This window comes from Pseudomonas sp. PA-1-6B, assembly GCF_021609545.1.
Classification (GTDB): Bacteria; Pseudomonadota; Gammaproteobacteria; order Pseudomonadales; family Pseudomonadaceae; genus Aquipseudomonas; species Aquipseudomonas fluorescens_BV.
The window spans coordinates 1-114,946 of the sequence record NZ_WJZM01000003.1 but is presented as its reverse complement, the minus strand read 5'-3'; the positions used below and the strand labels follow the sequence as shown (position 1 = coordinate 114,946).

Genomic DNA, 114,946 nt, shown 5'->3' with positions numbered 1-114,946 from the left:
TCCGCACTGGCCCAACGTCCCTCGGCGAGGTCCATCTGGCCTTGCTCGATAGCGATCTGAACACGGCGGCTGCGATTGCGCCGTGACCAGGGGTTGACCACGCCACCGGATGTGGTGACCAGGCTCCACAACACGCGGACCAGATAAATCGCCAGGCCGATGGCAAACACCGCCACCAATGTCGCCCACAGGCTTGATTCGTAATGCAGCAGGTGAGGATAGGTAATCAACACGTAGCCGGTGTGCTTCGAAATGCCTACACCCAGGGCCAGGGCGAGCGCAATTGCGAGCACCAGGATCACATAGAAACGCTTCATCAGCTCTACTCCTGGGTCGCCGGTTTGCCAGCCGCGGCCTTGGCTTCGTCGGCCGACAGATGACGACGCTCAAGGTACGCCTGCACAGCGGCCAGGCTCGCGGCCAGGTCAGGCGTGACCACGGACACGGCCTTGGGCTCAAGCTCGGCAATGCGCGCCAGCATCGCCTTGCTCTGCGGGTTGTCCTGGTTGAAGTTGTCCTGCAACACGCTGCGCGCTTCCCCCAACGAGCGGCTGTAGACGGCCGCCTCGCCGTTAAGCGCAGCCCATTGGGCTTGCTCCAGTGCCAGGCTCAAGGCCAGGCGCACTTGGTTCAGGCCTTGGCCTGCCAGCAAGGGACGGATGTTGTCATCCGGGTTGAAGTCGATGCGGAAATAACGGGAGATCTGCTCCCACCACTGGCTCAACTGGTTCTGCGTATCGCTGGTGGGGCGCCCCTGGGAAGCAGGCTCCGTGAGCTGATACTCCGGGGCAATCGCCGCCAGTTGCACCACCTGGTCACGCAAGGCAGCCAATTGCAGGTACAGGCCGGTACGGTCCGGTTGCTCGGTGCTGCGCAGCGCGGCCAGGCTCTTGGCCAATTGCTCCCGTGCAGCGAAAGCCCCTGGGTCGCTCTGCTCGCGAAGAATCTCGTCGGCACCCTGGACCAGCGACTGGGCGCTGTTGATGTCTTGCAAGGCGGACAAACGCAAGCTGGCCAGACGGATCAGATGCTCGGCCTCGGCCAGGCGCCAGTCCTTGCGGCTAGCACCCAACACGGTTTCCAGACGCTGGTTGAGGCGCTGCTGATCACCCTGCAACTGCGTGACCAGGCGGCGACGCTCTTCCAGCTCATCCGCACCCGGCAATTGCGCCAGGCGGGCGGCCAGCTGTTGCTGGCCTTGCTTGAGGCTCTGGGACTGGTCATCCAGGGTCTGCACCTGGCCCAGCTGGTGCTGGCTGCTGGCTTGCAGGGCACGGACCTGCCAGATCCCCCAGCCGCCGGCGGCTACGCCCGCAGCGCCCAACAGCAAGGCGACGACTGCCAGGCCATTGCCACGGCGTGGCGCGCTGACCGGTGTCTCGACCGGCGCATCAAGCGCGGGCTGAGCTTCATCTTTAGGCAAGGCTGTTTCGCTCACGTATCCGTCCTTTGCGTATCAGAGAGTGGGAACGGGATAGCTCCCTAACGCCACTAACAAAGCCGCGGCACTCGCGCCGCGACAATCCACAACTTTTTCTGCACCCGCGGCCCGCGCCATTTCACATACACGCGGGCTGGGCACGAACAACGGCAGCTGTGCCACCTCTGGCCAATCGGGGCCGGCTGACGCGTGCAGGTGTAAAAAACCCTGCCCACTGCTGACCACCAGGCCGTTCAAGCGTTCCAACTGGATGCGTTGCATCAACGCGCCCTTCTCATACACCGGAAGAAAACGCCGATACAATTCCAGGTAATCGACACTAGCACCTTGCTCGCGTAAACGCTCTGCCAGCAACTCACGCCCGCCCTCGCCGCGCAGGATCAACACCCGGCCGCCAGGCTGTGCAATAGCCTCGCGCAAGGCGGGCAGTTCAAGCAAGGCCTCGCTATCGTCGCCAGTGGCGGGATAGTGAACCTTGAGGCCATGATCAGCCAGTATCTGTGCCGTCGCCGCGCCGACACTGAACCAGGGCATTGGCGGCACACAGCCCCCCAACCGCTGCAACGCCAGGCGTGCAGCCGGCTTGCTCACCACGATGACAGCGCAATAGCGCGGCAGCGCGCCGAACACCGCGTGTTGCTCTGCGGTCAGGGGCAAGGCTTCAGTCTCCAGCAAAGGCAGGCAGCTGCTGTGAATGCCGCTCTTGGCCAATAACGCCGCCACGGCCGTCGATTCCTCGGCGGGCCGCGTCAGCAGCACTCGCCATTTGGTCACTGCGGGCCGGCCTCGCCATAGACTTTTTGCAAAATGGCACCCGCGCCTTTTTCCAGCAGTTCCTCGGCGACCTGAATCCCCAGGGCCGTGGCATCACGCTGCGGCCCACGCACCTCGGCGGTCAGCAGGTTACCGCCGTCCGGATCACCGACCAGGCCACGCAGCCACAGGTTCTCACCTTCGAGTACGGCATAGCAGGCGATAGGCACTTGGCAGCCACCGTTGAGGTGTTTGTTCAAGGCACGCTCGGCGGTAACACGCACTTCGGTGTCCGCGTGATCGAGAGGCTTGAGCAGTGCGTGAATTTCGCTGTCGGCGGTGCGACATTCGATGCCGACTGCGCCCTGCCCGCCAGCGGGCAGGCTGTCTTCGACGCTGATGGCCGAGGTGATGCGGTCTTCGAAGCCCAGGCGGATCAGGCCGGCAGCGGCGAGGATGATCGCGTCGTATTCCCCGGCGTCCAGCTTGGCCAGGCGCGTGTTGACGTTGCCACGCAAAAAGCGGATCTGCAGGTCGGGACGCCGCGTCAGCAATTGGGCCTGGCGACGCAGGCTGGAGGTGCCGACGATACTGCCCAGCGGCAGCTCGTCCAGGGACGCGAAGGTGTTGGAAACGAAGGCGTCGCGCGGGTCTTCGCGCTCGCAGATACAAAAAAGGCCCAGGCCTTCAGGGAAGTCCATGGGCACGTCTTTCATCGAATGCACGGCGATGTCGGCTTCGTTGTCCAGCAGCGCAGTTTCCAATTCCTTGACGAACAGGCCCTTGCCGCCGATTTTCGACAGTGGCGAGTCCAGCAGCTTGTCGCCACGACTGACCATGGGCACCAGGGAGACCTTGAGGCCGGGATGGGCCTGCTCAAGGCGTGCTTTGACGTATTCGGCCTGCCACAAGGCCAAGGCGCTTTTACGGGTGGCGATGCGGATTTCGCGAGAGGACATGGATCAATCCGTACTGAATAGATACGGCGGATAATAACAGCTCAGGCAAATACGCTTTGATTTGAATCAGCAAGTGCGGGGCCTCCCTGGCCACGTCGCACCGGCATAAGGAATGCAGACCGCGCCGCAGCCCTTGGGCTAAAGCTGCTGCATCATTTTGCGCACGCCAGCGACATGGCGTCGGCTGACAATCAACGCATCGCCATTGAGCCCCTTCAGGAATAGCTGAAAGTGCCCCAGAGGCGTGCGCTGCAGGCGCTCGATGCGTTCACGGGCGACCAGCGCGTTGCGATGAATGCGCACGAAACGCTCGCCAAACTCGTCTTCAAGCGCCTTGAGCGGCTCATCGAGCAACACCTCACCGGTCTCGTGGCGCAAGGTCACGTATTTGTGATCGGCAATAAAGTAGACCACCTGGCCGAGTGGGATCAGTTCGATGCCCTTGCGGGTACGCGCGCTGATATGGCTGCGTGGCCCGTTACCACTTTGCGCAGCCGGTTGCGTCAAGGCAGCCAGTTGGGCGCGGCTGGGACGCTCGGCTTTTTTCAAGGCTTTGAGCAAGGCCTCGGCAGTGGCCGGTTTGACGAGAAAACTGACACCGCTGTCTTCCAGCGCCTGTGCAGAAAACTCATCCTGCGCCGCACACAACACCACGGCAGGCGGCGATTCGCGTTCGCTCAAGCGGGCGGCGACCTGCAGGCCATCAAAGCCCGGCATGCGGATATCGAGCAGCACTACATCGGGCTTGTGGCTGTCGATCAGCGTCAACGCCTCCTCGCCGCTGGTGGCACTCGGTTCAAGGACTGTATAACCCTCGAGTTCACTGACCAGACGGCTCAGTCGCTCGCGGGCTTGGGGTTCGTCATCAACGATCAGGACATTCATATTGCGCTGGATTCCTGCGTGAGTCTCGCACAAGGATAGCGTAGACAGGTGCGGTGACTGACGTCACAGCGATCCACGCTAAGACTAGCGCGAGCGGCAAAAAGTGCCCTGAGAATGGCACCCAAATTTACCCGGACCTGTTCAATAGCGCCCAAGACCCGCTGCATTCGGGCATCGTCGTAGGGTTCACTGATAAACAATCCGAATACCCCCCTGTTTAATGGATAGTCTGGTTATGACCGCATCACCCGACTTTGGTGCATTCACACACTATCAGTCCAACTGTAGACGCTCACTGAGGCGACATTGCTCAATCGTCAAATATCGTTTCAATAAGTACCTGTCACCAGTCTCGTCCCGGATGCGATCGGCGGCAAGGCACTTAGCCATCTCTTACACAAATAAAATTGCCGACCACCCGCAGCACCGCCTCCACGGGCAACCCTGTTATGATCGCCGGTACACCTTCATGCCTCTTTTAAGCAGATCACGAGCGAATCCATGAGCACCGACAAGACCAACCAGTCCTGGGGCGGCCGCTTCAGTGAACCCGTCGACGCCTTCGTCGCGCGCTTCACCGCCTCCGTCACCTTCGATCAACGCCTGTACCGCCACGACATCATGGGCTCCATCGCCCACGCTACGATGCTGGCCAAGGTCGGCGTACTGACCGACGCGGAGCGTGACAGCATCATCGACGGCCTGACCACCATCCGCGGTGAGATCGAGGCAGGGACGTTCGACTGGCGCGTCGACCTCGAAGACGTGCACATGAACATCGAGGCACGTCTCACTGATCGCATCGGCGTGACCGGCAAAAAACTGCACACCGGCCGTAGCCGTAACGACCAGGTCGCCACCGATATCCGCCTGTGGCTGCGCGATGAGATCGACCTGATCCTGGGCGAAATCACCCGCCTGCAAAAAGGCTTGCTGGAGCAGGCCGAGCGTGAATCGGACACCATCATGCCCGGCTTCACCCACCTGCAGACCGCACAACCCGTGACCTTCGGCCACCACCTGCTGGCCTGGTTCGAAATGCTCAGCCGCGACTACGAACGCCTGGTCGATTGCCGCAAGCGCGCCAACCGCATGCCGCTGGGCAGCGCTGCACTGGCCGGCACCACCTACCCGATCGACCGTGAGTACACCGCACAACTGCTGGGCTTTGACGCCGTGGGAGGCAATTCTTTGGACGGCGTGTCGGACCGTGACTTCGCCATTGAATTCTGCGCCGCCGCCAGCATCGCGATGATGCACCTGTCGCGCTTCTCCGAAGAGCTGGTGCTATGGACCAGCGCGCAATTCCAGTTCATCGACCTGCCGGACCGCTTCTGCACCGGCAGCTCGATCATGCCGCAAAAGAAAAACCCCGACGTGCCAGAGCTGGTGCGTGGCAAGAGCGGCCGTGTGTTTGGCGCGCTGATGGGCCTGCTGACCCTGATGAAAGGTCAACCACTGGCCTACAACAAGGACAACCAGGAAGACAAGGAACCGCTCTTCGACGCCGCCGACACCCTGCGCGACTCGCTGCGCGCCTTTGCCGACATGATCCCGGCGATCAAGCCCAAGCACGCGATCATGCGTGAAGCAGCACTGCGCGGGTTCTCCACCGCGACCGACCTGGCGGATTACCTGGTGCGCCGTGGCCTGCCGTTCCGTGACTGCCACGAAATCGTTGGCCACGCCGTGAAGTACGGGGTGGACACCGGCAAGGACCTTGCGGAAATGAGCCTGGAAGAACTGCGCCAGTTCAGCGATCAGATCGAGCAGGATGTGTTTGCCGTGCTGACCCTGGAAGGCTCGGTGAATGCCCGTAACCATGTGGGCGGCACTGCGCCGGCACAGGTCAAGGCGGCGGTCGTGCGCGGCAAAGAATTGCTCGCCAGCCGCTAAAAGCATCGCAGGCAAGCCAGCTCCCACACTTGATTGGGTTCACACATCAAAATGTGGGAGCGGGCTTGCCCGCGATGGCGCCCTTACAGAAGCCAAAGGTTTATTTCTTGGCCGCAATCATCGCCATGAACGCCGGCATCGCCGCCTGCCTGTCCACCTCTACCTTCTGCGCATTGGGCATCTCATTCAGGCGTGCCAACAATGCCTTCGCCTTCGGCAACTGCTCCAGCAGGTCCAGCCCAAACAGCTTCTCGCCCACACCGCAGGCCAGGTTCAGGCTGTACATGAAATACAGGTCCGCGAGGGTAAAGCTCTCCCCTGCCACATAAGGCGCAAACTTAGCGTGCCGGCCTAACGTACCCATCCCAAGCAGCAGCTCGGCCCTGGATTTTTCCTTGATCGCCTCCGGCACCGTCATGCCGAAAAAAGCCTCGGCGTAACACGCCCGCGCAGGCAGTTCGATGTACAGCTCGATCTCACGGCACAACGCCAACACCTGAGCCCGCGCAAACGGGTCGGCGGGCAACAGCGCCGGGCCTTCCTGGCTCTGCTCGAGGTATTCGAGGATGACGCTGGTTTCGTTGATGAACCCCTGCTTCACACCCAGCACCGGCACTTTGCCGCGGGGGCTTAACGCCAAAGCTTCTGGGGTTTGACCGGCATAAAAAGGCACCTCTTCGAAGGGCCGTCCTTTCTCCAACAGCGCCAGCTTGACCATGTTGTAGTAGTTGCTGACCGAAAATCCGTAAAGCTTGAGCATCGCAAAGCCTCCAGGCCGGGTATGGGGTTGGCTGCAAGAGTTATAGATCCTCGAGGGCACCCTGACCAGCAGCATCACCCACCTGAATGGGGGTAGACTGACGCCCTTTCCTTGAGGAGCCTGCCATGAGCGAGCCGACCGATATCGACAACGACGAAGAAGAATTCACCGAGACCACGCTGATCGAAGCCATCGAGAACCAGATCGAGAGCGATAACCCGCCAGCGGCCAAGGCTACGTTCAACAAACTGACCCTGGTGGGTTACGAGCGCGAAGATATCCTGAATATGATGGCTCACGTGTTGGCGTTCGAGATCGATGCCATGCTCGAAGATGACCGCGCCTTCAATACCGAGTGGTATGAAACGGCGCTGCGGGCACTGCCCGAGCTGCCGCCGGAAAAGGAATAACCCCGGCACGCAGCAACACGCTGGACAGTTCGGCAAAGTGCGTTCACCTTATGGCCTGCTAGCCTCTAATAAATTTTAGAAAGTCTGGAGTCCTTATGTCGTATACCCCTGAGTTGGTTGCCGAACTGGAAATCCTTGTACTCTTTCCCTTGGACAGCACCAAGGAAGGCTTGAAAGTCCATCAGACTGCCGCCCCTACTGCCATCGCCGCTGCCAAGCGCCTCCATGCCAAAGGGCTGATCGACCAACCGGACGGGGGCTACCTGACGAGCCTTGGCCGGGACGCTGCCGAGCAAGCCCAAACCCTGCTGACCATCCTCACCACTGCCAGCACCAAAGAAGCCGCCTGATACCTGATACGGCCCATGGAGTCCGCCGCCTGCGGATTCCGCGGGCATTGCTGCGCGGCATACAGAATTCTGACGCCAAAAAGCCATTTCCCTCTAAAACTCCTACGCTACTGTCTGTAAACTCCTGCATGGCAGCCCGCGTCGGGCCCTGCGAGCCAACGAGTTCGACATGACCCCCACCCATGAAATCCGCCCCGATCTGGACGAAGGCATCGACCGCAAGGTGCTGACCCAACTGCGCGCGCGTTTCATGACCCTCAATCAAGGCCGCATGTCCCGGGCCGTCGAGGGGCTGACGCCACGTCAGCAAAGCGTGCTGGCCTTGTTGCCGCTGTTTTTCCACGTCAATCACCCACTCTTGCCGGGCTATGTCTCTAGCAGCACGCCGGCCGGGCTGTCGAATTTCGAACCGGACGCCCTGGCCCTGGCAGATGCCCAGCGCCTGACCCGTTCGTTCTCCTATAAACCGCGCCACGGCAACCCGCCTACGCCGATCCACGGCTTGTTCCTGATGGGCAGCCTTGGCACCCTGGCCCAGGCCGATCAAAGCGATATGGACGTGTGGGTGTGCCACGCTCCCGACCTGAGCGAAACCGAGCTGGCCGAGCTGCGCAAAAAGTGCCAACTGCTGGAAACCTGGGCCTTGGGCATGGGCGCCGAAGCGCATTTCTTCCTGATCGACCCGACGCGCTTTGTGTTGGGTGATCGCGATACCCAACTGAGTTCCGACGACTGCGGCACCACCCAGCACTACCTGCTGTTGGATGAGTTCTATCGCACCGCGATCTGGCTGGCCGGGCGCACGCCCATCTGGTGGCTGGTGCCGGTCTACGAAGAAAGCCGCTACGCCGAATTTACTCACACCCTGGTGTCCAAGCGTTTTATCCGCACCGATGAAACCCTCGACCTCGGCCATCTGGCTCATATTCCTCCGGGGGAGTTTATTGGTGCCGGGCTGTGGCAACTGTTCAAGGGCATCGAGTCGCCCTACAAGTCGGTGCTCAAGCTGCTGCTGACCGAGGTCTATGCCAGCGAACACCCGAACGTGCACTGCCTGAGCCTGCGCTTCAAACAGGCGGTGTTCAGCCATCAGGTAGACCTGGATGAGCTGGACCCGTACATCATGGTCTACCGCCGTATCGAGGAGTACCTCAAGGCCCGCAACGAGCTGGAGCGCCTGGAATTGGTGCGGCGCAGCCTGTACCTGAAGGTCAACCGCAAGCTCAGCGCCGGCCAGCGCACCGCCGGTTGGCAACGGCAGCTGCTGGAACGCCTGGCGCATGAGTGGGGCTGGGACACGCGTCAACTGGCCCTGCTGGACAGCCGCAGCCAATGGAAAGTGCGCCAGGTCGCCTCCGAGCGCCGTGCTCTGGTCAATGAGTTGAACTACAGCTACCGCTTCCTCACCCAGTTCACCCGCAGCGAACAGACCGCCAGCGCGGTCAATAAGCGCGAGCTCAATGTACTGGGCCGCCGCTTGTACGCGGCGTTCGAGCGCAAGGCCGGCAAGGTCGAGTTCATCAACCCTGGCATCGCCCCTGACCTGGCCGAAGATACCTTGACTCTGGTGCAGTCGCCCAACCGCAAGGAGCCGGGCCAACACCATTGGGGCCTGTATAACGGCAACCTTACCGCTCTCGAATGGGAACACTTTGCACCGATCAAACGCAGCCGCGACCTGCTGGAAATGCTCACCTGGTGCCATCGCAACGGCGTGATCGACAGCAGCACCCGCCTGGCGCTGCACCCCGGCACCAGTGACATGACCGAGTTCGAGCTGTTCAACCTGCTGGGCAGCCTGCAACAGACCATCACCCTGCCCCTGGCCAGTGTCGACGAGGTCCGCTTGCTGCGCCCGGCAGTGCCAGAAGAGGTGCTGCTGCTGATCAACGTCGGGGTTGACCCGCTCAAGCATCATCGCGACCTGAATATCCTGATGACCACGGAGCGCACCGACTCCCTGAGCTATGCCGGCGTGCGCGACAACCTGGTGCTGACTCTGGACCAAGTCACGCTCAACAGTTGGAACGAAGTAATGGTCAGCCGCTATGACGGCCCGCACGCCCTGCTCGACTGCCTGCGCGACTACCTCAACCAACTGCCCTCGAACCATCTGCCACGCCTGCGAGTGCGTTGTTTTTGCCACAACCGGGCACAGTTCATTGCCCAGCGGGTGGAAGAGGTATTCGACACCGCGCAGCATCTGCTGCTCGGCCAGGGCAATCATCGCTACCTGCTCCAGGTGCAGCAGCATTATCACGTCATGGAACTGGTACCGGGCCAGGCCACCCATGTGTCACTGCCGACCCAGGACGCGCTGATCGCCTACCTCAGCGAGGAGCTGGTCAGCTATAGCCCGTGGCACCTGGACGCCATGGCCTTGGAAGACCACGACCTGGCGCTGCTGCTGCCCATGGGCCAAGCCGAGTGTGTGCAGGTGTTCTACCGAGTCAATGAAGGCTTCACCGACGTCTACGTGCTCGACGAATTCAACGCGCTCTGGCAACAGCGTTTGCCGTTTCATGATGAGCAAAGCCTGTTGGCGCCGTTGCAGCGCTTTTTGCAATCGATCCTGTATCGCCGCGAAGCACTATCGTCCCTGGACACCCAGCAACCCGCGGGCGAGATACAGATTCTATATTACCAACTGTTGCCATCGGGCAACGGCCGGGCGCGGGGCGTGGAGCCACGACCGGCCCCGCAAGACCCGGCCAACAAGGCGTTTTATGACGTGCAGGCCATCATCGGTAAGGGCGCGCCAGGCCAGGTAGGGATCACCCTGTACTGCAATCAGCGGGAGTTTTCCGAACTGGAATTTGGCGACCAGCTGTTTGCGGTGGTCGCCCGGGAGATCGTCGGGCAACGTCGGGAAACCGAGCGTTACCGCGGCTATATCACTGACCTGGATCTGTCGGGGCTGCTCGGTGATGTGCAAAGCCCAAGCAATCTGTACCTGCGCTATAAAGCCGAACTGGAACAGTCACTCAATGCGGCCTTGGATCAGGTTTAGAGCGGGAAGGCGCCGCCATCTTTGGGCTGGCCTTCGACGTTGAGCAATTCCAGCTTGAGGGTCTTGCCGCCTGGCGCCGGCCAGTCGATGTGCTGGCCCACTTGCAGGCCAAGCAATGCGCTGCCCACGGGTGCCATGATCGAAATCTTGCCTTCGTCGGCGTTCGCGTGCTTGGGGTAGACCAGCGTCAGGTGATAGTCCTTGCCGCTGCTTTGTTCACGGCAATGCACGCTGGAATTCATGGTCACGACACCCGCAGGCACTTCATCGTGACCAACCACGTCTTCGGCGCGGTCGAGTTCGGCTTGCAACGCTTCGACGCCGGGAAACTCGTCGCCCAAGCGGTCGATCAGTTGCTCCAGACGCTGCACGTCAAGACGGGTAAGAATGATGGACGGTGCGGTGGTCATGATTCAGGCAGACTCCTTTTTTCTGCACAAAAAAGCAAAACCCCGCCAGGAAAAGGCGGGGTTCTCACGGACCTCGATGAATGGAGGTGTATCCGGACACTACCACAGCGACACAAATAAACAAGACGCCGTCAGGTGCTCGCCTTGCGCTGCTCGGCCTCGGCGCAGATCACCCGGCGCCGCGCATCGTCGGCAGAGCGCCATTCCCGGATGTCTTCCACATGGCGAAAGCAGCCAAGGCAGACTTTCCGCTCGTCCAGGCGACACAAACTGATACAAGGTGACGGCACCGCCGGGCTGACATTGCTGAACAGCGGCTTGGGCGGGCGTACGGCTACAGGCTCACTCACCATCAGATCTCGTCGAAATCCAGCTCGACGCCGGTGTATTCCTGAACCAGGCGCATGAGCATCTCACCCAGCAACTCTTCACTCTTGTCGCACTGCCATTTGCCGCTTTCTTCATCGTAGTCGAAGTGAACGCCACCGGAGCGCGCCGCCAGCCACAACTGACGCAGCGGCTCCTGGCGACTGAAGATCAATTGCTGGCCGCTTTCGAACTTGACCGTCAGCACACCGGCCGAGCTTTCCAGGTCCACGTCCAGGCCGCTGTCGTCGAAAATATCTTCCAGCTTCTCTTGGGTGGCATCCACCAGGTCGTGAAAACGGGCTTCGGTCAAACTCATTGTGGCAACCTCAAAAGTGTCTGGTTTTGCTCAAGCGCCGCACGATACGGGCGAGCTTCGCCGATTGCAAAGGATACTGATTTCATCACGGATGACGGTACGAAATATCCCCAGGCATCGTAGCCTGCTTCCCTACTGTCTCGGCAAACCCCCGCCGGACGGGTGGTGCGGCGCATAGGCAAGCTGGCGGGTGGTCGGTATACTCGGGCGCAATTAATGCATATTCAAGGATTTCGCCATGAAGCGCCTGATCTCTTCCCTTGCTGCGCTCGTCGCGGTCGCTTGCCTCGTTAGTGCCTGTGGCCAGAAAGGCCCGCTGTACCTGCCGGATGACAGCAAAGATCCAAACGAACAGGCGCAATCGTCGCAAAAGCCGTCAAAAGCCCATAAGCACGACACCTACTAAGTTAAGGGAAACTTATGGACGCTTTTAACTACCGGGACGGCGAGCTGTTCGCGGAAGGCGTGGCCTTGTCCGCGATTGCCCAGCGCTTCGGCACCCCGACCTATGTGTACTCGCGTGCGCATATCGAAGCTCAATACCGCTCGTTCACCGACGCCCTCGACGGCGTGCCGCACCTGGTGTGCTACGCAGTCAAGGCCAACTCCAACCTGGGTGTACTGAATGTCCTGGCGCGCCTGGGCGCCGGTTTCGACATCGTGTCCCGTGGCGAGCTGGAACGCGTACTGGCCGCCGGCGGCCAGGCTGACAAGATCGTGTTCTCCGGGGTCGGCAAGAGCCGCGATGATATGCGCCGTGCCCTGGAAGTCGGCGTACATTGCTTCAACGTCGAATCCACCGACGAACTGGAGCGCCTGCAAGTCGTTGCCGCCGAAATGGGCGTTCGCGCGCCGATCTCCCTGCGCGTCAACCCGGATGTCGACGCCGGCACCCACCCGTACATTTCCACCGGTCTCAAAGAGAACAAGTTCGGCATTGCCATCGCCGACGCCGAGGACGTGTACATCCGCGCCGCCCAACTGCCGAACCTGGAAGTGCTGGGTGTCGACTGCCATATCGGCTCGCAACTGACTACCCTGCCACCGTTCCTGGATGCCCTCGACCGCCTGCTGGCCTTGATCGACCGTCTGGGCGAGTGCGGCATCTACCTGCACCACATCGACCTCGGTGGTGGCGTGGGTGTGCGCTATCGCGATGAAGAGCCGCCGCTGATTGCCGACTATATCCAAGCCGTGCGCGAACGCATCGAAGGCCGCGACCTGACGCTGATGTTCGAGCCGGGCCGCTACATCGTCGCCAACGCTGGCGTGTTGCTGACCCAGGTCGAGTACCTCAAGCACACCGAACACAAGGATTTCGCCATCGTCGATGCGGCGATGAACGACCTGATCCGCCCAGCGCTGTACCAGGCCTGGATGGATGTCACCGCCGTGACGCCGCGTAAAAGCGACGCCCGCGCCTATGACATCGTCGGGCCCATCTGCGAGACCGGCGACTTCCTGGCCAAGGATCGTGAGTTGGCGCTTGAAGAAGGTGATTTGCTGGCCGTGCATTCGGCCGGTGCCTACGGGTTTGTCATGAGTTCCAACTACAACACCCGCGGGCGCACCGCCGAGGTGCTGGTGGACGGTGATCAAGCATTTGAAGTGCGTCGCCGCGAGACGGTAGCCGAGTTGTATGCTGGCGAAAGCCTGCTGCCGGAGTAAGCCATGCTGCTGCGTTTTACCAAAATGCACGGGCTGGGTAATGATTTCATGGTCCTCGACCTGGTCAGCCAGCACGCGCACATCCTGCCCAAGCACGCCAAACAGTGGGGCGATCGCCACACCGGGATCGGTTTCGACCAGTTGCTGCTGGTCGAGGCGCCGAGCAACCCGGAGGTGGATTTCCGTTACCGGATCTTCAACTCCGACGGTTCCGAAGTGGAACAGTGCGGCAACGGCGCGCGCTGCTTTGCGCGCTTTGTGCTCGACAAACGCCTGACTGCCAAACGCCAGATTCGCGTCGAAACCAAGGGCGGCGTGATCGAACTGGACATCCGCAATGATGGCCAGATCAGCGTCAACATGGGCGCCCCACGCCTGGTGCCGGCGGATATTCCGTTCCAGGCCACCGAGCAGGCCCTCAGTTACCCACTGGACGTGGATGGCAAAACCGTGGAGGTCGCCGCTGTGTCCATGGGCAACCCCCATGCGGTGCTGCGAGTCACCGACATCAATAACGCCCCCGTGCATGAACTGGGGCCGAAGATCGAACATCACCCGCGCTTTCCGGCACGGGTCAATGTGGGCTTCCTGCAGGTGATCGACCGTAACCGTGCGCAATTGCGGGTATGGGAACGCGGCGCCGGCGAAACCCAGGCTTGCGGCACCGGTGCTTGCGCCGCTGCCGTGGCCGCGATCAGCCAGGGGTGGATGGATTCGCCACTGTTGATCGACCTGCCCGGCGGACGTTTGTCCATCGAATGGGCAGGCCCTGGCCACCCGGTGATGATGACCGGGCCAGCCACGCGTGTATACGAAGGACAGGTCCGTCTATGAGTGAGCCAAGCTAATGACCGATAAGCCTCAAGTACCCGCACACGCTACCCCGAGTGAAAGCCTGGAGGCCGCTGCTGTCGCGGCGTACCTTGAGGCTAACCCGGACTTCTTCGTCGAGCACGAAGAACTGCTGCCGGCCTTGCGCATTCCCCACCAGCGCGGCGATACCGTGTCGCTGGTGGAGCGGCAGATGAAGATCCTGCGCGAGCGCAACATTGAAATGCGCCACCGGCTCTCTCATCTGATGGACGTGGCCCGCGACAACGACCGCTTGTTCGACAAGACCCGCCGCCTGATTCTGGCCCTGATGGATGCCGCCAGCCTGGAAGAAACGGTGATCGCCGTGGAAGACAGCCTGCGCGAGGATTTCCAGGTGCCCTTCGTCAGCCTGATCCTGTTCAGCGATAACCCGATGCCGGTGGGGCGCTGGGTCACAGGTGGCGAAGCGCAGACAGCCATCGGTGGCCTTCTGTCCGAAGGCAAGACTGTCAGCGGCACCTTGCGCGAGCATGAGCTGGACTTCCTGTTTGGCGCCGAACAGCGCAAGCAGATCGGCTCTACGGCCGTTATCGCCCTCAGCCATCAAGGCTTGCACGGGGTATTGGCCATCGCCAGCCGCGACCCGGCGCACTACAAAAGCTCGGTGGGCACGTTGTTCCTGACCTATATCGCCGAAGTGCTGGGCCGCGTCCTGCCACGCCACACCACCACCCTGCGCGCGGTGCGCTGATCATGGAGCGGCAACTGGACGCTTACTGCGCTCACCTGCGCAATGAGCGCCAGGTGTCGTCCCACACGCTGGAAGCTTATCGGCGGGACTTGAACAAGGTCCTGGCCTATTGCGAAAAACAGCACGTCAGCAGTTGGAAGGCCCTGGATATCCAGGCCCTGCGCAGCCTGATCGCCCGGTTGCACCAACAGGGCCAATCCTCCCGCAGCCTGTCTCGCCTGCTATCGGCGGTGCGCGGCCTCTATCACTACCTCAATCGCGAAGGCCTGTGCGACCACGACCCGGCCAATGGCCTGTCACCGCCCAAAGGCGAACGGCGCCTGCCCAAGACCCTGGACACAGACCGCGCCCTGCAATTGCTCGACGGTGCCGTCGAGGATGACTTCCTGGCTCATCGCGACCAGGCAATCCTCGAGCTGTTCTATTCCTCGGGCCTGCGCCTGTCGGAGCTGACGGGGCTGAACCTCGATCAGCTGGACCTCGCCGATGGCCTGGTGCAAGTGCTCGGCAAAGGCAGCAAGACGCGCGTACTGCCCGTGGGCAGGAAAGCCCGCGAAGCCTTGCAGCTATGGCTGCCGCTACGTCTCTTGACCAACCCGGCAGACGATGCCGTGTTTGTCAGCCAGCAAGGCCGGCGCCTGGGGCCGCGGGCGATTCAACTGCGGGTCAAGGCTGCCGGCGAGCGCGAGCTGGGGCAGAATCTGCACCCGCACATGTTGCGTCATTCCTTTGCCAGCCACCTGCTCGAATCCTCCCAGGACCTGCGCGCCGTGCAGGAGCTGCTCGGGCACTCGGATATCAAGACCACGCAAATCTACACCCACCTCGACTTCCAGCACCTGGCAACGGTGTACGACAGCGCCCATCCACGGGCCAAACGCATCAAGGGCGGCGACTCATGAGTATCAAGCTGATCACCTTCGACCTGGACGACACCCTCTGGGACAACGTACCCGTCATCATCAGCGCCGAAGCGTCGATGCGCGACTGGCTGGCGACCCACGCGTCCAAGGTCGGCGAGCTGCCCCTTGAGCATTTTGCCAGCCTGCGCCAGCAGGTGCTGCAGCGTCATCCCGAACTCAAACACCGTATCAGCCTGCTGCGTCATCGCGTGTTGATGCATGCGTTCGAGGAGGCCGGTTATCCCCAGCCTGAGGCCACAGAGATGGCGGATGTCTGCTTCGAAGCGTTCATCCACGCACGCCACCAACTCACCGTGTTTCCGGAAGCCGAGCCGATGCTCAAGGCGCTGCGCCAGCACTTCCTGCTCGGCGTGATCACCAATGGCAATGCCGATGTGCAGCGTGTGGGCCTGGCGGACTACTTTCACTTTGCCCTGCGCGCTGAAGATATCGGCATCGCCAAGCCGGATGCACGGCTGTTTCATGAAGCACTGCAGCGTGGCGGTGTGGACGCCAGCGCGGCAGTGCATGTGGGCGATCATCCTGGGGATGACATCGCCGGCGCGCAGCAGGCGGGACTGCGGGCAGTGTGGTTCAACCCCACGGGCAAGGCCTGGGAGGGTGACAAGCGCCCGGATGCGCAAATTCGCAGCCTGACGGAGTTACCGCCACTGCTGAGTCGCTGGAGCTAACACTGACCCCAATGTGGGAGCTGGCTTGCCTGCGATAGCGGTGGATCAGTCAACACAGGGCTCTCAGATAGACCGCTATCGCAGGCAAGCCAGCTCCCACAGGGTATTGCAGCAAACCGGTAAATTGCTCCAGGCATGAAAAAGCCCGCAGCGACGGCGGGCTTTTTCTTACAAGCAGGAGGCAGACCTCAGATAGGTCGGCTGCCGTACTTGTTATCCGGCTTCTTCGGTGGATCAGCCACCACGTTGGCCTCGACTTCCTGCACTTTGCCGCCTTTAGCGAGGAACTCTTCCATCGCACGCGCCAGGGCATCGCGCTCTTTGTTCTTGGCTTCAACGCTCGGCAACTCGTCTACCGACACAGCCGCCTTGGCTTTGCCTTTGGCTTTGGGAGCCGCGTCATCGCCAACACTGTCATCGACGTCCTCAGCAACGTCTTCGGCCGCAACTTCAAGACCGTCTTCGGTGTCGTCTTCATCACCTACTTCGAGGTCGTCTTGTTCCAGATCATCGTCGCTCATGTTCTACCTCATGACTTGCGAAAAGCAGATTAGTTATAGCCCAGCTTCACCCTCTGTCGAGGTTGCCGGAAAAAAATCAACATCCACTGGATCACCAGTGGCTTACGCCCCTTCACCATGCAAGGTGGCGAGGACTTTACGAGCACCGCCATGATCACGGTGCTCGCCCAGATAAACACCTTGCCAGGTCCCTATCGCCAAGCGGCCGGCCTTGACCGGCAAACTCAGCTGGCAACCCAGCAGACTGGCCTTGAAGTGCGCCGGCAGATCATCCGGACCTTCGTCGTTATGTTCAAACCCTGCGCGACCTTGTGGCACCAGCAGGTTGAAAAAACGCTCGAAGTCACGGCGAACCGCCGGGTCGGCATTCTCGTTGACGGTCAACGAGGCCGAGGTGTGCTGCAGCCACAGATGCAACAGGCCCACACGGCACGCCCTCAATTCAGGCAAGCCGGCAAGCAACTCGTCCGTTACCAAGTGAAAGCCCCGGGGCTTGGCCCGCAGGGTAATCAGGGTCTGTTGCCACATACAGTTCTCCGCCCATCGGCGCGCATTCTAGCGCGCTCTGGGAAAAAACAAAGTGCCTAATACGCCTTCATGCCTGTAAGACATTTGCACCCTTAAAAGTGCAGTGTGGATCCCATCACAAAGTCGATAAAAAACCCATGCACCTTTAGCCACAGACAAACGCCGGGCAAAAAAATGCCCGGCAAGCCGGGCATGTTTTTTTCGCGTAGTTACAAGTTGTAGCCGCGCTCGTTGTGTTGCGCCAGGTCGAGGCCGACCGCCTCTTCTTCTTCGGTGACACGCAGGCCCATGACCATGTCGAGCACCTTGAGGATGACGTAGGTCACAATCGCCGTGTAGATCACGGTGAAGCCCACGCCTTTGCACTGGATCCAGACCTGGGCCGCGATGTCGGTCACGGTGCCGAAGCCGCCCAGAGCAGGAGCTGCGAACACACCGGTGAGGATCGCACCGACGATACCGCCAATACCGTGCACGCCGAAAGCGTCCAGGGAGTCGTCATAACCCAGCTTGCGCTTGAGGCTGGTCGCGCAGAAGAAGCACACCACACCGGCGACCAGACCAATCACCAGGGCGCCCATCGGGCCCACGGTGCCAGCCGCTGGTGTCACGGCGACGAGGCCGGCGACCACGCCCGAGGCGATACCCAGTGCGCTTGGCTTGCCGTGGGTGATCCACTCGGCAAACATCCAGCCCAGGGCCGCAGCTGCGGTAGCGATTTGAGTTACCAGCATCGCCATGCCCGCGGTGCCGTTGGCCGCCGCAGCGGAACCGGCGTTGAAGCCAAACCAGCCGATCCACAGCATGGCCGCGCCCACCAGGGTATAGCCCAGGTTATGCGGGGCCATCGGGGTGGTGGGGAAACCTTTGCGCTTGCCGAGCACGATGCACGCCACCAGGCCAGCCACACCTGCGTTGATGTGCACAACGGTGCCGCCAGCGAAGTCCAGCACACCCCAGTCCCACATCAGGCCGCCATTGCCGCTCCAGACCATGTGCGCAATCGGCGCATAGACCAGGGTGAACCAGATAGCCATGAAGATCAGCATCGCGGAGAACTTCATACGCTCAGCGAAAGCACCGACGATCAGCGCCGGAGTAATGATGGCAAAGGTCATCTGGAAGGTGATGAACACGGCTTCCGGAAACAGCGCCGCCGGCCCGGTGATGCTGGCCGGGGTGACACCCGCCAGGAACGCCTTGCCCATGCCGCCGAAGAAGGAATTGAAGTTGACCACACCTTGTTCCATACCGGTGGTATCGAACGCGATGCTGTAGCCGTAGACGACCCACAGGATGCTGATCAGGCCAGTGATGGCGAAACACTGCATCATCACCGACAGAATATTCTTGGAGCGGACCATGCCGCCGTAGAACAGCGCCAGGCCAGGGATGGTCATGAACAGCACCAGCGCGGTGGCGGTAAGCATCCAGGCGGTGTCGCCGGAATTGAGGACTGGAGCAGCCACTTCATCTGCCGCCATGGCCAGGCTTGGCATTACGATGGACAGCAGGGCTCCGAGCCCTGCGAATTTACGCAGAGTCATATTGTTTTCTCCTGGGGCGTTGGGGTTTGGCGGCTTAGATTGCGTCGGTATCGGTTTCGCCGGTACGGATGCGAATAGCCTGTTCCAGATTGACCACGAAGATCTTGCCGTCACCGATCTTGCCGGTGTTGGCCGCCTTGGTTATCGCCTCGATAACCCGGTCAAGATCCTTGTCGTCAATGGCGACATCGATCTTCACCTTCGGCAGGAAATCGACCACGTATTCCGCGCCGCGATACAGCTCGGTATGACCCTTCTGCCGACCGAAGCCCTTGACCTCAGTAACGGTAATGCCCTGCACGCCGATCTCGGACAGTGACTCGCGTACATCGTCCAACTTGAACGGCTTGATGATGGCAGTGACTAGCTTCATGAAAACTCTCTCCCGAATTTGGTGGACTTGCCCCAGGAAAACAAACCCGTCTCAAGTCTAAGCGCAGTGCCTGGCTTTGTAACGCATCGTCGCCTCGGCATTTGCCGTCGCGACGCCAGCGAACCACTGGTGACGAGCCCTGTACCCGGATCCGTCGGCGCACTGCATTCGTCACAGCGACTGCATCAGTGCATGGGTCATGATCGTCTAAGCAGAAACCTTGCCAGCTCCGTAAAAACCACCGAAATCAATCCTTTGCCCGCTTATGCCCACCTACGGGGCGCCTGCGCGGCCGCAATGCGCATCAAAACAGTGCGCAGCCGCCCGCCCCAATGCGCGAAAACCGTGCGCAGCGGGGCGTGAAAATGACTATAGACGCTGCGTGGTACACTGCCGGCCAACTGTTTTCCGGAATATGTCCAATGCTCGCGCCCAAAGACTTCCTCGACGCCCTGAGCGGCCACGCCTCTCGCCTGTTCAGCGGCGACACTCCGCTGCCCCGCAATGAAATCGAAAGCCAGTTCAAGGCTTTGCTACAGAGTGGTTTCAGCAAGCTCGACCTGGTCAGCCGGGAAGAGTTTGACAGCCAGATGGTGGTGCTGGCGCGCACACGTGCGCGGCTGGAGAGCCTGGAGGCGAAGGTGGCTGAACTTGAAGCACGGTTGGCGCCACCTTCTGCTGAGTGAACGCGATTGTTGTGGGAGCTGGCTTGCCTGCGATGGCGGTTTATCAGCAGATGATTCTTTGCTGACACACCGCCATCGCAGGCAAGCCAGCTCCCACACTTGTTTTGCGCTGCCGCGCGGATACGTTCTGTAAAACCTCCCCGCCCCGCTCCATCCCACCTCGTCTACCCTTGAAAAAACCGCAGGAAGCGGCCCTCCCATTCAAGGAACGAGCATGTCCCTCGCCATCGTCCACAGCCGCGCTCAGGTGGGTGTAGAAGCCCCCGCCGTCACCGTCGAGGTGCACATGGCCAATGGCCTGCCGTCTCTCACTCTGGTGGGTTTGCCCGAAACTGCAGTGAAGGAAAGCAAGGATCGCGTGCGCAGCGCCATCCTCAACTCGGCGCTGCAATATCCGGCCCGCCGCATCACGCTCAATCTCGCGCCTGCCGACCTGCCCAAGGACGGCGGGCGTTTTGATCTGGCGATCGCCCTGGGCATCCTGGCAGCCAGTGTGCAAGTGCCGGCGTTGATGCTCGATGACGTGGAATGCCTTGGGGAATTGGCGCTGTCCGGCGAGGTGCGCGCGGTGAAGGGGGTGTTGCCGGCCGCGCTGGCGGCGCGCAAGGCCGGGCGCACCGTGATAGTGCCGCGCGCCAATGCCGAGGAGGCGTGCCTGGCGTCGGGGTTGAAGGTGATTGCGGTGGATCACTTGCTGCAAGTGGTGGCGCACCTGAATGGGCATGTACCGATTGAGCCCTACGCGTCCGACGGTTTGCTGTACCTGAACAAACCTTACCCGGACCTGAGTGAAGTACAGGGCCAACTCGCGGCCAAGCGAGCATTGCTGATCGCGGCGGCGGGCGCGCATAACCTGTTGTTCAGCGGACCACCGGGCACCGGCAAGACTTTACTGGCCAGCCGGCTACCGGGCTTGCTGCCGCCGTTGAGCGAGCAGGAAGCGCTGGAAGTGGCCGCAATCCAATCCGTGGTCAGCCTGGCACCGCTGAGCCATTGGCCAAACCGCCCGTTTCGCCAGCCGCACCACTCGGCATCCGGGCCGGCGCTGGTGGGTGGCGGCTCGAAGCCACAACCGGGGGAAATCACCCTGGCTCATCACGGGGTGTTGTTCCTGGATGAACTGCCAGAGTTCGATCGCAAGGTACTGGAGGTGCTGCGCGAGCCATTGGAGTCGGGGCACATCGTGATCTCCCGAGCCCGTGACCGGGTGAGCTTCCCGGCGCGCTTTCAACTGGTCGCGGCAATGAACCCCTGCCCTTGCGGCTACATGGGCGAACCCAGTGGGCGTTGCCGGTGTACGCCGGAACAGATCCAGCGCTATCGCAACAAGCTCTCCGGGCCGCTGCTGGACCGGATTGATTTGCACCTGACAGTCGCGCGAGAAGTCACTGCGCTGAGCCCCGCCCAACAAGCCGGTGATACCACCGCGCAAGCGTCCGCTCAGGTGGCGCAAGCCCGGGAACGCCAGCACCAACGCCAGGGTTGCGCCAATGCATTCCTCGATCTGCCCCGGCTGCGCGAACACTGCCAGTTGGCCAAAGCCGATGAAATCTGGCTGGAAAGCGCGTGTGAGCGGCTGACATTATCACTGCGCGCAGCCCATCGATTGCTCAAGGTGGCTCGCACCCTGGCGGACCTTGAGCAAGTGGAAGGCATCGCCCGCCATCATTTGGCGGAGGCGTTGCAGTACCGACCAGCCGCAAATGGCTAGCACTTGTCAGGCAAAATCCAGCAGCAGCCTCGCCACTTCCAACACGTCTTGCAGCACCGCTTCTGCGGACTCTGCGGAAGGCTTGAGCATCAGGTCATCGGCATAGCCCATCGCCAGGGCGAAGATCTGCCGTGCAGCGCGTTGAGACGACTCGCAGCGAAAGACGCCATCGGCAACGCCCCGCTCGATCACCTCGGCAAGCATGCTTTGCCATTGGGCGTTGATCACCAGATAAGCCTGAGCCATTTGCGCGTCGTGCATAGCCTCGTCCCAGGCGTCGAGCCACAGCGCCCAGCCGGCATCAGCGGTGCTGGGCAGGCAGTCGCGCAAAAAACCCACGAACGCCTCCAGCGGTGGCGCATCGGCCAACGGCTCGCGCACTTCATCCAGTTGCTCATTGGCAAAGCGTACGAAGGCTTCGCGGCGCAGTTCATTCCAGTCGCTGAAGTAGTGATAGACATGACTGCGCGACAAGCCGGCATGTTCGGCGAGGTCACGGGTGGATACATCGGCGAAACCCTTGCTGCGAAACAGCTCCAGGGCGGCGGCGATGATCTGGTCTTTACGGTCGGTACGCGACATGGCAATTCCTTCGAGCACAAGCAGATAAGCGGGACTTGCTTTTTGAGCGATCGCTCAAGGATACTTGAGCAGTCGCTCAATAATAGCGTCTATTACTCCTCTGGTGCACCCATGACATCCGTCACCCCACAAATTCTGATAGAAGAAAGCAAGAAAATCGGCCAGCAGTCTGCCAGCCAAACCCTCAAGGCTATTGCCAGAGCCTATCCCGGCAAGCTGTCTTGCACCTTGTCGCTGGTGGCGCTGGAGAACGCACTGTTGTTGGCCTACCCGCTGTTTGCCGGGTTCGCGGTGGATTCGATTATCCGCGGCGATGCCACCAGTGCGTTGTTCTATGCCGCCGTGGTCATGGCGTTCTGGGCCGTTGGGGCGGCGCGACGGGCGCTGGACACCCGTACGTTCACGCGCATCTACGCGGACCTTGCGGTGCCGGTCATTCTCAACCAGCGCCAACAGAACCACAGCACCTCGAAATCGGCGGCACGGGTAGTACTTGCTAGGGAGTTTGTCGACTTCTTTGAAAAGCACGTGCCTATCATCGCCACGGCGTTGGTGTCGATTGTGGGCGCGGCAGTGATGCTGATCGTGATTGAGCCGTGGGTAGGTATGGCCTGCCTGGCCGCGCTGCTGCTGTGCATCACCTTGTTGCCACGCTTTGCACGGCGCAATCAGGAACTACACGAGCGCCTGAATAATCGCCTGGAGAAAGAAATTGGTCTGGTCGAAAAAGTCGGCGCGCCGACCCTGCGACGTCACTACCAGTTGCTGTCACGCCTGCGCATCTGGCTTTCAGACCGCGAGGCTGCGGCGTTCCTGTTTATCGGCATGACCGCGGCCTTACTGTTCGTGGTTGCGATCAGCCAATTGGCCATGTCCCCAGCGGTGAAGGCCGGCCACATCTACGCCGTCATGACCTATCTGTGGACCTTCGTCACCAGCCTGGACGAAGCGCCAGGCATGGTCGACCAACTGGCGCGGCTCAAGGACATTGGCAAGCGCGTAGACCCAGGGCTTGGGGAGGCCTGAGCCTCAACGAAACCGATCCACCTCATGACGCAAGCCTGCCGCCAAGGTCTCCAGTTCCTTGGCGGTAACTGCCAGGTTGGACACCACTTCACGCTGCTCGCTGTTGGCCAGCGCAATGCTCTGCAGGTTGCTGCTGAGCAAGGTCGCGGTGCTGCTCTGTTCCTGGGTGGCGGTGGTGATCGCAGCAAATTGCTGGCCGGCCGAGCGGCTTTGCTCGTCGATACGCGCCAGGGCCGAGGCCACGTCGGCGTTGCGCGACAGGCCTTCCTGCATCAGCGCATTGCCGTGCTCCATGGTGCTGATGGCGTTGCCGGTTTCCTGCTGGATGCTCTGGATCATGCCGGAGATTTCATCGGTGGCCTGGCGGGTGCGCGAAGCCAGGTTGCGCACTTCGTCGGCGACCACGGCGAAGCCACGGCCTTGCTCGCCGGCGCGCGCAGCCTCGATGGCGGCGTTGAGCGCCAGCAGGTTGGTCTGTTCGGCGATGGCGGTAATCACGCCGACGATCCCGCCGATTTCCTGGGAACGCTGGCCCAGGGTGTTGATCACGGCAGCGGTGCTGTTCAGCGCAGTGGCGATATGTTCCAGGGACGATGACGCCTCTTGCATCGAGCTGCGGCCGATACGGGTTTGCTGGGCATTCTCTTGAGCCAGGCGCTCGGTGTTGCCCATGTTGTCGGCAATGTTCAGCGAGGTAGCACTGAACTCTTCCACCGCACCGGCCATGCTGGTGATCTCGCCGGACTGCTGCTCCATGCCTTCATAGGCACCGCCGGACAAGCCCGACAGCGCCTGGGCGCGGCTGTTGACCTGTTCGGCGGCGGTACGGATATGCGACACCATGGTCGACAGCGCCTCACCCATCTGGTTGAAACTACGCGCCAGCTGGCCGATTTCGTCATGGCTGGACACATTGAGCCGCGCACTCAAATCGCCCGCGCCCAGGGCCTGGGCCTGACGCACCAGCTCGCTCAATGGCGCCAGCTTGCTGCGCAACAGCCACACCGTGGCGCCCACTGCCAGCAACATCGCCAGCACACTGCCCACCACCAGGCGGATGCCGACTTCCCAGGTCACTGCGCGAATCTCAGCCTTGGGCATGCTCGCTACCACCGCCCAAGGGCCGCCTTCGAACGGCACCGAGACGCTATAGAAATCTTCGTTCTTGTCGCTCCAGAAACGGCCAGCACCCGGCTTTTTCGCCAGGTCGAGCATCACGGCAATCGCCTGATCCGGCGCTTGCACGCCAGCCGGCGGCACCAGCCAGTGCTTTTGCTCATCCAGCAGCGCGAGGGAGCCGGTCTGGCCGATACGGAAGCGCTTGAGGTTTTCAAACTGGGCGTTCTGGGCATCGGTGTAATCGAAACCGATGAACAGCACGGCGATGACCTGCCCACTGCTGTCACGTACGGGGCTGTATTGGGTCATGTAGGAGCGGTCGAACAACACGGCACGGCCGATGTAGGTCTGGCCGCTCACAACGCGCTGGTAGGCCGCGCCCTGACGGTCGAGCACGGTGCCAATGGCGCGATTGCCGTCCTGCTTGGTCAGGGAGGTGCTTACACGGATAAAGTCGTCGCCGCTGCGCACGAACACCGTGGCCACGCCACCGGACATCTGCTTGAACTCATCCACCTCTTCGAAGTTATTGTTCAGCACCTCATTGCCCAGGTAGAGGCTCGGCGTCTGCACGCCGGCCACGGCCACGGGCTGGTCCGCACGCACACTCAAGCCGGCGCCGAAGCGCTTTTCAAACAGCCCGCTCAAACGCTGGGTGCTTTCACGCAAGGTGCTGTGGAAGGTGTTGAGTTGGTCGGCGAGCAAACGCGCCTCGCTGGCCAAGTGTTCCTCGCGGGTGGCGAGGTTGGCGGAGTCGAGGGTACGAAGGGCGAAGACCGTACTGCCGCTGATCACGACAGCCAGAATCACGGCGAGTGCAAGGCCTAACTGGGAGGCAATCCGGGCACGAGGTTGAGACATGACAGCTCCTGGCCGAGGCCAGGATCATCCTGATCTCATAGCGCTGCTCGGCAAATTATCTAGTGGGAAACGGTAGTGCACGAGGGTTCCAACACCTTTCTTCGGCGGCATTTGGCAATACTTGAGCGAATCACAGGGGTATCCCGCAAACGATTGCACAAACGGTCCGGCCCTACTCAATCGAGGCGTTCAACCTGAGGCAACTCCATTGCCTTGACTTCACCTTGAAGAAATTCCGCCAACCGTCGCAAACGTTCGCCACCCGGACGGGTTTTCGGCCACACCAGGTAGTAGCTTTCCCCACTGGCGACCGCCGTAGGCCACGGCAGGCTCAAGCGTCCCTGCGCCACGTCTTCGGCCACCATCAACAAATCACCCATGGAGACGCCATAGCCTCGGGCGGCGGCTATCATGCCCAGTTCAAGCGTGTCGAACACCTGCCCACCCTTGAGTGAAACGTGAGATGACAACCCCATGCGCTGCAGCCAGTAACGCCAGTCGCGGCGGTCAGGCGTCGGGTGCAGCAGTTCGGCGGTTGCCAGCCGCGTCACGTCCCAGGGACCGTCGTCCAAAAGATTGGGGGCTCCCACCGGGATAAGCATTTCCGCAAACAGATAACTGGCCTCCCAGTCCGCCGGAAAGTGCCCGTTGCTGAGCAACACCGCGCAGTCGAATGGCTCTTGGTTGAAGTCCACTTCATCAATGCTCATCCACGCACTGGTGAGTTGCACCTCATTGCCTGGCTGCAATGCGCGGAAGCGACTCAACCGCGCCAGCAGCCAGCGCATGGTCAAGGTTGACGGCGCCTTCATACGCAGGATGTCATCTTCGGCATTCAAGGTATGGCAAGCACGCTCCAGGGCAGCGAAGCCTTCCCGTACGCCAGGCAGCAACAAACGCGCTGCTTCCGTGAGCTGCAAAGTGCGACCGCTGCGCTGGAACAATCGGCAGGCGAAATAATCTTCGAGCGTACGGATATGCCGGCTGATCGCACTCTGGGTAATCGACAATTCCTCAGCCGCGCGGGTAAACGAGTGGTGGCGGGAGGCGGCTTCAAATGCCCGCAAGGCATAAAGAGGAGGAAGACGACGAGACATGCTGAAAGCTCCGACTGCGCAATCTGGAAACCCTACCAGAATCGCTCATACATGAGTTTTAATCATGCTAACGATCGCTTTTATCCTTTTGTGCAATGCGCTGAATGCGCCGAGAATCAACCCTTCCCCACCTTCCTGACCATTCGAGTGTGATGATCATGCAACATCCGGCACGTACCGAACTCTGGGCCATTCTGCGGCTATCGGGGCCGTTGATTGCCTCACAGTTGGCGCACATGCTGATGGTGCTGACCGATACCTTGATGATGGCGCGCTTGAGCCCCGAGGCACTGGCCGGCGGAGGCCTGGGCGCGGCGAGCTATTCGTTCGTGGCGATCTTCTGCATCGGCGTGATCGCAGCCGTGGGCACCCTGGTCGCCATTCGCCATGGCGCGGGCGATATCGACGGCGCTACTCGCCTGACCCAGGCCGGGCTGTGGCTGGCGTGGTTGATGGCCCTGGCGGCGGCGTTGCTGTTATGGAACTTGAAGCCGGTGCTGCTGATGTTCGGCCAGACCGAAACCAACGTGCATGCGGCCGGGCAATTCCTGACGATCCTGCCCTTTGCCCTGCCCGGCTACCTGAGCTTCATGGCCCTGCGCGGCTTTACCAGCGCAATCGGCAAGGCCACCCCGGTGATGGTGATCAGCCTGTGCGGCACCGTGGTCAATTACCTGCTCAACCATGCACTGATCGAAGGCATGTTCGGCCTGCCGAAACTGGGCCTGATGGGCATCGGCCTGGTGACCGCCATCGTCGCCAATGGCATGGCGCTGGCACTGATGTGGTACATCCGCAGCAACCGCGCCTACGCCGCCTACCCGCTGGGCACCGGCCTGCTGCGCCTGAATACCCACTACCTGCGCGAGCTGTGGCGCCTGGGCCTGCCGATTGGCGGCACCTATGCGGTAGAGGTCGGGTTGTTTGCCTTTGCGGCGTTGTGCATGGGCACCATGGGCAGCACGCAGTTGGCGGCGCACCAGATCGCCCTGCAGATTGTCTCGGTGGCCTTCATGGTGCCGGCGGGGATGTCCTACGCGGTGACCATGCGCATCGGCCAGCATTACGGCGCCGGGCAGTTGCTGCAGGCACGCCTGGCCGGACGAGTGGGCATAGGATTCGGCGCCATGGTGATGTTGGGGTTTGCGGCGGTACTGTGGCTGTTTTCCGACCCACTGATCGGATTGTTCCTCGACCATGACGACCCGGCGTTCCATGACGTCATCGTGCTGGCGGTGAGCCTGCTGGCCGTCGCCGCCTGGTTTGAATTGTTCGATGGCGTGCAGACCATCGCCATGGGTTGTATCCGTGGCTTGAAGGACGCCAAGACCACCTTCCTGGTGGGCCTGGGTTGCTATTGGCTGATTGGCGCACCGTCAGCCTGGTTGATGGCGTTCACCCTGGGCTGGGGGCCAACAGGCGTCTGGTGGGGCCTGGCACTGGGCCTGGCGTGTGCGGCGGTGAGCCTGACCTGGGCGTTTGAGGCGAAGATGAAGCGGATGATTCGGCAGGAGCCGGATACTCCTGTTGGATTCCGAGCGGCCGTGCCGGACTAGCGAGTGCACGCGGCCCATGTGGGAGCTGGCTTGCCTGCGATAGCGGTGTGTCAGGCTAATCATTATTAGCTGAACGACCGCTATCGCAGGCAAGCCAGCTCCCTCATTTGAACCACTTTGAAGGCTTAACCCAACAGCGCCTGCTGGCTTTGCCCGAACATCAGGTATTCCACCAGCTCTGGCAGCGGCAACGGCTTGCTGATCAGGTAACCCTGGACCTGGTCGCACCCAAACAAGCGCAAAAGCTCAAGCTGCTCAGGGGTTTCCACGCCTTCGGCGACCACTTCCAGGTTGAGGTTGTGGGCCAGGTTGATCATGGCGTGCACCAGCTTGCGGTTTTCTTCGCGCTCTTCCATGCCGCCGACAAAGCTCTTGTCGATCTTCAACAAGGCAATCGGCAGGCTGTTGAGGTGCACAAACGACGAAAAACCGGTGCCGAAGTCATCCAGGGAAAACCGCACACCCAGCCGGCCAAGGGCGTCCATGGTCTGCTTGACCAGGTCGCTGCGGCGCATCACGGCGGTTTCGGTCAATTCGAACTCCAGCCATTGCGCTTCCACGCCGCGCTCGGCAATCAGGCGGCTGAGAGTGGACAGCAACTGACTGTCCTGGAACTGGCGAAACGACAGGTTGACCGCCATGTGCAGCGGCGGCAGGCCGCGTTCACGCAGGTCTTGCATGTCGCGCAGGGCTCGGGAGATCACCCAGTAGCCCAATGGCACGATCAGACCACTCTGTTCGGCCAGCGGCACGAATTCGCTAGGCGGCAACAAGCCGCGCTCACCGTGGCGCCAGCGCACCAGAGCTTCGAGGCCAACGATATGACCGTCGTCCAGGTCCAGTCGCGGCTGGTAATGCAGCTCCAACTCATCGCGACGCAAGGCCCGGCGCAGTTCACTTTCCAGGTCGGCCAGGCTGCGCGCGTTGCGGTTGATGCGTTCATTGAAGATATGAAAGGTACAGCCCTGGGTGCTTTTAGCCTGCTGCATGGCGATATGGGCATGCCACATCAACGGGTCGGCGCCAGCGCGGGCTCGAGCATGGGCCATGCCCAGGCTGCAACCGATCAACAGGCTTTCGCCATCCACCCAATAGGGTTCGGCCATCACTTCGGTGATGCGCTCGGCCATCCATTCGGCGCGCTGGGGCGCCCGGCGGGTATCGATCAACAAGGCAAACTCATCGCTGCCCAGGCGCGCCAGTTGGTCCCCGGCTTCGAGCTGGCTCTTGAGCCGCGACACCACTTGCAGGATCAAACGGTCGCCCGCCTGATGGCCGAGGGCATCGTTGGCATGACGAAAATTGTCCAGGTCCAGATGACCGAGGGCCAGGCCACGGCCTTCGTTTTCTGCCAGCCGGGCGGCCAGCAAGGTCTGGAAGCCCTGACGGTTGGCAATACCGGTGAGCGGGTCTTGCTCGGCCAGGCGCTGCAAGGTGTTTTCCAGCACGCCGCGCTCGCGCACATGGCGCAGGCAGCGGCGCAATGTGTCGGCGTCCAATGCATCCAACACCAACCAATCGCTGACACCCAGCGGCGACACCAGTGGCTCCTGCTCCAGCAGCAATACACACGGCAGGCTGCACCGGCCGGGGCCGGGCTGCAGGCTGGGCGTGGTCAATAACACAGCACCCTGGTCGTCATCGAACAGGCGGCTTACCGAGTCCCAGTTGGGCGCACTGATCAGCACAGCCCCTTCGCCCATCGGCGCCAGGCACTCGCGCAACAACGCTGCCCACTCGGGCTCATCGGCCAGCAGCAGCAAACGCAAGGGTTCGACAGGCGTAGACACGCTAACTCCCTAGACTCTGCAAAATTTCATTAGCGGTGCCATTATGACGTGCGGCCTGACAATGACAAAGAATGACAAATGATAGGTGTTATCAAACACGTAGACTGTAAATATTAGTCTCGAATAATCCTTAACATCCTGCGGCAAAGTAGCAAAACCGGCAAATTTAGATCGAGTGGTACGTCACACCGTCGTTCTATGGCAGCAGAATCTTTCCAGCCTGTTAAAATGCCCGCCCTTTTGAACAACGACCCCTGAACTTCCGTATGTCCCGACTCAATCCCCGGCAGCAAGAAGCCGTGAACTACGTCGGCGGCCCTCTATTGGTGCTCGCCGGTGCAGGCTCCGGCAAGACCAGCGTGATCACGCGCAAGATCGCGCACTTGATCCAGAACTGCGGCATCCGCGCCCAGTACATCGTCGCCATGACCTTCACCAACAAGGCGGCGCGGGAAATGAAAGAGCGGGTCGGCACCCTGCTCAAGGGTGGCGAAGGCCGTGGCCTCACCGTGTGCACCTTCCACAACCTGGGCCTGAACATCATCCGCAAGGAGCATGTGCGACTGGGCTACAAGCCGGGCTTCTCGATCTTTGACGAGACCGACGTCAAGGCCCTGATGACCGACATCATGCAGAAGGAATACGCGGGCGACGACGGCGTCGACGAAATCAAGAACATGATCGGCTCGTGGAAAAACGACCTGATCCTGCCCGCCGAAGCCCTGGAAGCTGCACGCAACCCCAAGGAGCAGACCGCCGCCATCGTCTACACCCACTACCAGCGCACGCTCAAGGCGTTCAACGCCGTGGACTTCGACGACCTGATCCTGCTGCCAGTCAAGCTGTTCCAAGAGCACAAGGACATCCTGGAGAAGTGGCAGAACAAGGTGCGCTACCTGCTGGTGGACGAATACCAGGACACCAACGCCAGCCAATACCTGCTGGTGAAGTTGCTGATCGGCACGCGCAACCAGTTCACCGTGGTGGGCGACGACGACCAGTCGATCTACGCCTGGCGCGGCGCCCGCCCGGAAAACCTGATGCTGCTCAAGGAAGACTACCCCTCCTTGAAAGTGGTGATGCTGGAGCAGAACTATCGCTCCACCAGCCGCATCCTGCGTTGCGCCAACGTGCTGATCTCCAACAACCCCCACGAGTTTGAAAAACAACTGTGGAGCGAGATGGGCCATGGCGACGAGATCCGTGTGATCCGCTGCCGCAACGAAGACGCCGAAGCCGAGCGCGTCGCCGTGGAAATCCTCAGCCTGCACTTGCGCACCGACCGGCCCTACAGCGACTTTGCGATCCTGTATCGCGGCAACTACCAGGCCAAGCTGATCGAGCTGAAACTGCAGCATCATCAGGTGCCGTATCGCCTGTCGGGCGGCAACAGCTTTTTCGGACGCCAGGAAGTCAAAGACCTGATGGCCTACTTCCGGCTGATCGTGAACCCGGACGATGACAACGCCTTCCTGCGCGTGATCAACGTGCCACGCCGGGAAATCGGCTCCACCACCCTGGAAAAGCTCGGCAACTACGCCACCGAACGCAAGATCTCGATGTACGCCGCCACCGACGAAATCGGCCTGGGCGAACACCTGGACACGCGCTTCACTGATCGCCTGTCACGCTTCAAGCGCTTCATGGACAAGGTCCGCGAGCAGTGCGCCGGCGAAGACCCGATCAGCGCCCTGCGCAGCATGGTCATGGACATCGACTATGAAAACTGGCTGCGCACCAACAGTTCCAGCGACAAGGCCGCCGATTACCGCATGGGCAACGTCTGGTTCCTGATCGAGGCGTTGAAGAACACCCTGGAAAAAGACGAAGACGGCGAGATGACCGTCGAGGACGCCATCGGCAAGCTGGTGTTGCGCGACATGCTCGAGCGCCAGCAAGAAGAGGAAGACGGTGCCGAAGGCGTGCAGATGATGACCTTGCATGCGTCCAAGGGCCTGGAATTTCCCTACGTGTTCATCATGGGCATGGAAGAGGAAATCCTCCCGCACCGCTCCAGCATCGAAGCCGACACCATCGAAGAAGAACGCCGCCTGGCCTACGTGGGCATTACCCGCGCACGTCAGACCCTAGCCTTCACCTTTGCCGCCAAGCGCAAGCAATACGGTGAAATCATCGATTGTGCCCCCAGCCGGTTCCTGGATGAACTGCCGCCGGACGACCTGGCCTGGGAAGGTAATGACGACACTCCCACCGAGGTGAAGGCCGTTCGCGGCAACACCGCCTTGGCGGATATACGCGCGATGTTAAAGCGCTAGAATCGACTACTTTTTAATCTACTTTCGGCACACAACGCGCCATTAGAGGAAGCTTTCCGTGGAAGCACTGCACAAGAAAATTCGCGAAGAAGGCATCGTGCTTTCCGATCAGGTCCTCAAGGTTGACGCCTTTCTGAACCACCAGATCGACCCGGCACTGATGAAACTGATCGGCGACGAGTTCGCCGCACTGTTCAAGGATTCGGGCATCACCAAGATCGTCACCATCGAAGCGTCGGGCATTGCCCCGGCGATCATGACCGGGCTGAACCTGGGTGTGCCGGTGATCTTCGCCCGCAAGCAGCAATCCTTGACGCTCACGGAAAACCTGCTGTCGGCCACGGTGTATTCCTTCACCAAGAAAACCGAAAGCACCGTGGCGATCTCCCCGCGGCACCTGACCAGCAGCGACCGCGTGTTGGTGATCGATGACTTTTTGGCCAACGGCAAGGCGTCCCAGGCGCTGATCTCGATCATCAAGCAGGCCGGCGCGACCGTAGCCGGCTTGGGCATTGTGATCGAGAAGTCGTTCCAGGGTGGGCGTGCAGAACTGGATGCCCAAGGTTATCGGGTTGAGTCGCTGGCGCGGGTGAAGTCGCTGGCCGGTGGTGTCGTGACCTTTATCGAGTAATCACTGTGTGGGAGCTGGCTTGCCTGCGATAGCGGTGTGTCAGTCGACAGAGATGTCGGCTGACAGGCCCTCATCGCAGGCAAGCCAGCTCCCACATTAGGTTTTGCGTTGCGCTGTCAGTGGGCGGTTGCCTGCAGTCCGGCCAGCAGCAAGCGTTGATACAGGTCTTCCTTGATGCCCTCCGGCTTATCCAAGCGCATCCGCTTCAAATGCTCGGGAAACGCCTCCGGCTCCGGCGCGTCGAGTGCCGCTTTGCCCAACTCCAGAATTTCCGTGAGCTTGAATTTGCTCTTGAGCCAGTTCAGCGCCCGCAACAAGTCCCGCTCCTCATCCGTGAAGTCACTGCCCAGGGGGTATTCGGGGAACAAGCGACGGTGCCTGGCCTGAATCGCCTGAAGCCGCTGCGGCGTGTTGTCGGCAAAACGCGGATCCAACTGGAAATCCTTGGGCAGTTTGCCGGCCTTTTGCGCCTGCTCAATCAAGTCGTGCTGGAACCTTGAGTCAGTGATGTTCAGCAACGCTTCGATCACCTTGGCATCCGTCTGACCGCGCAAGTCGGCAATACCGTATTCGGTAATGACGATATCCCGCAGGTGCCGGGGAATGGTGCAGTGGCCGTACTCCCAGACGATATTGGAACTGACCTCACCCGCCGACTCACGCCAGCTGCGCAAAATCAGGATTGAGCGTGCACCTTCCAGCGCATGCCCCTGGGCCACAAAATTGTATTGCCCGCCCACACCACTGAGCACGCGACCGTCTTCCAACTGATCAGCCACGCCAGCACCGAGCAAGGTGACCATGATGGCGCTGTTGATAAACCGCGCATCCAGGCGCTGCAGGCGCTTGAGTTCTTCCTGCCCGTACAGCTCGTTGATATAGCTGATGCGGGTCATGTTGAATGCCTGGCGCTTGGCGTGGGTCATTTCCTGCAGACGCTGGTAAAAGCTGCGCGGCCCCAGGAAAAAACCGCCATGGATCGACACGCCATCGGGCTGCGCCGCGTCGTCCAGGGTGCCCGCGTTGGCCTGCATCTGGGTCGCCACATCCGGGTAGACCTTGCGCCGCACGATCCCGGCATCGGCCAATACCAGCAGGCCGTTGACGAACATCTCGCTGCAACCGTAAAGGCCACGGGCAAACGGCTCAACGCCGCCTTCGCGGCTGATCAACGGCGCCCACTGGTACACATCCAAGTCGGTGAGCAACAGGCGATAGGCTTCGTTGTCGGCCTGGCGCGCCAGCAAGGCAGCCGTCAGTGCATCGCCCATGGAGCCGATGCCAATTTGCAACGTACCGCCATCACGCACCAGGGTGCTGGCATGCAGGCCGATAAAATGATCCTGAAAGCCCACCGGCATGTTCGGAGTGGAGAACAGCGTGGTGCTGTCTTTTTCATCCAGCAGGTAGTCGAACTCATCCATGCCCAACTCGGCATCGCCAGGCATGTAGGGCAAATCGCTATGGACCTGGCCAACGACCAGGATGGTCTCCCCGGCCGCGCGGCGCTTGGCGATCATGGGCATCAGGTCGAGGGTGATATCCGGGTTGCAGCTCAGGCTCAGGCGGTCGGGATGCTCGCTGCTACTGGCAACCAATTGCGCCACCAGGTTCAGGCCGGCGGCATTGATGTCGCGGGCCGCATGGCTGTAGTTGCTGCTGACGTAATCCTGTTGCGCCGCGGCGCTGTGGAGCAAGCTGCCGGGCTGCATGAAGAATTGCTGCACACGGATATTCTTCGGCAGGCTGCCCTTGTGCAGGTCCGCGAGGAAATCCAGCTCGGGGTAGTCACCAAACACCCGCTCGATGAAGGGTTCAAGAAAGCGTTTCTGTAGACCGTCACCCTGCGTAGGCCGTCCCAGGCTCAGGGCGGTATAAAGCGTCAGCGCCCGTTCGGGCAACTGCGCGATACGCCGGTACAGCGCGTTGACAAACAGGTTGGGCTTGCCCAGCCCCAGCGGCATGCCCATATGGATATGCGCCGGCAGGCGCTCCAGTACGTCGTCAACTGCTTGCTCGATTGAACACAACTGCACCATCCGACTGCTCCCGAACATTCCATGAATTAGGGGTTGGACCGAGCTTGCCGGGTCTTTGCTGCAATGAACAGCCTGAATACCAAATCGCGGGCACAAAAAAGCCGCTGGTAAGCGGCATTTTTGACGAAGATCGGCCGATTACAGCCCGGACATCTTCTTGATCGCACCCTTGAGGTCGTCATCCGAACAATCAGCGCAGGTGCCTTTGGGCGGCATGGCGTTGATACCGGTGATGGCCTTGGCCAGGATGCCATCGAGGCCACCTTGATGGTCGGCGCGTTCTTTCCATGCGGCGGTGTCGCCAATTTTTGGCGCACCCAAAAGGCCGCTGCCGTGGCACGCATTACAGTGCTTGGCGATGATCTCATCGGGGGTTTTCGCGCCGCCGCCGCCGGCTGCCACGGCAACTTCCATGCCCTTGCATTCCTGGCCCTGGACGCAAACCTGGCCCACAGGCTCCAGGCGCTTGGCAATGTCATCATTGGTCGCAGCTTGAGCGCTGACAGCCCATAGGGCCAGTACGGTTGCTGGTGCAGCCAGCATTTTCATAATTAGGTTCACGCGTTCACCCTCAATGGTGGCTATTCACGCCTGCGGCCACGGTTTCGCAGGCGGCGAAAGTATAACGGTTAGCCCGCCTGGCCGAAACAACCCTATTAAATAAAGGGAGATTCGGCCTCACGGTGTACAGCTGCGGGAACCTCTGCAACGCTGGCAGGGCGCCTCTATTCTTAAAAGTTCGCGGGTGTGGCTGCGCTGATTAGTCGCGCCGGCACGTCGAACGGATTGCGAAAACGATGAGGCCTGGTGCTTTCAAAGTAGTAGCTATCGCCCGCTTCGAGCACAAAAGTTTCAAGACCGACCACCAACTCCAGGCGCCCTTCCACCAGAATTCCGGTTTCTTCGCCTTCATGGGTGAGCATTTCTTCGCCCGTGTCGGCACCCGGAGGGTAGATTTCATTGAGAAATGCGATGGCCCGGCTTGGGCGCGCCCGGCCCACCAGTTTCATGGTGACGGCACCGTCAGAGATGTCGATCAGCTCATTGGCTTTATAGACGATCTGCGTCGGTATTTCCTGGAGCACTTCTTCGGAGAAGAACTCGACCATGGACATGGGGATACCGCCCAACACCTTGCGCAGGGAGCTGATCGAGGGGCTGACGCTGTTTTTCTCGATCATCGAAATGGTGCTGTTGGTGACGCCCGCACGCTTGGCGAGCTCACGCTGGGAAAGACCTTTGAGTTTACGGATGGATTGCAGTCGTTCGCCGACGTCCAATGCAGGAGCCTCCTAGGATTCAGGCTTTGTTGTAATTGAGCGTTATCATGGCGACAGCGTTCAGTATTTACAACACTTGGGCCTAAATCCCGGTGTGCTCGGTTCGTTGCCGGCGGCTAAGCGCCGCTATAGAGCCTTGGCACTCGGCGCAGATTGCAGAAAATCTGATAGGGGATGGTCTCGGCGGCCACGGCAACATCACTGGCGAGGATGTGCTTGCCCCACAACTCTACGGTGGAACCAAGGCCCGCCTGGGGCAAGTCGGTGAGGTCGACACACAACATGTCCATGGACACGCGCCCCAGCAGCCGGCTGCGCTGGCCAGCGACCAGCACCGGGGTACCGGTCGGCGCATGACGTGGGTAACCGTCGGCATAACCCATGGCAACCACACCGATGCGCATCGGCTTGGGCGTGACGAACCTGGCGCCATAGCCCACCGGCTCACCGGCCGGCAACTCGCGCACGCAGATCACTTTGGATTCCAGGGTCATCACCGGCTGCAAGCGCGCGGCGAGGGCCTGGTCTTCGCCAAAGGGCGTTGCGCCGTAAAGCATGATACCGGGGCGCACCCAGTCGCTGGCCACGCTCGGCCAGCCCAATACAGACGGTGAGTTGCGCAGGCTGACCTCAGCCGCCAGCCCCTGGCGCGCCGCCTCAAACACCGTTACTTGTTCGTTGCTGCTGACGCAATCGAGCTCATCGGCGCGGGCAAAATGGCTCATCAATACGATTTTCGCCACTTTGCCACTCGCCAGCAGGCGCTGATACGCTTCTTGGTAATCCTTGGGGTGCAGGCCCACACGGTGCATGCCCGAGTCCAGCTTCAGCCACACTGTCAGCGGCTTGCTCAAACGAGCTTGCTCGATGGCTTCCAACTGCCACAACGAATGCACCACGCACCACAAATCCTGCTCGATGATCAGCGGCAACTCGTCGGCTTCGAAAAAACCTTCCAGCAGCAACACCGGCGCACGAATGCCGGCGGCGCGCAGTTCCAGCGCTTCCTCGATGCACGCCACCGCGAACCCGTCGGCTTGCGCCTCCAGTGCCTGGGCCACGGGCACCGCGCCATGGCCGTAGGCATCGGCCTTGATCACGGCGAGGGCCTTGGCCCCGGTGACTTCTCGGGCCAATTGGTAGTTATGGCGCAGGGCTTGGAGATCGATCAGGGCACGGGCTGGACGCATGGCGGCAGGCTTCTAGGCAGCAAAGTCAATAAAAAACCGGTGCCGACCAACAACGTCGGCACCGGGAGAGGGATCATTGTTAAGGCAGCGCAGCCACGACAGACAGCTCTACCAGAATCTCGGGTTCGCACAGCTTGGCTTGGACCGTGGCGCGGGCCGGGGCGACGCCTTTAGGCAGCCATTTGTCCCATACCGCGTTCATCAAAGCGAAGTCGGCGTCGATGTCCTTCAGGTAGATCGTTACCGACAGCAACCTGGACTTGTCGGTACCGGCAAGGTCCAGCAAGCGCTCGATATTGACCAGGGTTTCACGGGTCTGCTGCTCAATCCCGGCGCTCATGTCGTCGCCAACTTGCCCTGCCAGGTACACGGTACCGCTGTGGACAACGATCTGGCTCATGCGCTCATTGGTGAGCTGGCGCTGGATTGACATGTTGTGCGGACTCCTGGTGGTTGCCATAACGGGAAATATCGAGGCCTGCGGCGCTGATCTGCGGCGTTTTTTTCGCCATCAGGTCGGCCAGCAAGCGACCGGAACCACAAGCCATGGTCCAACCGAGGGTACCGTGGCCCGTGTTCAGGAACAGGTTCTTGAACGGCGTGGCACCCACAATCGGAGTGCCGTCCGGGGTGGTCGGGCGCAGGCCGGTCCAGAAACTGGCTTGGGCCAGATCGCCGCCCTGAGGATAAAGGTCGTTGACGATCATCTCCAGGGTTTCGCGTCGCCGCGGGTTCAGCGACAGGTCAAAACCGGCTATTTCAGCCATGCCACCGACGCGAATGCGGTTGTCGAAACGGGTGATCGCGACTTTGTAGGTCTCATCGAGAACGGTCGAGGTCGGCGCCATTGCCGGGTTGGTGATCGGCACAGTCAGCGAATAACCCTTGAGCGGGTACACCGGCGCCTTGATCCCCAATGGCTTGAGCAACTTGGGCGAGTAACTGCCGAGGGCCAGTACATAGCGGTCGGCAGTTTCCAGCTTGCCGTCGATCAGCACACCGTTGATGCGGTCGCCTGCGTAGTCCAGGCGCTGGATGTCTTGTTCGAAGCGGAATTCCACGCCCAATTGTTTGCACATTTCGACCAGGCGCGTGGTGAACATCTGGCAATCGCCCGTCTGGTCGTTGGGCAGGCGCAAGGCACCCGCGAGGATATCGGTGACGCTGGCCAGGGCCGGTTCAACCCGGGCAATGCCGGCTCGGTCGAGCAATTCGAATGGCACGCCGGACTCTTTCAGCACGGCGATGTCCTTGGCGGCGCCATCGAGCTGGGCCTGGGTGCGGAACAGTTGGGTAGTCCCGAGGCTGCGCCCTTCGTAGGCAATGCCGGTCTCGGCGCGCAATTCGTCGAGGCAGTCGCGGCTGTACTCGGACAGGCGCACCATGCGTTCCTTGTTCACCGCGTAGCGGCTGGCCGTGCAGTTGCGCAGCATCTGTGCCATCCACAGGTATTGGTCGATATCGGCAGTGGCCTTGATCGCCAGCGGCGCGTGGCGCTGAAGCAGCCATTTGATGGCCTTGAGCGGCACACCCGGCGCGGCCCATGGCGAGGCGTAGCCAGGGGACACCTGACCGGCGTTGGCGAAACTGGTTTCCATGGCAGCGGCAGGCTGACGATCAACCACCACAACGTCGAAGCCGGCCCGCGCCAAATAGTAGGCACTGGTCACCCCAATGACGCCGCTACCCAAGACCAGAACGCGCATTTTTATATCCTCATCGCGGGCTCAGCCGCTGACGTGTGTTATTCGAGCAATGATGGGCGCAGTGTAAAAAACAATCGGCAGTGCATTTCACTATATAAATGCCTATATTTGGCGACAATTCTTGGCAAAAACCCTTTTGACAGAGGCGTATCCCCTATGCGTACCAACACCCAGACCAAGCGGGAGCTGGACAAGATCGACCGCAATATCCTGCGCATCCTGCAAACCGACGGGCGCATCTCGTTCACGGAGCTGGGGGAAAAGGTCGGGCTGTCCACCACACCCTGCACCGAGCGCGTGCGGCGCCTGGAGCGCGAAGGGATCATCATGGGCTACAACGCACGGCTCAATCCCCAGCATTTGAAGGGAAGTTTGCTGGTATTTGTCGAGATCAGCCTGGATTACAAGTCGGGTGACACCTTTGAAGAATTTCGCCGAGCCGTGCTGAAACTGCCTCACGTGCTGGAGTGCCATCTGGTGTCGGGTGATTTCGACTACCTGGTGAAAGCGCGAATCTCGGAGATGGCTTCGTACCGCAAATTGCTGGGCGATATCCTGCTCAAACTCCCCCATGTGCGGGAATCCAAGAGCTATATCGTGATGGAAGAGGTGAAAGAGAGCCTGAACCTGCCGATCCCTGACTGACCCACTGACACAACACGGTCAAATGTGGGAGCAGGCAAGCCAGCTCCCACAGTTTTAACCGAGTACATCCGCTAGACCAGCACCTGCCGGGTACTCGCCATGTACTCATGAATCTGCTTCTCCACCCGCGGATGAATCAGCTCCACTGGCCGGCGGCCATTAGGGCACGGCAAGGTCTTGGTGGTGCCGAACAGGCGACAGATCAGCGGCCGCTCGTCATACACGGTGCAACCCTTGGGCCCCAGGTGCACGCAGTTCAGCTCGTCCATCGCCGCCTCTTGCTCGGCAGCGGTCTTGCGCGGCAGACGCGACATTTCCTCGGGCGAGGTGGTCACCGGCCCACAGCAGTCGTGGCAACCGGGGACGCACTCGAACGAAGGAATCTGGCGACGCAGCGCGCTGATTTTCTGACTGTTGCAACTCATCGAAACCCATACCGAACGGCGAATAGACGTGGATTCTGACGCAAAACGCCCCGCGCAGACAGCGTCGTGCGACCACTGTATCCTGCGTCAAATTTTCCAGACAGGGAGGTTCCCCATGACCGCCAGCGCCCGGCACACCGCTTCCTACTACGCCGCCAGCAGCGTGCCGCAACCGGATTACCCGACGCTGACGGGTGAGGTGAACGCCGATGTCTGTGTGATCGGCGGGGGTTTCTCCGGGCTCAACACCGCCCTGGAATTGGCCGAGCGCGGCTTTCACGTGGTGTTGCTGGAGGCGCGCAAGATCGGCTGGGGCGCCAGCGGACGCAATGGCGGCCAGTTGATTCGCGGTGTCGGCCACGGGCTGGATCAGTTCACCCAGGTGATCGGCAGCGACGGCGTGCGCCAGATGAAGCTGATGGGCCTGGAAGCCGTGGAGATCGTGCGCGAGCGTGTGGAGCGCTTCCAGATCCCCTGTGACCTGACCTGGGGCTACTGCGACCTGGCCAACAAACCCCGCGACCTACAGGGCCTGGCCGAGGATGCCGAAGAGCTGCGCAGCCTGGGTTACCGCCACGAAGTGCGCCTGTTGCAAGCCAGCGAGATGGGCACGGTAATCGGCTCTGATCGCTATGTAGGCGGCATGATCGACATGGGTTCCGGCCATCTGCACCCGCTGAACCTGGCACTGGGTGAGGCTGCCGTTGCCCAGCAGCTGGGCGCGGCGCTGTACGAGCAATCCCAAGTGACCCGTATCGACTATGGCCCTGAGGTCAAGGTGCATACCGCCCAAGGCACTGTGCGCGCCAAGACCCTGGTACTGGCCTGCAACGCCTACCTGAACGGGCTCAACCCGAAACTGAGCGGCAAGGTGTTGCCCGCCGGCAGCTACATCATTGCCACCGAGCCCTTGAGCGAAGCGCAAGCCACCCGCCTGTTACCGCAGAACATGGCCGTGTGTGACCAGCGCGTGACGGTGGACTACTTCCGCCTGTCCGCCGACCGCCGCCTGTTGTTCGGCGGCGCCTGCCACTACTCCGGTCGAGACCCCAAGGACATCGGCGCCTACATGCGGCCGAAGATGCTGCAGGTATTCCCCCAATTGGCAGACGTGAAAATCGACTACCAATGGGGCGGCATGATCGGCATCGGCGCCAACCGCCTGCCGCAGATTGGCCGCCTGGCCGATCAACCCAACGTGTATTACGCCCAGGCTTATGCCGGCCACGGCCTCAACGCCACGCACCTGGCGGGCAAGCTGCTGGCCGAGGCCATCAGCGGCCAGCAACAGGGGCGTTTCGATCTGTTCGCTCAGGTGCCACACATCACCTTCCCCGGCGGTAAACACCTGCGTTCGCCGCTGCTGGCACTGGGGATGCTCTGGCACCGCCTCAAAGAACTGCTCTGATCAATCGCGCCAGAAGGGTTTCAAACCCTCACGGCGCGCCTGCTCGGCGGTCAGCCCGATGTCGCGTAACTGCTCGCGGCTCAGGTCCAGCAGGGCCTTGCGCGTATGGCGACGGCGCCAGAACAGACTCCAGCGGCCAGGCGCCGAGGCAGTGATCACCTGCTCCTGCGCCACGTCCAGTTCCTGACTGCGTAACGCCAGCCGTACATCGCTCATGCCGCTCATTTGACTGCCCCTCATTGGCCTGTTGTCTTGAGTGATCAGCATGCGCGGGCGGCCAGAACCATTACAGATTCAGCCAACTTTTAATAAATACATACAGATGCTGCCTCTGCGTGGCTGAATCCTGTATTTTCCCCCTATCTGTACTGGTCCCTCGGGAGCGACCACCATGACCCTTTACGTCAACCTCGCCGAATTGCTCGGCACCCGTATTGAACAGGGCTTCTATCGTCCGGGCGATCGACTGCCCTCGGTGCGGGCCTTGAGTGTGGAACATGGGGTGAGCCTGAGCACCGTGCAGCAGGCGTATCGGTTGCTCGAAGACAACGGCCTGGCGATGCCCAAGCCCAAATCGGGCTATTTTGTTCCGGTGGGCCGTGAACTGCCGGCACTGCCCGAGATAGGCCGCCCGGCCCAACGACCAGTGGAAATCTCCCAATGGGACCTGGTGCTGGAACTGATTCGTGCGGTGCCGCGCAAAGACGTCATACAGATGGGCCGAGGCATGCCGGATGTATTGTCGCCTACCTTGAAGCCGCTGCTGCGTAGCCTCGCCCGTGTCAGCCGGCGCCAAGACCTGCCGGGGCTGTATTACGACAATATCCTCGGCTGTATGGAACTGCGTGAGCAAATCGCCCGGCTGTCATTGGACTCCGGCTGCCAACTGAGCGCCGAAGACATCGTGATCACCACCGGTTGCCACGAAGCCCTCTCCGCCAGCATTCACGCGATTTGTGAGCCCGGCGATATCGTCGCGGTGGATTCGCCCAGCTTCCACGGCGCCATGCAGACCCTCAAGGGCCTGGGCATGAAAGCCCTGGAAATCCCCACCGACCCGCTCACCGGCATCAGCCTGGAGGCCTTGGAACTGGCGCTGGAACAGTGGCCGATCAAAGTCATCCAGCTCACCCCAAACTGCAACAACCCCTTGGGCTACATCATGCCGGAAGCCCGTAAACGCGCCTTGCTGACCCTGGCCCAGCGCTTTGACGTGGCGATTATCGAAGACGATGTGTATGGCGAGCTGGCCTACAGCTACCCACGCCCGCGCACCATCAAATCCTTCGATGAAGACGGCCGTGTGCTGCTGTGCAGCTCGTTCTCCAAAACCCTGGCGCCCGGCCTGCGCATTGGTTGGGTCGCACCGGGACGCTATCTGGAGCGGGTGCTGCACATGAAATACATCAGCACAGGTTCTACGGCCACACAGCCGCAGATTGCCATTGCCGAATTCCTCAAAGGCGGTCATTTCGAACCTCATTTACGTAGGATGCGCACCCAATACCAGCGTAATCGCGACTTGATGCTTGATTGGGTCAGCCGTTATTTTCCCGCTGGCACGCGCGCCAGCCGGCCCCAAGGCAGCTTCATGCTATGGATTGAGCTGCCGGAGGGCTTCGACACCTTGAAGCTCAACCGCGTGCTGGTGGAACAAGGTGTACAGGTGGCGGTAGGCAGCATCTTCTCCGCCTCCGGCAAGTACCGTAACTGCTTGCGCATGAACTACGCTGCCAAGCCAACGCCGCAGATTGAAGAGGCCGTGCGCAAGGTAGGTGCTGCCGCTGGCAAGATGCTGCAAGAGACGGCGGACTGACCTTTCCCGAGCAATTGCCGTCATATGCCACAACCGCCCTGACCTGGAAGCAGTTTCCTTGATGATTCGACGGCTTTTACCGTTTTGCCTGCTGGGCGCCCTGGCCCTGGGCGGCTGCGCCACGGTCGACACCCCGCGCATCCCCAGCGATGCCCTGCCCGCGAAAGACTCCTCGTTCGGTCGCTCGATCCAGGCCCAGGCCGCCCCCTACCAAGGACGCTCGGGCTTCCGCTTGCTGCCCAACAGCAGTGAGGCTTTCATGGCTCGCGCCGAGTTGATTCGCAACGCCCAGACCAGCCTCGACTTGCAGTACTACATCGTGCACGACGGCATCAGCACCCGCATGCTTGTGGACGAACTGCTCAAGGCTGCCGATCGCGGGGTGCGCGTGCGGATTCTGCTGGACGACACCACCAGCGATGGCCTCGACCAGATCATCGCCACCCTCGCCGCCCATCCCAAGGTGCAGATACGCCTGTTCAACCCGCTGCATCTGGGCCGTAGCACCGGCGTCACGCGCGCCATGGGCCGTGTATTCAACCTGTCACTGCAACACCGGCGCATGCATAACAAGCTGTGGCTGGCCGATAACAGCGTGGCCATCGTTGGCGGGCGCAATCTGGGCGACGAGTATTTCGACGCTGAACCGAACCTGAATTTCACCGATATCGACATGCTCAGCGTCGGGCCGGTGGCCGAGCAATTGGGTCACAGCTTCGACCAGTACTGGAACAGCGCCTTGAGCAAGCCTATCGATGACTTCGTCTCGAACAAACCCTCCAAGGTCGACCTCGCCGTCGCCCGCGGGCGCCTTGAAGCCTCCCTGGCTCAGTCCCGTCAGCAGAGCCACGCGCTGTATAACCGCCTGCGCACTTACCAGACCCAGCCCCGCATGGACATCTGGCGCCGCGAGTTGATCTGGGCCTGGAACCAGGCGCTGTGGGACGCGCCGAGCAAGGTACTGGCCAAGGCCGACCCCGACCCCCGACTGCTGCTGACCACTCAGCTGGCGCCAGAGCTGGCGGGTGTCAGCCATGAGCTGATCATGATTTCGGCTTACTTCGTACCGGGCCAACCTGGGCTGGTCTACCTCACAAGGCGTGCCGATGCGGGTGTTTCGGTGCGCCTGCTGACCAACGCCCTCGAAGCCACCGACGTACCGGCCGTGCACGGCGGTTATGCGCCGTATCGCAAGGCGCTGCTGGAGCACGGGGTAAAGCTCTATGAGCTGCGCCGGCAACCGGGCGACCCCAGCGCAAGCAGCGGCCCGCACCTGTTTCGGCATGGCAGCTTGCGCGGCTCGGACTCCAGCCTGCACAGCAAGGCCATGATCTTCGACCGAGAAAAGTCGTTTATCGGCTCGTTCAATTTCGACCCGCGCTCAGTGTTGTGGAATACCGAAGTCGGCGTACTGGTGGACAGCCCAGAGCTGGCCGAACACGTGCGCAACCTGGCGCTGGAAGGTATGGCGCCGGCGTTGAGCTATGAGGCCAAACTGCAGGACGGCCAAGTGGTGTGGGAGACAGAAGACAACGGCCAGATGCACACCCTGACCCGCGAACCGGGCAGTTGGTGGAGACGGTTCAATGCCTGGTTCGCCACACGCGTTGGCCTGGAACGCATGCTCTAAAAAACACTGCACATCACCTGTGGGAGCCGGGCTTGCCCGCGATAGCGGTGTGCCAGGTAACACATAAGCGACGGGCAACCCGTTATCGCAGGCAAGCCAGCTCCCACAATTGATTGCATTTCGAGGTCAGGCCGGCTGCGTAGCGCCGAAAGCCCCCTGGCGCAGCAACAGCACCACCAACCCCAGCGCCCCGGCCGCCATCAACAGCGCCAGCGCATGCCCGCTGATCCACTGGCTGCCCGCCCCCGCCACCAACGGCCCGATCAGACAGCCAATACCCCACAGCTGCGCCACGTGAGCGTTGGCACGCACCAACGCATCGTCGCGGTAGCGCTCGCCAATCAAAATCAGCGACAAGGTGAACAACCCACCGGCACTGGCACCGAACAGCACCCACACCGGCCAGATCAGCAACGTGTGCATCAATAACGGCACCGCCAGGCTCGACGCCAGCAACAGCAGTGCACAGGCCAGAAACAGGGTACGTCGCGGCAGATAGTCGGCCAGCGCGCCAATGGGCAATTGCAGCAACGCATCGCCCACCACCACCGTGCTGACCATCGCCAAGGCGATCTCGGCAGTAAAACCCTGTTGCAGGCAGTACACCGGCAACAGCGTCAGGATCATCGCTTCGAACGCAGCAAACAACGCCACGGCCCAGGCAATCGCCGGCAGGCCCAGGCAAAAGCGCCACAGGTCGCCAAATGTCACGCTGAACGAATCCGCCGTCGGCGCCCCGGTACGTCCCAGCAACAGCAGCGGCGCCACCACCAAAAGGCCCGCGCCGACCCAGAAGCCGTAGTCATGGTCGGTGCCAATCAGGCCCAACAGCAACGGCCCCGACAGTTGGCTCAAGGCATAACTGCAGCCGTAGAGCGCCACCAGGCGGCCACGCCACTGCTCGACCACCAATTGGTTGATCCAGCTTTCACCCAGGATAAATACGATGGTCAGGATCACCCCGATCATCAGCCTGAGCACCAACCACACCGGGTAGCTGGGCAGGATCGCCAGCAAGCCGATGGACACCGCACCGGCCCACAGGCACAGGCGCATCAGGTTGGCAGTGCCGAGCCAGGACGCCATACGGCTGGAGACCTTGGCCCCCAGCAGCACGCCGAATGCCGGCATCGCCGCCATCACGCCAATGGCGAAACTGCCATAACCCCAGCCTTCAAGACGCAGGGATACCAACGGCATGCTGACACCCAGGGCCAGGCCAACGCTGAGTACCGACGCCAGCACGGCGAAATAAGTCGCCCAACGCATTGCCACGCTCCTGTGGATAATTCTGGTTCGCAAAACGAACTGTAGAAGCGAGCTTATGTGGGAGCCGGCTTGCCTGCGATACAGCCTCGGTGTGTCAGCCACACCTCAGTGATGCTATCGCAGGCAAGCCAGCTCCCACACAGGCTCGCTCCTACAGGGGGGATCAGCCGTGTTGCTTAGAGCTTGATCCAGGTCGCCTTCAGCTCGGTGTACTTGTCGAATGCATGCAGCGACTTGTCGCGGCCATTACCCGACTGCTTGAAACCACCGAACGGTGCAGTCATGTCGCCGCCGTCGTACTGGTTAACCCACACGCTGCCGGCGCGCAGAGCCTTGGCCGTCAGGTGTGCCTTGGAGATATCCGCCGTCCACACCGCCGCAGCCAGGCCGTATTGGGTGTCGTTGGCGATCGCGATGGCTTCTTCGGCGCTGTCGAAAGTGATCACCGACAGGACCGGGCCAAAGATCTCTTCCTGGGCGATCTTCATGGCATTGGTCACGCCGTCGAAAATCGTCGGCTCGACGTAGGTGCCGCCGGACTCTTCCAAGGTGCGCTTGCCACCCGCGACCAGCTTGGCGCCATCGGCGTGGCCAGCTTCAATGTACGAAAGCACGGTGTTCATCTGCTGCGTATCCACCAATGCACCCACAGTGGTGGCTGGGTCCAGTGGGTTGCCGGGTTTCCAGCCCTTGAGGGCCTCGATCACCAGCGGCAGGAAGGTGTCCTTGATCGAGCGCTCGACCAGCAGGCGCGAGCCGGCGGTGCAGACTTCGCCCTGGTTGAAGGCAATCGCACTGGCGGCAGATTCGGCCGCCGCTTGCAGATTCGGCGCGTCGGCAAACACGATGTTCGGGCTCTTGCCGCCAGCCTCCAGCCAGACACGCTTCATGTTCGATTCGCCGGAGCGGATCAACAGTTGCTTGGCGATCTTGGTCGAGCCCGTGAACACCAGGGTATCGACGTCCATATGCACCGCCAGAGCATTACCTACCGTGTGGCCATAGCCAGGCAGCACGTTGAACACGCCTTTTGGAATACCAGCCTCAACGGCCAACGCGGCGATGCGGATGGCGGTGAGCGGGGACTTTTCGGACGGCTTCAGGATGACAGAGTTGCCGGTGGACAGCGCCGGGCCGAGTTTCCAGCAGGCCATCATCAACGGGAAGTTCCACGGCACGATGGCGCCAACGACACCGACGGGCTCGCGGGTCACCAGGCCCAGTTGATCGTGGGGCGTGGCGGCGACTTCGTCGTAGATCTTGTCGATCGCCTCGCCGCTCCAGCTCAGGGCTTGCGCCGCGCCGGGGACGTCGATGTTCAGGGAATCGCTGATGGGTTTGCCCATGTCCAGGGTTTCGAGCAGCGCCAGCTCTTCGGCGTTAGCCTTGAGCAGCGCGGCGAAACGGATCATGACGGACTTGCGCTTGGCCGGCGCCAGGCGCGACCACACACCGGAATTGAAGGTGGCACGCGCATTTTCCACGGCGCGCTGGGCGTCGCTGGCATCACAGCTGGCGACAGTGGCCAGCAAGCGCCCATCCACGGGGCTGATGCATTCGAAGGTGTCACCGGAAACGGCGGCGGTGTATTCGCCATTGATATAGGCGCGGCCTTCGATTTTCAGAGCCTTGGCGCGTTGTTCCCAGTCGGCACGGGTCAGGGTGGTCATGCGAGTGTCCTCCTCTTATTGAATACAAGGGCCTGGGAGGTTTATCCCGGCGCCATCACGAATGCTTGCCCGGCCAGCCTGCTGTTCGGCTCAAGGCAGCTGCCACCCTAAACCAGCGGCTGGGGATGTTTCAATATATTTGACAGAACGGCGGCAAACGCCCTTGCGATGTTCATTTTAATAAACATAGACTTTGGGCTCTCCAACTGCAGGCCAGACGGGAAATGCACATGAGCATCCAGGACATCGTCGATTTCAGCCAAGCCAACACCGCCCCCGAACGCTACCGCCCTGCCGCCGAGAAAATCCTCAAGGGCGATCCCGAGCAGACACTCTACAACCACTACAACAGCCCATGCGGCCAGATGAACGCTGGCGTCTGGGAAGGTGACGTGGGCCAGTGGAAGGTCAATTACACCGAGCATGAGTACTGCGAGATCGTGCAAGGCGTGTCGGTGTTGCGCGATGCCGAGGGGAATGCCAAGACCCTGCGCGCCGGCGACCGCTTTGTGATCCCTGCCGGTTTCAGCGGTACCTGGGAAGTGCTGGAAGCGTGCCGCAAGATCTACGTGGTGTTTGAAGAGAAAGCCTGATCACCAAACCCCAGGCAAAAAAAAACCCGCATCGTGAGATACGGGCTTTTTTTCACAAGGAAGAAAATCAATTACTTGATTTTGCCTTCTTTGTAGATCACGTGCTTGCGAACGCGCGGGTCGAACATTTTCTTTTCGAGCTTGTCCGGGGTAGTACGCTTGTTCTTGTCGGTAGTGTAGAAGTGACCAGTACCGGCGCTAGAGATCATTCGAATCAATTCACGCATGATAGAGCTCCTTAGATCTTGCCAGCGGCGCGGATTTCGGCCAGCACGACAGTGATGCCACGCTTGTCGATAATACGCATGCCTTTAGCAGATACACGCAGGCGAACAAAACGTTTCTCTTCTTCAACCCAGAAGCGGTGATGCTGCAGGTTCGGCAGGAAACGACGACGGGTTTTGTTATTTGCGTGGGAAATGTTATTCCCAGTCACCGGACCCTTACCGGTAACTTGACAGACTCTCGACATGCCTCAGCCCTCTAAAACCACATGCCCAACCCGGCATGGGTTGGCCGCTTAATCTCTCAGTCATTTGGCGCCAGGCGCCGCGTTTCTTTAGGGTCTTACCGGCTACACCTACAGTGAAGGAACCGGGCCCCTAGAAAAGAGCGCTGCTTTATACCAGAAAGACCCCAGTGCAACAACAACCTGTGTACTTTTAGCAGCGTAAATCTTGGCCACAAGTGCCTGAACCGCTGCCAGGAGGGGCCGCTGTAACAGCCGACCGCTCGTCGCACAGAATGATTTACAACGCCTGCGGTCACAGGGAAGTGCACGGCGAAACACGCTGAGGCGCCATCAAAACAGCATTTTGGCCAAAAGCACAGGCAAAAATGGGCTAGTCATTTATCAATCAGACCTCTACGGTAGGCTTTTTCCAGACTGCACTCGCAGATGGGCCTTCGATCTGCACAGGAAACCGAATATGCGCCTCGCTGCCCTACCGCTATTGCTTGCCCCTCTCTTTATTGCGCCGATGGCCGTTGCGGCCACCAACTTGAGCGTATGCACCGAGGCCAGCCCCGAAGGGTTCGATGTGGTGCAGTACAACTCACTGACCACCACCAACGCCTCGGCCGACGTGCTGATGAACCGTTTGGTGGAATTCGACGCGGCCAGTGGCAAGTTGGTACCGAGCCTTGCAGATAGCTGGGAAGTGTCGCCCGATGGGCTGACGTACACCTTCAAACTGCACCCCGATGTGAAATTCCATCGCACCAGCTATTTCAGCCCAAGCCGCACCCTGACCGCCGAAGATGTACGCTTCAGCTTCGAGCGCATGCTCGACCCGGCCAACCCGTGGCACAAGATCGCCCAGAGCGGCTTTCCTCACGCCCAATCCCTGCAATTGCCGGCACTGGTGAAGAAAATCGACGCCCTTGACCCACTGACCGTGCGCTTCACCCTCGACCATGCCGATTCCACCTTCCTCCCAGCACTGAGCATGGGCTTTGCGTCGATCTATCCGGCTGAATATGCCGATAAATTGCTCAAGGCCGGCACACCCGAGAAGCTCAACAGCCAGCCAATCGGCACCGGCCCGTTTGTGTTCGTGCGTTTCCAGAAAGATGCCGTGGTGCGTTACAAGGCCAACCCGGACTACTTCGCCGGCAAACCGGCGGTGGACAACCTGATTTTCGCCATCACCCCGGACGCCAACGTACGCCTGCAGAAGCTGCACCGCGATGAATGCCAGATCGCCCTGTCACCCAAGCCTCTGGATGTGGGCGAGGCCGAAAAAGACGCGGCGCTGAAGGTGGAAAAAACCGCCGCCTTCATGACCGCGTTCGTCGCCATCAACAGCCAGCACCCACCGCTGGACAAGCCCGAAGTGCGCCAGGCGATCAACCTGGCCTTTGATAAGGGCAGCTACCTCAAGGCCGTGTTCGAAGGCACCGCCGAAGCGGCCAACGGTGTCTACCCGCCGAACACCTGGAGCTATGCCAAAGAGTTGCCAGGCTACCCGCAGGACCTCGCCAAAGCCAAGGCGTTGCTGGGCCGCGCCGGGCTCAAGGACGGTTTCAAAACCACGATATGGACCCGCCCTACCGGCAGCCTGCTGAACCCCAACCCGAACCTAGGCGCCCAACTGTTGCAGGCCGACCTGGCCAAGGTTGGCATCCAGGCCGAGATTCGCGTGATCGAATGGGGCGAGTTGATCCGCCGCGCCAAGGCCGGCGAGCACGACTTGCTGTTCATGGGCTGGGCTGGGGACAACGGCGACCCGGATAACTTCCTGACGCCGCAGTTCTCCTGCGCCGCGGTGAAGTCCGGCACCAACTTTGCCCGCTATTGCGACCCCACCCTGGATAAGTTGATCAGTGCGGGCAAAACCACCAGTGAGCAAGGTGTGCGCAGCAAGCTGTATCAGCAGGCCCAGGCGCAGATCCAGCAACAGGCGCTGTGGCTGCCACTGGCGCATCCGACGGCGTTTGCCTTGACCCGCAAGAACATCCAGGGGTACCAGGTAAGCCCGTTCGGGCGCCAGGACTATTCGAAAGTCAGCCTCAAGCCCTAAGCAGCAAGCTGCAAGCCCACTTGAAGCTTGCAGCTTGAACCTGGCCGCTGCCGCTCTAAAGCCAACCGTATTCAGCCATCGACAGCGGGTCACCATCCCCCACGATGATGTGGTCCAGCACCCGCACATCCACCACGTCCAGCGCCTTTTGCAGCAGCTTGGTCAATTTTCGATCAGCCGCGCTGGGCTCCGTGCTCCCCGACGGATGGTTATGACACAGGATCAACGCTGCCGCGTTGTACGCCAAGGCGCGCTTGACCACCTGTCGCGGATAGACAATCGCAGCGTCGATCGTGCCTTGGGACATGACCTCGAACCCTAGCACCCGATGCTTGGAGTCCAGGAACAGGCAGCCGAAGATCTCATGGGGCTCATGGCGCAGCAGTGCCTTGAGGTACTCGCGCACGGCCAGCGGGCTTTCCAGCACAGAGTCAGTCCGCAAGCGCTCGGCCAGGTGGCGCCGGGACATCTCAAGCACCGCCTGCAACTGGGCAAACTTCGCCGGCCCCAGCCCCAGATGCTGGCTGAACAACGTCTGGCTGGCCTCCAGTAACGGGCGCAGGCCACCGAATTGCGCCAACAGATGGCGCGCCAGATCCACCGCACTTCGGCCGGCCACCCCCGTACGCAGGAAGATCGCCAACAGCTCGGCATCGGACAGGCTCGCCGCGCCGCCTTCCAATAACTTCTCCCGTGGACGCTCTGCCACGGGCCAATCACGAATACTCATCCCACCTCCCTGTATCTGCTCCGCTGTTGCCCGGCGGGCGCTGTGTTATCGTAGGGCCCTCTTTTTTGCCTGCGATTTCACCTGGGGAGGGGTCATCGCAGGTGTCATTGAACTGGCATCACTGAACTGGAAAGGCAAACCAATGCAGCGTCTGTATCGGAAACGCATCGTTCTCGGCGTCGGCGGCGGCATTGCCGCCTACAAGAGCGCAGAGTTGGTTCGCAGGCTCCTGGACCAGGGCGCCGAAGTGCGCGTGGTCATGACCCGTGGTGGCAGTGAGTTCATCACCCCGCTGACCATGCAAGCGTTGTCCGGCCACCCGGTTCACCTCGACCTGCTGGACCCGGCCGCAGAAGCCGCCATGGGCCATATCGAACTGGCCAAATGGGCCGACCTGGTGCTGATAGCCCCGGCCACTGCCGACCTGATCGCCCGCCTGGCCCAGGGCATTGCCGATGACCTGCTCACCACCCTGGTATTGGCCACCGACGCCACCGTCGCTATCGCACCGGCCATGAACCAGGCCATGTGGCGCGATCCGGCCACCCAGGCCAATACCCAACTCCTGCAAACCCGCGGCCTCAAGGTGTTCGGCCCGGCTTCCGGCAGCCAGGCCTGCGGCGACGTCGGCCTGGGCCGCATGCTCGAAGCAACGGACCTCGCGCAGTGCGCCGCCGAGTGCTTCCAGCATCTGGCCCTGACCGGCAAGCACGTGCTGATCACCGCCGGCCCGACCCAGGAAAACATCGACCCGGTGCGCTACATCACCAACCATAGCTCAGGAAAAATGGGCTTCGCGTTGGCAGAAGCTGCGGTCGAGGCAGGCGCACGGGTCACACTGATCACCGGCCCGGTACATTTGCCGACCCCTGATCGCGTTACGCGTATCGACGTAGTCAGCGCCCGGGACATGTTGGCGGCCTGCGAAGCCGCCATTCCCTGCGACCTGTTTATCGCCTCGGCAGCGGTTGCGGATTACCGACCCGAGGTCGTGGCCCCGCAGAAGCTCAAGAAAGACCCTACGAGCGGCGACGGCCTGCTCCTGCAAATGGTGCGTAACCCGGACATCCTGGCCACCATCGCTACCCGTGCGGACCGTCCGTTCAGCGTCGGCTTCGCAGCCGAGACCGAGCACCTGCTGGACTACGCCGCACGCAAACTGAAAGACAAAAACCTCGACCTGATCGTTGCCAATGATGTCGCCAACCCGAGCATCGGCTTCAACAGCGAGGAAAATGCGTGCAGCGTGATCGACCGTGAACTGCACGCCACCCTTTTCGCCCAGACCAGCAAGGGCAAGATTGCCCGCCAACTGATCTCTTTTATCGCCCAACGGCTGAACCAGGTTTAATGTCCATGCACGCTTTGCAAGCCAAGATTCTCGACCCACGCCTCGGCAACGAATTCCCTCTGCCGGCCTACGCCACACCGGGCTCCGCCGGCCTGGACCTGCGCGCCATGCTCAAGCAAGACACCGTCCTTGAGCCGGGCCAGACCATCCTGATCCCCACTGGCCTGTCGATCTATGTCGGCGATCCTGGCCTGGCGGCGCTGATCCTGCCGCGCTCCGGCCTGGGTCACAAACATGGCATCGTGCTCGGCAACCTGGTCGGCCTGATCGACTCCGACTACCAGGGCGAGTTGATGGTGTCGTGCTGGAACCGTGGCCAGACTGCTTTCAACATCGCCGTCGGCGAGCGCATTGCCCAGTTGGTATTGGTGCCGGTGGTGCAGGCGCATTTCGAATTGGTACAGGAATTCGACGAAACCCAACGTGGTGCAGGCGGTTTTGGGCATTCCGGCAGTCACTGACTAAGCTGAACGTGGCCGGGCGCAATCGTCCGGCCACGCACCGCCGCCCGGCCTTTCAGGATAAAGAATGCGCGGAAATGATCATCGAGATTTCTATAATGAAATCAAAGGATTACGTAAAAATAATGCCGAGACCGAAGCGCCGATGGCATTTTTACACCACGAACTCTCTGCCGAAAACGCCGTCATACCCTTCAGTTTGAGCCTGCCGGCCAGCCACATCAGGCCCGCCTTGCCCCCTTTCAGATGGAGTTTCCCCCGCGATGAGTACCGCAGCCCGCGTAGCCCCGACCTTTCCCGACAGCATTTTTCGCGCCTATGACATCCGTGGTGTGGTCCCCAAGACCCTGACCGCCGAAACCGCCTACTGGATCGGCCGCGCCATCGGCTCCCAGAGCCTCGCCCAAGGCGAACCCAACGTCTCGGTAGGCCGTGACGGCCGCTTGTCCGGCCCGGAATTGGTCGAGCAACTGATCCAGGGCCTGGCTGACAGCGGCTGCCATGTCAGCGACGTCGGCCTGGTGCCAACCCCCGCGCTGTACTACGCCGCCAACGTACTGGCGGGCAAGTCCGGGGTCATGCTCACGGGCAGCCACAACCCATCGGATTACAACGGCTTCAAGATCGTCATCGCTGGCGACACCCTGGCCAATGAACAGATCCAGGCCCTGCACACCCGCCTGAAGACAAACGACCTAACCAGCGGCACCGGCAGCATCACCAAGGTCGATATCCTCCAGCGCTACTCCGATGAAATCACCCGTGACGTCAAGCTCGCCCGCCGCTTGAAAGTCGTGGTGGATTGCGGCAACGGCGCAGCGGGTGTGATTGCCCCGCAATTGCTTGAAGCCCTGAACTGCGAAGTGATCCCACTGTTCTGCGAAGTGGACGGCAACTTCCCCAACCATCACCCGGACCCAGGCAAGCCGGAAAACCTGGTAGACCTGATTGCCAAGGTCAAGGAAGTGGGCGCCGACGTCGGCTTGGCCTTCGATGGCGACGGCGACCGTGTGGGCGTGGTGACCGAAACCGGCGAGATCGTGTTCCCGGACCGCCTGTTGATGCTGTTTGCTCGAGACGTGGTTGCACGCAATGCCAACGCCGAGATCATCTTCGATGTGAAATGCACTCGTCGCCTAACGCCATTGATCAAGGAATACGGTGGTCGCCCGCTAATGTGGAAGACCGGTCACTCGTTGATCAAAAAGAAAATGAAGGAAACCGGCGCGCTGTTGGCCGGTGAAATGAGCGGTCACGTGTTCTTCAAAGAACGTTGGTTCGGGTTTGACGATGGTATCTACAGTGCCGCTCGCCTGCTGGAGATCCTCAGCAAGGAGAAATCCACGGCCGAAGAGCTGTTTCAGACCTTCCCGAATGATATTTCTACACCAGAGATCAATATCCATGTGACCGAGGAGAGCAAATTCAGCATCATTGACGCATTGCACGATGCGCAATGGGGTGAAGGCGCCAACCTGACCACCATTGATGGTGTGCGAGTCGATTACGCCAAAGGCTGGGGCCTGGTTCGCGCGTCCAACACCACACCGGTGCTGGTCCTGCGTTTCGAGGCGGATACCGAGGCTGAGTTGCAGCGCATCAAGGACGTGTTCCACGCCCAGTTGAAACGTGTTGCCCCTGATCTCCAATTACCGTTCTGATTTTTGCCCGGAGCCCTGAATGACCCTCGAACGCGAAGCCGCTGCCAACACCGCCAAGGTCCTGTCCGAAGCGTTGCCTTACATTCGACGCTACGTCGGCAAGACGCTGGTGATCAAGTACGGCGGCAATGCCATGGAAAGCGATGAGCTGAAAACCGGCTTTGCCCGCGACATCGTGCTGATGAAGGCTGTGGGGATCAACCCCGTGGTCGTCCACGGCGGCGGCCCGCAAATTGGCGACCTGCTCAAGCGTTTGTCGATCGAGAGTCACTTCATCGATGGCATGCGTGTCACTGACGCGCAAACCATGGACGTGGTGGAAATGGTCCTCGGCGGCCAGGTCAACAAAGACATCGTCAACTTGATCAACCGCCACGGCGGCAGCGCCATCGGCCTGACCGGCAAGGATGCCGAGCTGATCCGTGCGAAAAAGCTCACCGTTACCCGTAAGACACCCGAAATGACCCAGCCGGAAATCATCGATATCGGCCAGGTGGGCGAAGTCATCGGCATCAACACCGATTTGCTCAATCTGCTGGTCAAGGGCGACTTCATCCCGGTAATTGCGCCGATCGGCGTGGGTGCTAATGGCGAGTCTTATAACATCAACGCCGATCTGGTAGCCGGTAAGGTGGCGGAAGCACTGAAGGCTGAAAAGCTGATGCTGCTGACCAACATCGCCGGCTTGATGGACAAGGAAGGCAAGGTACTGACCGGCTTGACTACCCAGCAGGTAGACGACCTGATCGCCGACGGCACCATCTACGGCGGCATGTTGCCGAAGATCCGTTGCGCACTGGAAGCGGTGCAGGGCGGCGTCGGCAGCTCGCTGATCCTGGATGGCCGCGTGCCAAATGCAATCCTGTTGGAAATCTTCACCGATACCGGTGTGGGCACGCTGATCAGTAACCGCAAGCGTCCTTGATCGCTGCAAAGCAAAAGGCCCCGCTCAATTGAATTGAGCGGGGCCTTTTGTTTGTAAACAGTTCACATGTGGGAGCTGGCTTGCCTGCGATGACGGCAGTACATGCAAAAATGCACCGCCTGACACACCGCTATCGCGGGCAAGCCCGCTCCCACAGGATTCAGTGTCAGACGCCGAACTGCTCGCGGTATGCACGCACAGCCGGCAAATGTTGCTTGAGCTGCGGGTCGTCTTCCAGGAACTGCAACACCTGGTTCAACGACACGATGCTCACCACCGGAATGCCGAAGTCACGCTCCACTTCCTGGATCGCCGACAACTCACCGTTGCCGCGCTCCTGGCGGTTCAAGGCGATCAGCACACCGGCAGCCTTGGCGCCGTCCTGGGAAGCGATGATCTGCATCACTTCACGGATAGCAGTACCCGCGGTGATCACGTCATCGATGATCAGCACATCGCCGGCCAATGGCGCGCCGACCAGGCTGCCACCTTCACCATGGGCCTTGGCTTCCTTACGGTTGAAACACCACGGCAAGTCCTGCCCGTGATGCTCCGCCAGGGCTACCGCCGTCGCCGCTGCCAGGGGAATACCCTTGTAGGCCGGGCCAAAGAGTACGTCGAAGGAAATACCGCTCTCAACGATGGCTGCCGCATAGAAACGGCCCAGCTGAGCCAGGGCCGAACCTGAGTTGAACAGGCCCGCATTGAAGAAGTACGGGCTGGTGCGCCCGGACTTGAGGGTGAACTCACCGAAGCGTAAAACGCCGCGATCGATGGCAAAACGAATGAAATCGCGCTGATACGCCTGCATGAAAAAAGCCTCAGATACCACGGATTTAGCTAATTGGGTGGACGGCGTGTATCATACACGCACGCGATTTTTGGGGCCATTTATGCGGATCATCAGTGTGAACGTTAATGGTATTCAGGCTGCAGTCGAGCGTGGTTTGCTCAGTTGGCTGCAAGCACAGAATGCCGACGTCATCTGCCTGCAGGACACCCGTGCCTCCGCCTTTGAACTGGACGACCCAGCCTTCCAACTGGATGGCTACTTCCTTTATGCCTGCGATGCCGAAGTGCCCACCCAAGGTGGCGTGGCTTTGTACTCGCGGTTGCAACCCAAGGCGGTCATCAGCGGCCTCGGCTTCGAGACAGCCGACCGCTACGGGCGTTACCTGCAAGCCGATTTCGACAAGGTCAGCATCGCGACCTTGCTGCTTCCTTCCGGGCAGAACGGCGATGAAGACTTGAACCAGAAATTCAAGCTAATGGACGATTTCGCCCGTTACCTGGATAAACAGCGACGCAAACGTCGCGAGTACATTTATTGTGGCTCGCTGTACGTGGCGCAACAGAAGCTGGATATCAAGAACTGGCGCGACAGCCAACAATCCCCGGGCTTCCTGGCGCCAGAACGCGCCTGGATGGACGAGATTGTCGGCAACATGGGCTATGTCGATGCCCTGCGCGAAGTCAGCCGCGAAGGCGACCAGTACAGCTGGTGGCCAGATAACGAACAGGCTGAGATGCTCAACCTGGGCTGGCGTTTCGACTACCAGCTGCTGACCCCAGGTCTGCGCCGGTTCGTACGCAGTGCACGCCTGCCGCGCCAGCCGCGCTTCTCGCAGCACGCGCCGCTGATCGTGGACTACGACTGGACATTGACCATCTGAGGTCGTTTTCCAGGCACAAAAAAACCGACAGTGATGTCGGTTTTTTTGTGGCCGCTCGGTTACTTGACCAGGCGCCAGGTCCACGGATAGCGATAGGCAATGCCTTTGTTGGCCTTGATACCGGCGATGATCGTCAGTATCAATGCACCAATCACCAGTATGGTCATCAGCAAGAAGCCAACGACCACGAAGCCCAGCAACAGGCACACCAGCCAGGCGATCGCCACGGTGATCTGGAAATTCAGCGCCTCCTTGCCCTGGTCATCGATGAGCGGGTCCATGTCCTTCTTGAACTGCCACAGGATCAACGGCCCCAGCAAGCTGCCGAAGGGGAATACCAACCCCAGAAATGCCGCAAAATGACACAACATTGCCCACTGGCGTACTTCCTTGGACGGTGCCGGAACCGGCAACTGGCTGTCATTCATGGCGTTTCTCCTTGGGGCCGGCTCAGTCAGCCAGCGCGGCGTTCTGCAATTCAAAGATTTCGGTCATGCCTTTCTGGGCCAAGGCCAGCATGGCGTTCAGCTCAGCCGGCTGGAATGGCGCGCCTTCGGCAGTGCCCTGCACTTCGATGAACCCACCGGTGCTGGTCATGACCACGTTGAGGTCGGTCTCGGCGGCCGAGTCTTCCAGGTAGTCCAGGTCCAGCACAGGCTCGCCCTGGTACATGCCAACCGACACAGCGGCGATCATCTGCTTGAGCGGGTCACCCGCTTTCAGGCCGCCACGCTTCTTGATGACTTTCAAAGCGTCGACCAGGGCCACCATGGCGCCGGTGATGGACGCCGTGCGGGTACCGCCGTCAGCCTGGATCACGTCGCAGTCGACGTAGAGGGTGACGTCACCCAGCTTGGACATATCCAGGGCGGCACGCAGGGAGCGGCCGATCAGGCGCTGGATTTCCAGGGTACGCCCGCTTTGCTTGCCACGGCTGGCTTCACGCTGGTTACGCTCGCCAGTGGCGCGCGGCAGCATGCCGTATTCAGCGGTCAACCAACCCTGGCCCTGGCCCTTGAGGAAGCGCGGCACGCCGTTTTCGACGCTGACAGTGCAGATGACCTTGGTATCGCCAAACTCGACCAGTACGGATCCCTCGGCGTGTTTGGTGTAGTTGCGGGTGATGCGGATCGAGCGGAGCTGATCGGCAGCGCGACCACTTGGACGTTTCATAGGGGATACCTGTACTGAGGACGAAAAACTGCCGAGCATTATAGAGCCGCAAGCCGGTTCGAGGCACTTCTAAAAAATTCGGTTACGAATGGTCAGGCGCTCGGCCATTGTTTTGGCGCACCCGCCCCACTGCGCTACACTCCTGCGCCTTCGCAGCCTGTCGGCTTCAATTTACCCATCAGCCCGTATTTGCGGGACTGCATCGCGAGGTACCTCCATGGTGCACAGCATGACCGCCTTCGCCCGTGTCGAAAAAGCCGGGGTTCAAGGCACCCTCAGCTGGGAACTGCGCTCGGTCAACAGCCGTTACCTGGAGCCGCACCTGCGCCTGCCAGAGTCATTCCGCGACCTTGAAGGCGCGGTTCGTGAAGCGCTGCGCCAGGGCATTTCCCGTGGCAAGCTGGAATGCACTCTGCGCTTTACCGAAGAAACCACCGGCAAGCCGCTGCAGGTCGACCGCGACCGCGCCGCCCAACTGGTGGCCGCGGCCGAAACCATCGCCGGCCTGATCAAACAGCCAGCCGCATTGAACCCTCTGGAAGTATTGGCCTGGCCCGGCGTGCTGGTGGCCGACGCGGCAGACCCACAGGCCTTGAATGCCGAAGCCCTCGCCCTGCTCAACCAGGGCCTGAAGGAACTCAAGGCCGGCCGTGAACGCGAAGGCGCCGAACTGGCGCGCCTGATCAACGAGCGGCTGACATCGATCGAAGCCGACGTAGTGACCCTGCGCGAATTGGTACCGCAGATGCTCGCCACCCAGCGCCAGAAGGTCCTCGACCGCTTCACCGACATGAAGGCCGACCTCGATCCGACGCGCCTGGAACAGGAAATGGTCCTGCTCGCGCAGAAGAGCGACGTGGCCGAAGAACTCGACCGCCTGAGCACCCACATCCTTGAAGTGCGCCGCGTACTCAAGTCCGGCGGTGCCGCCGGTCGGCGCCTGGACTTCCTGATGCAGGAACTCAACCGCGAAGCCAATACACTGGGCTCCAAGGCGTTCGACCCGCGCAGCACCACGGCGGCGGTCAACCTCAAAGTGTTGATCGAGCAAATGCGCGAACAAGTACAGAATATTGAGTAAGGCACCCTCCATGACCCACAGCACCGGCACCCTTTACATCATTTCCGCCCCTTCGGGCGCGGGCAAGAGCAGCTTGGTCAAGGCCTTGACCGACGCTGACGAGCAGATCCGCATTTCGGTCTCGCACACCACCCGCGCCATGCGCCCGGGCGAAGTGGACGGCGTGCACTATCACTTTGTCGAGCGTACCGAATTCGTCAAGATGATCGAACACGGGGATTTCCTGGAGCGCGCCGAAGTGTTCGGCAACCTCTACGGCACCTCGCAGAGCCACCTGCAACAGACCCTGGACGAAGGCCACGACCTGATTCTGGAGATCGACTGGCAGGGCGCCGAACAAGTGCGCCAGCTGATGCCCAAGGCGCGCTCCATCTTCATCCTGCCGCCCTCACTCCAAGCCCTGCACCAACGCCTGACCAACCGCGGCCAGGACAGCGATGAAATTATCGAGGGCCGCATGCGTGAAGCCGTCAGCGAAATGAGCCACTACGTCGACTACGACTACCTGATCATCAATGACGACTTTACCCACGCCCTGGATGATTTGAAGGCGATTTTCCGCGCCAACCAACTGCAGCAAAAGCGCCAACAGCAGCGTTTCGGCAAATTACTCGCCGAATTGCTCGGCTGATTGACTCTTCCCAAAACAGCTGCAAGGGCCTTACATTGGCACTTGTAGCGGTTTTGCGAAGGCCTGCGAAAAATCAGCGCTTCCCTAAACGCTGGTGATTTTTTAAACTGCTCAGTCCGCTCGCCCAACCGGGCAGCGCGCATCTTGCATTCGCTCCGAGGAATACCATGGCCCGCGTAACCGTTGAAGACTGCCTAGAACACGTGGATAACCGCTTTGAGCTGGTCATGCTCTCTACCAAGCGTGCCCGTCAACTGGCCACTGGCGGCAAAGAGCCTCTGGTCCAGTGGGAAAACGACAAGCCTACCGTTGTAGCCCTGCGTGAAATCGCTGAAGGCCTGATGAGCTACGAGTTCATCGCCAACGCCGAAATCGTTGAAGACGAACCGCTGTTTGCAGCGTTCGAAGGCGAGTCCAACGAGGACGTCTAAGCCTATGCCTGGTCGACGTAGCACGGCGCGGGGTCACAGCCATCGGCAGGAGTTCACACTTTGCCGAGCATAGACGCCCTCGCCGATCGCTTATCGGCCTACCTCGGCGCAGACCAGGTCAACCTGGTTCGCCGAGCGTATTTCTACGCCGAACAAGCCCACGACGGCCAACGCCGGCGTAGCGGCGAGGCGTATGTCACCCATCCTCTTGCGGTGGCCAATATTCTTGCTGACATGCACATGGACCATCAGAGCCTGATGGCCGCGATGCTGCATGACGTGATCGAAGACACCGGCATTGCCAAGGAAGCGCTCAGTGCGCAATTTGGCGAAACCGTGGCCGAACTGGTCGACGGGGTCAGCAAGCTGACCCAGATGAACTTCGAGACCAAGGCCGAAGCCCAGGCGGAAAACTTCCAGAAGATGGCCATGGCCATGGCCCGAGACATTCGGGTGATCCTGGTCAAGCTGGCCGATCGGCTGCACAACATGCGCACGCTGGAAGTGCTGTCCGGCGAAAAGCGCCGGCGCATCGCCAAGGAAACCCTGGAAATCTATGCGCCCATCGCCAACCGGCTGGGCATGCACGCCATTCGTATCGAATTCGAAGACCTGGGTTTTAAAGCCATGCACCCCATGCGTTCGGCGCGCATCTACCAGGCGGTCAAGCGCGCACGGGGCAACCGCAAGGAAATCGTCAACAAGATCGAAGAGTCCCTGAGCCATTGCCTGGCGATCGACGAGATCGAGGGCGAGGTCAGCGGTCGGCAGAAGCACATCTACGGCATCTATAAAAAGATGCGCGGCAAGCGTCGGGCCTTCAACGAGATCATGGACGTCTATGCGTTCCGGATCATCGTCGACAAAGTCGATACCTGCTACCGCGTACTGGGCGCTGTACATAATTTGTACAAGCCCCTGCCGGGCCGCTTCAAGGACTACATCGCAATTCCCAAGGCCAACGGCTACCAGTCGCTGCATACCACCCTGTTTGGCATGCACGGCGTGCCGATCGAGATCCAGATCCGCACCCGCGAAATGGAAGAGATGGCCAACAACGGCATCGCCGCCCACTGGCTGTACAAGTCCAGCGGCGACGAGCAGCCCAAAGGCACCCATGCTCGCGCGCGCCAATGGGTCAAGGGCGTGCTGGAAATGCAGCAACGTGCCGGCAACTCCCTGGAATTTATCGAAAGCGTGAAGATCGACCTGTTCCCGGACGAGGTCTACGTATTCACGCCCAAAGGCCGGATCATGGAGCTGCCCAAAGGCTCCACGGCGGTCGACTTTGCCTACGCGGTGCACACCGATGTCGGTAACAGCTGCATCGCCTGTCGCATCAACCGGCGCCTGGCCCCGCTGTCCGAACCGCTGCAAAGCGGTTCAACGGTAGAGATCGTCAGCGCACCGGGCGCTCGCCCGAACCCGGCCTGGCTCAACTTTGTGGTCACCGGCAAGGCGCGTACGCATATTCGCCACGCACTGAAATTGCAGCGCCGCTCCGAGTCCATCAGCCTGGGCGAACGCCTGCTGAACAAGGTGCTCAACGGCTTCGACAGCGCCCTGGACAAGATCCCGCAAGAGCGCGTGCAAGCGATGCTCCACGAGTACCGCCAGGAAACCATCGAAGACCTGTTGGAAGATATCGGCCTGGGCAACCGCATGGCCTACGTGGTTGCGCGCCGCCTGCTGGGCGAAGGCGAACAGTTGCCGAGCCCCGAAGGCCCACTGGCGATTCGCGGCACCGAGGGCCTGGTGCTCAGCTACGCCAAATGTTGCACGCCGATCCCGGGCGACCCGATTGTTGGCCACTTGTCCGCAGGCAAAGGCATGGTGGTGCACCTGGACAACTGCCGCAACATCACCGAAATCCGCCACAACCCGGAAAAATGCATCCAGCTCTCGTGGGCCAAAGATGTCACCGGCGAATTCAACGTCGAACTGCGGGTTGAGCTGGAACACCAGCGCGGCCTCATCGCCCTGCTGGCCAGCAGTGTCAACGCAGCCGACGGCAATATCGAGAAAATCAGCATGGACGAACGCGATGGTCGCATCAGCGTGGTCCAACTGGTGGTCAGCGTGCACGACCGCGTGCACCTGGCCCGCGTGATCAAAAAGTTGCGCGCCTTGACCGGTGTGATCCGCATCACCCGCATGCGTGCATAACCGATCCATTACAAGGAGTCATTCATGACCAAGACAGTTATCACCAGCGATAAAGCTCCAGCCGCCATCGGCACTTATTCCCAGGCGATCAAGGCGGGCAACACCGTCTACATGTCCGGCCAGATCCCGTTGGACCCAAAGACCATGGAACTGGTTGAAGGCTTCGAAGCCCAGACCGTGCAGGTCTTTGAAAACCTCAAGTCCGTGGCTGAAGCTGCCGGTGGTTCGTTCAAGGACATCGTCAAGCTGAACATCTTCCTCACCGACCTCAGCCACTTTGCCAAGGTCAACGAGATCATGGGCAAGTACTTCGAACAACCTTACCCAGCCCGCGCCGCCATCGGCGTCGCCGCCCTGCCAAAGGGCGCACAGGTTGAGATGGACGCCATTCTGGTCATCGAGTAAAACACCCGGCGCAGCCCAAACAGGCTGCGCCGACTTCGTTTCAGAAGGATTTCGTAATGCGCAAAGCGCTTGTAGCCTCCTCGTTGCTCGCCCTGTTGCTCGGCGGCTGTGCCAGCAACCCCGCCGACCTGGATGTAAGCGGTACCTGGATCAACCAGGCCGCCATCGACGCGGCAGCCAAGGGCGGCCCTTTGCGTGAAGCCCTGCAGTCCTATGGCCCCAACCTCGAGTGGGAGGTCAACACCAAGGCTTTGCAGGCGCGCTACTACAACGGTTTTGAAGTGGCGGAAGGCAAGTTGTCGGGTGAAAAACCCGGCGCGTGGAGCGTGGACTTCTATGGCAGCTCAGCCACCGAACTCAAGCGCAAAGGCAGGCAACTGCTGCAAGTGGCCAACGACAATGAGCCCGAACAGCTGTTTGCTCGCGCCAAAGAACCCGCACCGGAAGGCGCGCCACTGGGCGCCACCTTCGAGCGCGCGCTGTATGCGGCCTATATGGGCGGCGACTGGAAGATCAGCGACGGCACCGGCAGCGGTGCCACGGTGCAGTTCCAGGCAGACGGCAAGGTCGCCGGCCTGCCGGGGGTTGATCGCTATTCACTCTGCCTGGCAGGCGATTGCGCCTCCATGAGCGGCGGCTACGACAGCATCTGGCTGCAACTGGACGGCCAGGGCAACCCATGGATCTTCACGCGCAAGGGTAAACAACTGGAGATCTTCCAGGCGATCAATACCGCGCAGGCCGATGAAGTACCTTCGTTTACGCCAGGCCCTCGCCAATGGTTGCTTGAGAAGTAATAAAAGCCTCGCCCAAATCCAAATGTGGGAGCTGGCTTGCCTGCGATGACGGTATTACATCCAACAAAGATGTGATTGATATACCGCTATCACAGGCAAGCCAGCTCCCACATTTTTTGCCGCGCTTCAGCCTTTCAGAATCGCCGCATAGCCTTCCCGGTAAGTCGGGTATGTCGGCGTCCAGCCAAGCGCCTTGATACGTGCATTACTGCACTGCTTGCTCCCCGCACGCCGCACACTGGCGTCCTCGGCCCATTCGGCCACACCCAGGTACTCGCGCAACCAGGCCACCACCTCGGCCAGGGGTGCCGGTGCATCGTCAACGCCGATATAGACCTTGTCCAGCGAACCGCCCTTTTCCACATGTCGCAGCAAGAAGGCGAGCAGGCCCGCGGCGTCATCGGCGTGGATACGGTTGCCATACAACGGCGGGTCAACCGCTACGCGATAGCCTTGGCGAACTTGAGTGAGCAGCCATTCCCGACCCGGGCCGTAAATCCCGGTCAGTCGCACGATAGTCGCTGGAATACCGCTGTTGAGCGCCACCTGTTCAGCTTCCAGCATCACCTGCCCGGAATAGCCCTTCGCTTGCGTCTCGGACGTTTCGTCGACCCACTCGCCGTTTTGCTGCCCATACACACTGCTGCTGGAGACAAACAGCAAATGCTTGGGCGTCTGGCCGTAGTCTTCCAACCACTCCAACACATGCTGCAACCCTTGCACGTAGGCGGCGCGATAGCCGGCCTCGTCGTGGTCGGTGGCAGCGGCGCAGTACACCAGATAATCCACCCCGCCGATCGGCCAGGTGTCCGGGCAGTCCTTGTTGAACAGATCGCCGGCAATCCCGATCACGCCGTCGGGCAAGCGTGAAATATCGCGGCGCAGGCCGTGGACCTCCCATTCCGAGGCCAGCAATTGGCTAGCCAGCCGACTACCCACATCACCGCAACCGGCAATCACAACAGAAGGCGCAGACATCATAAAACTCCATTCTCAAAGGCGCAGATTAGCCGCGCGAGTGGATCAACGGCCAGTAAAAAGCGAAATAAAGTAACAGTGCCACTTTAGTTAACAAGAATTACTTGCAATAATAACCGCCCATTTGTCCTCGACCCTAAATGGTCTGGAAGGACGATCACCCATTTTTTCTCTCAGGTCCGGCCAGCATGACACGTCTTACAACCCCCGCTTCGCCAACCAAGCTTCACAGCCCCTCCCGCGCCTGGCGTGCGATTGCTGCGATGCTGTTCAGCGTACTGCTGGCACCGACCGCCGCATTCGCTGACGCCACTGCCCCAGCCGCTCCGGCAGCTGCCGAGCAAAATGCCGCTACTGCGGCAACGCCTGCCGTCGCGCCAGTGGCCACCGACCCGGCCCAGGCCGCCGGCGCCGCCGCACCTGCCGACGAAACCGGCGTGGTGCTGGAAGAAGACAACACCCTGGGCATGGCCCACGACTTGTCGCCATGGGGCATGTACCAGAATGCTGACGTGGTGGTGAAAGCCGTAATGATCGGCCTGGCCATTGCCTCGATCATCACCTGGACCATCTGGATTGCCAAAGGCTTCGAGCTGTTGGGCGCCAAGCGTCGTCTGCGCGCTGAAATCGTCCATCTGAAAAAAGCCACCACCCTCAAGGAAGCGAGCGAAACCGCGACCAAGAAGGGCACCCTGGCCAACCTGCTGGTGCACGACGCACTGGAAGAAATGCGCCTGTCGGCCAACACCCGTGAAAAAGAAGGCATCAAGGAGCGCGTCAGCTTCCGCCTTGAGCGCCTGGTAGCCGCCTGTGGCCGTAACATGAGCAGCGGCACCGGCGTACTCGCTACCATCGGTTCCACCGCACCCTTCGTCGGCCTGTTCGGTACCGTGTGGGGCATCATGAACAGCTTCATCGGCATCGCCAAAACCCAGACCACCAACCTCGCCGTCGTTGCCCCCGGCATCGCCGAAGCCCTGCTGGCTACCGCCCTGGGCCTGGTTGCCGCAATTCCTGCGGTGGTCATCTACAACGTCTTCGCCCGTTCGATTGCCGGCTACAAGGCCCAGGTGTCGGATGCGTCGGCAGAAGTCCTGTTGCTCGTCAGCCGTGACCTCGATCACCTGCCTACCGAGCGCAGCTCGCAACCGCACATGGTGAAAGTGGGGTAATCGGCCATGGGCCTGCATTTGAATCAAGGCGACGACGAACTCGTCGAGAACCACGAAATCAACGTCACGCCGTTTATCGACGTGATGCTGGTGCTGCTGATCATCTTCATGGTGGCGGCACCGCTGGCGACCGTGGACATCAAGGTGGACCTGCCCGCGTCCAGCGCCAAGCCGGCGCCGCGGCCGGAGAAGCCGATTTTCCTCAGCGTCAAGGCGGACCAACGCCTGTTCCTGGGCGAAGAAGAAGTCAAAGCCGAAACCCTGGGCCCGGTGCTGGATGCCAAGACCCAAGGCAAGAAAGACACGACGATCTTCTTCCAGGCCGACAAAGGCGTGGACTATGGCGACCTGATGAGCGTGATGGATGCCCTGCGGGCAGCCGGCTACCTCAAGGTAGGCCTGGTCGGACTTGAGACGGCAGCCAAGAAATGATCACGACGCGCCACAAACTGACGCGTTATGGCACCAGCCTCGCCGTCGTGCTGGGCGTGCATGCCGTCGCGATCATCATCGCGCTCCAATGGTCCGCGCCGCAGGCGATCCAGCTGCCACCCGCCGCCATGGTCATCGACCTGGCGCCGCTGCCAGCACCGCCGCCGCCTCCAGCACCGCCCAAGGTCGTTGCGCCGCCGCCACCACCGGTCGAAGAGCTGCCCCTGCCGAAGCTGGCCGAGGCGCCCAAGCCAACGATCCAGGTGCCCAAGCCGGTCAAGCCCAAACCCAAGCCACAACCGCCAAAGCCGGTGGAGAAGAAGCCCGAGCCACCCAAGGAGAAACCTTCCGAGGAGCCGCCGAGCGAAACGCCGCCGAGCAACGCACCTGCGCAGAAGTCCGCCCAGCCTACGCCAGGCCCGTCGGCACAGCAGCTGGCCGCCCAGGCATCCTGGCAAAGCACGTTGTTGGCGCATCTGCAGAAGTACAAGAAGTACCCGCCCGGCGCCCAACGCAGTGGCAAGGAAGGTATGAACCGCTTGCGCTTCGTGGTCGATGGCGAAGGTAATGTGCTGTCCTACGAACTGGAAGGCCGCTCCGGCAACGCCGACCTAGACCGTGCGACCCTGGAGATGATCCGCAAGGCTCAACCGCTACCCAAGCCACCCGCCGATCTGCTGAAAAACGGCAGCGTCGAACTGGTCGCGCCGTTCGTTTACAACATCGACAAGCGTCGCCGCTGACAGAGCACTGTGGGAGGGACTAGTGCCCTCCCACATTCGCTTTATTACTTCAGTAAAATTCCGACACTCCCCACTCAATCCCCAGCAAAGTTCTGATAACGTGCGTCTATCGATTGCAGCCGGTATGCTTGGCCCGCAACCTCATGGACGCCCGCTATGACTCTTACAGAATTACGCTACATCGTGACCCTCGCCCAAGAACAGCACTTCGGCCATGCAGCCGAGCGTTGCCACGTCAGCCAGCCGACGCTGTCGGTGGGTGTGAAAAAGCTTGAAGACGAACTCGGTGTGCTGATTTTCGAGCGCAGCAAGAGCGCCGTGCGCCTCACCCCGGTGGGCGAAGGCATCGTTGCCCAGGCCCAGAAGGTCCTGGAACAGGCGCAAAGCATTCGCGAACTGGCCCAGGCCGGCAAGAACCAGCTGACCGCGCCGCTCAAGGTCGGCGCGATCTACACGGTCGGCCCCTACCTGTTCCCGCACCTGATCCCGCAACTGCATCGCGTCGCACCGCAGATGCCGCTGTATATCGAAGAAAACTTCACCCACGTGCTGCGCGATAAACTGCGCAACGGCGAGCTGGACGCGATCATCATCGCCCTGCCCTTCAACGAAGCGGACGTGCTGACCCTGCCGCTCTACGACGAGCCGTTCTACGTGCTGATGCCAGCCTCCCACCCGTGGACCAAGAAGGACACCATCGACGCCGGCCTGCTCAATGACAAGAGCCTGCTGCTGCTCGGTGAAGGCCACTGCTTCCGCGACCAGGTGCTGGAAGCCTGCCCGACCCTGACCAAGGGCAACGACGGCGCCAAGCACACCACGGTGGAATCCAGCTCCCTGGAAACCATTCGCCATATGGTCGCTTCCGGCCTGGGTATCTCGATCCTGCCGCTGTCTGCGGTAGACAGCCATCACTACGCCCAGGGCGTGATCGAAGTGCGCCCACTCACGCCGCCGGTGCCGTTCCGTACCGTAGCGATTGCCTGGCGCGCCAGCTTCCCGCGCCCCAAAGCGATTGAGATCCTCGCGGACTCGATCCGCCTGTGTTCGGTGGCCAAGCCGCCCGTTGCGAGCTAAGCCGCGGTATGACTGAGCTGTCGCAGGTGTCGGTGACGGCACTCAAGGGTGTCGGTGAGGCCATGGCCGAGAAGCTGGCCAAAGTCGGCCTGGAGAACCTTCAGGACGTGCTGTTCCACCTGCCCCTGCGCTACCAGGACCGCACCCGCGTGGTGCCCATCGGCCATTTGCGCCCTGGGCAAGACGCGGTGATCGAAGGCACCGTCAGTGGCGCCGACGTGGTGATGGGCAAGCGCCGCAGCCTGGTGGTGCGCCTGCAGGACGGCACTGGCGGCTTGAGCCTGCGCTTCTACCACTTCAGCAACGCGCAGAAGGAAGGCCTCAAGCGTGGCACCCGCGTGCGCTGCTACGGCGAGGCACGCCCTGGCGCATCGGGCCTGGAAATCTACCACCCGGAATACCGCGCCATTACCGGCGATGAGCCGCCACCGGTGGACACCACGCTCACGCCGATCTACCCGCTGACCGAGGGCCTGACCCAGCAACGCCTGCGCCAGTTGTGCATGCAAACCCTGACGATGCTCGGCCCGCAAAGCCTGCCCGATTGGCTGCCCCTGGAGTTGGCCCGCGATTATCAGCTGGCGCCCCTGGCCGATGCGATTCGGTATTTGCATCACCCACCCGCCGATGCCGATGTGGACGAACTCGCCCTCGGTCATCATTGGGCCCAACATCGCCTGGCCTTTGAAGAACTGCTCACGCACCAGCTGTCCCAGCAACGCCTGCGCGAAAGCATGCGTTCCCTGCGCGCCCCGGCGATGCCCAGGGCCACGCGGCTGCCCGCACAATACCTGGCCAACCTCGGCTTTGCGCCCACCGGCGCGCAACAGCGCGTGGGCAATGAGATCGCCTACGACCTCAGCCAGCAAGAACCGATGCTGCGGTTGATCCAGGGTGACGTAGGGGCAGGCAAAACCGTGGTCGCTGCCCTGGCCGCCCTGCAAGCCCTGGAAGCTGGCTATCAAGTGGCGCTGATGGCACCGACGGAAATCCTCGCCGAACAACACTTCATCACCTTCAAGCGCTGGCTCGAACCGCTGGGCCTGGAGGTGGCGTGGCTGGCTGGCAAGCTCAAAGGCAAGAACCGCGTGGCCGCCCTGGAGCAGATCGCCGCCGGCGCACCGATGGTGGTGGGCACCCATGCGCTGTTCCAGGACGAAGTGCAGTTCAAGAACCTTGCGCTAGTGATCATCGACGAACAGCACCGATTTGGCGTGCAACAGCGCCTGGCCCTGCGCCAGAAAGGCGTGGGCGGGCGCATGAACCCGCACCAGTTGATCATGACCGCCACGCCGATCCCACGCACCCTGGCCATGAGCGCCTACGCCGACCTCGACACCTCGATCCTCGACGAACTGCCGCCGGGGCGTACCCCGGTCAACACCGTGCTGGTCACCGACACCCGGCGCGTCGAAGTGATCGAGCGCGTGCGCGGTGCCTGCGCCGAAGGCCGCCAGGCGTACTGGGTGTGCACCCTGATCGAAGAGTCCGAAGAACTGACCTGCCAGGCCGCCGAAACCACTTATGAAGACCTCACCAGTGCCTTGGGTGAGCTCAAGGTGGGGTTGATCCATGGCCGTATGAAACCGGCGGAAAAAGCCGCGGTAATGGCCGAGTTCAAGGCCGGCAACCTGCAATTGCTGGTGGCTACCACCGTGATTGAAGTGGGCGTGGACGTCCCCAACGCCAGCCTGATGATCATCGAAAACCCCGAGCGCCTGGGCCTGGCGCAACTGCACCAGTTGCGCGGGCGGGTTGGCCGGGGCAGTGCAGCCAGCCACTGCGTGCTGCTCTATCATCCGCCGCTGTCGCAGATCGGTCGACAGCGCCTGGGCATCATGCGCGAAACCAACGACGGTTTTGTCATTGCCGAAAAAGACCTCGAACTGCGCGGCCCCGGTGAAATGCTCGGCACCCGCCAGACCGGCCTGCTGCAATTCAAGGTCGCCGACCTGATGCGCGATGCCGACCTGCTGCCCGCCGTGCGCGATGCTGCGCAAGCATTGCTCGAACGTTGGCCCGATCACGTCAGCCCCTTGCTCAACCGCTGGCTGCGCCACGGCCAGCAATACGGCCAAGTGTGACGCCTGACGCACTTATCCGACCAACACCCGTATCAAGCTGGTTATACTCCAATGAATGTAAGAAATTGGATCAGGCCATGTCAGAAGTTGCCCTCGCCACAGCCCCACTGACCGCCCCGCCGGTCATTCGGGCGCTGCTCGCAAAGCTCGCCATCCCCTACACGGAAGTTATCGAACAGCCTGGCCTGAACCCTGCCCGAAAGGTCCAGGCGGTGTTGCTTGAAGATGCGGTTGGCGCGCTCATGGTGCTGTTTCCCCAAAGCCAATTGCTGGACCTCAACCGCCTCGCCGAACTCACCGGTCGCCGCCTCACGGCCGTCGCCCCCGAGCGGGTCGAGCGCATGCTGGGCAAGCATGACCTGAGCCTGCTGCCGGGCTTGCCGCCACTGACCAGTTCGCCGTGCCTGTACGAAGGCCGTTTGCTCAATGAGCCGAGCCTGCTGGTGCATTCGGGCGAAGCCGGGCTGTTGCTGGAAATCCCCACCGACGCCTTCAAGAGCCTGCTCACCAAGGCCAGCGCCGGGCAGTTCGGTGAGCCCTTGAGCAACATCCGTCCGAACCTCGACCGCCCCAATGATGACCGCGAGGAAATCACCCAGGCGATGCAAGCCTTCACCGCTCGCCGTATCCAGCAACGCCTGGAAGCGACCATCGAAATTCCGCCGCTGGCCGACACGGCGCAGAAGATCATCAAGCTGCGCGTGGATCCCAACGCCACCATCGACGACATTACTGGCGTGGTGGAAACCGACCCGGCCCTTGCCGCCCAGGTCGTAAGCTGGGCCGCGTCGCCCTACTACGCCTCGCCGGGCAAGATCCGCTCAGTCGAAGACGCCATCGTGCGCGTGCTGGGCTTTGATCTTGTGATCAACCTGGCGCTGGGCCTGGCCCTGGGCAAAACCCTGAGTCTGCCCAAGGACCGCCCGCACCTGTCCACGCCGTACTGGCACCAGTCGATCTACACCGCCGCCGTGATCGAGGGCCTGACCCGCGCCATGCCCCGCGCCCAACGCCCGGAAGCCGGCCTGACCTACCTGGCAGGTTTGCTGCACAACTTCGGCTACCTGCTGCTGGCCCACGTGTTTCCGCCGCACTTCTCGCTGATCTGCCGCCACCTGGAGGTCAACCCGCACCTGTGCCACAGCTACGTCGAGCAACATTTGCTGGGCATCAGCCGCGAACAGATCGGCGCCTGGCTGATGCGCTACTGGGACATGCCGGACGAACTGTGCACCGCCCTGCGCTTCCAGCACGACCCCACGTATGACGGGCAATACGCCGAGTACCCAAACCTGGTGTGCCTGGCGGTGCGCCTGTTGCGCAGCCGGGGGATCGGCTCCGGGCCGGATGAATCCATTCCGGACGCATTGCTGGAGCGCCTGGGCCTGAGCCGCGAGAAGGCCGAGGACGTGGTGGGTAAAGTGCTGGATGCCGAAGTGCTGTTGCGCGAATTGGCTTCGCAGTTCAGCCAGGGGTAAGCCCACCGCCTGTTACACCGCTATCGCAGGCAAGCCAGCTCCCACAGTTGACCGTATTTCCAAGTTGGAACGCGGTCACTGTGGGAGCTGGCTTGCCTGCGATGAAGTCAACTCGGTCTACCTGACCACCTACTTCTTTTTCTTCGGCTTCAAATACTTGGTCAGGCCCTGGAACCAGATCACCAGTGCCGGGTTGCCCTTGATCTGGATCGACTTGTCCTGAATCCCCGTCATGAACGCCAGTTGCTTGTTCTTCGCCTGCATCGTGGCGAAGCCGTAGGCGGCATCCTTGAAGGCAATCGCGAAGGCCGGCGCCGGGTGGACACCTGAGCGGCTGGTGATGCGCTGGTCTTTGACGATGAAGTGACGGGCAACCTTGCCGTCGAGGGTCTGCAGCTGGAAGGCCAGGTCTTTGTCACCCAGTTGCTGCTGGAAGGCGGGGTTGGTGCGGCTGGCTTTGCCCATCATCAGGCCCAGCACCCACAGGAGAAGACGAAATTTCATGCACACGGCCTCGGTGTATTTATTGGAGTGGCCGCAGCAGTGTAACGATTTGCAAAAGGAACGCCACCGATCTCGCGCTTTAGGCGCAGATCGGTTGGCGTTTAACGCTTATAGCAACAAGTACTTAAACGTTAGGGCAAGGCACTGGCGCCCAGTCGGCCAGGTTTGGATTGCGGCAGGTTGCTTCGATCTGGGTCTTGCCCGCACTGGCGACCTGCTTGCTTTCAGCTTGCTTGGCCTGCACGGTCTGGATGCTACGTTCGGTGGTGACCGCTTCTTTCGGCACTGTCGGCAGAACCGGCTTCTTGGCTGGCTTGACGGCTTTCTTGCCCTTGGCCGGAGCGACCACTGGCGTGGTATCGGCGGTGGCCACGGTCACCACATCGCTGCGCTGTACGCCGACCTGTTGCAGGTCTTTCTCGTAGGCCTGGGTGTAGTTGTTCAGGTCTTCGCTGGCTTTGCCGTTGACCGTCACGATCAGGTCATTGGACTCCTTCAGGCCCGCGACGATTTCCGCCAGGCGCTTGCGGCCTTCGGTGTCGTTGACGGTCTTGGCCTTGCGATCAGCCACCAGCTTGGTGAATGCGCTCTGGTAGCACTGCTGCGAGGCCTTGGCATAGGCGGTGCTGCGGTCGATGTCCGAGGCGCTTTTGTTGAAGTCAGTGGAGTAGGACGCGATGCGCTGGTTGTCATCAGTGATCTGCTTCTGGCGCTCGGTGTAGTAACCCGCCGCACCGCCAGCCAGGGCGCCGCCTGCGGCACCGATCGCGGCATTGCGGCCACGGCTGTCCTTGTCGCCGGTCAGCGCGCCCAGCAGGGCACCGCCGGCCGCGCCGATCGCGGCACCGGTGACGACCGACTTGGTCATGTCCGAATCGGTGGCGCGCAGGTGCTGCACCGGCTCGTAGCAGTTGGGGTAGTACTCGACCTTGGTGCTCGACGCCACCTTGGACGCAGGCGACGTAGCGCAACCAGTCAACACGGTGCTGAAACCAGCTGCGATCAGCAGCAGGTGACGCTTGGAAACCGCCTTACGGGAAAAAAGCATAGATGTGATCTCTGTTAAGTTTGACTTGCCCAGCACGGCCCACCGCCGCCTGAGTCCCTTCCAAGCTCGCTAGACAGCCAACGATCAAGACCGCTGACCGCTCGCTGCGAGCAATTCCTTCAAGATCGTTGCCGGGTCGGCCCGCTGTTGCTTGCGGTAGTTGCCGACATGGCGAACGAACAGTGTCGCGCGCGTCACCAGGCTCTTGCCGAGCACTGGCTTGCGATCCAACTCTTCCTTGATCCGTTGAAACTGCGCCTGGATCACCGCATCGGTGTAGCGCGTGCCGGTGGCCAGGTTGTCGATGTAAATCGCCACCGCGCCATCCAACGCGCTGCGTCCATTGGTGATGGCCATGTCGAACAGCTGCGTGCTGGCCTCGTCCTTGCTGTCCACCGCCTGCTGGCGACTCTTCCGCAGGTTGGCCAGGCGGATGTTGTAGTTGCTGATGGTCTCGGCCACCAACGCCGCCGACTGGATCAAATTGCCCGCCGCTTCTTCGCGTTGCTGGGCGATCAGCGACACATTGCGCTTGAGCTCTTCGTTGACCAGGCCCAGTTCGGCTTGCAGCTTGGGATCGACACTGGCGGCGATGATGCTGTCCAGGCGTTTGGTCGGGTCCTGGGCGTCGTCGATGGCATCGGTCAGCGCGGCCAGGCGGCCCTCCTTCTGCCACTGGGCGAACAGCTCCTTGTAGCGCGAGCGCGGCGCCGACAACGCGCCAATCGCCACGCGAAAACCGGTGGTCTCGTTGCTTTGCTCGGTGCCATCAGCAGCAAACAGCGGGTATTCGCGGCGCATGCCGGTGAACAACGTGCCCTCGCCTTCCAGGTAGTTGCCGCCCTTGACCACAAAGCCGCCGTAGGTGCCCTGGCGGCGGCCGGCGTGTACCAGTTGGAAGGATTCCTGGACCATTTCCGCGGCGTTGCCGATCACGTCGAACATGCCGATGGGGTTAGGCAATTTGGTGCCGATGGGCATCAACCGCGCTGCCTGGCCGGTGCCGCCGGCCACTTGGTTGAACACCGCGTAATCGGCCAGCGGGCCATCGCTTTCACTGCCCTCGGCGCGCCGTGGATACAGCCGGCCTTCCAGGTCCTGGCGGCTCACCGCCTGGCCGCCGCGTGCGGCGTACTCCCACTCCACTTCGGTGGGCAGGCGCACGAAACCCAGGCCACCGTCTTCGGCCGACGCACCGCGCCCGCTCACCGGCAGCAGTTCGCGGTGGTATTTCATCAGCCAGGCGCTGTACACCGCCGAAAAACGCTCGGCTTCAAAGCGCGACAGTTTCACCTTGGGCAAACGTCCGGCCATACCGGTGGGCGCCTCACACGCCGGCGCCGGTTCGCCGCTGGCCAGGGACTGCGCCTGGGCCATCACCTGGGCGTACTGGCGAGCAGTCACTTCGTATTTGCCAATGAAGTACAGCATGGGCTTGAGCGGGGTCTTGGCGTCGGTCTTCGGCATCTGCGGCGCGATGACCTTGCTCCAGTCCTTGGGCAAGTCTTTGAGGGTGAACTGGCCGTTGATGAAGTCGCGGCGGTAACCGGAAATAAACGACTGCTGATAACCCGCCTCGCCTTCGGCAAAGGGGTAGCCCAGGTTGATTTCACGGTCATCCAGGGTGCCCTGGGCCAGAATGTAGGCGTAGCGGAATACCATGTTACCTTCGCAGGGCAGCGGCAGGCTCACGTCGTCCGGCAACGGCTTGGGGTTGTCGAGCTTGTCACTTGCTTCATCAGCCCAGGCCAGCGAGGCCAGGCTCAGCGCCACGCAGGCGCCCAGTAATTTATACATCTCTGATTCCTTCAGAAGCCTGGATACGGGCCACCCGCCAACCACCACAGGCGGCCGCCACGGCGCTGACGCCGAGCACCGCCACCAAGGCCAGGCCGTAATGGCACGCCAACAGATGGCTGGCGTACTCGCCTGGCACCTGCACAAAAAGCTTGTTCAACGCCGCCTCAGCCAGGCCATACAACCCAACACTGAGCACAGCGGCAAAACCCGCGCTGTATAGCGCTTGCAGCAGCACAAACAGCAACAACGCGGCGGTGGAAAACCCCAGCAGGCGCAACACCGAGAGTTCCCGATGCTTGCGCGCCACCGCCGCCAGGGTGCCCGCGAAAATCGCCGCAAACGCCCCGGCCAACGCCAACCCGGCGATGATCCAGAACACAATCGACAGGTTGCGGCTCAACGATTGCACTTGAGCGATGGTGTGCGCCTGGGTTGAAACCAACAGGTTCTGCCCGGCGAAATACACCCGCAACGGTTCCACATCACTGAGGCTGCGCGCATACAGGCGAAACGCCGGGTAGATACGCTGTTCACTCACGCTCGCCGCTTCACCGGCCCAACCCAACGCCGGCACCGCACGGCCATCGCGGTAATCTTCCGCTGCCTCAAGCAACGCCAGATCGGCAAACAGACCCTCGCGAGCGAACGCCTCCAGCGGCAACACCGCCAGCACCTGCAACCGCGTGCGCTGGGCCTCGACGCGCCCCGCCACTTGCCGCGCAAAGCTGGTTTCCAGCCAGTCACCGGGCCTTGCCGCGAGCTTTTCGGCGGCGGTATGGCTGAGCACGATCTGGTCCAGGCCGTGGGGCATCGGCAAGCCTGCCAACAACGGGTCGCCTGCGGCAGTCGGCAGCATTTCCAGGGTCAAGGTGCCCACCTGCGCCGTGGCCGCAATCTGCCGTGTGCGCGGCACAGCAAACGCCACATCGCTGCGCTCACCCAGTTGCGCGATAAACGCCGCGCTGAATCGACCACCGCCCAACGGGATGATTTCACGGCTGGCGGGGTCGGTCTCCAAGCGTTCGGTCAAACTGCTAACCAGTCCAAATTTCAGCCCGAATAACACCAGCAATGGCGCGATAACCGCCACCAATGCCAACACCGAACAGGCCGACAGCCACCCATCGTTGCGGTAGTCCTGCCACGCAAGCGAAGCAACCAGGCCGATGCGCATCAGCACGCCTCCCCGAGGGTTGCGGTGACGCCGCCGTCTGGATCGCGCTGGCAACTGATACGTCGCACCTGCAAGCCACTGGCGCGGGCCAGCGGTTCGTCATGGGTGGCGATCACACAGGCCGTACGGTGTTCGCGGGCCTGGGCCAGCAGCGCCTGCATCACGCGCTCGGCGTTGAGCGGGTCCAGGGACGCCGTCGGCTCATCAGCCAGCACCAGTTGCGGCCCATGGGCCAGAGCCCGCGCACAGCTGACCCGCTGGCGTTGGCCCACCGACAACGCCGCCGGGCGCTTGGCCAACTGATCGCTGATCTGCAACTGCTCAGCCAGGCGCGCCACGCGGCCGTCGTCCTGCAAGCCCAGCAGTTGGCGCGACAGCGCGATATTGCCGCGCACATCCAGAAACCCCAGCAACCCCCCGGTCTGCGGCACATAGCCCAGATGCTGGCTGCGCAACGCGGCCAGCGCCGATTGCCGATCAGCACGCCACAGCGCGCCGATGTCGTGTTGGTTGAATGCAAACTGCCCCACCTGATCCGGCGCCAACACCAGCGCCAGCACGTCGAGTAAGGTGCTCTTGCCGCAACCGCTGGGGCCGACAATTGCCAGTTGCTCACCCGCGCCCAGCTGCAACGCAGGGATCACCAGGCTGTAGCGCTGGCTACCGACGCCCCGGCTCTTGTGCACCGCACTCAGGTTCAGCATTACGGCAGCGTCGACAGTGGCACGCGGTACAACGCATCGCCCGGTTCGGCATCGCCGAAACGGACCCAGTTGGCCACGTCGTTATGGAAGGTTTCATACAGGCGGATTTTCGAATCCAGCTCATCGATAAAGTCTTCCTGCTCGGCCACGCTCAATGACAACCACAGGTCCTGGGTCATGTTCAGCGACTTGCTGCGGTACGGCAGGCCCTCCAGGTATTCACCGAGCAGGCCGCCGTCAGCCAGGTTGCCGCCCTTGCGCAGAGCCTGCGGGTCGCGGCTCATATAGGCCGAGGCGCTGGCGATCTCCTGGAAGAAATCCTTGGGCGAGCTTTGGGTCTTGCGCGCCGCATCCACGATCAACTTCAACGATTGTTGCAGGTCGTTGAGTTGCAGCTTGGTCAGCATCACGCACACCTGGAACGCTGGCAGCGCCGGGTTGGTCAGGTCGCGGTCCGCCGTCCAGGCGCTGACCAATTGCGGTGCCTGGCTCGCGGTCCTGCGCCCGAGAAAGTCCATGTGCATGGCATAGCCGACGGCGGCGGACTTGTCCGCCAGACTCGGCGCGGCACTGAGCAACGGCACTGGCTGCGGCGTGTTGCTGCGCACCTGATGCACCAGATTGGCGAACACCGTGCCGATCTCATCGACGCGCTCACCCAGCTTGCGCACATCGCCCCCTGGCACTGGCGTGTACAGGTCGCCGATCTGCGGGTTGGCGTCGGCGGTGAGAACGCGATACTGGCTCTCGGCGCCGGCATGGGTTTTCTTGCCAGCGTCGGTGCGCAGGTGCAGCGCGTAGATCTTGATCTGCTTGCCCAGCGCCGCCTGGCGCACTTCGGCTTCGTTCATCTGGGTGGCGGCGAACGGGTCGTTCTTGCGCAGCGCGCCGGCATCGGAGACCAGCAGGATGATGCGCCCGCCGTAGCCGGACCAATCCATGCCGTCCACTGCCTGCATCACCCCGGCAAACGCATCTTCGTTGAACGAGTGGCTGGACACCGTCGACGCTTTGACCTGGCGCGCCATATCCAGAAAGCGCTGCGGGTCGCGGCCTTGGTCGAGGCTGATCAGGGTCTTGGCGACATACTCAAGGCCCGGGGTTTTCTGGATGCTGCTGCGAAAGCCGACCATGCCGAAGCTGACGCTGTCCAACTCGCCACGCTCGGCGATGCGGGTTTGTAGCTCATGCACCACGTCGCGAATCTGGTCGATGTAGGGCTGCATCGACACGGTGGTGTCCACCACCAGCACCACCGCCGTGCGGAACGCGTCGGCATTGGCGCTGAGCGTCGGGCTGGCCGGTTTGGCAGCGGCGCGGCTGCCTGGGTCGATGGAGGCCACGTTGAGCAACTGCACCGGCTGGCCGTTGTCGTCGAAGCTCTCCTTGGAATCGAAGATCGGCAACAGGTAGAACTGGTTCTGCGGCACCGCGCTGGCAGTGGGTTCCAGGGCCAGGACTTGCTGGTTGTCTTCACGGTTGTTCTGCGCCTTGGCCAAGGCGCTTTTCGCTGCGGCAGGGTCGGCCAGCAGTTTTTCCACCTCACCGGGCTGGCGCAGGAACATCACGGGCGCACGCCCCGAACGCTCGGTGAACTTGAGCACCAGGCTTTGTTTCCAGTCGCTGACCTGGGAGGCCGGCAGCCAACCTTCGCTGCGACCATCGGTAGCGGCGCCGACGCGTACCCACTGGCTGCCATCGACCTCTTTGCGCTGATACACGTAGAGCACGGAAAACGCCGGCAGCGCTTTACCCGGCGGGCTGCCAGCGTCCACTGAAAGCTGGGCGCCGGGTTTGCTGAGTACACGCTGGAACAAGGTTTTCTTGCCTGCCATCAGCAACGGGCGCTGACCGCCATCCACTTCAGCGACAGCCACGGGCGGCGTCACCTTGGGCGCCACGGCGGCTGGCGGCTGGGCCGGTTCATCGCCGCCGTTCAACCACCAGTAGCTGGCGCCGCCAATGGCCAACGCGACGGCGACCGCCACGGCGGCCAAGGCCAATACCGGCCCACGGCGCTGCTCGGACGGAGCATTGTGCTGCGTCGGCGTGACCACCGGTTGACGCACTATTGGCTGCGGCTGCGGTGTATCCGTCGGGATATCGATGGTGACAGGCGTGATGCCCGCCAGATCAACGCTCAATGGAATCGGCAGCGGCCGTACCAGCGTGGCATCCGATTCATCAGCCGGCAGTTGATCCAGCGCCAACAACAACGCTGCCGCATCCGGATAACGCTCCGCCGGGTCCTTGGCCAACAACTTGCGCAGCACACCCTGGTAGCGCCCGTGATGCACCGGCAATTCCGGCAAGGGTTCAGTCAAGTGCGCCAGAGCGGTGGAAAGCGCATCGGTGCCGTTGTAAGGCAGCTTGCCGACGAGGATTTCATACAGCACCACGCCCAGCGCGTAGAGGTCGGCGCGGCCATCAATCTCCTGGCCCCGCGCCTGCTCGGGGCTCATGTAGCTCGGCGTGCCCACGGCAAACCCGGCCTGGGTGAATTGGGTGCGATCGTCCAGCGACTTGGCAATCCCGAAGTCCGACAACACCGCCGTGCCATCGGCCCGGAACAGAATGTTCGCCGGCTTGACGTCGCGGTGCACCAGCCCTTGGGCATGGGCATAGCCCAGGGCCGAGGCAATCTGGCGGATGAGCGTCACGCCCTGCTCCGGGGTCAGCCCAGCAGCAATGCGCTCCTTGAGCGTGCCGTTGGGCAGGTATTCCATGGCCATGTAATAAAGCTCACCGACGTTGCCGATGTCATGGATGGTCACCGTGTGCGGGTGTGACAAGCGCGCCAGGGTCTTGCCCTCGCGCAGGAAGCGTTCGCAGAAACTCGGGTCGGCCGCCAGCGCCGCCGCCATCACCTTCAGCGCCACCTTGCGCTCCAGCGAGCGCTGGGTCGCCAGGTACACGCTGGCCATGGCGCCTTCGCCAATCTCGCCTTCGATGTCATAACCCGGAATGACGATGTTCATGACGAGACCTTCACAACGAGGGTGGTGATGTTGTCCGGTGCGCCTCGGTTGAGGCCCAGGTGCACCAGGCTGCGCACGATTTCATCCGGCGCGTCATGGCTGAGCACGTCGCGGATTTCGTGGTCTTCGACGGTTTTGTTGAGGCCATCACTGCACAGCAAATAGCTGTCGCCGGGAGCGATCAACAGGTCCACCGAGGCGACGTTCAACTGGGCCTCAACGCCAATGGCGCGGGTGACGATATTGGAGCGCGGGTGGGTGCGGGCGTCGGCTTCGCTGAGCAGGCCGCTGTCTTGCAGGTCTTGTACGTAGCTGTGGTCGCGGGAAATGCTTTCCAGCACGCCGTCGCGCAAGCGATACAGGCGACTGTCGCCCGCCCACAGGCACACCCCGCGCAAGCCGCGCGCGGCGAACACCACCACGGTGCTGCCCATCATGGTCACGCCACGGTTGGCGGTTTCTTCGCGCACGGCCGCGTTGATGCGCAGCAGGTCATTGCGCAGCGCCGCCGAGTATTCGTCCAGGGAGCGGCCCAGCGGCACATGGCGCAGGCTATCGACGATCAAGCTGCTGACATAGTCCCCCGCCGCGTGCCCGCCCATGCCATCGGCCACCACCCACAGGCGGTTTTCCGGCAGGTCCAGAAAGGCATCTTCGTTGACTTGGCGAACCATGCCCACATGGCTTTTGCTCGCGGATTTGTACGTCACGCCCATCTACACCACACCTTCTTGTCCGAGCAAAAACTGCGCAAAATCGCTGGCGGCAGGCAAGCCCTGGCACCGTAATAAACCGGGGGAGATACGCTGCGAACCTCGCCCCCACCACAGGCTTGCACCCTCGCACGCCTGTTCGGCCAGCGCGGTCATACGCTGGTGCGGCACGGTGGCTGCCACCCTTTGCAGGCCGGCGAAACGGCTGTCCACCGCCCGCGGCTCGCTGGTCGGCACGCCCAACTCGTCGAGCCCGGCGTTGAAGCTTTCGAAGGTCGCGCCGCTGTCGAGGGTGCTGAGCAACAAGGTTTCAGCCTGCTCGAACCAGGCGTCCGAACCGCCCACCAGCGACGCCGGGTTGGTGTCGTGATCCAGCAAGGTCACCACCGCCAGCGGAAAATACCGCCCAACCCGGTCAATGCTCGGCATCACCACGCCCGCTGCCGCATCCGGCCCGCACACGCCCGGCGCCAGCACAAAGCGCCACAACGGGCTGACCAGGTACGCATTCAGCCAGTCAGCGCCGAGGCTGTTCTGGCTGGCGAGCAAACCCGCTGCCAGCCAACTGTCCCACGGGCCGATAAAGCTCTGGGGCAAGGCGCGGCTGACGAAGTCCCCGCGGCTGGCCAACTTGCCGTAGAAACCCAGGGCCGTCATAGCCGCTCCGGCAGGCTGAAGCCGCTGAGCACGCGGCTCTTGAATGGGTTGAACGCACTGTTGGCGCGCAACTCGTAGGCGATGCTCGCACCATCGACCCGCAGGCGCAGGTTGAAACGGTCCGGCGAGTTGCCTGCCGTGAGGTCTGATTGCTCCAGCAGACGGAACCAGGCCCACGGGCCGTCCAGGGTGATACCGGAGCGACCACTGGCCGACGGCGGCATGATGGAAATACGCACCACGCCAATGCTGCCGGGGTTCGGCCATTGCATCGCCACCGGCCGGCTCGGGCCGTGGTCGTAGCTCAATTGCTGGCCGTCCAGATCAAGCAGGAACTGGGTGATGGTGGGGTCCATCGACACCGGCTTGAGTTCGAAACGCACGATGGGTTGGGTGCCACCGGAGCGGAAGAACGCGTCCCGAATCGTCGCCGCCCGCTGGAAGGTTTGCAGCACGCCAGGAGCAATTCCCAGCTTCTGCGCCGCCCCCGGTTGCCAGCGCCAGGTCTGTGCCGACGTGTCCACATAGGGCTGCAGGTATTTGCGGAAGTAGTTGTCCATCACCCCGCCCACACCGAAAAACTGGCCGAAGTCATCCAGGGTGGCGTCCCGCGCACTGCCCGGCGACATCGGGTAGCGCCCGGCCAACGACTGGCGATACACGTTGACCACTTCACTGACCCAGGCCGCGTTCATCTGGTTACGCACCCCGCCCATCATGCTGTTGGTGGTGGAATTGACCACCGACTTGACCATGCCCTGCACCAGCGGCGGCTGGCGCTCGGCGTTCAGGCTGACCCGCGTGGCGGCAGCCGCCGCCTGGTTCTTGGCCTCGCCGAGCAAGGCATCGCCGCTGGCACCGACCATGGCGCTGACCTGCACATACAGCGCATTCATGTCCGACAGCAGGCCGTCGATGGCCGCTGGTTCGCCTTCGTTTTTGCTGACGATGCTGTTGAGTTCGGCAAAGTGCGCGGTCACAGGATCATCCGCCGGTGCCGGGGCATTCGCCGTCGGTTGCGCCTCGCCCAGCAAGCTGCCGAGGCGCTCCTTGAGCTTGTCCACGCCGCCTTCCACCGGCACGCCTTTGGCGGCCAGTTGGCGTTCTTCGGCTTGCAGGTCGGTTTCCCTGGCGACCGCCACCAACAGTTTTTTCAGCGGCGAGGTGGGACCGGAAATCACCCGCAGCACATCGGCGGCCTGTGCCACGCTGGTGATCGGCACAAAGTCGATGTCGGCGAGCAACGCGTCCCACTGGCGCTGGTAATCCTGGAAGTACAAGCGGCGCACGTCGGCGGCCAGGCTCACCACGTTCTGCTGGTCGGCCTGTTCATGGCCCAGCACCCACTGCTCTTCAGCCAGGGTGCCGGCCTGGTTCAGGCTGCTGAGCAAGAACGCCTGGCGATAGCCCTTGGCAGTGAAGAAACCACTCAACGGCTCGCCCAACGGCTTGCCGCTCTTGCGGCTGAACACCAGTGCGGCATCGCGACCGGCGGCCTCATTGAGACGAAAGTCCGGGATACCCTCGGGCAGCTTCTGGCGCTTGACGCGGTCGTACACGCGCTGGGCTACCGGCAATTGCTGCAATTGGCGACGCAGGTCGTCGATCAGGCGTGGGTCCAGGCGCGCGCTCGGCGGGTGACGTTCGAACAGCGCTTGCAAGTGCCCAGCCAGGGCCTGGCGCTGGTCGGCCGGCAGGTCGCGGGGCAGGTTGCGGTCCCAGTCCAGGGCGATCCAGGCCTTGATGAAGTCCGGGTCGTAATGCTCAGTGTCGGCGAGCATCAGGTAAGCCTTGAGGCCCTCATAGAGAAAGTCCGAGTTGCCGCCGCCGTGCAGTTGCTCTTCGATACGCGTCACCAGGCGTGGCGCGAACACGGCGATCAAGAGTTTGCGGTACACGCTGGCAGACTCGGCTTCGAGCATATCGCCCTGGTACAGCCCCAGCCCTTCGGACCAGCTCGGTGAATCCCCCGCCAAGTTCTTCACCGCGTTGAGCAACGGCAGCACGGCGAGCACTTCCCGTTGTGCCGGGCTCAGGTTCTGTACGGTCTGGCCCAGTGGCGCGACCTTCTGATCGACCTGGGCGATATACGCTTGGTTGGCGCGATAGCTCACCCACCACAGGCTGCTGACCACCACCACCAGCGCGACGGTGGCCGCCAGTACGCCACGGGCGATCCACTTGCGGCGTCGCTCGACCTTCGGGTTCACACCCACCAAACCACGCTCGGCAAAGCCCACGGCGGTGAAGAGTTTTTCGATGAAGTAACTGCGCCCGGTGCCGCTCTGGCGCGCCAGGTGCTGGCGGTCCAGGTTCATACTCTGGGCCATGGCACCGATCAGGCGGTCAATCGGGCTGCCTTCCTGGGTGCCGCTGGTGAAGTACACGCCACGCAGCAACACGCGCTCTTCAAAGGCATTGGGTTTGAACACGCCTTCGAGAAAGCTTTGCAGGCAATCTTTCAGCGCGCCGAACTGCTGCGGGAAGCCGTAGATCAGATCACGTCGTGCCGGGTCGCGTTCCTGTTGCAAGCGCTCGACCAGGCGTTCGTTGAGACGCTGCTCCAGGCCCGCGAACTCGCTTTGCAGGTGCGCCAGCGGGCTGTCGCTGTTTTTGCCGTCGTCCAGGGCAAAGGTCATGCCCCACACCTGGGCGCGCTCTTCCTTGCTCAGGTTGTCGAAGAACTCCATGAAGCCCGGCACCAGGTCGAGCTTGGTGAGCATCAGGTAGATGGGGAAACGCACGCCCAACTGCGTATACAACTCCTGGATGCGCAGGCGAATCGCGGCGGCATGGGCTGCGCGCTCGGTGTCGGTGCCCAGCAGCAGATCCGAGAGGCTGATGGCGATAAACGCCCCGTCGATCGGCCGGCGCGAACGCTGCTTTTTCAGCAAGTCGAGAAAGCCCAGCCAGGCGGCTTTGTCCACCGTGGAGTTGCTGTCCTGGGTGGTATAGCGGCCAGCGGTGTCGAGCAATACGGCCTGGTCGGTAAACCACCAGTCGCAGTTGCGCGTACCACCCACGCCCCGCACCGCACCGGCGCCCAATTGCGCCGCCAGCGGGAAATGCAGCCCGGAATTGACCAGCGCGGTAGTCTTGCCCGAGCCCGGCGGGCCGATGATCACATACCACGGCAACTCGTAGAGGTTGCGGCGCTCATCGCCGCCCAGCTTGGCCTTTTTCAGCAGTGCCAGGGCTTCGTCCATGCGCTGGCGCAGCGTGGACAGCTCTTCGGCGGTCGCAACGCTGTTGGGGTCGACCGGGGTTTCTGCGGCCAGGCTGCGCATCACTTCGGCGGCCTGGCGACGGGCCTGAATAATGCGGAACACGCGGTAGGCCACCCACAGCGCAAACACCAGCAGGATCAGCGCCCAACGGCGCCCTTCGGGCACCAGCACGTCCAGCAGCGGGCCAACAAACCAGATGATCAGGCTCAGGGCAATCAGGCCCAGCACGGGGATCACCCAGCGAATCATGAAACTGAAAAACGCCTTCACTCGACGCCCTCCGCCAATACGGTGATTTCAACCCGACGATTGCGGGCACGGCCTTCGGCAGTACTGTTAGTGGCCAACGGCTCCGTGTCGCTGCGGCCTTCGGCACTGAAGCGTTCGGCCTGGCCGGTCTTGGCCGCGAGAATCTCCAGCACCGACTTGGCCCGGGCTTCGGACAACGCCCAGTTGGACGGGAAGCGCAACGTGGCAATCGGGCGGTTGTCGCTGTGCCCGGTGACACGCACCTGGCCCTTGACCTTGCGAATGGCGTCAGCGATGCGCAGCATCAGCGGTTGGTAGTCATCGACGATGCTGGAGCTGGCCGAGGCGAACAACTCATCGCCACGAATGGTCACCACAGAGCGGTCAACCTTGTCTTCCACCGCCACGCGGCCGGCCTTGATGTCATCGGCCAGGAACCCGGCCAGGCGTGGGCGCTCAATCACTTTGGGCTGCGCCACCGGACGGTCGATGGCCTGCACCGGGATCTCGCCCAGGGCATGAATATTCTTGAACACCGGCTCGGCGTCCGAGGCCAGCTTCAGGCGCAGGCCGAACAGCAACGCCAACAGCAGCGCCAAGCCAATCGCCACGGCAATCCATGGCGGCATGAATTGCGCCAGGCGATCACGGGCCACGGTCACACCGCGCCAGTGCGGCGACAGCTCACGCTCGTGCTCGCCACGGGCGCTGCGTATCGCTGCGGCGGTGCGTTCGCGCAAGGCTTCCAACTGGCTGCGCCCGTCGGTCATCACCCGGTAACGCCCTTCAAAACCCAGGCACATGCACAGGTACAACAGCTCCAGCAGGTACAGGCGTTCCCGTGGGCTTTGCAGACAGTGGTCAAGCAACTGGAAAACCTTTTCGCCCCCCCAGGCTTCGTTGTGCACGGTGATCAGCAGGCTCTGCTTACCCCAGTCACTGGTGCTGCCCCACGGCGTGCTCAGCACCGCTTCATCCAAGGCAGTGCACAGCGCGTAACGGGCCAACAGCACTTCATTGCGTGCCACACCGGCGGCTTCGGCGCGTTCTTCGAACTGGCGCAGGTACGCCAGCAACTGCGCACGCAGGCTGGCCGGCGCGGGATGGGCAATGGTGTTGCGCAACCGCGTCAACAACGCCAGCAACGGGCCGGCGGCACTTTCCAGCGGGTTGAGGCCCTGGCTCTTGCCGGTGAGGATCGGCGCAGCCGGCATCGACAGCGGCGCAGGTTCGGCACGCGCGGGTGCAGGTTCTCGGCCACCCGGGCGCGGCATGAACTGGGTGCGGTCATCATCATTGGGATGCATCGCCAATTATCCTCGGATCGCCCAGAAGGCCAGGTTCAAGCCCGGGAACTGCCCGGCGATATGGAAGGCGAAACCGCCGGAATTATTCAGCTGCTGCCAGTGCTCGCTGCCACGGTCCAGCTCGTAGTAGGTGCTGCCAGCGTGGTAAGGCAACTGGCGTGGCGCCACCGGCAACGGCAGCAGGCCGATGCCCGGCAGTTGCAGGTTGACCATGTCGCGGATGTGCTCCACCGAGCCGACCTTGCTCTGCTGGCCGAAACGCGCACGCAGGGTTTCGCCGGGCACATCGGCGCGTACCACGAGGATGAAACTGGCGTTGTCGAGCAGGGTCTTGTCGGCCAGCATCGCCACATGGATGCCGTAGGCTTTCTCCACAATCGGGATCGGCGTGGCCTTGCTGTCGATCAGCATCGACAGCGCCTCACGCAGGGCCGCCATCACCGGCATGAAGCTCAAGGCCAGGTCGTCGTGCTGGTACTGCGGGTATTCGTGGGGGCGACGGCTGGAGGTTGAGAAGGTGGAAAATTCACCGGCCAGGCTGACCAGTTCGCTGAAGAAGCGCTCCGGGTGCAACGGGCTCAACTGGCTGAAGTGCTGGATCAGCGGCTGGGCGCGGTTGACCAGTTGCAGCAGCATGAAGTCGGCGATCTCCGAGGCCCCCCCGGCACCCGAGGCCACCACGCGGCCGGCCAGGGCTTCGCCACGCTGGTGCAACAGGCCCAGCAGTTCGCTGCGAAAGGCCGTCAGCGGTTTGCTCGCGGCCACGTCCAGCACGGGCGGGATGTAAGTGTCATCGAGCACCAACGCACGGTCGGCACGCTTTTCCTTGATGCGTACCAGGCCGATGGCCGCGTAGTCGCTGATGCCGTCCTGCGCCGTCAGCAGGCGCAACGCCCGCGACCCCACGGCCACCGGTGCACGGTTTTCGAACGGGGCGTTGTCGTCGCGCACTTCACGCACCTGGCTCACGTAGCGCGCGGCTTCCAGGGCCTCGCCCTCGTCCACCGTGTCACGGGCGCCGGCACGCTTGAGCGGCAGGGCCAGGTAGACCAGGCCGTCGCGCAGGTTGTCGTCGATATTCAACGGGCTCGGCGCCAGGTCGTCCTGGGGAATATTGAACGGCGTGCCATCGGGCAACAGGCCGCGGGCCGACACGATCGCCAGCTTGCCCTGGGCCAGCAGGCCCTGGTCGATCAGCAGCTCGGAGAACCCCCAGGCACCCGCCGACAACGGGCGGCTGCGGGCATCGATCAGGTTTTCCAGGTAACGGTCATGCTGCTGGAAGTGCTGCGTTCCGATGAACATGCCTTCCGACCAGACCACGCGATTGTTCCAGGACATGGGGGCTCCGATTGCTTGTTATTGGGCTGGGCTGGATGGGGAAACCACGACGTCGGCGCGCACGGCATGCACGTCGAGGCTGATCTGGTATTCGCTGTATTGGCGCGGCGGCACGTTGATGACCGTGCGCCATTGCGCACGGTCCAACTCGCGGTAGCCCACCAGCAAGCCGATCTGGCGCGTGGACGGGTCGAGATCGCGCTGCAGGCTCAGTTGTTGGCCGGGCTGCACCATCACTTCGTCCTGGTCCAGCAGGTCGAGGCCGAGGGTGGATTGCGCACGGTCAGCCAGGGCGAAGTAATCGGAGCGTGAAAAGGTCGCGGCGTTTTTCAATTCGAAAATGCGCACCCGCACCGGCGCGGCCTGGCCGTTGGCACCGGGGTTAAGCCCGGCAATCGCGTGAAAATGCAGCTCAACGGCGGCCGTGTCAGCTTCGGCCTCGGCAGCCGCCTGGGGTTTGGCAGTGTCGTTGGCACACGCCGTCAGCAGCAGCACGGTGGCGGCTGCGAGTAAAAACCTGGGAATCATCCTGCGTCCTCAATGACGTATTTAGCTATCCGTTTTATCCATTGGTGCGAGGCGTTTTCAGCGTCGCTGTCGTGCACTGTGTTCTTCGTAGGCCCGGCTGAATTCACGACCGAACAAGTCCTGGAAATCGTCCTGGGCCTCGCGGGAAATGTTGCTGTAGAGCTCGGTGAACTGCTGCCAGTACTGGGCCTGGCGCGAACCGTTGAACAGACTGGAGAGGCCGCCGGGTTTGCCCATGCGCTCCTCCAATTGCGCCGGTTCAAACCGCGTGAGCAGGTGCTTGATCGCCGCTTCCACGCCAGCCATCACGGCCAACTGGTGGGCGCGCAGGTCGTCGAAACTGTCACGTACGGCAAGGTCCGGCGCCATGAACGCCTGGTTGCCATGACGCAGCAACAGCAGTAACGCTTCATCGGCATTCGGGGCGAATTTCAATGGGTTGTTTTCGGCGGGGCGGATCATCGTCTGCTGCATGCGGAACTCGCCCTTGAGGCTGGCACGGGCGCGCAATACGTCGATCAGGCCCTCGACCATCAGCCGGTAGCTGCGGCCGATGCTTTCCATCTGCGCGCAGGCGTCGGCTTTGTCCAGGCGCAACTGGTCCAGGCCCGCACCGCGCAGGAAGGCTTGCAGGAGGTCCGGTGGTGGCTCGGCATTGGCCACGGGGAGCGCAACAGGCTCGACCACGGGCGGCGGCGGGATGATCGGTGCTGGGGCGGGCGCAGCATTGACGACGGGTGCGGGCGCGTCGCTGAACAGGTCCCAGTCTTCGGGAATCACCGAGCCTTGCACCAATGGCTTTTCGGGCGCCGGTACGGCCACTGGAGCCGGGGGGCGAAAATCGTGTTGCTCGGACGGCACATGGTCCGCCACGGTGGGCGGCGGCACGGCGGAGGGGCTGAGGAAGTCGAACAGGTCTGGCAAGGTTTCCATGGACGAGGCGCCCTGGAACTGCGGCGCGATCATCGGCGTGGGCACAGGTTGGCTCGCCACGGCGCCCATCAGCGCTTCAAAGCTGTTGGGTGAGTCACCGGCAAATGGCTGGCTGTCGATGGCCTGCACGTTAAAGTCGATGCGCGCCTGGATTTCGTAATCGCCGATGCGGATCAACTCGCCATCTTGCAACGGCTCGCTGTTACCCCGACGCATACGAATACCCGCCTTGACCAACTCCACACCATTGGTGCTGTTATCGGTCAAATAATAACGGCCATCTTTGTATTGAATAACGCAATGTTGCGAAGAGACGAGACGCTCAGGATCGGGCAATACCCAGTCATTGTCAGAACTACGGCCAATAGCCATCACGCCCTGATCCATGGACTTTTCGGGGCATTGCCCAGGGGTGATCTTGTGATAACTAGTGATAGTCAAACACAGCGACATCTTGCCTCCTTGCTGATACATCGCGCGCAGTCTACCCAGGAGGCAGCACCGCCCTGGAGAGTCCCGTCCTGTCGTACAAACGACCGCCAAAATCTGCTTTTACCAGCATGATCGCTGATCTTAACTGGCTTCCATGACAAAAATCCGCTCTGGGCGCGCCTTTCGACTCGCCAGTCGCGCAGGTTGTTAAACACCGCACATCTGTCACAGAGGGCGAATAGCTTACCTTGACAAGCCATAAGTACTACACCAAAAATGCACAACTTCTTGAACATCAGTGATGGCACAGTAGTGGCGCGCTGAGTGTATGACCAAGAAAACATGCAAAGTTCATTACGCAACTAGTGCATGAATTGCCCGCCATCCAGCGGGCCGATAAGGAGATCGAATTCAGTGGATGTGCCGTTGCTGCTCACCGCCGTTTCCGCGACGTCGCCCTGTGGCGAGGACATGGAATATGACGCGCAATTTCTGCAGTTGGAACGTGATGCCAAGGGCCAACCCGAACGCAGCATGGGCGACTCGATCCTGCCCGCTGAGCCGCCCGAGTGGCGCAGCATCCAGCAGCAAAGCCTCGACCTGTTGCAGCGCAGCAAAGACCTGCGCATCACCCACTTTCTGCTGCAAAGCACCCTCGCCCTCCAGGGTGTGGCCGGGCTGGCCGAAGTCCTCACGCTGATCGACGCCTTGCTGCGCCAATACTGGGCCGATCTGCACCCGCGCCTGGATGCCGACGATGACAACGACCCCACCGTACGCATCAACGCCCTTACCGGCCTGACCTGCGAAACCAATATTCGGCTGCTGCGCGAAAGCATCCTGACACGCTCGCGCACCTTCGGGCCCGTGAGCCTGCGCGCCGCGCTCAACGCCAGCGGCCTGCAGAGTTTTGCCGATGAGCAGTTGGGCAACCAGCAACTCAACGCCGCGTTCCTGGACAGCGACCCCGAACAACTGCAAGCCACCCGTGACGCCTTGAGCGCGGCGCGTGCGGCGTGCGAGGCCATTGAGCAACAGGTCAATGACCAAGTCGGTTCCGCCCAGGGCGTGGACCTAAGCGCCTTGAAGCAGCCGCTCAAACAGGCCCTGCAACTTCTCAATCAAGCGGTGCCAGGCACCGACAGCAGCAGCGATCCCGAGGCCGTCAGTGAAGACAATGCCCCCTCGGTCGACGCCGCCGCGCCCGCAGCCCCTCGCCCGACGGGCGACATCGCCACTCGCGATGATGTGCTGCGCAGCCTCGACAAAATCCTCGCGTACTACACCCGCCACGAGCCTTCGAGCCCGCTGCCTGTGCTGTTGAACCGAGCCAAGAATCTGGTACATGCCGACTTTGCGGCCATCGTGCGCAATCTGATTCCCGATGGCATGTCCCAATTTGAAAACCTGCGCGGCCCCGACAGCGAGTAAGCCGCCGGACCGTGCAGTAACAACACCGTCGCTCAAGCGACCAGGAGCAGCAACGTGGCGAAGCAAAGTTCTCAGAAATTCATCGCGCGCAACCGTGCGCCTCGAGTGCAGATCGAGTACGACGTCGAGCTTTACGGCGCCGAGAAAAAGGTCCAGTTGCCCTTCGTGATGGGCGTGATGGCCGACCTCGCCGGCAAGCCTGCCGAGCCGCTGGCACCCGTGGCCGACCGCAAGTTCCTTGAAGTGGACGTCGACAACTTCGACTCACGCCTCAAAGCCATGCAGCCACGCGTCGCGTTCCACGTACCCAATGAGCTGACAGGCGAAGGCAACCTGAGCCTGGACATCACCTTCGAGAGCATGGACGACTTCAGCCCGGCCGCCGTGGCCCGCAAGGTCGACTCCCTGAACCAGTTGCTCGAAGCCCGCACCCAATTGGCCAACCTGCTGACCTACATGGACGGCAAGACTGGCGCTGAAGAAATCATCATGAAGGCGATCAAGGACCCGGCATTGCTTCAGGCACTTGCCAGCGCGCCCAAGCCTGCAGGGGAGCAGTAATCATGACGGACAATACCGCCCGCGAAGGCAGCCAGATCCTGGGTACCACCGAAGAAGCCAGCGAGTTCGCGAACCTGCTGCTGCAAGAATTCAAGCCCAAGACCGAGCGTGCCCGCGAAGCCGTTGAAACCGCGGTGCGCACCCTGGCTGAACAGGCTCTGGCGCAAACCGACCTGGTGTCCAACGACGCGATCAAGTCGATCGAATCGATCATCGCCGCCATCGACGCCAAGCTCACCGCCCAGGTCAACCAGATCATCCACCATCAGGATTTCCAACAACTGGAAAGCGCCTGGCGTGGCCTGCATTACCTGGTCAATAACACCGAGAGCGATGAGCAACTGAAGATTCGCGTGCTCAACATATCCAAGCCAGACCTGCACAAGACCCTGAAGAAATTCAAGGGCACCGCGTGGGACCAGAGCCCGATCTTCAAGAAGATGTACGAAGAAGAATACGGCCAGTTCGGTGGCGAACCTTACGGCTGCCTGGTGGGTGACTACTACTTCGACCAGTCGCCGCCCGACGTGGAACTGCTGGGCGAGCTGTCGAAAGTCTGCGCCGCCATGCACTCGCCTTTCATCGCTGCGGCCTCGCCGACCGTGATGGGCATGGGCTCGTGGCAGGAACTGTCGAACCCACGCGACCTGACCAAAATCTTCACCACCCCGGAATACGCCGGCTGGCGCTCGCTGCGTGAATCGGAAGACTCGCGTTACATCGGCCTGACCATGCCGCGCTTCCTGGCACGCCTGCCGTACGGCGCCAAGACCGATCCGGTGGAAGCCTTCGCTTTCGAAGAAAACACCGACGGCGCCGACAGCTCCAAGTACACCTGGGCCAACGCCGCCTACGCCATGGCAGTGAACATCAACCGTTCGTTCAAGCACTACGGCTGGTGCTCGCGCATCCGCGGCATCGAGTCTGGTGGTGAAGTGGAAAACCTGCCGGCCCACACGTTCCCTACCGATGACGGTGGCGTGGACATGAAGTGCCCGACCGAAATCGCCATCAGTGACCGCCGTGAAGCGGAACTGGCGAAGAACGGTTTCATGCCGCTGCTGCACAAGAAAAACACCGACTTCGCCGCGTTCATCGGCGCCCAGTCGCTGCAGAAACCTGCCGAATACGACGACCCGGACGCCACCGCCAACGCCAACCTGGCCGCACGCCTGCCATACCTGTTCGCCACCTGCCGTTTCGCCCACTACTTGAAGTGCATCGTGCGCGACAAGGTCGGCTCCTTCAAAGAGAAGGACGAAATGCAGCGCTGGTTGCAGGACTGGATCCTCAACTACGTCGACGGCGACCCGGCGCACTCCACCGAAACCACCAAGGCCCAGCACCCGTTGGCGGCGGCCGAAGTGATCGTGGAAGAAGTCGAAGGCAACCCTGGGTATTACAACTCCAAGTTCTACCTGCGCCCGCACTATCAGCTTGAAGGGCTGACGGTGTCGCTGCGCCTGGTATCGAAACTGCCTTCGGCAAAAAGCGCATAAGTAACGATTGAGCTAGCTCTTCTGTGGGAGCCGGGCTTGCCCGCGATGCAGGCGATGCGGTCTGCCAGTCAGACCGCGTTGATGCAATCGCAGGCAAGCCAGCTCCCACAGAAAAGCACTGCCCTTTGGGCATAACCCATTCAGTGGCCTGAGCCACACAGGGAGAAAACATGGCTGTTGATATTTTCATCAAGATCGGCGACATCAAGGGCGAGTCCATGGACAAGGCCCACAAGGACGAAATCGATGTGTTGAACTGGAGCTGGGGCATGTCCCAGTCCGGCAACATGCACGTCGGCGGTGGCGGTGGCGCGGGCAAGGTGAATATCCAGGACCTGTCGCTGACCAAATACGTCGACAAGGCTTCGCCCAACCTGATGATGCACTGCGCCAGCGGCAAGCACATCGACAAGGTCAAGCTGACCGTGCGCAAGGCCGGTGGCGAGAGCCAGGTCGAGTACATGGTAATCAACCTGGAAGAAGTGCTGGTCACCTCCTTGAGCACTGGCGGTTCGGGCAGCGATGATCGCCTGACCGAAAACGTCACCCTGAACTTTGCCCAAGTGATGGTCGACTACCAGCCGCAGAAAGCCGACGGCACCAAAGACGGCGGCGCCATCAAGTTTGGCTGGAACATCCGCTCCAACACCAAACGCTGATAGCCCGTGTGGCCGTGGCCCGGTGCCACGGCCATTGTGTCCCTCTCGCAACCCGTCCGTGGAGCTGCTTTGGTGGTAACTGAAATCGCTTCCCGCGACCGTCTGCAACCGTCCCTGCTGGACCGGTTGACCGACGACGACCCGACCAACCCCAAGGAAAGCGCCGACAAACGTGTGCTGTCCCTGACCCAATTGAAGGCCTCGGTGCTGCGTGACCTGGCGTGGTTGCTTAACACCACCTCGTTACTCGATACCGATGCCACGCTGCACACCCCGGCCGGCACTTCGGTGGTCAATTACGGCCTGCCGGCACTGGCGGGCAACAGCGCTTCGAGCGTCGATATCAAAGCCCTGGAAGCTTTGATTTACCAGGCCATCGCCACCTTCGAGCCGCGTATTTTGCGCCACACATTGCGAGTCAAGGCGCGCATGGGCCATGGCGAGATGAATCACAACGCCCTGAGTTTCGAAATTGAAGGCGACCTGTGGGCACAGCCGGTGCCGTTGCGTTTGCTGTTGCAGACCGACGTGGACCTGGAGTCCGGCCATGTGCGCGTGCTCAATGCCGACCAGCGGAGACGCCCATGAACCCGCGCCTGCTGGAGCTGTACAACCAGGAACTGCACCACGTGCGCGAAAGCGCTGCCGAGTTCGCCAAGGAATACCCGAAGATCGCCAGTCGGCTGACCCTGTCCGGTATGGACTGCGCCGACCCGTACGTCGAACGTTTGCTTGAAGGCTTCGCCTATCTCACGGCCCGTGTGCAGCTCAAGCTCGACGCCGAGTACCCGACCTTCACCCACAACTTGCTGGAAATCGCCTACCCGCACTACCTGGCACCGACGCCGTCGATGACCGTAGTGCAACTGCAGACCGACCCCGATGAAGGCTCCCTGGCCGGCGGTTTCCCGCTACCCCGTGATACGGTGCTGCGTGCCGCCCTGGGCCGTGAAACCCAGACCTGCTGCGAGTACCGCACCGCGCACCCGGTGACGCTGTGGCCGTTGCAGGTCAGCAACGCCGAATATTTCGGCAACCCCGCCGCCGTGCTCGGGCGCCTGGCCGCCAGCGAACCGAAAGCCAAGGCCGGCCTGCGCCTGACCCTGCGCACCGGTGCCGAGCTGCCGTTCAACAGCCTCGACCTGGAGACCTTGCCGCTGTACCTGAGCGGCGCTGATGAACAACCGTTTCGCCTCTACGAACAACTGCTGGGCAACGCCTGCGCGGTGTTTGCGCGCCAGCCCGGTGGCGATTGGGTCGAGCGCCTGCCCCAGGGCGCGTTGCGCTCGCGGGGGTTCGATGATGCCGATGCGGCCATGCCGGTGGTGGCGCGGGCGTTCCAGGGCTATCGCCTGTTGCAGGAATACTTTGCCCTGCCCCATCGCTTCCTGTTCGTTGAGTTCGCCGAGTTGAGCCGTGCAGTCAAACGGTGTGACGGCCAGGAGCTGGAACTGATCGTGCTGTTCGACCGCCACGAACCGAGCCTGGAAGGCAGTGTCGGCGCGGCGCAGTTCTTGCCGTTCTGCACGCCCGCCATCAACCTGTTCCCCAAGCGCGTGGACCGCATCCATTTGTCCGACCGGGTCAATGAACACCACGTGATCGCCGACCGTACGCGGCCGATGGATTTCGAGATTCACTCCTTGAGCGGCATTACTGGCCATGGCACCGGACCGGAGCAGCCGTTCTTGCCGTTCTATGCGGTGCGCGATCCGTCGCGCTATGGCCGCGACCAGGCGTATTACAGCGTGCGCCGCGAACCGCGGGTGCTGTCCAGCGATCAGCGCCGCAATGGCCCGCGCTCCACTTATGTGGGCAGTGAAACCTTCGTCAGCCTGGTGGACAGCCGCCAGGCGCCATATCGCCATGACCTGCGTCAACTGGGCGTGACGGCGCTGTGCACCAACCGCGACCTGCCGCTGTTCATGAGCGTGGGCAACGGCAAGACCGACTTCACCCTGGCCGACAGTGCGCCGGTACTGGCCGTGCGGTGCGTCGCCGGTCCAAGCCGCCCGCGTGCCAGCCACGCACATGACGCCAAGGCCTGGCGCCTGATCAGCCAGTTGTCGCTCAACTACCTCTCCTTGAGCGAACAGGGCCAGGGCGCCGGCGCCTTGCGCGAACTGCTGCGCCTGTACGGCGACAGCAATGACGCCGCCCTGCAATTGCAGATCGAGGGCCTGCGCGAAGTCAGCAGCAAGGCGGTGACCCGACGCCTGCCGATGCCTGGCCCGATTGTGTTTGGCCGCGGCCTGGAAATCACCTTGGAGTTCGATGAAAACGCGTTTCGCGGCACCGGCGTGTTCCTGCTCGGTGCAGTGCTGGAGCGCTTCCTGGCACGCTACGTGTCGATCAACAGCTTTACCGAGACGGTGATCCGTACCACCGAACGCGGCGAGATCATGCGATGGAAAGCCAAGCCCGGACGGCGTCCGACCCTGTGAGAACCCTGGACGCGATGCACCAGGAGCCCTGGGAATATGACTTCTTCCAGGCATTGCGGCGCATCGAGTGCGAAACACCCGAGCTGCCACGCCTGGGCCATTCCCTGCGCCTGGCCGATGATCCGCTGCGCCTGGGGCAGCAGGCCGATTGTACCTTCGCACCCGCCACCCTTGCCTCGGTCGACCCCGGTGGCGACGGCAAGCCGGCGCGGTTGGAGCAGTTCTTTTTCGGCCTCGGCGGCCCCAACGGGCCGCTGCCGCTGCACATCACCGAGTACGTGCGCGAGCGCCAACGCAACAACGCCGACAGCACCAGCAAGCAGTTCCTGGATGTGTTCCACCATCGCCTGCTGACCCTGTTCTATCGGGCCTGGGCCGAGGCGCGGCCAACGGTCAGCCACGACCGCCCGGACGATGACTACTGGTCCGCCCGCCTCGCCGCCCTGAGTGGCCGTGGGATGCCGAGCCTGCTCAATCAAGGGATGATCCCCGATACCGCGAAGCTGCATTACAGCGGCCATCTGTCGGCGCAAACCCGCTACCCGGATGGTTTGAAAGCGATCCTCAGCGAGTACTTCGGCCTGCCGGTAGAGATCGAGGAATACGTCGGCCAATGGCTGGAGCTGCCCGAACGCAGCCGCGTGGGGGTCAGCGCCAACCAGTTGGGCGTGGACTTCTGCCTGGGCAGCCACGTGTGGGACCGCCAGCACAAATTCCGCATCCGCCTGGGCCCGCTCACGCTGGATGACTACATGGGCATGCTGCCCGGCCAACAGCCGTTCAACGAGCTGGTGGCGTGGGTGGCCGAGTACCTGGGCCATGAATTGGACTGGGATTTGAACCTGGTTTTGCAACAACCCGAAGTTCCGGCGCTGCAACTCAACGGCCAGTTCCGCCTGGGCTTCAACACCTGGCTCGGCCAACCTGCGCATGACGCCAACGACCTAATCCTGGCCCGGCATTACGCCGACCACGCCACCACCTCAAGGAATCCAGAGCATGGGTGAAATCAGTCGCGCCGCACTGTTCGGCAAACTCAACAGCGTGGCCTACAAAGCCATCGAAGCCGCCACCGTGTTCTGCAAGTTGCGGGGCAATCCGTATGTGGAACTGGCCCACTGGTTTCACCAGTTGCTGCAACTGCAGGACTCGGATCTGCACCGCATCATCCGCCAGTTCAACGTGGAGCCGGCGCGCCTGGCCCGCGACCTCACCGAAGCCCTGGATCGCCTGCCGCGTGGCTCGACGTCGATCACCGACCTGTCGTCCCACGTGGAAGAAGCCGTAGAACGCGGCTGGGTGTATGGCAGCCTGATGTTCGGCGAAAGCCAGGTTCGCACCGGTTATCTGGTGCTGGGCATCTTGAAGACACCGAGCCTGCGCCATGCGCTGCTGGGTTTGTCCGGCGAGTTCGACAAGATCAAGGCCGAGGCCCTGAGCGAGCGCTTTGATGAATACGTCGGTGACTCGCCGGAAAATGCCTTGAGCGCCAGCGATGGCTTCAATGCCGGCGTCCCTGGCGAGGCCAGCGGTGCCATGGCGCCCAGCGCGATGGGCAAGCAGGAAGCGCTCAAGCGCTTCACTGTGGACCTGACCGAACAGGCCCGCAGCGGCAAGCTCGACCCAATCGTGGGCCGTGACGAGGAGATTCGCCAACTGGTGGATATCCTCATGCGTCGGCGCCAGAACAACCCGATCCTCACTGGTGAGGCTGGGGTGGGCAAGACCGCCGTGGTCGAAGGTTTCGCCCTGCGTATCGTCGCCGGTGACGTACCGCCTGCGCTCAAGGACGTGGAGCTGCGCAGCCTCGACGTGGGCCTGTTGCAAGCCGGCGCCAGCATGAAAGGCGAGTTCGAACAGCGCCTGCGCCAGGTCATCGAAGACGTGCAGGCTTCACCCAAGCCGATCATCCTGTTTATCGACGAAGCCCATACCCTGGTAGGTGCCGGTGGCGCCGCCGGCACCGGTGACGCGGCCAACCTGCTCAAGCCTGCCCTGGCCCGTGGCACCTTGCGTACCGTGGCTGCCACCACGTGGGCCGAGTACAAAAAGCACATCGAGAAAGACCCGGCCCTGACCCGCCGCTTCCAAGTGGTGCAGGTTGCCGAACCGTCGGAAGACAAGGCCCTGCTGATGATGCGCGGCGTGGCGTCCACCATGGAAAAACACCACCAGGTGCAGATCCTCGATGAAGCCCTGGAAGCCTCGGTGAAGCTCTCCCACCGCTACATTCCGGCGCGCCAGTTGCCGGACAAGTCCGTGAGCCTGCTGGACACCGCCTGCGCGCGCGTCGCCATCAGCCTGCACGCGGTCCCCGCGGAAGTGGACGACAGCCGTCGCCGTATCGAAGCCCTGGAAACCGAGCTGCAAATCATCGCCCGTGAGCATGCGATCGGCATTGCCATTGGAGCGCGTCAAACCCATAGCGAAGCGCTGCTGACCGCCGAGCGTGAGCGCCTGGCGACCCTGGAAAGCCGTTGGGCTGAAGAGAAAGCCTTGGTGGATGAACTGCTCGCCACCCGTGCAACCTTGCGGGAAAAAGCCGGTGTGGTGGACAGCGGTAACGATGAGTTGCGTGCGCAATTGGTCGACCTGCAACAGCGCCTCACCGCTCTGCAAGGCGAAACCCCTTTGATCCTGCCGACCGTGGATTACCAGGCCGTGGCCTCGGTGGTCGCCGACTGGACCGGCATCCCGGTGGGCCGCATGGCCCGCAACGAACTGGAAACCGTGCTCAACCTCGACCAGCACCTGAAGAAACGCATCATCGGCCAGGACCATGCCCTGCAAATGATCGCCAAGCGCATCCAGACCTCCCGCGCCGGCCTCGACAACCCGAGCAAGCCGATTGGCGTGTTCATGCTGGCCGGCACCTCGGGTGTGGGCAAGACCGAAACTGCCCTGGCCCTGGCCGAAGCCATGTACGGCGGTGAGCAGAACGTCATCACCATCAACATGAGCGAGTTCCAGGAAGCCCACACCGTGTCCACACTCAAGGGCGCGCCACCGGGCTATATCGGCTACGGCGAAGGCGGTGTGCTGACCGAAGCGGTACGGCGCAAACCCTACAGCGTGGTGCTGCTCGATGAGGTGGAGAAAGCTCACCCGGACGTGCACGAGATTTTCTTCCAGGTGTTCGACAAGGGCGTGATGGAAGATGGCGAAGGCCGGGTGATCGACTTCAAGAACACCCTGATCCTGCTGACCACCAATGCCGGTACCGAACTGATTTCCCACGTCTGCAAGGACCCGGCGAACACCCCCGAGCCCGAGGAAATCGCCAAGGCCCTGCGCCAGCCGTTGCTGGAGATTTTCCCACCGGCCTTGCTCGGTCGCCTGGTGACCATCCCGTACTACCCGCTGAGCGACGAGATGCTCAAGGCGATCACACGCCTGCAACTGAACCGCATCAAGAAGCGTGTGGAGAACACCCATAAAGTCGCGTTCGAGTATGACGACGCAGTGGTCGACCTGATCGTCTCGCGCTGCACCGAGACTGAAAGCGGCGGGCGCATGATCGATACCATCCTCACCAACAGCCTGCTGCCGGACATGAGCCGCGAATTCCTCACGCGCATGCTTGAAGGCAAGCCGCTGGCGGGGGTGCGGATCAGTAGTCGGGATAATGAATTGCACTACGACTTCAGCGACACCGAATAACTATTGTTGGAATACGGTCAGTGTGGGAGCTGGCTTGCCTGCGATAGCGGTCTGACATTCAGCATTGATGTTGACTGATCCACCGCTATCGCAGGCAAGCCAGCTCCCACAGTTGATCCGGTTCCGTCAGTGATGACGGTATTTACGGGACTACCGATGCTATTCAACCAAGCCTCACGCCTGGCCAAGATCAACAGCCCCCTCGGGCCGGATGTGCTGCTGCTCAACGAAATGGGCGGCGGTGAAGAGCTGGGCCGGCTGTTCAACTATGAGCTGCAACTGACGTCCCTGGACGCCAACATCGACCTCAACCAATTGCTGGGTAAACCGATGAGCGTCGGCCTGCAACTGGCGGACGGCGGCGAGCGGCATTTCCACGGGATCGTTGCGCGGTGCAGCCAGAACATCGACAAAGGCCAGTTCGCCAGTTACCAAGTCACCCTGCGCCCTTGGCTGTGGTTGCTCAGCCGTACCTCCGACTGCCGTATCTTCCAGAACCTGAGCATCCCGCAGATCATCAAGCAGGTGTTCCGTGACCTGGGTTTTTCCGACTTCGAAGACGCCCTCAGCCGGCCGTATCGCGAGTGGGAGTACTGCGTGCAGTACCGCGAGACCAGCTTCGATTTCGTCAGCCGCCTGATGGAGCAGGAAGGCATCTACTACTTCTTCCGCCATGAACAGGACCGCCATGTGCTGGTGCTGGCCGACGCCTATGGCGCCCACACCAGCGTGCCCGGCTACGCGTCGATCCCCTACTACCCCAAGGACGAGCAGCAGCGCGAACGCGACCATATGCACAATTGGCACTTGGCGCAGGAGGTGCAGCCGGGCTCGCTGGAGCTCAACGACTACGACTTCCAGCGCCCCAGCGCGAGCATCGACGTGCGCTCGGCCATGCCGCGCCCGCACACCGCCGGCGACTACCCACTGTACGACTACCCCGGCACCTACGTGCAAAGCGCCGACGGCGAACACTATGCGCGCACCCGCATCGAGGCCCTGCAAACCCTGCATGAACAGATCGAGTTCAGCGGCAATGCGCGCGGCCTGGGCTCGGGCCATCTGTTCAGCCTCACCGGCTTCAGCCGCCAGGACCAGAACCGCGAGTACCTGATCGTCGGTTGCCGTTACTTCGTCGTGCAGGAAAGCCTGGAAAGCGGTGGTGGTTCAGGCTCGGCGCAGTTCGAAAGCAGCCTGACCTGCATCGACGCCCAACAGAGTTTCCGCCCGCTGGCCAATACTCACCGCCCCATCGTCAAAGGCCCGCAGACCGCGTTGGTGGTAGGCCCCAAGGGCGAGGAAATCTGGACCGACCAGTACGGCCGCGTAAAGGTGCATTTCTACTGGGACCGCCACGACCAATCCAACGAAAACAGCTCGTGCTGGATTCGTGTGTCGCAATCCTGGGCTGGCAAGAACTGGGGCTCGATGCAGATTCCACGCATCGGCCAAGAGGTGATCGTCAGCTTCCTCGAAGGCGACCCCGACCGACCGATCATCACCGGGCGGGTGTACAACGCTGAGCAGACGGTGCCCTACGACTTGCCGGAGAACGCCACCCAGAGCGGCATGAAGAGCCGCTCCAGCAAAGGCGGAACGCCGGCCAACTTCAATGAAATCCGCATGGAGGACAAGAAGGGGTTGGAGCAGTTGTATATCCATGCCGAGCGTAACCAGGACATCGTGGTGGAGGTGGATGAAAGCCACTCGGTGGGGCATGACCGCAATAAAAGCATTGGGCATAACGAGACGGTGACCATCGGCAGCAATCGCCTGCGGGTTGTACGCAACAACGACACGGTGATCGTGGGCGGTGCCAAGTCCGACAGCGCCGCCACGCACTACACCATCGAGGCCGGCGAGAGTCTTCGCCTGGTGTGCGGCGACAGCGTGATCGAGCTCAAGGCAGGCGGCGACATCAACTTGACCTGTGGCTCGTTCAACCTGTTTTCCAGCGGCAGCAGCAAAATCCAGACGAAGGGCAAACTGGACATCAACCTGGGCAGCGACAAAGGCACTTCGCCGGGTGCCCAGGGCGTGCAAAGCACGATCAAGTCCGCCGTCGAGTCAAAATTCCCCGGTAAGCCCGGCGCTGGTCAATAACGAGATTTCTTCACATGAATTACCTGATCAACGAAGCCCAATTCACCCTGCCTGATGCCGAGGTACAGGACACTTCGATCAATATCCTCAAGTTCGCCAAGCTGGGCACTACCTTGGTGGTGAGCCGCAGCCCCTTGGCCGATGGCGAAAGCCTGCAAAGCAATTTCGAAGGCCAGTTGAAAAAACTCGAACAGCAGGTCCAGGACCTTCGCTATTCCCCGGCGCAAGCGGTCAAGGTCGGTCCAGCGCAGGACATCGACGCGTTTGAAGTACAGAACCACTTCAGCAAAGGCAGCGACAACATTTACCAATATCAGCTGGCCATGCAGATACCGGGCACACGTCGCTTGATCGCCCTCAGTTACGTCAAGGCCCAGCCCCTGGGCCCGGCCGAGGCGGCGCACTGGGCAACGCTGAAAAGCACACTCAACTTCCTTGCCACGCCTTGAGTCGAGCCTGAGCAATGAGTGAGGACCTTTGGGCCGCCCGCGAAGGCGACGCACTGCTGCACACCTCGGTGATGGCCGACATTCTCGGCGGTGTGCTGGAAGTGGCCGCCTATGCGGCGATCACTACCGTGGGCTGCCTGGCCGTAGCCGGGGCGGTGTTCCTCGCGACCGGTGCGACCATTGCCACCGGCGGTGTGGCACTGGTGTTGGTGGTGGGCGCGGTCGTCGGCATCACCGCTGGGCTCACGGGGGCTGACTTGAAAATATCCAGTTGGTGCGAGTCCGCCGCCAACTGGGTGTTCCCGCCAGTAATCGATGCGTTCATCACCAGCGGCTCGCACAATGTGTTTATCAATGGCAAAAAGGCCGCCCGCGCAGCCGGTAAGATGACCGCTGTACCGGTCGCGCCCAGCGAGCCGGCAGCACCAAGCTTCCTGGATATGGCCGGAGAGTTTTTCTCGCAGATGTGGCGCCCGACCGTCGCCTCGCCCGCCCCCGGCACCGAGCCGTGCCCGCTGGACACCGTGGCATGCAACAAGCATCCGCCCATGCCCCTGCAGTTTATTGCCGAAGGTTCCAGCTCGGTGTTCATCAACGGGCAGCCTGCCGCGCGCAGCGGGGATCGTAGTACCTGTGACGCCAAGATCGGCACCGCCCAGGGCCTGATTTCGCCGGATGTGCGCATTGGTGGTGAGACCATTGTGGTGCAGGAGATTCGTAGCGGGAAAACGCCGGGGGTGGGGCTGGCGATTACTGCCTTGTTGATGCTACGCGGCAATGTGAAGTGCTTTTGGAGCAAACTGCCCTGCCTGTTCGGCAGTGTGGTGGTAGGGGCTGGAGTTTCCTATGGCACCAGCAAGATAACCTCTGCGCTTAAGAGCGCCATGAACGGCTCCCCCAACCCCGTACACAGTGCGACCGGCGCCAAAATTCTAGGTGATGAGGATGAACTGGATTTCGTGCTTCCGGGCCTGTTTCCCATCGATTGGCAGCGGTTCTACAGCAGTCTCGACACACGGATCGACGGTCTATTTGGGGCGGGCTGGAGCGTTGCCTATGAGGTATCGGTCGAGATCGATAAAGACGAAAACTTGTTTTATATCGATGAACAGGGACGGCGCCTGGAGATCGGCTACATCCCTGCGTCCGGCGGAGCATTCGACCCAGTCGAAGGTCTTGCGGTCAGGCGCAGTGGTGACGCAGCGGTCTTGATCGAGAGTACCGACGGCCTGTATCGGCTCTTCGAATTCGACCCGCAGAACCGCTCTCGAATGCGTCTGCAACTGCTGGGGGATCGCAATGAAGGGCGGATCTTCCTCGATTACGACAATCAGGGACGGCTGCATCGCCTGCGCGACACCCATGATTTGATGCACGTAGAACTGAACTACTCGGTCGAACACCCTCGGCGTGTAGCCGACATCGAGCGGCGTTACCTGCGCCCAGAGCATTTCGAGGCCCGCAGTGATGTACTCGTCAGTTACCGCTACGACAGTAACGGCGACCTCATTGAAGTTGTGGACGGGCAAGGTATAACCGCTCGGCGCTTTGTTTATGACAATGCTCGGCGAATGGTCGAACACCAATTGCCAAGTGGCCTGCGCTGCTTCTACCAATGGGCCGCTGTGTCTGGGCCATACGGTGAGGAGTGGCGTGTGAGCCGCCACTGGACAGATGGTGGTGATGAATACAGCTTTGACTACGATCTGGATGCTGGCATTACCCGTGTGACCGATGGACTGATGCGAGTCAGTACACGGCATTGGAACCCGCAATATCAAATCACTCGTTACGTCGATAACTTAGGTCATGCTTGGCAATTCGAATGGAATCAAGATCGCCAACTGTTCGGCGCCATTGATCCTCACGAGGGTCAGTGGTGCTTTAGTTATGACGAGTCCGGAAACCTGAGTAACGTGACCGATCCACTGGCTCGGAGCCGCAACACACAATGGCTCGAGCACTGGGCGTTGCCGCAGGTGGAAACCGACCCGGCGGGTAATAGCTGGCATTACCGCTACGACCAGCGTGGCAACTGTATCGAGGAAGTCGACCCACTGGGTAACCGTACTTGTTACGTCTATGACGGTTTTGGTCAGCCCGTAGAAGTCATCGATGCAACCGGAAAAACCAGAACGTTGCATTGGAACGTGTGGAGCCAACTGGTCGAAGAAGTAGATTGCTCGGGTTATCCGACCCGTTATCAATACGACGAGTTTGGAAATCTGGTGGTGCAGACCAATGCCGAAGGTGAATCGGTACGCTACCGGTACGGTCCTCAGGGGCTACTAATGGAATGCCAGCTTCCAGATGGCCGCGTCGAACTGTTCCAGCGTAGCGCAAATGGTTATCTGACTGCCCACGTTGACCCTGCCGGCAGCACCACACGCTATGACTATGACGTTCGCGGCTTGGTCAAACAACGTTGGGATGCGCATAACCGTTCGGTGATGTTCGATCATGATGCCTACGGACGACTACGCAAGCTGACCAACGAGAATGGCGAGAGCTATCGCTTTGAGTGGGACGCAGCCGACCGCATGGTGCAGCAGCAGGATCTGGATCAAAGCCGGCGCTGCTACACCTACGATTCACTGGACGATATTGTTGCCGTGGACTATCTACCGGGAACAGAGGGCGAGCCGGTAGCGCCGTTGTCGCACCAGTTTCAGCGCGATCCTGTTGGCCGCCTGGTCAGTAAAACCACCGCCGACGGCACCACGGTCTATGAACATGACCTGAACGACCAGTTGGTCGGTGTCACCTTCACCGCCCTTGATGGCCGTCAACAGCTACTCGGTTTCAGCTATGACGCGCTAGGGCAACTGCTTGAGGAGCAAAGCTCGGCAGGGTCTGTGCAGCATCGTTACGACGAGCTGGGAAACCTGGTCCAAACCGGCTTGCCCGACGGTCGATGGTTGAACAGGCTGTACTACGGTAGCGGCCACCTGCATCAGTTGAACATCGATGGAAAAGTCATTAGCGACTTTGATCGTGATCGCTTGCATCGCGAAGTACAGCGTACCCAGGGCCAACTCAAAACGAGTACCGCATACGACCGAAGTGGCAGGGTTCGCTCACGACAGCGTCGCAGCATTGACCAGCCTTGGCAGTTGCCTCCCCTGGTCGAGACGGACTATAGCTTCGACCCCAGTGACAACCTGATCGGGCGACGTCGTATAAACCACCAACATGATCATCAAGAACATCTGGGTTACGACAGCACCGACCGAATCCTTTTAAGCCACCAGGTTGGCCGGACCGAAACATATGCCTATGACGCTGCCGCCAATCTGCTGGACCGCCCAAATCAAGGTGGTCTCATACGACATAATCGCCTGCTCGTCTATCAAGACAAACGGTATGCCTATGATGCTTTAGGACGAATGATCGAAAAGCGCAGCTCTGCTCGTGGCTTGCAGCGCTTTGCCTACGATGCGGAAAGCCGGCTGGTTGAAGTGCGAAATGAGAGCGGCCACGTGGTCAGGATGACCTATGACCCCCTAGGGCGGCGGATCGAAAAAACCGAGCATGATTACAATGGCCGCCCGTTGGGCCAGACGAGTTTCACCTGGGATGGTTTACGTCTGTTGCAGGAGTTCAAACACAGCCAGACCAGTCTGTATCTATACGAAGGTGAAAGCTACGTGCCCCTGGCCCGGATCGACGGCATCGGCCCCCTGCAAAAAACCCGCTACTACCACAATGATCTTAACGGACTGCCGGAGCGACTGACCGAGGCCGATGGGCAAATTACCTGGCGTGCGACTTATCAGGTGTGGGGCAATACCTTGGAAGAGGTGCGGGAGCCACATTACATTGAAGAGCAAAATCTACGATTCCAAGGGCAGTATCTGGATCGAGAGACGGGGCTGCATTTTAATACATTCCGGTTTTATGATCCCGACGTGGGGCGTTTTACAACGCCGGACCCTGTCGGGCTAGCAGGAGGTTTTAACCTCTATCAGTATTCTCCTAACCCCTCGGGATGGATCGATCCGTTGGGATGGGCACCTTGTGGCTCAACTACTGCTAAGCTTCAAGCCCACGCCAATGCGGCGAAGAAGGCTGTCTACAGTAACCCCCAAAGGTCGTTGACCCCGAGACAAAGAGCAGCGGTGAAACGAGCCTATGATCGAGGCGATCTAGGACAAGCACGCTCTCGCTATCGCCGTTACGTAGGACAGAGAATTGATGCAAACTTCAAAACCAGAGTAAAAAATGATCCATCATTGGGACACCTGGAGGTATCGAAATCAGGACAACGTCTTCCCGATGTGTATGAAACTAAAACTAAAACCTGGTGGGACCTCACGACTAAGGCTGATTGGAAAAGAGGCACGCATCAGCGGCGTTATGGGGACTGGGGCAATGGTTATGAAGGAATATTATGGTGAATGACAAAATACCATCATTCGTGCTGTCCGGCATACACCAGGACGGGCTCGTGTTACCTAAAAAAACGCGTTTTGAAAAAGAACGGATCATCGATTGTAAATTAAAAGATGCGAATCTCTCCGATCCGATTTTCGATCAATGTATATTGGAGAGCTGCAGCTTTGAGAAAAGTGATTTTTCCGGTTCAAGATTTTTCAATAAGACCTTATTAGCCCATTGTCACTTCAAGACGGTTGACTTTCAGGCTTCAGGCTTCAGCAACAGCAAATTCGAGAACTGCACTTTCATAAGGTGCAACTTTCGAGAAGCGTCTTTGAAAGATTGCGAATTCAGCAACTGCCTATTTACCCAGTGCAAGATCATTGACAACTCGTTCAATGCCAGCAAAATAAAAAACCTCAAGTTTTCGGGAAAATTACAAGAGGTAAGTTTCATATCCGAACCGCCCAACACCCCCCTTCTTGTTGATTTTGAATTGTGCAAATTGGATTGGGTAACATTTCAAAACTGTGACCTTACGCAGATTACCCCCCCCGCAGATATCCAGCACGTTTTTTTCAAAGACGTGTCAGATCGCGCCCGTAAAGCGCTTGCATCAATTACCTCTGAGCCAGACAATCAGATCAATAAGCTATTGAAACGCCGCCTGCAAAAACTCACAACGCAACGAGGCGCGCTCTTCAATATCAAGAATCTTGAAGAATACGAAGGGCCTGAGTTCACCAAACAGTTTATTGCGCTTCTTCAGGCAACTTAAGAAACGTTAGGGCAGCTCTGAATTAAAAATTCCTGATGATCGGGACCCCAGTTTATTAAAAACTGCAAAAGGTGGGCAGATTATTTAATTTAAATCGATCAAATAAATCCGTCACCTTTAACCATTCCAACTGGGTCGCAACAGAAAAATCTAAACCATCACGTTTCGGAAAATGTGGCTAAGGAGTCAAAAATGGGCGCCTGGAATTACAACCCTTGGGAAAACGATGAAGCCGCGGACTGGTTTCAGGAGTTCTGAAAACAACAAAATTTCGCGGTCTTGATCAACGAAATCAGCCAGTTTGATCCCGCTGAAGAACGTTATGACGCCTTTAGGGCTGCCTGTTATCTATTACAAACCCTAGGCAACCCCTATATATGGCCAGCTGAATATCTGGCACAACTCAAACCCCTGATCGAGCAGACTATTTCAATACTGACCCAACTGATTGATCCGCCCAATGACGAATGGGGGTTTCTTGATATGTGGGGCGACAGCGCCGATGTTATCAACGCAGTGGAGGAACAAATCGACGCTCTGAAAATGCGATTAGGCGAGCTGGCTTAATCTGGCATACGCATCAGCACCCAACAAAAAATGGGCACCCGACCCAGTCGGCGTGCCCATCTTCTTTACCGCCCCGCCTCCCTTCGAGACGGTACCGCTTAACTTACGGGTTGACGCTGTCTTTGAGCGACTTGCCCGGCTTGAACGCTACGGTGTTGCTCGCCTTGATTTTCACTGGCTCACCGGTTTGCGGGTTTTTGCCGGTGCGGGCGCCGCGGTGGCGTTGCAGGAAAGTGCCGAAGCCGACCAGGGTGACGCTGTCCTTGCGGTGCAGGGCGCCGGTGATTTCTTCGAGGACGGCGTTGAGGACGCGGTTGGCCTGTTCTTTGGTGAGATCGGCTTTTTCAGCGATGGCGGCTGCGAGATCTGGTTTACGCATATGTGAAGCCTCTTTGACGGTTTTTTGTTGTTATGTCCGTGCTGCTCTCTGGTGGAGCAGCGCCAAGGCGCCGCAGGCTCTACTCTGCGGCAGACGGGAGTGAGGATGGCATGCCCTCGGGCGCCGCGCCAGTCTCGCGGCGGCCTTTCTCGGGGTATGAACGTGATGTTTGCGACAGAACGGGTGGTATTTACGCCAGTAACGGCGGAAGTTCTTTGTTCAGCGCCAGTTTTTCCATGACAGCACTGCCGGTCAGTGCGTAACCCAGCAGGCGGCCGCTGGCATCGCGGCACAGGGCCTTGATGTCGGCACCCTGCCCTTCGACACTCCAGACGCCTTCAGTGCCTCGTGGTGCAGGTGAGACCACCAGCGGGCACACCGGGGTTTTCACGGTGATGGGCATCGGCCCATAGCTCACCGCCGTGGCGTTGCCGGCCAGGGTTTGCGCCAGGGCACGGGCGCAGCTCATCAGCGGCATCACGTACAACAGGTTCAGGCCATCGACCTCGGCGCAGTCGCCCAGGGCGTAGATATTGGCGTGGGAGGTCTTGAGATGGCGGTCCACCATGATCCCGCGGTTGATTTGCAGGCCGGCCGCTGCGGCCAGGTCTACACGCGGGCGCAGGCCAATGGCAGACACCACCAGGTCACAGTGGATCACTTCACCGTCCGACAGGTGCGCTTCAAGGCCATCAGCCGCGCGTTGCAGGCGATTGAGCACCGGGCCCAGGTGGAAACGCGCGCCGATGCCTTCCAGCCCGGCTTGCACCGCTGCGGCTGCCGCCGGGTGCAGCAGGGTCGGCATGACTTGCTCACACGGCGCGACCAGGTCGATTTCATAGCCGCCCAGGATCAGATCATTGGCAAACTCACAGCCGATCAGGCCAGCGCCAAGCAGCAGCACGCGCCGTTTGCCGGCAGCGGCAGCGCGAAAGCGCGCGTAGTCTTCCAGGTCGTTGATCGGGAAAATCAGCTCAGCCGCATCGCCTTCGACCGGTACGCGCACGGTTTCTGCGCCCCAGGCCAGGACCAGGTCGCGGTAGGTCACCGCTTCCTCGCCGATCCACAGGCGCTTGTGGCCTGGGTCGATGCCGCTGATGCGCGTATGGGTGCGCACCTGGGCCTTGAGTTGCTCGGCCATGGCGCCAGGTTCGGCCATGCTCAGGCCATCGGCTTCCTTGTTCTTGCCAAAGCCGGTGGAGAGCATGGGCTTGGAGTAGGAGCGTCCGTCATCGGCAGTGATCAGCAGCAACGGGGTCTCGCTGTCGAGCTTGCGAAACTCCCGGGCGACGTTGTAACCGGCCAATCCTGTGCCGATGATCACGACAGGTGCGTTCATTCCTTTCTCCTTGTAGTACGTTTCTTAAATTCGGGATTACGCGATTTCGATCATTTCGAAGTCCGACTTACCCACGCCGCAGTCCGGGCACAGCCAGTCTTCCGGGACGTCCTGCCACAGAGTGCCTGGTGCAATACCGTCATCCGGCCAGCCGTCCGCTTCGTTATAGATAAGGCCACAGACGATACATTGCCACTTCTTCATTACATGCTTCCTCAGGTTCAGGCGTGTTGGCCGGCGGTCCTTGGATCCAGCGTTGCCGCGCGGCTCAGGGCGTTTTGTACTGATCGGGGCCGGCAGATGCAAGCATGTTCGACGCAAACGACGGGTTTGGCACGGCAAAAGCCCAGGGTGCCATGGTAAGCTCGCCGCCTCTTTTGCTGCCAATACTGACTCACCGTGCCGCACTCAATCGCCCTTCCCGATGCTTGCCAATGGCTGACCCAGAGCCTTCTGAGCCCCTTGCCCACGCCCTTGACCCTCAACTGGCTGTTTGACGAAGGCTCGCTGACGCGACGGCTGACGTGGCTGTCCAACGAGGGTTTCAGCGTGACGCCGCTGTTCGAAGGCTGGCAACCGTTGCGCGACGACGAATGCGCCGCTCTGGACCTGCCACCGGCCAGTATCGGTTGGGTACGCGAGGTGTATTTGCGCGGTCGCGGCCAGCCTTGGGTGTTCGCCCGCAGCGTGGCGGCCCGCAGTGCCTTGCAGGGCGATGGGCTGCACATGGACGAGCTGGGCAGCCGCTCGCTGGGCGAGTTGCTGTTCTGCGACCGCGCCTTTACCCGCCAGGCCATCGAAGTGTGTCACTACCCTCGTGCCTGGCTGCCGACAGCGGACCAGGCCGATAATCTGTGGGCGCGCCGCTCGCGCTTCGACCGCGGGGCGCTGAGCGTGCTGGTGGTGGAAGTCTTCCTGCCGAGTTTCTGGCACGCGCTGCATGATCATCCGGAGAACTGCTGATGTACCAACGTCTGCTCAAGTCCTTGAACCGCCTGAACCCCAGGGCCTGGGATTTCATTCAGTTGACGCGCATGGACAAGCCCATCGGCATCTACCTGCTGCTGTGGCCGACACTGTGGGCCCTGTGGATCGCCGGCAAGGGTTCGCCGTCGCTGATCAATATCGTGATTTTCGTGCTGGGCGTGGTACTCACCCGGGCCGGCGGCTGCGTGATCAATGACTGGGCCGACCGCAAGGTCGATGGCCATGTGAAACGCACCGAGCAACGACCGCTGGTGAGCGGCAAGATCAGTTCGAAGGAAGCGCTGGTGTTTTTTGCCGTGCTGATGGGCATCAGTTTCCTGCTGGTGCTGCTGACCAATGCCAGCACCATCCTGCTGTCCCTGGGCGGCCTCGCACTGGCGGCAAGCTACCCGTTCATGAAGCGCTACACCTATTACCCCCAAGTGGTGCTGGGCGCAGCGTTTTCCTGGGGCATGCCGATGGCGTTTACCGCCGAGACCGGCCATTTGCCTGCCACCGCGTGGCTGCTATACATCGCCAACCTGTTGTGGACGGTGGGCTACGACACCTATTACGCCATGACCGACCGCGATGACGACTTGAAGATCGGGGTGAAATCCACCGCCATTCTGTTCGGTGACGCTGACCGCGTGATCATCCTCACCCTGCAAGGCCTGGCGCTGGCGTGCCTGTTGCTGGCCGGCGCACGGTTCGAGCTAGGCGGGTGGTTCCACCTGGGGTTGCTGGCGGCAGCGGGCTGTTTTGTCTGGGAGTTCTGGTACACACGAGACAGGGACCGCATGAAGTGCTTCAAGGCGTTCTTGCATAATCACTGGGCGGGGTTGGCGATTTTTGTCGGGATCGTGGTGGATTACGCTGTTCGCTGAGGATTCTGTGGTGATTGTTGGGGCGCCATCGCAGGCAAGCCAGCTCCCACATTTTGATTGTATTCGCACATCAAAAAAATGTGGGAGGGGCTTGCCCTCGATGGACTCAGCAGCGCCGCAGACTTAAGGCTTGATGATGTGCCAGACGCTACCCTTGCCATCACCGGTCTTGTCACCGGCTTTCGTGTCTTCCTTGTAGGTGTAGACAGGCTTGCCTTTGTAGGCCCACTGGCTGGTCTGGTCGTCGCGGGTGATCACCGTCCAATCGCCGGTCTTGGTGTCGGTGGACTCTGCCTTCAGCGGTGGCCAGTTGGTCGCGCACTGGTCCTTGCACACTGATTTGCCATCAGCGTCCTTGTCGAAGGTGTAGAGCGTCATTCCCTTGTGATCCACCAACATCCCGTCTTTGGTCATCGCTGGCTCTGCCGCAAACGCCAGCCCAGGCAGCGCCAACACCGCAGATACCAGCAGGGCTTTCCAGGAAACAGTGCTGTAAGTCATCGGAACCTTCCTTTTGTGGTTGTCAGGATTCGGACCCAAAGGGTAGTCCAGAGTGCCGTTAATTGCCCAAGCGACTAAATTACTGTCACACGACTGCAATAATTCCGTTATCTAATGCGGCGCAAGACAGTTAAATGACAAGAGGATTGAGCATGGTTGGCAGGAGCATTCTGATCGTTGACGACGAAGCGCCCATTCGCGAAATGATCGCCGTCGCGTTGGAAATGGCCGGCTATGACTGCCTGGAGGCGGAGAACTCCCAGCAGGCCCACGCCATTATCGTCGACCGCAAGCCGGACCTGATCCTGCTCGACTGGATGCTGCCCGGCACCTCGGGCATCGAATTGGCCCGCCGTCTCAAGCGTGACGAGCTGACCGGGGATATCCCGATCATCATGCTCACCGCCAAGGGCGAAGAGGACAACAAGATTCAGGGCCTGGAAGTCGGTGCCGATGACTACATCACCAAGCCGTTTTCCCCACGGGAACTGGTGGCGCGCCTCAAAGCCGTGCTGCGCCGCGCCGGCCCGACCGATGGCGAAGCGCCTATCGAAGTCGACGGCTTGATCCTGGACCCGATCAGCCACCGCGTGACCATCGACGGCAAGCCTGCGGAGATGGGGCCGACCGAATACCGCTTGCTGCAATTCTTCATGACCCACCAGGAGCGCGCCTACACCCGCGGCCAACTGCTCGACCAGGTATGGGGCGGCAACGTCTATGTGGAAGAGCGCACTGTGGATGTGCATATCCGCCGCCTGCGCAAAGCCTTGGGCGATGCGTACGAGAATCTGGTACAAACCGTGCGCGGTACCGGCTATCGGTTTTCTACCAAAGGCTGAGCCAGTCCCTTTCCTCCCTTAACAGCTGACAAGGACGCATGTTTAAGTGAACCAGAACTGGCATGGCACCCTGATCCGCCACATGCTTCTGTTGATCACTGCCTGCCTGCTGGTCGGGCTGATCAGTGGCTATTACGGCTGGAGCCTGGCCGCCGGCATCGCGTTGTACCTGGGCTGGACCCTCAAACAATTGCTGCGCCTGCATGAATGGCTGCGCCAGCACAAACCCGATGAAGCACCCCCCGATGGCTATGGCCTGTGGGGCGAGGTGTTCGACAGCATCTACCACCTGCAGCGCCGCGACCAACGGGTACGCGGGCGCCTGCAAGCGGTGATCGACCGGGTGCAGGAGTCCACCGCCGCGCTCAAGGACGCGGTGATCATGCTCGACAGCGACGGCAACCTGGAATGGTGGAACCGTGCCGCCGAGACCCTGCTGGGCCTCAAGACGCCCCAGGACAGCGGCCAGCCGGTGACCAACCTGGTGCGTCACCCACGCTTCAAGGAATACTTCGAGCAGGACAACTACGAAGAAGCCCTGGAAATCCCCTCGCCCACCAACGACCGCGTGCGCATCCAGCTGTACCTGACTCGCTACGGCAACAACGAGCACTTGATGCTGGTACGTGATGTGACCCGTATCCACCAGCTGGAACAGATGCGCAAAGACTTCGTCGCCAACGTTTCCCATGAACTGCGCACGCCCTTGACGGTGATCTGCGGCTACCTGGAGACGTTGCTGGACAATGTCGATGAGATCAACCCGCGTTGGAGCCGCGCCCTGCAGCAGATGCAGGTGCAAGGCTCGCGCATGCAAACCCTGCTTAACGACCTGCTGTTGCTGGCCAAGCTTGAAGCCACGGACTACCCCTCGGACAACCACCCCGTGGCGGTGCAGAGCCTGTTGCAGACGATCAAGAACGATGCCCAGGCCCTCTCGGGCGAACGCGGGCAGCAGATCACGCTGGAGGCCGACCCAACCGTATTGCTCAAGGGCAGTGAAGGCGAATTGCGCAGTGCATTCTCCAACCTGGTGTTCAACGCGGTGAAGTACACCCAGGACAAGGGCAATATCCGCATTCGCTGGTGGGCCGACGAGCACGGCGCGCACCTGAGTGTGCAGGACTCGGGTATCGGTATCGACGCCAAGCACCTGCCGCGCCTGACCGAACGCTTCTACCGTGTCGACTCCAGCCGCAACTCCAACACCGGCGGCACCGGGCTGGGCCTGGCCATCGTCAAGCATGTGCTGCTGCGCCATCGGGCCCGCCTGGAAATCAGCAGCGTGCTGGGGCATGGCAGTACCTTTACCTGTCATTTTCCGCCGGCGCAGGTGACCCGTTCGCGAGCGGTCGAGGCCGATGATTAAGTTGAAGTGAGCACGGCCCACTGTGGGAGCTGGCTTGCCTGCGATGGCGGCGGGTCAGCCAAATTATCGGTAGCAGGCAGACTGAAGTGCGCCCCAAAAGTTGGACAGCTGTTGGTTAGGTTACAGCGGACCGAGTTCTGTACGCTACAGGGCTCAGTCCGCCAAGCTTCGTTTTGATTCGCTTATGGTTGTAGTAATGGATGTACTCA

At 61.3% G+C, this 114,946-nt stretch carries 107 protein-coding genes and 2 pseudogenes (1 of these 109 cut by a window edge); 56 read left to right on the top strand and 53 right to left on the bottom strand.

Annotation, left to right across the window (positions count from 1 at the left end):
• The 5 genes from GIV35_RS03050 to GIV35_RS03030 form a co-directional block, all read right to left on the bottom strand.
• Nucleotides 1-317 carry the 5' portion of a heme biosynthesis protein HemY gene (locus GIV35_RS03050; RefSeq protein ID WP_105228939.1) on the bottom strand. The gene continues 925 nt to the left of window position 1, outside the view, so the window shows 317 of its 1,242 coding nt (coding positions 1-317); the start codon lies at nt 315-317; the stop codon falls past the left edge of the window.
• Nucleotides 318-322: 5 nt separating this feature from the next.
• Nucleotides 323-1,438 (bottom strand): uroporphyrinogen-III C-methyltransferase, encoded by a 1,116-nt coding sequence (locus tag GIV35_RS03045; protein WP_034129042.1) that lies wholly within the window; start codon nt 1,436-1,438, stop codon nt 323-325.
• An 18-nt stretch (nt 1,439-1,456) separates the two neighbouring features.
• Nucleotides 1,457-2,215 (bottom strand): uroporphyrinogen-III synthase, encoded by a 759-nt coding sequence (locus tag GIV35_RS03040; protein WP_236264216.1) that lies wholly within the window; start codon nt 2,213-2,215, stop codon nt 1,457-1,459.
• Nucleotides 2,212-3,153, bottom strand: coding sequence for a hydroxymethylbilane synthase (gene hemC / locus GIV35_RS03035; protein WP_060766321.1), 942 nt, complete (start codon nt 3,151-3,153; stop codon nt 2,212-2,214). The genes GIV35_RS03040 and hemC overlap by 4 nt, the downstream gene beginning before the upstream one ends.
• Nucleotides 3,154-3,291: 138 nt before the next feature.
• Nucleotides 3,292-4,038, bottom strand: coding sequence for a LytR/AlgR family response regulator transcription factor (locus GIV35_RS03030; RefSeq protein ID WP_003195394.1), 747 nt, complete (start codon nt 4,036-4,038; stop codon nt 3,292-3,294).
• A 501-nt stretch (nt 4,039-4,539) separates the two neighbouring features.
• Between GIV35_RS03030 and argH the strand changes: the two genes are divergently transcribed.
• A complete protein-coding gene (gene argH / locus GIV35_RS03025) occupies nt 4,540-5,934 on the top strand; it encodes an argininosuccinate lyase (RefSeq protein WP_003195396.1) in 1,395 nt (464 codons plus the stop codon).
• Between the two features lie 100 nt (nt 5,935-6,034).
• On the opposite strand, the gene GIV35_RS03020 is transcribed toward argH, so the two are convergent.
• Entirely contained in the window at nt 6,035-6,694 is a 660-nt protein-coding gene (locus GIV35_RS03020) for a glutathione S-transferase family protein (RefSeq protein ID WP_236264215.1), read from the bottom strand.
• 125 nt (nt 6,695-6,819) lie between these two features.
• Between GIV35_RS03020 and GIV35_RS03015 the strand changes: the two genes are divergently transcribed.
• The 3 genes from GIV35_RS03015 to GIV35_RS03005 all read left to right on the top strand — a co-directional run bounded on the left by GIV35_RS03015 (nt 6,820) and on the right by GIV35_RS03005 (nt 10,464).
• The gene (locus tag GIV35_RS03015) at nt 6,820-7,104 is read left to right on the top strand and encodes a hypothetical protein (protein ID WP_223022906.1); all 285 of its coding nucleotides are present in this window, start codon (nt 6,820-6,822) and stop codon (nt 7,102-7,104) included.
• A 95-nt stretch (nt 7,105-7,199) separates the two neighbouring features.
• A complete protein-coding gene (locus GIV35_RS03010) occupies nt 7,200-7,454 on the top strand; it encodes a TIGR02647 family protein (protein ID WP_003195403.1) in 255 nt (84 codons plus the stop codon).
• Nucleotides 7,455-7,623: 169 nt separating this feature from the next.
• Nucleotides 7,624-10,464 (top strand): class I adenylate cyclase, encoded by a 2,841-nt coding sequence (locus GIV35_RS03005; protein ID WP_236264213.1) that lies wholly within the window; start codon nt 7,624-7,626, stop codon nt 10,462-10,464.
• On the opposite strand, the gene rnk is transcribed toward GIV35_RS03005, so the two are convergent.
• The 3 genes from rnk to cyaY all read right to left on the bottom strand — a co-directional run bounded on the left by rnk (nt 10,461) and on the right by cyaY (nt 11,559).
• Complete coding sequence (rnk, locus tag GIV35_RS03000) at nt 10,461-10,874, bottom strand: nucleoside diphosphate kinase regulator (RefSeq protein WP_105228943.1); 414 nt, start codon at nt 10,872-10,874, stop codon at nt 10,461-10,463. The genes GIV35_RS03005 and rnk overlap by 4 nt on opposite strands.
• A 131-nt stretch (nt 10,875-11,005) precedes the next feature.
• Nucleotides 11,006-11,227 carry a DUF1289 domain-containing protein gene (locus tag GIV35_RS02995; protein WP_186353363.1) on the bottom strand — a complete coding sequence of 74 codons (222 nt, stop codon included), beginning with the start codon at nt 11,225-11,227 and terminating at the stop codon, nt 11,006-11,008.
• A complete protein-coding gene (cyaY, locus tag GIV35_RS02990) occupies nt 11,227-11,559 on the bottom strand; it encodes an iron donor protein CyaY (RefSeq protein WP_034129050.1) in 333 nt (110 codons plus the stop codon). Before cyaY ends, GIV35_RS02995 begins: the two co-directional genes overlap by 1 nt.
• A gap of 238 nt (nt 11,560-11,797) precedes the next feature.
• On the opposite strand from cyaY, the gene lptM reads away from it, so the two are divergent.
• Genes lptM through GIV35_RS02960 form a run of 6 tightly spaced genes read left to right on the top strand, consistent with a single transcriptional unit; the run spans nt 11,798 to nt 16,385 of the window.
• The gene (gene lptM, locus GIV35_RS02985; protein ID WP_003195417.1) at nt 11,798-11,965 is read left to right on the top strand and encodes an LPS translocon maturation chaperone LptM; all 168 of its coding nucleotides are present in this window, start codon (nt 11,798-11,800) and stop codon (nt 11,963-11,965) included.
• A gap of 14 nt (nt 11,966-11,979) precedes the next feature.
• On the top strand, nt 11,980-13,227 hold the full coding sequence (lysA, locus tag GIV35_RS02980) for a diaminopimelate decarboxylase (protein WP_236264211.1): 1,248 nt from the start codon (nt 11,980-11,982) through the stop codon (nt 13,225-13,227).
• Between the two features lie 3 nt (nt 13,228-13,230).
• Nucleotides 13,231-14,061 carry a diaminopimelate epimerase gene (gene dapF / locus GIV35_RS02975; protein ID WP_060766884.1) on the top strand — a complete coding sequence of 277 codons (831 nt, stop codon included), beginning with the start codon at nt 13,231-13,233 and terminating at the stop codon, nt 14,059-14,061.
• 13 nt (nt 14,062-14,074) lie between these two features.
• Nucleotides 14,075-14,791 (top strand): DUF484 family protein, encoded by a 717-nt coding sequence (locus tag GIV35_RS02970; protein WP_054896015.1) that lies wholly within the window; start codon nt 14,075-14,077, stop codon nt 14,789-14,791.
• A 2-nt stretch (nt 14,792-14,793) separates the two neighbouring features.
• On the top strand, nt 14,794-15,693 hold the full coding sequence (gene xerC, locus GIV35_RS02965) for a tyrosine recombinase XerC (protein ID WP_014720459.1): 900 nt from the start codon (nt 14,794-14,796) through the stop codon (nt 15,691-15,693).
• Nucleotides 15,690-16,385: an HAD family hydrolase gene (locus GIV35_RS02960; RefSeq protein WP_105228945.1), complete on the top strand. Its 696-nt coding sequence runs from the start codon at nt 15,690-15,692 to the stop codon at nt 16,383-16,385. The genes xerC and GIV35_RS02960 overlap by 4 nt, the downstream gene beginning before the upstream one ends.
• A gap of 188 nt (nt 16,386-16,573) precedes the next feature.
• Here GIV35_RS02960 and sutA read toward each other — a convergent pair whose 3' ends face one another.
• The 4 genes from sutA to glnK form a co-directional block, all read right to left on the bottom strand.
• Nucleotides 16,574-16,906: a transcriptional regulator SutA gene (sutA, locus tag GIV35_RS02955; protein WP_014720461.1), complete on the bottom strand. Its 333-nt coding sequence runs from the start codon at nt 16,904-16,906 to the stop codon at nt 16,574-16,576.
• A 102-nt stretch (nt 16,907-17,008) separates the two neighbouring features.
• A complete protein-coding gene (locus tag GIV35_RS02950) occupies nt 17,009-17,434 on the bottom strand; it encodes a secondary thiamine-phosphate synthase enzyme YjbQ (protein ID WP_034129056.1) in 426 nt (141 codons plus the stop codon).
• A 209-nt stretch (nt 17,435-17,643) separates the two neighbouring features.
• Entirely contained in the window at nt 17,644-18,981 is a 1,338-nt protein-coding gene (locus GIV35_RS02945; RefSeq protein WP_020302863.1) for an ammonium transporter, read from the bottom strand.
• A gap of 34 nt (nt 18,982-19,015) precedes the next feature.
• Nucleotides 19,016-19,354 carry a P-II family nitrogen regulator gene (gene glnK / locus GIV35_RS02940; protein WP_002555808.1) on the bottom strand — a complete coding sequence of 113 codons (339 nt, stop codon included), beginning with the start codon at nt 19,352-19,354 and terminating at the stop codon, nt 19,016-19,018.
• Nucleotides 19,355-19,776: 422 nt separating this feature from the next.
• Here glnK and GIV35_RS02935 point away from each other — a divergent pair, with 422 nt between their 5' ends.
• Together GIV35_RS02935 and GIV35_RS02930 are read left to right on the top strand one after the other, a co-directional pair.
• A complete protein-coding gene (locus GIV35_RS02935) occupies nt 19,777-20,040 on the top strand; it encodes an accessory factor UbiK family protein (RefSeq protein ID WP_034129057.1) in 264 nt (87 codons plus the stop codon).
• 214 nt (nt 20,041-20,254) lie between these two features.
• A complete protein-coding gene (locus GIV35_RS02930) occupies nt 20,255-21,751 on the top strand; it encodes a YifB family Mg chelatase-like AAA ATPase (RefSeq protein WP_236264209.1) in 1,497 nt (498 codons plus the stop codon).
• A 6-nt stretch (nt 21,752-21,757) separates the two neighbouring features.
• Here GIV35_RS02930 and GIV35_RS02925 read toward each other — a convergent pair whose 3' ends face one another.
• Nucleotides 21,758-22,333, bottom strand: coding sequence for a TetR/AcrR family transcriptional regulator (locus GIV35_RS02925; RefSeq protein ID WP_236264207.1), 576 nt, complete (start codon nt 22,331-22,333; stop codon nt 21,758-21,760).
• 111 nt (nt 22,334-22,444) lie between these two features.
• Between GIV35_RS02925 and GIV35_RS02920 the strand changes: the two genes are divergently transcribed.
• The gene (locus GIV35_RS02920; RefSeq protein ID WP_236264205.1) at nt 22,445-23,359 is read left to right on the top strand and encodes an ABC transporter six-transmembrane domain-containing protein; all 915 of its coding nucleotides are present in this window, start codon (nt 22,445-22,447) and stop codon (nt 23,357-23,359) included.
• Nucleotides 23,360-23,362: 3 nt separating this feature from the next.
• Here the strand turns inward: GIV35_RS02920 and GIV35_RS27430 are convergent, their stop codons facing one another.
• The 3 genes and pseudogenes from GIV35_RS27430 to GIV35_RS02910 all read right to left on the bottom strand — a co-directional run bounded on the left by GIV35_RS27430 (nt 23,363) and on the right by GIV35_RS02910 (nt 26,436).
• Nucleotides 23,363-24,085, bottom strand: coding sequence for a methyl-accepting chemotaxis protein (locus GIV35_RS27430; protein WP_430962202.1), 723 nt, complete (start codon nt 24,083-24,085; stop codon nt 23,363-23,365).
• Between the two features lie 180 nt (nt 24,086-24,265).
• Nucleotides 24,266-25,339: pseudogene (locus tag GIV35_RS27425) on the bottom strand (Cache 3/Cache 2 fusion domain-containing protein); the annotation flags it as partial.
• 176 nt (nt 25,340-25,515) lie between these two features.
• Nucleotides 25,516-26,436: a LysR substrate-binding domain-containing protein gene (locus GIV35_RS02910; RefSeq protein ID WP_014720465.1), complete on the bottom strand. Its 921-nt coding sequence runs from the start codon at nt 26,434-26,436 to the stop codon at nt 25,516-25,518.
• 152 nt (nt 26,437-26,588) lie between these two features.
• Between GIV35_RS02910 and GIV35_RS02905 the strand changes: the two genes are divergently transcribed.
• Nucleotides 26,589-27,992 (top strand): NorM family multidrug efflux MATE transporter, encoded by a 1,404-nt coding sequence (locus GIV35_RS02905; RefSeq protein WP_236264203.1) that lies wholly within the window; start codon nt 26,589-26,591, stop codon nt 27,990-27,992.
• Between the two features lie 125 nt (nt 27,993-28,117).
• Here GIV35_RS02905 and GIV35_RS02900 read toward each other — a convergent pair whose 3' ends face one another.
• On the bottom strand, nt 28,118-29,782 hold the full coding sequence (locus GIV35_RS02900) for a putative bifunctional diguanylate cyclase/phosphodiesterase (protein WP_057975303.1): 1,665 nt from the start codon (nt 29,780-29,782) through the stop codon (nt 28,118-28,120).
• Between the two features lie 266 nt (nt 29,783-30,048).
• On the opposite strand from GIV35_RS02900, the gene rep reads away from it, so the two are divergent.
• A complete protein-coding gene (rep, locus tag GIV35_RS02895; RefSeq protein WP_005792464.1) occupies nt 30,049-32,058 on the top strand; it encodes a DNA helicase Rep in 2,010 nt (669 codons plus the stop codon).
• A 58-nt stretch (nt 32,059-32,116) separates the two neighbouring features.
• The gene (locus GIV35_RS02890) at nt 32,117-32,689 is read left to right on the top strand and encodes a xanthine phosphoribosyltransferase (RefSeq protein WP_003195447.1); all 573 of its coding nucleotides are present in this window, start codon (nt 32,117-32,119) and stop codon (nt 32,687-32,689) included.
• 116 nt (nt 32,690-32,805) lie between these two features.
• Here GIV35_RS02890 and GIV35_RS02885 read toward each other — a convergent pair whose 3' ends face one another.
• The 6 genes from GIV35_RS02885 to dadA all read right to left on the bottom strand — a co-directional run bounded on the left by GIV35_RS02885 (nt 32,806) and on the right by dadA (nt 38,904).
• Nucleotides 32,806-34,728, bottom strand: a complete 1,923-nt coding sequence (locus tag GIV35_RS02885) for an acetyl-CoA hydrolase/transferase family protein (RefSeq protein ID WP_200647407.1) — start codon at nt 34,726-34,728, stop codon at nt 32,806-32,808.
• 138 nt (nt 34,729-34,866) lie between these two features.
• A complete protein-coding gene (locus GIV35_RS02880) occupies nt 34,867-35,277 on the bottom strand; it encodes a c-type cytochrome (protein ID WP_034129081.1) in 411 nt (136 codons plus the stop codon).
• Nucleotides 35,278-35,459: 182 nt separating this feature from the next.
• Complete coding sequence (locus GIV35_RS02875) at nt 35,460-36,008, bottom strand: cupin domain-containing protein (protein ID WP_014720470.1); 549 nt, start codon at nt 36,006-36,008, stop codon at nt 35,460-35,462.
• A gap of 116 nt (nt 36,009-36,124) precedes the next feature.
• Nucleotides 36,125-37,198 carry an alanine racemase gene (gene alr, locus GIV35_RS02870; protein ID WP_105228954.1) on the bottom strand — a complete coding sequence of 358 codons (1,074 nt, stop codon included), beginning with the start codon at nt 37,196-37,198 and terminating at the stop codon, nt 36,125-36,127.
• A 79-nt stretch (nt 37,199-37,277) separates the two neighbouring features.
• Nucleotides 37,278-37,631: a RidA family protein gene (locus GIV35_RS02865; protein ID WP_003195456.1), complete on the bottom strand. Its 354-nt coding sequence runs from the start codon at nt 37,629-37,631 to the stop codon at nt 37,278-37,280.
• Nucleotides 37,603-38,904, bottom strand: a complete 1,302-nt coding sequence (dadA, locus tag GIV35_RS02860; protein WP_236264202.1) for a D-amino acid dehydrogenase — start codon at nt 38,902-38,904, stop codon at nt 37,603-37,605. Before dadA ends, GIV35_RS02865 begins: the two co-directional genes overlap by 29 nt.
• A 156-nt stretch (nt 38,905-39,060) precedes the next feature.
• Between dadA and GIV35_RS02855 the strand changes: the two genes are divergently transcribed.
• Nucleotides 39,061-39,549, top strand: a complete 489-nt coding sequence (locus tag GIV35_RS02855; protein WP_003176896.1) for an Lrp/AsnC ligand binding domain-containing protein — start codon at nt 39,061-39,063, stop codon at nt 39,547-39,549.
• Between the two features lie 71 nt (nt 39,550-39,620).
• On the opposite strand, the gene GIV35_RS02850 is transcribed toward GIV35_RS02855, so the two are convergent.
• Complete coding sequence (locus GIV35_RS02850; protein ID WP_003195461.1) at nt 39,621-39,974, bottom strand: YkgJ family cysteine cluster protein; 354 nt, start codon at nt 39,972-39,974, stop codon at nt 39,621-39,623.
• 115 nt (nt 39,975-40,089) lie between these two features.
• Between GIV35_RS02850 and GIV35_RS02845 the strand changes: the two genes are divergently transcribed.
• Nucleotides 40,090-41,382: an NAD(P)/FAD-dependent oxidoreductase gene (locus GIV35_RS02845; protein WP_236264200.1), complete on the top strand. Its 1,293-nt coding sequence runs from the start codon at nt 40,090-40,092 to the stop codon at nt 41,380-41,382.
• On the opposite strand, the gene GIV35_RS02840 is transcribed toward GIV35_RS02845, so the two are convergent.
• Nucleotides 41,383-41,607 carry a DUF1127 domain-containing protein gene (locus GIV35_RS02840; RefSeq protein ID WP_105228957.1) on the bottom strand — a complete coding sequence of 75 codons (225 nt, stop codon included), beginning with the start codon at nt 41,605-41,607 and terminating at the stop codon, nt 41,383-41,385.
• 166 nt (nt 41,608-41,773) lie between these two features.
• Here GIV35_RS02840 and GIV35_RS02835 point away from each other — a divergent pair, with 166 nt between their 5' ends.
• Both GIV35_RS02835 and GIV35_RS02830 read left to right on the top strand, forming a co-directional pair.
• Complete coding sequence (locus GIV35_RS02835) at nt 41,774-43,198, top strand: aminotransferase-like domain-containing protein (protein ID WP_198715859.1); 1,425 nt, start codon at nt 41,774-41,776, stop codon at nt 43,196-43,198.
• A 61-nt stretch (nt 43,199-43,259) separates the two neighbouring features.
• Complete coding sequence (locus GIV35_RS02830) at nt 43,260-44,828, top strand: phospholipase D family protein (RefSeq protein ID WP_236264198.1); 1,569 nt, start codon at nt 43,260-43,262, stop codon at nt 44,826-44,828.
• Between the two features lie 126 nt (nt 44,829-44,954).
• Here the strand turns inward: GIV35_RS02830 and GIV35_RS02825 are convergent, their stop codons facing one another.
• The gene (locus tag GIV35_RS02825; RefSeq protein WP_116668549.1) at nt 44,955-46,097 is read right to left on the bottom strand and encodes an MFS transporter; all 1,143 of its coding nucleotides are present in this window, start codon (nt 46,095-46,097) and stop codon (nt 44,955-44,957) included.
• Nucleotides 46,098-46,273: 176 nt separating this feature from the next.
• Nucleotides 46,274-47,767 carry an aldehyde dehydrogenase gene (locus tag GIV35_RS02820; RefSeq protein WP_003195472.1) on the bottom strand — a complete coding sequence of 498 codons (1,494 nt, stop codon included), beginning with the start codon at nt 47,765-47,767 and terminating at the stop codon, nt 46,274-46,276.
• A gap of 230 nt (nt 47,768-47,997) precedes the next feature.
• On the opposite strand from GIV35_RS02820, the gene GIV35_RS02815 reads away from it, so the two are divergent.
• Nucleotides 47,998-48,360 carry a cupin domain-containing protein gene (locus GIV35_RS02815; protein ID WP_202692635.1) on the top strand — a complete coding sequence of 121 codons (363 nt, stop codon included), beginning with the start codon at nt 47,998-48,000 and terminating at the stop codon, nt 48,358-48,360.
• 71 nt (nt 48,361-48,431) lie between these two features.
• Here GIV35_RS02815 and rpmG read toward each other — a convergent pair whose 3' ends face one another.
• Complete coding sequence (gene rpmG, locus GIV35_RS02810; protein WP_003176906.1) at nt 48,432-48,587, bottom strand: 50S ribosomal protein L33; 156 nt, start codon at nt 48,585-48,587, stop codon at nt 48,432-48,434.
• A gap of 11 nt (nt 48,588-48,598) precedes the next feature.
• Nucleotides 48,599-48,832 (bottom strand): 50S ribosomal protein L28, encoded by a 234-nt coding sequence (rpmB, locus tag GIV35_RS02805; RefSeq protein WP_003176907.1) that lies wholly within the window; start codon nt 48,830-48,832, stop codon nt 48,599-48,601.
• 457 nt (nt 48,833-49,289) lie between these two features.
• Here rpmB and GIV35_RS02800 point away from each other — a divergent pair, with 457 nt between their 5' ends.
• Nucleotides 49,290-50,882 carry an ABC transporter substrate-binding protein gene (locus GIV35_RS02800; protein ID WP_089041524.1) on the top strand — a complete coding sequence of 531 codons (1,593 nt, stop codon included), beginning with the start codon at nt 49,290-49,292 and terminating at the stop codon, nt 50,880-50,882.
• Nucleotides 50,883-50,937: 55 nt separating this feature from the next.
• On the opposite strand, the gene radC is transcribed toward GIV35_RS02800, so the two are convergent.
• Nucleotides 50,938-51,612: a RadC family protein gene (gene radC / locus GIV35_RS02795; protein ID WP_236264196.1), complete on the bottom strand. Its 675-nt coding sequence runs from the start codon at nt 51,610-51,612 to the stop codon at nt 50,938-50,940.
• Between the two features lie 142 nt (nt 51,613-51,754).
• Here radC and coaBC point away from each other — a divergent pair, with 142 nt between their 5' ends.
• The 4 genes and pseudogenes from coaBC to argB all read left to right on the top strand — a co-directional run bounded on the left by coaBC (nt 51,755) and on the right by argB (nt 56,010).
• Nucleotides 51,755-52,963: a bifunctional phosphopantothenoylcysteine decarboxylase/phosphopantothenate--cysteine ligase CoaBC gene (gene coaBC, locus GIV35_RS02790; RefSeq protein WP_054919730.1), complete on the top strand. Its 1,209-nt coding sequence runs from the start codon at nt 51,755-51,757 to the stop codon at nt 52,961-52,963.
• A 5-nt stretch (nt 52,964-52,968) separates the two neighbouring features.
• The gene (gene dut / locus GIV35_RS02785; protein WP_197880309.1) at nt 52,969-53,424 is read left to right on the top strand and encodes a dUTP diphosphatase; all 456 of its coding nucleotides are present in this window, start codon (nt 52,969-52,971) and stop codon (nt 53,422-53,424) included.
• 254 nt (nt 53,425-53,678) lie between these two features.
• A pseudogene (locus tag GIV35_RS02780) lies at nt 53,679-55,085 on the top strand (phosphomannomutase/phosphoglucomutase); the annotation flags it as partial.
• A gap of 19 nt (nt 55,086-55,104) precedes the next feature.
• On the top strand, nt 55,105-56,010 hold the full coding sequence (argB, locus tag GIV35_RS02775; RefSeq protein WP_003213275.1) for an acetylglutamate kinase: 906 nt from the start codon (nt 55,105-55,107) through the stop codon (nt 56,008-56,010).
• Between the two features lie 166 nt (nt 56,011-56,176).
• On the opposite strand, the gene pyrE is transcribed toward argB, so the two are convergent.
• Entirely contained in the window at nt 56,177-56,821 is a 645-nt protein-coding gene (pyrE, locus tag GIV35_RS02770; RefSeq protein ID WP_105228962.1) for an orotate phosphoribosyltransferase, read from the bottom strand.
• A gap of 82 nt (nt 56,822-56,903) precedes the next feature.
• Here pyrE and GIV35_RS02765 point away from each other — a divergent pair, with 82 nt between their 5' ends.
• The gene (locus GIV35_RS02765; RefSeq protein ID WP_003195493.1) at nt 56,904-57,683 is read left to right on the top strand and encodes an exodeoxyribonuclease III; all 780 of its coding nucleotides are present in this window, start codon (nt 56,904-56,906) and stop codon (nt 57,681-57,683) included.
• Between the two features lie 59 nt (nt 57,684-57,742).
• Here GIV35_RS02765 and GIV35_RS02760 read toward each other — a convergent pair whose 3' ends face one another.
• Nucleotides 57,743-58,111 (bottom strand): DUF4870 domain-containing protein, encoded by a 369-nt coding sequence (locus GIV35_RS02760; RefSeq protein ID WP_236264194.1) that lies wholly within the window; start codon nt 58,109-58,111, stop codon nt 57,743-57,745.
• A gap of 22 nt (nt 58,112-58,133) precedes the next feature.
• Nucleotides 58,134-58,856, bottom strand: coding sequence for a ribonuclease PH (rph, locus tag GIV35_RS02755; protein ID WP_236264193.1), 723 nt, complete (start codon nt 58,854-58,856; stop codon nt 58,134-58,136).
• Between the two features lie 217 nt (nt 58,857-59,073).
• On the opposite strand from rph, the gene GIV35_RS02750 reads away from it, so the two are divergent.
• The 6 genes from GIV35_RS02750 (at nt 59,074) to GIV35_RS02725 (ending at nt 64,367) form a co-directional block, all read left to right on the top strand.
• A complete protein-coding gene (locus tag GIV35_RS02750) occupies nt 59,074-59,937 on the top strand; it encodes a YicC/YloC family endoribonuclease (protein ID WP_236264191.1) in 864 nt (287 codons plus the stop codon).
• A gap of 10 nt (nt 59,938-59,947) precedes the next feature.
• Nucleotides 59,948-60,568: a guanylate kinase gene (gene gmk / locus GIV35_RS02745; protein WP_019818119.1), complete on the top strand. Its 621-nt coding sequence runs from the start codon at nt 59,948-59,950 to the stop codon at nt 60,566-60,568.
• A gap of 167 nt (nt 60,569-60,735) precedes the next feature.
• Complete coding sequence (gene rpoZ / locus GIV35_RS02740; RefSeq protein WP_003195508.1) at nt 60,736-60,999, top strand: DNA-directed RNA polymerase subunit omega; 264 nt, start codon at nt 60,736-60,738, stop codon at nt 60,997-60,999.
• Between the two features lie 60 nt (nt 61,000-61,059).
• Nucleotides 61,060-63,165: a bifunctional GTP diphosphokinase/guanosine-3',5'-bis pyrophosphate 3'-pyrophosphohydrolase gene (gene spoT, locus GIV35_RS02735; RefSeq protein ID WP_003195510.1), complete on the top strand. Its 2,106-nt coding sequence runs from the start codon at nt 61,060-61,062 to the stop codon at nt 63,163-63,165.
• Between the two features lie 24 nt (nt 63,166-63,189).
• Nucleotides 63,190-63,570 (top strand): RidA family protein, encoded by a 381-nt coding sequence (locus GIV35_RS02730; RefSeq protein ID WP_003176922.1) that lies wholly within the window; start codon nt 63,190-63,192, stop codon nt 63,568-63,570.
• Between the two features lie 56 nt (nt 63,571-63,626).
• Nucleotides 63,627-64,367: a hypothetical protein gene (locus GIV35_RS02725; RefSeq protein WP_105228965.1), complete on the top strand. Its 741-nt coding sequence runs from the start codon at nt 63,627-63,629 to the stop codon at nt 64,365-64,367.
• 126 nt (nt 64,368-64,493) lie between these two features.
• On the opposite strand, the gene GIV35_RS02720 is transcribed toward GIV35_RS02725, so the two are convergent.
• Entirely contained in the window at nt 64,494-65,345 is an 852-nt protein-coding gene (locus GIV35_RS02720) for an SDR family oxidoreductase (protein ID WP_236264190.1), read from the bottom strand.
• 188 nt (nt 65,346-65,533) lie between these two features.
• On the opposite strand from GIV35_RS02720, the gene exbB reads away from it, so the two are divergent.
• From exbB to GIV35_RS02690, 6 genes are all read left to right on the top strand, one after another.
• The gene (gene exbB, locus GIV35_RS02715) at nt 65,534-66,517 is read left to right on the top strand and encodes a tonB-system energizer ExbB (RefSeq protein WP_105228966.1); all 984 of its coding nucleotides are present in this window, start codon (nt 65,534-65,536) and stop codon (nt 66,515-66,517) included.
• Between the two features lie 6 nt (nt 66,518-66,523).
• Nucleotides 66,524-66,949 carry a TonB system transport protein ExbD gene (gene exbD / locus GIV35_RS02710; protein WP_003195519.1) on the top strand — a complete coding sequence of 142 codons (426 nt, stop codon included), beginning with the start codon at nt 66,524-66,526 and terminating at the stop codon, nt 66,947-66,949.
• Nucleotides 66,946-67,692, top strand: a complete 747-nt coding sequence (locus GIV35_RS02705) for an energy transducer TonB family protein (protein WP_003195521.1) — start codon at nt 66,946-66,948, stop codon at nt 67,690-67,692. Before exbD ends, GIV35_RS02705 begins: the two co-directional genes overlap by 4 nt.
• Nucleotides 67,693-67,848: 156 nt before the next feature.
• Nucleotides 67,849-68,769, top strand: coding sequence for a hydrogen peroxide-inducible genes activator (locus GIV35_RS02700; RefSeq protein ID WP_003195523.1), 921 nt, complete (start codon nt 67,849-67,851; stop codon nt 68,767-68,769).
• A gap of 8 nt (nt 68,770-68,777) precedes the next feature.
• Nucleotides 68,778-70,853, top strand: a complete 2,076-nt coding sequence (gene recG / locus GIV35_RS02695) for an ATP-dependent DNA helicase RecG (protein ID WP_034129255.1) — start codon at nt 68,778-68,780, stop codon at nt 70,851-70,853.
• A 77-nt stretch (nt 70,854-70,930) separates the two neighbouring features.
• Entirely contained in the window at nt 70,931-72,331 is a 1,401-nt protein-coding gene (locus GIV35_RS02690; protein WP_236264189.1) for an aminoacyl-tRNA deacylase and HDOD domain-containing protein, read from the top strand.
• 129 nt (nt 72,332-72,460) lie between these two features.
• Here GIV35_RS02690 and GIV35_RS02685 read toward each other — a convergent pair whose 3' ends face one another.
• The 13 genes from GIV35_RS02685 to tagH all read right to left on the bottom strand — a co-directional run bounded on the left by GIV35_RS02685 (nt 72,461) and on the right by tagH (nt 89,947).
• Complete coding sequence (locus tag GIV35_RS02685; protein WP_003195530.1) at nt 72,461-72,835, bottom strand: hypothetical protein; 375 nt, start codon at nt 72,833-72,835, stop codon at nt 72,461-72,463.
• A 124-nt stretch (nt 72,836-72,959) separates the two neighbouring features.
• Nucleotides 72,960-73,883: a type VI secretion system-associated lipoprotein TagQ gene (gene tagQ, locus GIV35_RS02680; RefSeq protein ID WP_003195532.1), complete on the bottom strand. Its 924-nt coding sequence runs from the start codon at nt 73,881-73,883 to the stop codon at nt 72,960-72,962.
• A gap of 84 nt (nt 73,884-73,967) precedes the next feature.
• Nucleotides 73,968-75,680 carry a formylglycine-generating enzyme family protein gene (locus GIV35_RS02675; RefSeq protein ID WP_200647414.1) on the bottom strand — a complete coding sequence of 571 codons (1,713 nt, stop codon included), beginning with the start codon at nt 75,678-75,680 and terminating at the stop codon, nt 73,968-73,970.
• Nucleotides 75,673-76,857: an ABC transporter permease gene (locus GIV35_RS02670; RefSeq protein ID WP_236264188.1), complete on the bottom strand. Its 1,185-nt coding sequence runs from the start codon at nt 76,855-76,857 to the stop codon at nt 75,673-75,675. The genes GIV35_RS02675 and GIV35_RS02670 overlap by 8 nt, the downstream gene beginning before the upstream one ends.
• Nucleotides 76,857-77,561, bottom strand: coding sequence for an ABC transporter ATP-binding protein (locus GIV35_RS02665; RefSeq protein ID WP_060763895.1), 705 nt, complete (start codon nt 77,559-77,561; stop codon nt 76,857-76,859). The genes GIV35_RS02670 and GIV35_RS02665 overlap by 1 nt, the downstream gene beginning before the upstream one ends.
• Entirely contained in the window at nt 77,561-80,539 is a 2,979-nt protein-coding gene (locus tag GIV35_RS02660; RefSeq protein WP_236264187.1) for a serine/threonine-protein kinase, read from the bottom strand. Before GIV35_RS02660 ends, GIV35_RS02665 begins: the two co-directional genes overlap by 1 nt.
• A complete protein-coding gene (locus GIV35_RS02655; RefSeq protein WP_105228970.1) occupies nt 80,536-81,255 on the bottom strand; it encodes a PP2C family protein-serine/threonine phosphatase in 720 nt (239 codons plus the stop codon). The genes GIV35_RS02660 and GIV35_RS02655 overlap by 4 nt, the downstream gene beginning before the upstream one ends.
• Nucleotides 81,256-81,909: a type VI secretion system-associated protein TagF gene (gene tagF, locus GIV35_RS02650; RefSeq protein WP_105228971.1), complete on the bottom strand. Its 654-nt coding sequence runs from the start codon at nt 81,907-81,909 to the stop codon at nt 81,256-81,258.
• Nucleotides 81,906-85,406 carry a type VI secretion system membrane subunit TssM gene (gene tssM / locus GIV35_RS02645; protein WP_236264186.1) on the bottom strand — a complete coding sequence of 1,167 codons (3,501 nt, stop codon included), beginning with the start codon at nt 85,404-85,406 and terminating at the stop codon, nt 81,906-81,908. Before tssM ends, tagF begins: the two co-directional genes overlap by 4 nt.
• Nucleotides 85,403-86,692 (bottom strand): DotU family type VI secretion system protein, encoded by a 1,290-nt coding sequence (locus tag GIV35_RS02640; RefSeq protein ID WP_056790884.1) that lies wholly within the window; start codon nt 86,690-86,692, stop codon nt 85,403-85,405. The genes tssM and GIV35_RS02640 overlap by 4 nt, the downstream gene beginning before the upstream one ends.
• 6 nt (nt 86,693-86,698) lie before the next feature.
• Nucleotides 86,699-88,033 (bottom strand): type VI secretion system baseplate subunit TssK, encoded by a 1,335-nt coding sequence (gene tssK / locus GIV35_RS02635; protein ID WP_019818126.1) that lies wholly within the window; start codon nt 88,031-88,033, stop codon nt 86,699-86,701.
• An 18-nt stretch (nt 88,034-88,051) separates the two neighbouring features.
• Nucleotides 88,052-88,561: a type VI secretion system lipoprotein TssJ gene (tssJ, locus tag GIV35_RS02630; RefSeq protein WP_200647420.1), complete on the bottom strand. Its 510-nt coding sequence runs from the start codon at nt 88,559-88,561 to the stop codon at nt 88,052-88,054.
• A 57-nt stretch (nt 88,562-88,618) separates the two neighbouring features.
• Nucleotides 88,619-89,947, bottom strand: a complete 1,329-nt coding sequence (gene tagH / locus GIV35_RS02625; protein WP_223022921.1) for a type VI secretion system-associated FHA domain protein TagH — start codon at nt 89,945-89,947, stop codon at nt 88,619-88,621.
• A 393-nt stretch (nt 89,948-90,340) separates the two neighbouring features.
• Here tagH and tssA point away from each other — a divergent pair, with 393 nt between their 5' ends.
• From tssA to GIV35_RS02560, 13 genes are all read left to right on the top strand, one after another.
• Nucleotides 90,341-91,357 carry a type VI secretion system protein TssA gene (gene tssA / locus GIV35_RS02620; RefSeq protein WP_213153140.1) on the top strand — a complete coding sequence of 339 codons (1,017 nt, stop codon included), beginning with the start codon at nt 90,341-90,343 and terminating at the stop codon, nt 91,355-91,357.
• 54 nt (nt 91,358-91,411) lie between these two features.
• Nucleotides 91,412-91,918 (top strand): type VI secretion system contractile sheath small subunit, encoded by a 507-nt coding sequence (gene tssB / locus GIV35_RS02615; protein WP_003195557.1) that lies wholly within the window; start codon nt 91,412-91,414, stop codon nt 91,916-91,918.
• A 2-nt stretch (nt 91,919-91,920) separates the two neighbouring features.
• Nucleotides 91,921-93,417, top strand: coding sequence for a type VI secretion system contractile sheath large subunit (gene tssC, locus GIV35_RS02610; protein WP_003195559.1), 1,497 nt, complete (start codon nt 91,921-91,923; stop codon nt 93,415-93,417).
• A gap of 170 nt (nt 93,418-93,587) precedes the next feature.
• Nucleotides 93,588-94,076: an Hcp family type VI secretion system effector gene (locus GIV35_RS02605; RefSeq protein ID WP_003195562.1), complete on the top strand. Its 489-nt coding sequence runs from the start codon at nt 93,588-93,590 to the stop codon at nt 94,074-94,076.
• Between the two features lie 72 nt (nt 94,077-94,148).
• Nucleotides 94,149-94,664, top strand: coding sequence for a type VI secretion system baseplate subunit TssE (gene tssE, locus GIV35_RS02600; RefSeq protein WP_003195563.1), 516 nt, complete (start codon nt 94,149-94,151; stop codon nt 94,662-94,664).
• Nucleotides 94,661-96,520, top strand: coding sequence for a type VI secretion system baseplate subunit TssF (gene tssF / locus GIV35_RS02595; RefSeq protein ID WP_223022922.1), 1,860 nt, complete (start codon nt 94,661-94,663; stop codon nt 96,518-96,520). Before tssE ends, tssF begins: the two co-directional genes overlap by 4 nt.
• Nucleotides 96,484-97,527 (top strand): type VI secretion system baseplate subunit TssG, encoded by a 1,044-nt coding sequence (gene tssG / locus GIV35_RS02590; RefSeq protein ID WP_223022923.1) that lies wholly within the window; start codon nt 96,484-96,486, stop codon nt 97,525-97,527. Before tssF ends, tssG begins: the two co-directional genes overlap by 37 nt.
• Entirely contained in the window at nt 97,520-100,180 is a 2,661-nt protein-coding gene (tssH, locus tag GIV35_RS02585) for a type VI secretion system ATPase TssH (RefSeq protein WP_236264184.1), read from the top strand. The genes tssG and tssH overlap by 8 nt, the downstream gene beginning before the upstream one ends.
• Nucleotides 100,181-100,336: 156 nt before the next feature.
• Complete coding sequence (locus GIV35_RS02580; RefSeq protein WP_198715875.1) at nt 100,337-102,283, top strand: type VI secretion system Vgr family protein; 1,947 nt, start codon at nt 100,337-100,339, stop codon at nt 102,281-102,283.
• A gap of 14 nt (nt 102,284-102,297) precedes the next feature.
• Nucleotides 102,298-102,732, top strand: coding sequence for a DcrB-related protein (locus GIV35_RS02575; protein WP_094774012.1), 435 nt, complete (start codon nt 102,298-102,300; stop codon nt 102,730-102,732).
• A 14-nt stretch (nt 102,733-102,746) separates the two neighbouring features.
• A complete protein-coding gene (locus GIV35_RS02570) occupies nt 102,747-107,129 on the top strand; it encodes an RHS repeat-associated core domain-containing protein (protein ID WP_236264183.1) in 4,383 nt (1,460 codons plus the stop codon).
• Nucleotides 107,126-107,887 carry a pentapeptide repeat-containing protein gene (locus GIV35_RS02565; protein WP_198715877.1) on the top strand — a complete coding sequence of 254 codons (762 nt, stop codon included), beginning with the start codon at nt 107,126-107,128 and terminating at the stop codon, nt 107,885-107,887. The genes GIV35_RS02570 and GIV35_RS02565 overlap by 4 nt, the downstream gene beginning before the upstream one ends.
• A 279-nt stretch (nt 107,888-108,166) precedes the next feature.
• Nucleotides 108,167-108,454, top strand: a complete 288-nt coding sequence (locus GIV35_RS02560; protein WP_198714622.1) for a hypothetical protein — start codon at nt 108,167-108,169, stop codon at nt 108,452-108,454.
• A gap of 103 nt (nt 108,455-108,557) precedes the next feature.
• Here the strand turns inward: GIV35_RS02560 and GIV35_RS02555 are convergent, their stop codons facing one another.
• The 3 genes from GIV35_RS02555 to GIV35_RS02545 form a co-directional block, all read right to left on the bottom strand.
• Nucleotides 108,558-108,833, bottom strand: a complete 276-nt coding sequence (locus GIV35_RS02555; protein WP_003195589.1) for an HU family DNA-binding protein — start codon at nt 108,831-108,833, stop codon at nt 108,558-108,560.
• Nucleotides 108,834-109,023: 190 nt separating this feature from the next.
• On the bottom strand, nt 109,024-110,172 hold the full coding sequence (locus GIV35_RS02550) for an NAD(P)/FAD-dependent oxidoreductase (RefSeq protein ID WP_236264182.1): 1,149 nt from the start codon (nt 110,170-110,172) through the stop codon (nt 109,024-109,026).
• Between the two features lie 36 nt (nt 110,173-110,208).
• Nucleotides 110,209-110,376, bottom strand: a complete 168-nt coding sequence (locus tag GIV35_RS02545) for a rubredoxin (protein WP_014720509.1) — start codon at nt 110,374-110,376, stop codon at nt 110,209-110,211.
• A 195-nt stretch (nt 110,377-110,571) separates the two neighbouring features.
• Here GIV35_RS02545 and GIV35_RS02540 point away from each other — a divergent pair, with 195 nt between their 5' ends.
• Together GIV35_RS02540 and ubiA are read left to right on the top strand one after the other, a co-directional pair.
• Nucleotides 110,572-111,135: a chorismate--pyruvate lyase family protein gene (locus tag GIV35_RS02540; protein WP_198714621.1), complete on the top strand. Its 564-nt coding sequence runs from the start codon at nt 110,572-110,574 to the stop codon at nt 111,133-111,135.
• Entirely contained in the window at nt 111,135-112,025 is an 891-nt protein-coding gene (gene ubiA / locus GIV35_RS02535) for a 4-hydroxybenzoate octaprenyltransferase (protein WP_014720511.1), read from the top strand. The genes GIV35_RS02540 and ubiA overlap by 1 nt, the downstream gene beginning before the upstream one ends.
• Before the next feature lie 123 nt (nt 112,026-112,148).
• Here ubiA and GIV35_RS02530 read toward each other — a convergent pair whose 3' ends face one another.
• A complete protein-coding gene (locus tag GIV35_RS02530) occupies nt 112,149-112,526 on the bottom strand; it encodes a COG4315 family predicted lipoprotein (protein ID WP_105228983.1) in 378 nt (125 codons plus the stop codon).
• 152 nt (nt 112,527-112,678) lie between these two features.
• On the opposite strand from GIV35_RS02530, the gene phoB reads away from it, so the two are divergent.
• Together phoB and phoR are read left to right on the top strand one after the other, a co-directional pair.
• Complete coding sequence (phoB, locus tag GIV35_RS02525; RefSeq protein WP_003195617.1) at nt 112,679-113,368, top strand: phosphate regulon transcriptional regulator PhoB; 690 nt, start codon at nt 112,679-112,681, stop codon at nt 113,366-113,368.
• 82 nt (nt 113,369-113,450) lie between these two features.
• Nucleotides 113,451-114,737, top strand: coding sequence for a phosphate regulon sensor histidine kinase PhoR (gene phoR, locus GIV35_RS02520; RefSeq protein WP_215908758.1), 1,287 nt, complete (start codon nt 113,451-113,453; stop codon nt 114,735-114,737).
• 115 nt (nt 114,738-114,852) lie between these two features.
• On the opposite strand, the gene GIV35_RS02515 is transcribed toward phoR, so the two are convergent.
• On the bottom strand, nt 114,853-114,946 hold a 94-nt coding region (locus GIV35_RS02515), incomplete at its 5' end, for an IS3 family transposase (RefSeq protein WP_213152642.1).

Coding starts and splice junctions, on each gene's coding strand:
- tssJ (WP_200647420.1), bottom strand. CDS start 88,561: ATGATTCCCAGGTTTTTACTCGCAGCCGCCACCGTGCTGCTGCTGACG.
- tssC (WP_003195559.1), top strand. CDS start 91,921: ATGACGGACAATACCGCCCGCGAAGGCAGCCAGATCCTGGGTACCACC.
- lysA (WP_236264211.1), top strand. CDS start 11,980: ATGGACGCTTTTAACTACCGGGACGGCGAGCTGTTCGCGGAAGGCGTG.
- GIV35_RS02545 (WP_014720509.1), bottom strand. CDS start 110,376: ATGAAGAAGTGGCAATGTATCGTCTGTGGCCTTATCTATAACGAAGCG.
- argB (WP_003213275.1), top strand. CDS start 55,105: ATGACCCTCGAACGCGAAGCCGCTGCCAACACCGCCAAGGTCCTGTCC.
- GIV35_RS02765 (WP_003195493.1), top strand. CDS start 56,904: ATGCGGATCATCAGTGTGAACGTTAATGGTATTCAGGCTGCAGTCGAG.
- rpoZ (WP_003195508.1), top strand. CDS start 60,736: ATGGCCCGCGTAACCGTTGAAGACTGCCTAGAACACGTGGATAACCGC.
- coaBC (WP_054919730.1), top strand. CDS start 51,755: ATGCAGCGTCTGTATCGGAAACGCATCGTTCTCGGCGTCGGCGGCGGC.
- GIV35_RS02575 (WP_094774012.1), top strand. CDS start 102,298: ATGAATTACCTGATCAACGAAGCCCAATTCACCCTGCCTGATGCCGAG.
- GIV35_RS02685 (WP_003195530.1), bottom strand. CDS start 72,835: ATGAAATTTCGTCTTCTCCTGTGGGTGCTGGGCCTGATGATGGGCAAA.
- rnk (WP_105228943.1), bottom strand. CDS start 10,874: ATGACCACCGCACCGTCCATCATTCTTACCCGTCTTGACGTGCAGCGT.
- GIV35_RS03015 (WP_223022906.1), top strand. CDS start 6,820: ATGAGCGAGCCGACCGATATCGACAACGACGAAGAAGAATTCACCGAG.
- GIV35_RS02825 (WP_116668549.1), bottom strand. CDS start 46,097: ATGCGTTGGGCGACTTATTTCGCCGTGCTGGCGTCGGTACTCAGCGTT.
- GIV35_RS02580 (WP_198715875.1), top strand. CDS start 100,337: ATGCTATTCAACCAAGCCTCACGCCTGGCCAAGATCAACAGCCCCCTC.
- GIV35_RS02920 (WP_236264205.1), top strand. CDS start 22,445: ATGACATCCGTCACCCCACAAATTCTGATAGAAGAAAGCAAGAAAATC.
- GIV35_RS02925 (WP_236264207.1), bottom strand. CDS start 22,333: ATGTCGCGTACCGACCGTAAAGACCAGATCATCGCCGCCGCCCTGGAG.
- phoR (WP_215908758.1), top strand. CDS start 113,451: ATGCTTCTGTTGATCACTGCCTGCCTGCTGGTCGGGCTGATCAGTGGC.
- GIV35_RS02660 (WP_236264187.1), bottom strand. CDS start 80,539: ATGAACATCGTCATTCCGGGTTATGACATCGAAGGCGAGATTGGCGAA.
- GIV35_RS02665 (WP_060763895.1), bottom strand. CDS start 77,561: ATGCTGAACCTGAGTGCGGTGCACAAGAGCCGGGGCGTCGGTAGCCAG.
- GIV35_RS02855 (WP_003176896.1), top strand. CDS start 39,061: ATGCGTACCAACACCCAGACCAAGCGGGAGCTGGACAAGATCGACCGC.
- tssH (WP_236264184.1), top strand. CDS start 97,520: ATGGGTGAAATCAGTCGCGCCGCACTGTTCGGCAAACTCAACAGCGTG.
- GIV35_RS02640 (WP_056790884.1), bottom strand. CDS start 86,692: ATGCATCCCAATGATGATGACCGCACCCAGTTCATGCCGCGCCCGGGT.
- tssF (WP_223022922.1), top strand. CDS start 94,661: ATGAACCCGCGCCTGCTGGAGCTGTACAACCAGGAACTGCACCACGTG.
- GIV35_RS02730 (WP_003176922.1), top strand. CDS start 63,190: ATGACCAAGACAGTTATCACCAGCGATAAAGCTCCAGCCGCCATCGGC.
- dapF (WP_060766884.1), top strand. CDS start 13,231: ATGCTGCTGCGTTTTACCAAAATGCACGGGCTGGGTAATGATTTCATG.
- GIV35_RS02530 (WP_105228983.1), bottom strand. CDS start 112,526: ATGACTTACAGCACTGTTTCCTGGAAAGCCCTGCTGGTATCTGCGGTG.
- pyrE (WP_105228962.1), bottom strand. CDS start 56,821: ATGCAGGCGTATCAGCGCGATTTCATTCGTTTTGCCATCGATCGCGGC.
- sutA (WP_014720461.1), bottom strand. CDS start 16,906: ATGAGCGACGATGATCTGGAACAAGACGACCTCGAAGTAGGTGATGAA.
- lptM (WP_003195417.1), top strand. CDS start 11,798: ATGAAGCGCCTGATCTCTTCCCTTGCTGCGCTCGTCGCGGTCGCTTGC.
- ubiA (WP_014720511.1), top strand. CDS start 111,135: ATGTACCAACGTCTGCTCAAGTCCTTGAACCGCCTGAACCCCAGGGCC.
- xerC (WP_014720459.1), top strand. CDS start 14,794: ATGGAGCGGCAACTGGACGCTTACTGCGCTCACCTGCGCAATGAGCGC.
- GIV35_RS02970 (WP_054896015.1), top strand. CDS start 14,075: ATGACCGATAAGCCTCAAGTACCCGCACACGCTACCCCGAGTGAAAGC.
- GIV35_RS02555 (WP_003195589.1), bottom strand. CDS start 108,833: ATGCGTAAACCAGATCTCGCAGCCGCCATCGCTGAAAAAGCCGATCTC.
- GIV35_RS02570 (WP_236264183.1), top strand. CDS start 102,747: ATGAGTGAGGACCTTTGGGCCGCCCGCGAAGGCGACGCACTGCTGCAC.
- GIV35_RS02670 (WP_236264188.1), bottom strand. CDS start 76,857: ATGCGCATCGGCCTGGTTGCTTCGCTTGCGTGGCAGGACTACCGCAAC.
- glnK (WP_002555808.1), bottom strand. CDS start 19,354: ATGAAGCTAGTCACTGCCATCATCAAGCCGTTCAAGTTGGACGATGTA.
- GIV35_RS02945 (WP_020302863.1), bottom strand. CDS start 18,981: ATGACTCTGCGTAAATTCGCAGGGCTCGGAGCCCTGCTGTCCATCGTA.
- exbD (WP_003195519.1), top strand. CDS start 66,524: ATGGGCCTGCATTTGAATCAAGGCGACGACGAACTCGTCGAGAACCAC.
- GIV35_RS02760 (WP_236264194.1), bottom strand. CDS start 58,111: ATGAATGACAGCCAGTTGCCGGTTCCGGCACCGTCCAAGGAAGTACGC.
- recG (WP_034129255.1), top strand. CDS start 68,778: ATGACTGAGCTGTCGCAGGTGTCGGTGACGGCACTCAAGGGTGTCGGT.
- argH (WP_003195396.1), top strand. CDS start 4,540: ATGAGCACCGACAAGACCAACCAGTCCTGGGGCGGCCGCTTCAGTGAA.
- GIV35_RS03005 (WP_236264213.1), top strand. CDS start 7,624: ATGACCCCCACCCATGAAATCCGCCCCGATCTGGACGAAGGCATCGAC.
- GIV35_RS02960 (WP_105228945.1), top strand. CDS start 15,690: ATGAGTATCAAGCTGATCACCTTCGACCTGGACGACACCCTCTGGGAC.
- GIV35_RS03020 (WP_236264215.1), bottom strand. CDS start 6,694: ATGCTCAAGCTTTACGGATTTTCGGTCAGCAACTACTACAACATGGTC.
- GIV35_RS02605 (WP_003195562.1), top strand. CDS start 93,588: ATGGCTGTTGATATTTTCATCAAGATCGGCGACATCAAGGGCGAGTCC.
- GIV35_RS02930 (WP_236264209.1), top strand. CDS start 20,255: ATGTCCCTCGCCATCGTCCACAGCCGCGCTCAGGTGGGTGTAGAAGCC.
- GIV35_RS02845 (WP_236264200.1), top strand. CDS start 40,090: ATGACCGCCAGCGCCCGGCACACCGCTTCCTACTACGCCGCCAGCAGC.
- GIV35_RS03030 (WP_003195394.1), bottom strand. CDS start 4,038: ATGAATGTCCTGATCGTTGATGACGAACCCCAAGCCCGCGAGCGACTG.
- rpmG (WP_003176906.1), bottom strand. CDS start 48,587: ATGCGTGAATTGATTCGAATGATCTCTAGCGCCGGTACTGGTCACTTC.
- GIV35_RS02950 (WP_034129056.1), bottom strand. CDS start 17,434: ATGTGGCAACAGACCCTGATTACCCTGCGGGCCAAGCCCCGGGGCTTT.
- GIV35_RS02850 (WP_003195461.1), bottom strand. CDS start 39,974: ATGAGTTGCAACAGTCAGAAAATCAGCGCGCTGCGTCGCCAGATTCCT.
- alr (WP_105228954.1), bottom strand. CDS start 37,198: ATGCGTCCAGCCCGTGCCCTGATCGATCTCCAAGCCCTGCGCCATAAC.
- GIV35_RS02910 (WP_014720465.1), bottom strand. CDS start 26,436: ATGTCTCGTCGTCTTCCTCCTCTTTATGCCTTGCGGGCATTTGAAGCC.
- tagQ (WP_003195532.1), bottom strand. CDS start 73,883: ATGCTTTTTTCCCGTAAGGCGGTTTCCAAGCGTCACCTGCTGCTGATC.
- GIV35_RS27430 (WP_430962202.1), bottom strand. CDS start 24,085: ATGGCCGGTGCGGTGGAAGAGTTCAGTGCTACCTCGCTGAACATTGCC.
- GIV35_RS02820 (WP_003195472.1), bottom strand. CDS start 47,767: ATGACCACCCTGACCCGTGCCGACTGGGAACAACGCGCCAAGGCTCTG.
- GIV35_RS02935 (WP_034129057.1), top strand. CDS start 19,777: ATGCTCGCGCCCAAAGACTTCCTCGACGCCCTGAGCGGCCACGCCTCT.
- GIV35_RS02840 (WP_105228957.1), bottom strand. CDS start 41,607: ATGAGCGGCATGAGCGATGTACGGCTGGCGTTACGCAGTCAGGAACTG.
- GIV35_RS02705 (WP_003195521.1), top strand. CDS start 66,946: ATGATCACGACGCGCCACAAACTGACGCGTTATGGCACCAGCCTCGCC.
- tssK (WP_019818126.1), bottom strand. CDS start 88,033: ATGTCCTGGAACAATCGCGTGGTCTGGTCGGAAGGCATGTTCATCGGA.
- GIV35_RS02885 (WP_200647407.1), bottom strand. CDS start 34,728: ATGGTGCAGTTGTGTTCAATCGAGCAAGCAGTTGACGACGTACTGGAG.
- GIV35_RS02905 (WP_236264203.1), top strand. CDS start 26,589: ATGATCATGCAACATCCGGCACGTACCGAACTCTGGGCCATTCTGCGG.
- tagH (WP_223022921.1), bottom strand. CDS start 89,947: ATGTCGCTGTGTTTGACTATCACTAGTTATCACAAGATCACCCCTGGG.
- radC (WP_236264196.1), bottom strand. CDS start 51,612: ATGAGTATTCGTGATTGGCCCGTGGCAGAGCGTCCACGGGAGAAGTTA.
- phoB (WP_003195617.1), top strand. CDS start 112,679: ATGGTTGGCAGGAGCATTCTGATCGTTGACGACGAAGCGCCCATTCGC.
- cyaY (WP_034129050.1), bottom strand. CDS start 11,559: ATGAGTTTGACCGAAGCCCGTTTTCACGACCTGGTGGATGCCACCCAA.
- GIV35_RS02550 (WP_236264182.1), bottom strand. CDS start 110,172: ATGAACGCACCTGTCGTGATCATCGGCACAGGATTGGCCGGTTACAAC.
- exbB (WP_105228966.1), top strand. CDS start 65,534: ATGACACGTCTTACAACCCCCGCTTCGCCAACCAAGCTTCACAGCCCC.
- GIV35_RS02830 (WP_236264198.1), top strand. CDS start 43,260: ATGATTCGACGGCTTTTACCGTTTTGCCTGCTGGGCGCCCTGGCCCTG.
- GIV35_RS02750 (WP_236264191.1), top strand. CDS start 59,074: ATGGTGCACAGCATGACCGCCTTCGCCCGTGTCGAAAAAGCCGGGGTT.
- GIV35_RS02880 (WP_034129081.1), bottom strand. CDS start 35,277: ATGAAAATGCTGGCTGCACCAGCAACCGTACTGGCCCTATGGGCTGTC.
- GIV35_RS02720 (WP_236264190.1), bottom strand. CDS start 65,345: ATGTCTGCGCCTTCTGTTGTGATTGCCGGTTGCGGTGATGTGGGTAGT.
- GIV35_RS02835 (WP_198715859.1), top strand. CDS start 41,774: ATGACCCTTTACGTCAACCTCGCCGAATTGCTCGGCACCCGTATTGAA.
- GIV35_RS02800 (WP_089041524.1), top strand. CDS start 49,290: ATGCGCCTCGCTGCCCTACCGCTATTGCTTGCCCCTCTCTTTATTGCG.
- GIV35_RS02655 (WP_105228970.1), bottom strand. CDS start 81,255: ATGGGCGTGACGTACAAATCCGCGAGCAAAAGCCATGTGGGCATGGTT.
- tagF (WP_105228971.1), bottom strand. CDS start 81,909: ATGACGGCCCTGGGTTTCTACGGCAAGTTGGCCAGCCGCGGGGACTTC.
- hemC (WP_060766321.1), bottom strand. CDS start 3,153: ATGTCCTCTCGCGAAATCCGCATCGCCACCCGTAAAAGCGCCTTGGCC.
- rep (WP_005792464.1), top strand. CDS start 30,049: ATGTCCCGACTCAATCCCCGGCAGCAAGAAGCCGTGAACTACGTCGGC.
- GIV35_RS02815 (WP_202692635.1), top strand. CDS start 47,998: ATGAGCATCCAGGACATCGTCGATTTCAGCCAAGCCAACACCGCCCCC.
- GIV35_RS03010 (WP_003195403.1), top strand. CDS start 7,200: ATGTCGTATACCCCTGAGTTGGTTGCCGAACTGGAAATCCTTGTACTC.
- GIV35_RS02700 (WP_003195523.1), top strand. CDS start 67,849: ATGACTCTTACAGAATTACGCTACATCGTGACCCTCGCCCAAGAACAG.
- GIV35_RS02675 (WP_200647414.1), bottom strand. CDS start 75,680: ATGTATAAATTACTGGGCGCCTGCGTGGCGCTGAGCCTGGCCTCGCTG.
- gmk (WP_019818119.1), top strand. CDS start 59,948: ATGACCCACAGCACCGGCACCCTTTACATCATTTCCGCCCCTTCGGGC.
- GIV35_RS02865 (WP_003195456.1), bottom strand. CDS start 37,631: ATGTCAATCCAGCGCCAGCTCACCAATGAGCGCATGAGCCAGATCGTT.
- dut (WP_197880309.1), top strand. CDS start 52,969: ATGCACGCTTTGCAAGCCAAGATTCTCGACCCACGCCTCGGCAACGAA.
- GIV35_RS02725 (WP_105228965.1), top strand. CDS start 63,627: ATGCGCAAAGCGCTTGTAGCCTCCTCGTTGCTCGCCCTGTTGCTCGGC.
- rpmB (WP_003176907.1), bottom strand. CDS start 48,832: ATGTCGAGAGTCTGTCAAGTTACCGGTAAGGGTCCGGTGACTGGGAAT.
- GIV35_RS02995 (WP_186353363.1), bottom strand. CDS start 11,227: ATGGTGAGTGAGCCTGTAGCCGTACGCCCGCCCAAGCCGCTGTTCAGC.
- dadA (WP_236264202.1), bottom strand. CDS start 38,904: ATGCGCGTTCTGGTCTTGGGTAGCGGCGTCATTGGGGTGACCAGTGCC.
- rph (WP_236264193.1), bottom strand. CDS start 58,856: ATGAAACGTCCAAGTGGTCGCGCTGCCGATCAGCTCCGCTCGATCCGC.
- tssG (WP_223022923.1), top strand. CDS start 96,484: ATGGAAAGCCAAGCCCGGACGGCGTCCGACCCTGTGAGAACCCTGGAC.
- GIV35_RS02690 (WP_236264189.1), top strand. CDS start 70,931: ATGTCAGAAGTTGCCCTCGCCACAGCCCCACTGACCGCCCCGCCGGTC.